The organism is Pseudomonas sp. DWP2-2 (assembly GCF_049897065.1).
GTDB lineage: Bacteria > Pseudomonadota > Gammaproteobacteria > Pseudomonadales > Pseudomonadaceae > Aquipseudomonas > Aquipseudomonas paracarnis.
In genome coordinates this window covers 1-113,381 of sequence record NZ_JAFCVN010000016.1, presented here as the reverse complement: position 1 = coordinate 113,381, position 113,381 = coordinate 1, and the positions used below count along the sequence as shown (strand labels likewise).

Sequence of the window (113,381 nt, the reverse complement as noted above, 5' to 3'; positions counted from 1 at the left end):
AGCGTCATTGCCGAATTGAAAGCGCTGCCGGACGTGGTGCTGCTGCCCCGCGCCACCGTCAACGGTTACCACGACCATAACTTCCTGACCATTCACGAGCGTCTCACCGACCATCTCGGTGACCGTGCGCCGATTGGCGTGGTGCGTCAGCGTATCCACCGCGTACGTGCCAAGCGTGTGGTGCTGGCCACCGGTGCGTGCGAGCGTCCGCTGGTGTATGGCAACAACGATGTGCCGGGCAATATGCTCGCGGGTGCGGTGTCTACCTACGTGCGTCGCTACGGCGTGGCACCGGGTAAAAAGCTGCTGCTGTCGACCAACAACGATCATGCCTACCGCGTTGCGCTGGATTGGTTCGATGCGGGCCTCACCGTTGTTGCGGTGGCCGATGCGCGCCACAACCCACGCGGGGCTCTGGTTGAAGAAGCTCGCGCCAAAGGCATTCGCATCCTCACCGGCAGCGCCGTGATCGAGGCCCGCGGCAGTAAGCACGTGACCGGTGCCCGCGTGGCAGCCATCGACGTCAAGGCGCACAAAGTCACCAGCCCCGGCGAGTGGCTGGACTGCGACCTGGTCGCCAGCTCCGGCGGTTACAGCCCGGTGGTGCACCTGGCCTCGCACCTGGGCGGCAAGCCGACCTGGCGTGAAGATATCCTCGGGTTTGTACCGGGCGAAGCACCGCAAAAACGCGTGTGCGTGGGTGGCATCAACGGTGTCTACGGCCTTGGCGATTCCCTCGCCGATGGCTTTGAAGGCGGCGTGCGTGCGGCCAGCGAAGCCGGTTTTGCCCCGGTTGAAGGCACGCTGCCAAAAGCCTTGAGCCGTCTTGAAGAACCCACCCTGGCGCTGTTCCAGGTGCCCCACGAAAAAGCTACCGCACGGGCGCCAAAGCAATTTGTCGACCTGCAAAACGACGTGACCGCCGCCGCCATCGAACTGGCCACCCGCGAAGGTTTCGAGTCGGTGGAGCACGTCAAACGCTACACCGCGCTGGGCTTCGGCACTGACCAGGGCAAGCTGGGTAACGTCAACGGCCTGGCCATCGCCGCCCGTTCGTTGAACGTGACCATCCCGCAGATGGGCACCACCATGTTCCGTCCCAACTACACGCCGGTGACGTTCGGCGCCGTAGCGGGCCGTCACTGTGGGCATATCTTCGAGCCGGTACGCTACACCGCGCTGCAGGCCTGGCACGTGAAGAACGGCGCCGAGTTTGAAGACGTCGGCCAGTGGAAACGCCCGTGGTATTTCCCGCGTAATGGTGAAGACCTGCACGCCGCAGTGAAGCGCGAATGCCTGGCCGTGCGTGACAGTGTCGGCCTGCTGGACGCCTCCACCCTCGGCAAGATCGACATTCAGGGCCCGGATGCCCGCGAGTTCCTCAACCGCATCTACACCAACGCCTGGACCAAGCTCGACGTGGGCAAGGCGCGCTACGGCCTGATGTGCAAGGAAGACGGCATGGTCTTCGACGACGGCGTGACGGCCTGTCTGGCCGATAACCACTTCCTGATGACCACCACCACCGGCGGCGCCGCCCGCGTGCTGCAGTGGCTGGAAATCTACCAGCAGACCGAATGGCCGGACCTCAAGGTGTACTTCACCTCGGTCACCGACCATTGGGCAACCATGACCCTGTCGGGCCCCAACAGCCGCAAGCTGCTCAGTGAAGTCACCGACATCGACCTGGACAAGGACGGCTTCCCGTTCATGACCTGGAAGGAAGGCCTGGTGGGCGGCGTGCCGGCGCGGGTGTTCCGTATCTCGTTTACCGGTGAGCTGTCGTACGAAGTCAACGTGCAGGCCGACTACGCCATGGGTGTGCTGGAAAAGATCGTCGAGGCCGGCAAAAAGTACAACCTGACCCCGTACGGCACCGAGACCATGCACGTACTGCGCGCTGAGAAGGGCTTCATCATCGTCGGGCAAGACACCGACGGCTCGATGACCCCGGACGACCTGAACATGGGCTGGTGCGTTGGCCGTACCAAGCCGTTCTCGTGGATCGGCTGGCGCGGGATGAACCGTGAAGACTGCGTGCGTGAAGAGCGCAAGCAGTTGGTGGGGCTCAAGCCGATCGACCCGAACGTGTGGCTGCCGGAAGGCGCGCAGTTGGTGTTCGATCCGAAGCAGACGATTCCGATGAAGATGGTGGGTCACGTTACCTCAAGTTATGCGCATAACTCCCTGGGCTATTCGTTTGCCATGGGTGTGGTGAAGGGCGGCTTGAAGCGCATCGGTGAGCGGGTGTTCTCGCCGCAAGCGGATGGCAGCGTGATCGAAGCCGAGATTGTGTCTTCGGTGTTCTTTGACCCCAAAGGTGATCGGCAGAACGTCTGACACCTGATCGTTCCCACGCTCTGCGTGGGAATGCATTCCGGGGCGCTCTGCGCCCCAAGGGCGGACGCAGAGCGTCCATGGCGGCATTCCCACGCGGAGCGTGGGAACGATCAACAGAATTCAGAACAGGTGCTTTATGACAGCAGCCAATGTTTACCAACAACGCCCCACCACCGGCGCCAAGGCCGAGTCGTCGCTGCACCATGCCGACCTTGCCAGCCTGGTCGGCAAGGGCCGCAAGAATGCCGGCGTGACCGTGCGTGAAAAGAAACTCCTCGGCCACCTGACTATCCGTGGCGATGGCCACGACGCCGCCTTCGCCGCCGGCGTACACAAGGCCGTCGGTATCGAACTGCCCGGCCCGCTGAGTGTGGTCTTCAAAGGTGAAACCAGCCTTCAGTGGCTCGGCCCGGATGAGTGGCTGTTGATCGTGCCGAGCGGTGAAGAGTTTGCCGCCGAGCAAAACCTGCGCGCCGCCCTGGGCGACCTGCATATCCAGATCGTCAACGTCAGCGGCGGCCAGCAGATTCTTGAACTGAGCGGCCCGAATGTGCGCGATGTGCTGATGAAGTCCACCAGCTACGACGTACACCCCAACAACTTTCCGGTCGGCAAAGCCGTGGGTACGGTGTTCGCCAAGTCGCAACTGGTGATCCGTCATACGGCTGAAGACACCTGGGAACTGCTGATCCGTCGCAGCTTCTCGGATTACTGGTGGTTGTGGTTGCAGGATGCCTCGGCTGAGTTCGGCCTGAGCGTTGTCGCATGATGATCATTCCCACGCTCCGCGTGGGAATGCATACCGGGACGCCCCGCGTCCCAAAAGCGGACGCAGAGCGTCCATGGCGGCATTCCCACGCAAAGCGTGGGAACGATCAGCCTGAGGAGTGACCCATGAGCCGCGCACCCGATACATGGATTTTGACCGCCGACTGCCCCAGCGTGCTCGGCACGGTGGACGCGGTCACCCGCTACCTGTTTGAGCAAGGCTGCTACGTCACCGAGCACCATTCGTTTGATGACCGCCTCTCGGGACGGTTTTTCATTCGTGTTGAGTTCCGTCAGCCTGACGGCTTTGACGAGCAGGCGTTCCGGGATGGCTTGGCCACCCGTGGTGAAGCCTTTGGCATGATCTTCGAACTGACGGCGCCGAACTACCGGCCCAAAGTGGTGATCATGGTCTCCAAGGCCGATCACTGCCTCAACGACCTGCTGTATCGCCAGCGCATCGGCCAGTTGTCGATGGATGTAGTCGCGGTGGTGTCCAACCATCCCGATCTGAAACCCTTGGCTGATTGGCACCAGATTCCCTACTACCATTTCCCCCTCGACCCCAACGACAAACCGTCCCAGGAGCGCCAGGTGTGGCAAGTGGTGGAAGACACCGGCGCCGAACTGGTGATCCTTGCGCGCTACATGCAGGTGCTGTCACCGGAGCTGTGCCGCAAGCTGGACGGCAAGGCCATCAACATTCACCACTCGTTGCTGCCGGGCTTCAAGGGCGCCAAGCCTTATCACCAGGCGTACAACAAGGGCGTGAAACTGGTGGGCGCCACGGCGCATTACATCAACAACGATCTGGATGAAGGGCCGATCATCGCCCAGGGCGTGGAAGTGGTGGATCACAGCCACTATCCCGAAGATTTGATTGCCAAGGGGCGGGATATCGAAGGGCTCACATTGGCGCGGGCGGTGGGGTATCACATCGAGCGGCGGGTGTTCTTGAACGCCAATCGCACGGTGGTGCTCTGACTGACGCCTTCGCGAGCAAGCCCGCTCCCACATTCGACAGCATTCCAAGGTTGGAACCCGATCCACTGTGGGAGCTGGCTTGCCTGCGATGAGGCCCTTACAAGCAACACAAGAAACAGCATCTGTACCCGAGCACTTAACGCGCTGCCCCAAGGGCAACGCAGTTCCATAAAAACAACAGCGAGGTGAAAGCATGTCTGGTAATCGTGGTGTCGTGTATCTCGGCAACGGCAAGGTCGAAGTACAGAAAATCGACTATCCCAAAATGCAGGACCCCCGTGGCAGGAAGATTGAGCACGGCGTCATCCTGCGCGTGGTCTCCACCAACATCTGCGGCTCCGACCAACACATGGTGCGCGGCCGTACCACCGCCCAGACCGGCCTGGTGCTGGGGCATGAAATCACCGGTGAAGTCATCGAGAAGGGCAGCGACGTCGAGAACCTGAAAATCGGCGACCTGGTGTCCGTGCCCTTCAACGTCGCCTGTGGCCGCTGCCGCTCGTGCAAAGAGCAACACACCGGCGTATGCCTGACCGTCAACCCTGCCCGTGCCGGCGGCGCCTACGGCTACGTGGACATGGGCGACTGGACTGGCGGCCAGGCCGAGTACGTGTTGGTGCCGTATGCCGACTTCAACCTGCTGAAACTGCCGGACCGTGACAAGGCCATGGAGAAAATCCGTGACCTGACCTGCCTCTCCGACATCCTGCCCACTGGCTACCACGGCGCTGTTACTGCCGGCGTCGGCCCAGGCAGCACTGTCTACATCGCGGGTGCCGGCCCGGTGGGTCTGGCGGCTGCCGCCTCCGCTCGCTTGCTGGGTGCAGCGGTGGTGATCATCGGCGACGTCAACTCGATCCGCCTGGCCCACGCCAAGGCCCAGGGTTTTGAAGTGGTCGACCTGTCCACCGACACCCCGCTGCACGAACAAATCGCCGCGTTATTGGGCGAGCCCGAAGTGGACTGCGCCGTTGACTGCGTGGGCTTCGAAGCACGCGGCCACGGCCACGACGGTGTCAAGGCCGAAGCCCCGGCCACCGTGCTCAACTCGCTGATGGGCGTGGTACGTGTGGCAGGCAAGATCGGTATCCCAGGCCTGTATGTGACCGAAGATCCAGGTGCTGTCGATGCCGCCGCGAAAATGGGCAGCCTGAGCATTCGCTTTGGTCTGGGCTGGGCCAAATCCCACAGCTTCCACACCGGGCAGACGCCAGTGATGAAGTACAATCGCCAACTGATGCAGGCGATCATGTGGGACCGTATCAACATCGCTGAGATCGTCGGCGTGCAGGTGATCAGCCTGGATGATGCGCCACGTGGCTATGGCGAGTTCGATGCGGGTGTACCGAAGAAGTTTGTGATTGATCCGCACAAGCTGTTCAGTGCGGCGTAAAGGCAAAGCAAACAAAGGGCGACCCGCGGGTCGCCCTTTGTTTAACAAAGACGCGCATCATTCTCGCGATGAGCTGCCAAGGCTCACCTGTCCGGGTGCAAGACCAAAAACTTCTACGCCCTCGGCGTTGGCATGGCCCACCTCTACGATCCGGCGTTCAATCGGCTGGCCCTCGCCTTTACGGTAAATCACGACCATTTCACTGCCTTCCTGGCTTATCGCTTCGGGCGCCACGATGATGGCCTGTTCATTGTGGTAGGCCGTGATGTTCAGGCGTGCGCTCATACCGGGACGGATACGCTTGGCCTGTCCTGGCGTCAATGCCGCCACGCTCAGTGTGACGGGAAACAGTGCACTGTCACCGGGGTCATCGCTGGGCAAGGCCAGGTTGCCGACCGCTTGCACATGGCCAAGCAGCGGCTCGCCGAGAAATCCATCACCCAGGATTTCAACGCGCTGTCCCGGTTGCAGCTGGTTGATATCCAGCTCGGATGCCGTAGTGACGATCTTCAGTGTTTCGGTATTGGCCAAACCCAGCAGAGCCTGATTCTGACTGACCCTTGAGCCGGTCTGTACGAGAGGCGTTACTTCGGCCCCTTGTGCGGCATTTACAGGAACAATAACGCCGGTGAACGGTGCTACCACGACTTGTTTGGCAATCAACCGTTGCAGCTGTTCGTACCTCACCGTGGCATTGGTCAGCTCCATTTCGGCAATCTGCCGAGCCTGCCCTTTCCCTTCGTCTAATAACGCGTTCAGCTCGTTTTGAGCGCTGCTGCGTTCAAGTCGTTGCAACTTCGTTTGCTGCTCCAGTTCGTCAAGTTCGTTGCGCGCAATAATGCCGCGTTCGAACAGATGGCGGTTTTCTCGTAGCCTGCCTTCCAGGTTGCTCAGTGAGATGTCGGCGGTGCGTAACGCACGACGCGCTCGTGTGACTTGAGTGCCATTTTCCCAATTGTTCAACTCGTGCACGGTTCGTTGGGCTTTGAGTTGCCCGGACAGGGCTTCGCGTAACTGCAGCTCGATCAGCGTAGGGTCCATGCTCAGAAGCGCTTGGCCTTTCTGTACCCACTGGCCCTGTTCGGCTTCGAGGGACTGGATAACGCCTTCGAATGGTGCGTTGAGCACGATGGTTTGGATAGGCTCGAATTTTCCGACCAGGCCGATATGTAGTGTCATTGGCTTGGTTTGCACGCTCACCCATTGCGGTGCGGGGGGCGGCGCAATCGCAACTTTTTTCACGATCAATGCAGCGCCAATCAACGCTATCAGCATCATCGAACCTATGCGCCAATAGTGCGAGTGACAGGCCTTTTCAGTGTGGGCCTTCAAGTGCAATCTCCCATTTTTCCAAGGTCATGCCGAGGGTTTCGTCCAATTGCGTCTGGGCGTTCAGATAAGCGATGAGTGCGTTGATACGTGCATTTTCCGCATCGCGCAGATCGTTTTCGAAACTGATGATTTGAAAATTGCTGGAGCGCCCGACGCTGAGTTTTTCGCGCTCGATGTCCAGCTTGCGCGTGGACAGTTCGTTGGCACGCAGGGCGATTTCATATTGACGCCAGCGGGTGCCCAGTTCGCGCACTACGTTGCTGACGTTGCGTTCCAATTCTTGACGGGCGTCGGCGATTAGCAACTGCTGTTGTTCTACATTGATACGCGCACGTGTCTGCGCTTGGCGGGTGCTGATGTCGCCGATGGGGATTTCCAACTGAAGGCCGGTATAGCTTTCCCAGCGCCGAGCAGAGCCGGTGCCTGGGTGCTCACGCACCTGACTGGCACCCGCCACCAGAGAGAGGTCCCAGCGAGCGGCATCCTTGGCGAGGATCATGTCCAACGCGGCCTGCTGGCCATTGAGCAATGTGGAGAGGTACTGAGGTTGCTGAGCTTGCGCCAGGTGTATGGCTTGTGGCAGATCGACCTCCAGTGGAGTTGCCTGTACGGCCTCGGTGGCCTGAATGTTCGTGGACAAATCCAGTGCCAGCAGGCGCAGCAGGGCGAGGCGTTGAATATCCAGCTGGTTTTGCGCTTCTTCGACACTCAGTTCCTGGACGGCGATGTCAGCTTCGGTCTGCACGATTTCAAATTGAGCCATGCGCCCGGCGTTGATCAGTGCTTTGTTCACCGTCAACAAGGCCCGCGCCCTTTGAAGCGACGCCTGGACGATGCCCAGTTGCTCCTGAGCCCTGATCAGCTCCCGATAGGTTGTGATGATGGTGGAGACCGTTTGAGAAATATTCGCCTTGAGGTTCAGGCGGTTGGCTTGCTCTGAAAGTCTTGCGAGCCGCAGGGGGGCGGTGGTGACATCCGGGCCGGATCCGCGCAATAACGGTTGGATTATTTCCAGGTTTATCCCGTCGCTGCGCAGGTGGCCCACCTGCTCGGAATGGTTGAGCTGCTGGGTCCATCCCACGTTCAAGCGCGTGCCGTACTGTCCGAGCAACGTAGCCGTGGGGGTAAGTGCGAGTTGACGAGCTTGGTCTTCGCTGCTTCTGATGTTTGTGTATTCACTCTTGAGCAAGAGTTTTGGCTTGAACGCGTCCTCAGCCACGCGCAGGTCGAATTTTTGGCCCTCCCTTTGCAAGTAAGCGCTGCGTATTTCACGGTTGTTGCGCAGGCCAAGGTAAAGGGCATCCGCCAGACTCATGCCGATAGTCTGCTCGCTTAACAGCGAGGAGGCTTTGGCATTCTGGACACACAAGAAAAACGCTGCGGTCAGCACCAGGTATCTACTCGTCTTCACGCAGCGCTTCCACAGGTTGTAGCCGCGAGGCGGAAAGGGCGGGGTAAAGCCCAAAAAACATACCGACTACTATCGCGCTGCCAATGCCCAACGGCACCGACATTGGCGACAGCGCGAAGCTCCATCCCGATACACGGGCATAAATGAGGGCCAAGCCGACGCCCAGGATGGCTCCGGTAAGTGCTCCCAAGGTGGTCAAGGTCAGTGCTTCGATCATGAACAGGTTGCGGATATCGCGGGGACGAGCGCCCATGGCCATGCGCAAACCGATTTCTCGACGCCGTTGCGCGATGCTCATCAGCATGACGTTCATCACCCCGACACCACTGGTGATAAGCGAAATGCCAGCGAGGGCGGCTAGCAGATAGGTGAAGGTTCGATTCTGTTGGGACAGGCCGTCGATGATCTGCTGGGGGACCAGAACGTCGATGTCCTGGCCGGGAAATAGCTGTCTTAATCCGTGTTTGAAGTCGGACGCCACGCTACCAATAGGACGCGCGCCCGGAGCACGTGCGAAAACGTGGGTGACTGGCGCCCAAGCTTGTAGTCGGCTGACACCTTGCAGTGGAATAAACATGGAGGTGTTGGGGTCGAACGGAGCAATCGCCGACGCAAACCGTGGATGCAGAACGCCTATGACTTGGAACAGTGCATGTTGCACGCGTAGTGTGTCGCCTATGCGCACCGGCGTGCCAGCGCTGGAGAGTTCATCGGCGAGCTGGCGGCCTATCACTGCATGAGTGGCTTGGTCATCGAATTCGCTCAGAAAACGCCCTTCATGCACTTCCAAGCCCAACGCCTGTTTCAGTGGGGGCGTTGAGCCGATCAGTTGGATAGAAATGTCGCGCCCCTTGAACGTCACTGAGTTGCCCATCAGGGCAACGGGTGCAATGTTCACTAAATCAGGGACTTTATTGCGCAGTTGAGTAATGCCTGCGGGCAGCGGCGAGGTTTGCCTCGTATCTGCGGCATTTGAAACCTGTGCAACTAGTGTATCGACACCCATTCCCTGGAAGATTGCAGCGGCTTCTTCGGCGGCGTTGTGACCGATATTGATGAGGGCGACCACCGAGCAGCTCCCCATGACGACGCCGAGAAGGGTGAGCACTGCGCGTTTGCCCAAGGTCCGCAGGTTTGTTCTGACGTCATGTATCAGGTCGCGAAAAGTTTGGCTCCCGCCGCTCATCAGTTCTGACACGGTTCGTGCTCACGCAGGGTTCGGTCCTGAACGAAGATTTGTCTGTCCAGGCGCGCGGCGATGTCTAAATCATGGGTGACGACAATCAGCGTGACGCGGTGCTCACGATTGATTGCCAGCAACAACTCCAGAATGTCGTTTGCCGTGCGGCTGTCCAGATTGCCAGTGGGCTCGTCCGCGAGAATCAGGGAAGGCTCCCCCACGAGAGCTCGCGCAATTGCGACTCGCTGTCGTTGGCCGCCAGACAGATCGGCGGGGAGGTGATGTGCCCGGTGGCTGAGGCCGACCTGGTCGAGTCTGTGCATGGCACGCTGCAGGGCTACTCGCCGGCCAAGGCCACGGTAGGAGAGAGGCAAGGCGACGTTGTCCAGTGCGCTGAGGCGTGGCATCAGGTTGAAGTTCTGGTAGATGAAACCTAGGTGTCGGTTGCGTAACACGGCCAGTTGATCCGGTGTCGCCTTGGATGTGTCGTGTCCGTAAAACTCATACCGCCCTTCATCAGCCCGGTCCAAGAGGCCGAGTATGTTAAGTAATGTGCTCTTACCTGAGCCCGAAGTGCCAAGTACGGCACAGTGGTCACCTGCGTTTATCTGCAAGTTTATGTTCTCAAGAATTGAGATGGGCTGTTTGGCAAGTTGATAATGCTTGCATACGCCCTGCAGCGAGAGGGCGAGCGGGGGGGCAGGAATCACGAGCATTTGAAGTTCAGGATGTTCGATAAAGGAGGCGGGATGGCGACAATGTATTTGACTGTTCGCATGCAAACAAAAAACCGTGTGCGAGTTGTCTTTTCATTGGGCTAGGTGCCTGACGCCGGTGCTTTTGTAAATGCAAGAGCACCAGCGGCGAACAATCAGCGGCTTAGATCGAGATAAAGCATCTAGGGTCGGACCCGGACTTATCAAATATCATCTCAATTTCCGCACTTCGCAAACCGGGGTTATAGTTGGCCATTTTCAAATCATGCCATTGCCTGTCCTGCTTCATGGCATCTGCTGACTTTGTCACGCGGGTTCCATTTCGGCTGACGGTCTTTATATTGACATTGGCTTTGCTTCTGTCGGTGTGCCCGTCGGTTTTCACAATTCGGTACCTGTCTACGCGCACGTAATGTATGGTACTTCCGCTACCGGCAATAACGCCTTGAACGTAGCCGACAAACTTCCCAGTGCTGCATGAATGAGAAAATGCTGATTCAGTGACAGCTTGATTTGAGAAAGAGTTTCCAATCGGAACAGTGATGGTGCCGATAGCGCTCGCTAACCCGCTCGCACTTGCAACGGCCGGAAGGCCGAACAGCGCAATTGCAAGTAGTCCGGGTTTTAAGAAGGATTTAAACATGTCGTTCTCCGAAAAATTCATTGCTGTTTTCGGCACTTCGTGAGGGGCCTGGCCCGTGGATTGGTTGTTGTTAGAACGGGTTGGCTGCAGTCTGATAGTTTTCTATTGTTAGTTAAGTAGGACTTGTCTGAGGTTTGCTATTTCCAGCAAACCCGCTTCTACAGGTTCTTTGGAAACTGCCAGTTGATGCGCAAGCAAACAAAGGGCGACCTGCGAGTCGCCCTTTGCATCACTTAAGCGCCGTCAACCGCAAATAGGGATCGGCCACCTCACCGTTTTTTATCAAACGTTTTCCACCGTAATCACAGTGCACCTTACCGTCGCGCACGTTGATGGCTTCTGCCTGCAGTGCGTATTCCGGGTCCAGAAAATCATCGTTGGTCCCGGCGGTTTGCCCCGTCCATGTTTTGCCTTGGGTTTGGGCTGAATACTGATAGCCCTCGCCATAGGGCGGCGGCAGGTCGGGGTCTGTGTAGGGTTTTGAATGGATGTCGCTGACGGCAGGGCATTGGCCCGTGTCGACGGCCGCGTTGCGGGCTGGCAGGTTGTAGGCGGTGACTAGGGAAAAGAGATTAGGTACCCATCCGATCATTGTTATAACTCCTTGTCCACGAGGTAGTCCTCCCTGCTCTGCGTTGGGAGGCCGATCTGGGTGGGGCGTTACACGGGTTAGGTTCCTTGGAAGCTGCTACAGCAGGTTACGGGACATGCAACGGGTCGGCCGGTGAGTCTGCAAATGAGACCATCTCTGGGAGCAGGCTCGCCCGCGAAGGCGATGTGTCAGTCACTGCATTATCGCTTTCGCAGGCAAGCCCACTCCTACATTTAAACCGAGTGTCAGCCGGTGATTAGCGCGTGGCCAGGGCGCCTTGGTAGACGGTCGGCCCTGTCGGTTGCTTGCTCACCGAGCCACCCTTGGTTTCCGAACTCACCATCAGCTCCACCGGCTTGCTGATGCTTTCTTGCTGGCGCGGATTCAGGCCGATGATGCCTTTGCCATCCTCCGGCAGCAGGCCAAGGGATACCGGTGTGCCGTCTTTGGGAATCGCCCAGAGTTCAAGGCTTTGGTCCGGTGCAGGCGCCGTGGAGGCAATCGGCTGCACTTCCAGGTAATCCTTGTGGGCCATGATTTGTGCGGCTGGCTGCTGGGTCGTGGTCACCAATGTCGCCGCGGATTTGACGCTGTCCTGGGTGTAGAGCGCGCCGCCGATACCGGCAACCACTACCGCACAGGCGCCGATGAACAGGCGAGGGCGGCTCCAGAACGCAGGCTTGTGCTCAATCACTGGGGGTTGGATCGCAGTCATAAGTCTCTTCTCGACAAATTTTGTAGTCAGTTCATGGACCCGCTTATCCCCGATGGGTTCCTCAGGGGCTCCGGAACAACCGACGGGATACCCAGTCCAACGCCTGCGTTTACCCCTATACCCAGAGGTTGTTTCGATGAAGATTTCACGCGGTTTTGCCCTGTCCTGCCTGTTGACCGTGGCCGCCGGCCCGGTGTTCGCCGCAGGTTTCAGCCTTGGCGATGCAGCCAATGCCATTTCCGGCATGCAGGGTGGCAACAACAAGGCTGCCGCCGCCGCGCCCACCTCGGAGACGGCCGACCTGCTGACGGCCTTGACCTCGCAACTGAACATCACCCCCGAGCAAGCAGTGGGCGGCACGGGCGCCATGCTGGGTCTGGCCAAGAACAAACTGAGCGGCAATGACTTCTCGCAGCTGAGTAACAGTGTGCCGGGCCTCGACAAGCTGTCGGGTGATAACGCATTGGGCAGCCTCGGGGCCTTGAGCGGGATGCTCGGCCAAACCGGTGGCAGCAAGACCAGCGGCCTGGACGGCCTGTTGGGCAACGTGAAAAGCACCAATGACTTGAACACCGCCTTCAGCGCATTGGGCATGGACAGCGGCATGGTCGGCCAGTTTGCCCCGGTGATCCTGAAATACCTGGGCGGCGAGGGGGCCAGCAGTTCCGTGCTGGGCAAATTGGCTCAGGCCTGGGGTACCGGCAGCTAAGGCTCTTGGCGCAGTTGTTCGATGCGCGCATCCTTTTCCATCCAGAGCTGGTTGACCCAGTTCTGGACGGTCTGGCGAAACGCCGGATCGTTCTCGTAATCCCCTTGCCACAACGCCGGGTCCAGTTCGCGGGTACGGATATCCACGATCACCTTCGGCACTGCGCCGCTGATCAAGTCCCAGAACCCCGGAATCTTTTGCTGCGGATACACCACGGTCACGTCGAGGATCGCGTCCAGTTGTTCGCCCATCGCCGCCAGCACAAATGCCACGCCGCCCGCCTTGGGCTTGAGCAATCGGGTAAACGGTGACGCCTGCTGCTTGCGCTTGGCCTCGTTGAACCGCGTGCCCTCCAGGTAATTGACCACCGTGACCGGCTGGCGCTTGAACAGCTCGCAGGCCTCTTTGGTGATCTTCAAATCCTGCCCCGCCAGCTCCGGGTGCTTGGCCAGGAACGCCTTGGTGTAGCGTTTCATGAAGGGGTAATCCAGCGCCCACCAGGCTAGGCCGAGGAAGGGCACCCAGATCAGTTCTTTTTTCAGGAAGAACTTGAAGAACGGCGTGCGCCGGTTCAATGCCTGGATCAGCGCGGGAATATCGACCCAGGATTGGTGGTTGCTGATCACCAGGTAAGAGGTATCGCCGCGCAGGTCTTCGCCACCGCGAATATCCCATTGGGTGGGGATGCACGCGGCGAAGATCAGCTTGTCGATCTCGGCCCAGGTCTCGGCGATCCACATCACCGCCCAGGACGCATAGTCACGCGAGCGGCCCGGCGCCATCAGCTTGAGCAAGGCGAAGACCATCAAGGGGCCGATCAGGATCAGCGTGTTGACTAACAGCAGCAGTGTAACCAGACAGCCGGTGAGCAGGCGGCGCATAAGCAACTCTTGGGATTCTGTGGGCGGGCCATGATAAGCAAGGTGAGTCTAGAGGCCAAATCGCAAATTGCCCGACGAATGTTTCACACTGTGCGCGATATGCTCGGTCATCCAACTAAGTGCTGTGTTTGCGGTCTAGACTCCGCCCACTTCTTTCGAGGAAATCCTGCCGTGAAATTGCTCCTTGCCGCGTTCGCCCTGGTTGCTGTGCCTGTCATGGCCGCCGAACCGACCCTCTACGGTCGCTACGAATACATCCAGTTGCCGGAGATCGGCCAGACGTTCAAGGCCAAGATGGACACCGGCGCGCTGACCGCCTCGCTGTCGGCGCGCGACATCGAAACCTTTCAGCGCGACGGCGATGACTGGGTGCGCTTCCGCCTCGGCGGTGAAGACGCGGGTAACAAGGTCTATGAGCACAAGGTGTCGCGCATCAGCAAGATCAAGAGCCGCGCCGACGAAGATGATGACAAGGACGAAGCCAGTGTGGCCAAGCGCCCGGTGATCGATCTGGAGATGTGCCTGGGCGACGTCAAGCGCACCGTCGAGGTCAACCTCACCGACCGCAGCAGCTTCAACTACCCGCTGCTGATCGGCGCCAAGGCCTTGCGTGAATTTGGCGCTGCGGTAAACCCGGCACGTCGCTACACTGCCGACAAACCGGACTGCTGATTGAACCCATGCCGCACATCCTGATTGTCGAAGACGAAGCGGCAATAGCCGACACGCTGATCTTTGCCCTGCAAGGCGAGGGCTTCACCACCACCTGGCTGACGCTCGGCCAGGCGGCGCTGGAACATCAGCGCCTGACCCCGGCCGACCTGATCATTCTCGACATCGGCCTGCCGGACATCACCGGCTTTGAAACCTGCAAGCAATTGCGCCGCTTCAGTGAAGTGCCGGTGATGTTCCTCAGCGCACGGGATGCTGAGATCGACCGGGTGGTAGGGCTGGAGATCGGTGCCGACGATTATGTGGTCAAGCCTTTCAGCCCGCGGGAAGTGGCGGCGAGGGTCAGGGTGATTCTCAAGCGGGTCGGCCCGGGTGTGGCGCCAACCCTGTTCCAAGTGGATCTGGAACGCATGCAGATTCTCTATCGCGGCCAACCCTTGAGTCTCACGCGTCATGAGTTCCGCCTGCTGCAAAGTCTGCTGGACCAACCCGAGCGCGTGTTCAGCCGCGAGCAACTGCTGGACGCGGTGGGCGTACCCTTTGATGCCGGTTACGAGCGCAATATCGATAGCCATATCAAGAGTGTGCGCAGCAAACTCAGGAGCGTGGCGGCGGATGCCGAGCCGATCCAGACCCATCGTGGCCTTGGCTATAGCTACAGCCCGAGACACAGCTGATGCGTCTTGGGCTGCGGATTTTCCTGGTGTATGCGCTGTTTATCGGCCTGACCGGCTACTTCGTGCTCAACACCGTGATGAAGGAAATCCGCCCCGGCGTGCGCCAGTCCACCGAAGAAACATTGGTGGACACCGCCAACCTGCTGGCTGAAATCCTGCGTGCAGACGTTAAAAACGGCACCCTCGGCCAGAGCCATTGGCCCGAGCTGCTCAAGGCCTATGGCAACCGTCAGCCGGGTGCGGTGATCTGGGGGCTGCCGAAAAACCAGGTCAACCATCGCATCTACGTGACCGACGCCAAGGGCAGGGTATTGCTCGACTCCAGCGGTGAAGCGGTGGGCCAGGACTATTCGAAATGGAACGACGTGTACCTGACCCTGCGTGGCGAATACGGTGCGCGCTCCACCCGCAGCGATGCAGACGACCCCACCTCATCGGTGATGCACGTGGGGGCGCCGATTCGCGATAACGGCCAGATCATCGGCGTGGTCACGGTGGCCAAGCCCAACAGCTCGTTGCAACCCTACGTGGATCGCACCGAGCGGCGCCTGCTGTGGTACGGCGCCGGGCTGGTCACCCTGGGGCTGCTGCTGGGCGCGCTATTGTCATGGTGGCTGACGGCGGCCCTCAGGCGCCTTACCGCCTATGCCGAAGCCGTGAGCGAGGGCCGCCGCGCCGAGTTGCCGCATTATCGCGGCGGCGAGCTCAAGCAGTTATCCACCGCCGTGGAACACATGCGCACGCAGCTGGAAGGCAAGGCTTACGTAGAGCGCTACGTGCATACGCTGACCCATGAACTGAAGAGCCCGTTGGCGGCGATTCGCGGTGCAGCAGAGCTGTTGCAGGGTGACATGAGCCGCGAGCAGCAGCAGCGGTTTGTCGGCAATATCGACAGCGAAAGTGCGCGCCTGCAACAGTTGATCGAACGCCTGTTGAACCTGGCCCAGGTGGAGCAGCGCCAGGGTCTGGAAGAGCAGTCGAGCATTCCTTTGGCAACGCTGGTTGAAGATGTGCTGAAGGCTCAATGTGCACGAATCGAAGGCGCCGGCTTGCAGGTGGAGCAGGCCATTGCTGGCGATGTGAAGGTGTTTGGTGAGCCCTTCCTGTTGCGCCAGGCCCTGGGCAACCTGCTCGACAATGCTCTGGACTTCACCCCACCCGGCGGCACGCTGCGGTTTAGCGCCCAGGTGCAGCATCACGATGTGCAGGTCAGCCTGTTTAACCAGGCCAAGGCGATTCCCGATTACGCCTTGCCGCGCCTGAGCGAGCGGTTCTACTCGCTGCCACGTCCGGCCAGCGGGCGCAAAAGTACGGGCCTGGGGCTCAACTTTGTCGAGGAGGTGATGAAGCTGCACGGCGGCTCGTTGCAGATCGGCAACGTACCGGGCGGCGTGCAAGCGGTGCTGCATCTCCACACAGTCTCCACATTGCCCACATAAATCTCCCATACCGACTGGGCAGACTCTCCCCATCAAAACAGGGAGAGACCCATGAACCGCAACCTGCTTTTCAAATTGGGCGCGATTGCGCTGCTGATCCTGCTGTTGCTGATTCCATTGTTGATGATCAACGGCATCATCAGCGACCGCCAGCAACTGCGCGACGGCGTACTGATGGACATTGCCCGCCGTTCGAGCTTTGCCCAGCGCCTCACCGGGCCGGTGATGGTGGTGCCGTATCGCAAGACCGTGCGTGAGTGGAAGCTCAATGAAAAGCTCAACAAGCGCTACGAAGAAACCCGTGAAGAACGCGGCCGTCTGTATTTCCTGCCGGACCGGTTTGAGCTCGACGGCAAGGTGCAAACCGAACTGCGTGCGCGGGGCATTTACCAGGCGCGGCTGTTCCATGCCGACAACCGTATCAGCGGGCGTTTCGACTTGCCGGCGCAGTTGGGGATCACCGAAGACTTTGCCGACTACCGCTTTGAGCCGGCGTTTCTGGCGGTGGGCATCAGTGATATTCGTGGTATTGAAAACGCGCTGAAACTGGAGCTGGGTGACCAGCGGCTGGAGTTCTCGCCAGGCTCCCAAGTCGACTGGCTGGGCGAGGGCGTGCATGTGACGCTGCCGGCGCAGGACGGCAAGAAACCCGCCGTGCTGGAGTTCGCCTTCGACCTGCGCCTGCAAGGCACCGAGCAACTGCAAGTGGTGCCGGTGGGCAAGACCAGCCAGGTATCACTGGCGTCCAACTGGCCGCACCCGAGCTTTGTCGGCAACTTCCTGCCGGCTCAACGTGAGGTGACCGACCAGGGCTTCAGCGCCAATTGGCAGACGACATTCTTCTCCACCAACCTCGAACAAGCCCTGCAGAACTGCCTGGACGGGCAAGGCTGTGAAGACTTCAGCAACCGCAGCTTTGGGGTGAACTTCATCGACCCGGTAGACCAGTACCTCAAGAGCGATCGGGCGATCAAATATGCGCTGTTGTTTATCGCCCTGACCTTTGCCGGCTTCTTTCTCTTCGAGGTGCTCAAGAGTCTGGCGGTGCACCCTATCCAGTACGCCCTGGTGGGCGTGGCGCTGGCGTTCTTCTACCTGCTGCTGTTGTCGTTGTCCGAGCATCTGGGCTTTGCCCTGGCCTACCTGATATCCGCCAGCGCCTGTGTGGTGTTGATCGGCTTCTACGTATGCCATGTGCTGCGTAGCGTCGCCCACGGTGTGGGGTTTTCGGCCGGGCTGGCGGCGTTGTATGGCTTGCTGTACGGCTTGCTCAGTGCCGAGGATTACGCACTGTTGATGGGCTCGCTGCTGCTGTTTGGCCTGCTGGGTACGGTGATGGTGCTGACGCGCAAACTGGATTGGTATGGGGTGGGCAAGCGTAAGGTGGGGGAAGTGCAATGATCGGGCTGCGCGAAGATCAGCGGATGAAAGCGAGGATGGTCAACTTCCTCAATCACACCGCCTCTCACTGTAGGAGCGAGCTTGTGGTGGCGAGCAAGCTTGCTTGCGCTGGGGTGCGAAGCGCCCCTGATAAAGCCGGCTCCAGCTGCGCTGTCGAGCGGGAGCAAGCTCCCTCGCCACAACAAACTCGCTCCTGCAGGGGACTGGTCAAACCGGGGGTTGGGTCTGCTGCATCGAAGCCCGCTGGCTGACTTCGGCGTACCAGGCGGCGAGCTTGGGAGTGTCCGAGCGCCACTGAATATCCGGGTGGCGAAAGTCGATATAGCCCAGGGCACAGGCCACGCTGATGGCGGCGACGTCAAAGTGGCTGGCCAGTTCGGCAATGGCGTCCCGCTCCAGCTCGGCGAGGGCGCGGCGGATCTTGTTGCGCTGCTCATCCAGCCAGGGAGCCCAGTGTTTTTCTGGCGGACGCATGGCAGTCTCGTAACGTAGCAGCACGGCGGCATCCATGATGCCGTCAGCCATCGAGGCCAGGGTCAGGCGCCGCCAGCGGGCCGAGCCGTCGCGGGGGATCAACGGGTTGCCGACATGCTGGTGGTCGAGGTAGTCGAGAATCACCCGGCTGTCGTGCAATACCGAACCGTCGGCCAGGCGCAGGGCCGGGATCTTGCCCACGGGGTTGCCTTGCAGCACTTCGGCATCCGGGTTGACCGGCGTGGGCAGGCACGCGTGCAGGGCCACACGATCCTGCTGGCCGGTCTCGATCAGCAGCACGCGCACTTTACGCACGAAGGGCGAAGCGGGGTTGTGGAACAAGGTCATGCTGGGGGCGGACATGGGCATTCCTCTGTAGGAGCGAGCTTGCTCGCGAATAACGCCAACGATAACGCAGCTCGCCTGGTTTAACGCGGTGCTCTCAGGTTTTTCGCGAGCAAGCTCGCTCCTACAGTAGTTTGTAGACGGCAATGGCCGCGGGTATGCCCAGCCCGATCCAACTCAACGAATCCCACCACCCATCGCCCAGCAACGCCGCAAACAACCCGGCGGCACTGAGCAGGCCGATCCCCAGCGGTATGGCAAAGACCTTCCAGACATTCGACTGCCGCGGCTTCATACCTTGGCCGCCTTGCGCCGTACGATCCATAAGTAAATGCCGCTCACCAGCACGATGATGGTCAACACATCCAGCACCGCCCACAGGACCTTCATTGGCATGCCGCCGTAATCACCGAAATGCAGGGGTTGGGACATGCCCATGGCATCCATGTACCACGGCCGTTCGGCGATGGCGGTGACGGCCAGGGTGCTGGCGTCGATCAGGACCGGGGTCAGCAAATGGGAGGTCAGGTGGGTGCTGCCCTTCATGAACACGGCGTAGTGATGTTCGCTGGAAAAACGCGTGCCGGGGAAGGCGATAAAGTCTGGCTCCATACCCGGAGCGGCCTTGGCGGCAATGCTCAACAGCTCCGTGGCGGGCGCGCGTTGGGTCAGTGGCGGGGCGTTCTTGTAGGGTTCGATCATGGCGCTGAGGCTGTCCTCGCGCCACGCCGCGATGATCAAGTCGGCGCAGGCGCTGATCACGCCGGTTACCCCCACTACCAGCGCCCAGGTCAAAGTGACCACGCCGATCAGGTTATGCAGGTCGAGCCAGCGCAGGCGAGTGGACTTGTCCTGGCGCACGGTGGCGAACTTCAAGCGACGCATGAAGGGCAGGTACAACACCGTGCCCGAGATAATCGCCAGCACAAACAGAAGGCCCATGAACGCCAGCAACAACTTGCCGGGCAGGCCGGCAAACATATCCACATGCAGGCGCAGCAGGAACAGAGTGAAGCCCCCATTGGCAGACGGCATTTCGACGGTTTCGCCAGTGCGTGCATCGAGCATGAAGGTGTGCGACGAGTTCGGCTCAGTACCGGCTGTGGCCGCCATGATCGCGATCACGCCGTTATTGTCGTCTTCGTCCCAGGCAAGGTACTGCATGGCCTCGCCGGGGCGATGGGCCTGGGCTTTGGCTACAAGCTGCTCAAGGTTGAGCCGGGGCGTATCGGCAGGCATCTGCGCCAGTTCGGGCTCATTGCCCAGCAGGTGGTCGATCTCGTGGTGAAACACCAACGGCAGGCCGGTGAGGGCGAGCAGCAGCAGGAATACGGTGCAGATCAGGCTGGTCCAGGTGTGGATGAAGGACCAGCGGCGGATGGTTTTGCTTTTCATTGTCTAGCCTTCAGATGCACCAAAGCCGCCTTGTTGGGCGGCCTGGTGGTTAGCTCAGCTGATTACCACTGGTAGGTGGCGCTGGCGACGACGCTGCGTTGGTCGCCGAAGTAGCAATAGGAGCCATCACAGGTGGAAATGTAGTCTTTGTTGAACAGGTTGGTCGCGTTCACTTTCACCGATGCGCCCTTGAGGCTGTTGTCCAGGCGACCGAGGTCGTAATGCACGGAGCCGTCGAACACGGTGTAGGCGTTGGCCTTGCCGGCCCAGGTATTGGCTTGGTCGCCATAGGTATTGCCGGTGTAGCGTGCGCCGAAGCCGATACCGAAACCGTCGAGGGCACCGGTGTGCCAGGTGTAGTCGGTCCACAAGGACGCTTGTTGGTTAGGCATCAGTTGCAGGCGGTTGCCTTTGTACTGACCTTTTTGCACCTCGGACTTGGCCAGGGTGTAGGCCGCGATGACCTTGAGGTTTTCGGTCACATCAGACACGGCTTCCAGCTCCAAGCCCTTGACCTTTACTTCTCCGGTCTGGTCGGTCACGGAGGCACCACCGGACTGGAAGCTGGTGACTTGCACGTTCTTCTGGGTCAGGTCGTAGACCGCCGCACTCAGCAGGGTGTTGGAGCCGGGTGGCTGGTATTTGATCCCCAACTCCCACTGCTTGCCTTCCGTCGGCTTGAACGACTGGAGGGGGTCGACGCTGGCGTTGCTCGCAGGCTGGAACGACTCGGCGTACGAGAGGTAGGGGACGAAGCCCGAGTCGAACACATAGCTCAGCGCCGCATTGCCACTGAAATTCTTGCTGCGGTCGGTATTGGTCGCGTCGTTCTTGTTGAAGTAGGTGGTGCCCTGGTGCACCCAGTCTTCACGACCACCAAGAGTCAGGCGCCAGTTGTCCAGGGCCATCTGGTCCTGCACGTAAAGGCCGGTCTGCACGGTTTTCTGGTTGTAATCGTAGAACGCGGTGGAGCGCGCCGGGCGCACGATCGGCTGGCCATAGACCGGGTTAAAGATGTTCGTGGTGCCACCGTCGCCGAAAATCGCCAGGTACGAGGTGTCGGTGCGTTGATGATCCAGGCCCAGCAGCACGGTGTGGGAGATGTCGCCAGTGGCGAAGTCAGCCTGGAAGTTGTTGTCCACCGCGAACTGGCTGATGTCCTCGTCCACATTGGTCGAAGAGCGGCTGATGTCGCCATTGGCATCGGCGGGGGAGAAGGCAAACGAGCCTACCGTCAGTTGCTGGAACGCCAATTCGGATTTGGTGTAGCGCAGGTTCTGCTTGAATTGCCAGGTATCGTTGAAGCGGTGCTCGAACGCGTAGCCCAATGCGTAGTAGGTGCGGTCGTAGAAGTCGTAGTCCGGGTCGCCGAGGTTCTTGTGGTGGGAAACCTCGCCTAGCGGTGATTTGATTTTGGTGCCCTGGATCGGCAGGAACTGGCTGGTGGTGCCGGTATCGTCACGGGTGAACTGTGACAGCAAGGTCAGCTTGGTATCGGTGTCGATATTCCAGGTCAAGCTCGGTGCGATGTTGTACCGCTTGTTGTCGATATGATCGACCTGGGTACCGGCATCGCGTACCACGCCGCCAACGCTGTAGAGAAACTGGCCCTCATCATCGATCTTGCCAGTGCTTTCGAAATTGATCTGGCGGTAGTTGTCACTGCCGTATTGCATCTGGATGGCGTGGCTCGATTCAGCGCTGGGGCGGCGGCTGACCATATCCAGCAGGCCGCCCGGAGGGGTCTGGCCATAGACTGACGAGGCCGGACCGCGCAGCAGGGCGAGGCGGTCGAGGTTCCAGGTTTCGGCTTTCGGGTTGGCGTACACGCCACGGGGCAGTGGCAGGCCATCAAGGAATTGCGTCGGCTCGAAGCCGCGTACGCGCATCCAGTCGTAACGGGTGTCGCTGCCGTAGCTGGCAGACACGATACCGGGCATGTATTTGACCGCATCGTCGAGGTTCTGCACGTTACGGTCCTGCATTTGCTCGCGGGTGGCTACCGAGATCGAGCGTGGCGCCTCGACCAGCGCGGTATCGGTTTTGGTGCCGGCGGCGGTACGCTTTGCTACATATCCCTCCACCGGCCCCCAAGCGCTTTCATAGCTGCCTTGGCCGGTGATGTTGGTGGTCGGCAAGGCAACGACGCCTTCCGGGACCGGCATCAGGGTGTAAGTGCCCGCACTGCTCTGCTCCAATTGCAACCCCGTCCCCCGCAACGCTTCCCGCAACGCGCCCTGCGCATCGAACTGGCCTTGGACCGGCGCCGAGGTCTTGCCGGCGGCGAGTGCAGGGTTGAGGGTCAGCGCCAGGCCGGCCTGGCTGGCGATCTGGTTCAGGGTGGTGGCCAGGGGCGCAGCGGGCAGGTTATAGGCGCGCACGCTGGAGGCTTGTTCGGCGGCGATCAGCGGGGAGCTGGCGAGCGGGGCGCTGAGGGCGATCGCCATGGCTAACAGGCTGGGGCGCAACAAGGTGTCTAGCGTGCGGGACATAAGGGCGGCTCCTGAATGGAAATATTTCTCAATTGCCTAGGTGCCGAGCGAGAGTCGAAAAGTGATAGGGCCGGGTGAAAATATTTTTTGCGGTGTGCTGTGATCGTTCCCAAGCTCCGCGTGGGAACGCCTCGTGTGACGCTCTGCGTCACGGCCTTGGACGCAGAGCGTCCGGGCTGCATTACCACGCGGGGCGTGGGAACGATCAAGCCTAAGGCTTACCCTTGACGGTCACCCACCACGGCGTGTGCTGCTCGATCTGCACCGGCAAAGTCGGCAACAACGCGTTCAATGCCAACGTGGTGTCGCGCAGCGGGAAACTGCCGGTGATGCGCAGGTCGGCCACGTTCTTATCCACCCCCAGGTAGCCGGTGCGATAGCGCGCCAATTCCTCGATCACATCCCCCAGCCGAGCGTTGTCGACTACCAGCATGCCGCGCGTCCAGGCATCGGTAGCCGGCGTGACGGCCAACAGTGGCCCGAGCCCGTCGCTGCGCATCAGCACTTGCTGGCCCGCCTTGAACACTTGTTCCTGGTGCAGCGCCTCGGGCTGGGCGGCCACGGCAGACTGCAACACACTCAGGCGCGTAGCGTCGTCTTCGCGCTTGACGATAAACCGGGTACCCAGCGCCCGCAGGCTGCCGTCGCGGGTTTGCACGTAGAAAGGGCGCGAATCGTCGTGGCCGGTTTCGACGAGAATTTCGCCTGCCTGCAACACGATCAAGCGGCGTGTTTCGTCGAAGCGCACATCAATGGCGCTGTGGGTGTTGAGGTTTATTCGCGTGCCGTCCGCCAGCTTCAGCGTGCGCTGTTCACCGGTGGCGGTGCGCTGGTCGGCCAGCCAATAGTGAATAGGCACGTAACGCTCACCGGCAAACAGCGCCAGGCCGCACACCAGCACGATACTGGCCAGGCCCCGGCCCAGCTTGCGCACGCGCTGGCGAATGCCGTGGCGCGACTGCAGCAGCGCCGCCCGAGCCGGGCCCGAGGCCACGCTGAAACGCTGGTCGAGCATGCCCAACTGGCGCCAGGCGCGAGCGTGTTCCTCATCGCTGGCCAGCCACTTGCTGAACTCTTCCTGTTCCACCGCGCTGCCGTCGCCCGAGTCGAGGGACAGTTGCCAGGCAATCGCGGCATCCAGCACGCGCGACGACACCGGTTTGGAGCCGATCGCGGTCACGACGGCTCGCCATACAGTGCGATGTAGCACTGGCGAATGCCCTGGGCCAGGTATTGGCGCACGCGCGGCACCGAAACCCCCAGGCGCTGGGCGATCTCGGCATGGCCCAGGCCGTCGAGGCGGTTATAGAGGAACGCGGCGCGGGCCTTGCTCGACAACTTGCCGAGCAGGCGGTCGATGGCCTTGAGGTCTTCGAGGATCAGTTGCTGGGCTTCCGGCGAAGGCTGTTCGTTTTCCGGGATCAGCATCAATTCGGTGAGGTAGGCCTGTTCCAGGGCCGCACGACGGAAATAGTCAAACAGCAAACCCTTGGCGATGGCCACCAGGAACGCCCGCGGTTCGCGGGGCTCGCGCAACTCATCACGGCCCAACAGGCGCATGAAGGTGTCCTGGCTCAGGTCTTCGGCACGGCTTGGGCACGCCACATTACGTCGCAGCCACGCCAACAGCCAGCCACGGTGGTCGCGATACAACGCACCAACAAGCTCACTGCGTGGGGTATGGACCGACGACAAGGCATCACCGAATAAGGTTTAAACTAACGAGAATTATTCGCGATTGTGTCAGAGGCGTAGGGTGGGCGCAATTGGCGTCTGTCGGGTGATCGTTCCCGCGCTCTGCGTAGGAATGCATCCCGCGATGCTCCGCGTCGGGCGCGAAGCGTTAAAGGGAAGGGGACTGCTTGCGTCGTTTCCATTGGGCCAAACGCTCATACAGCGCCTGGGGCGTATCGATCTGTTGCTGCCGCGCCCGGCTGAACAGGATCAACATCAGCTCCGCCGTCGCCAGTGCATCGGCGCTGGCATGGTGGCGTTCGCCGGCCTGTAGCCTGAAGTGGTTGAGCCAGTCGTCCAGCCCGGCTTCGCGGATATGCGCCTCTGGGCATAACAGCGGGGCCAGGTCTGCTACATCCAGGAACGGATGGGCCAGGCGATAACCCAGGCTGTCCTTGAGCGCCCGGCACAGCATGTGTTGATCAAACGGCGCATGGAAGGCCAGCAGCGGACTATCGCCCACGAACGCCATGAAATCCAGCAACGCCTCGGCCGGGTCGCTGCCGGCGGCAATTGCACTGGGCCCCAGCCCGTGGATCAGCACACTGGGGCTGAGCTTGGTGTCGGTGCGCTGCAGGGTACGTTCGAACAGTTGGGAGAAATCCACCGCACCGTCTTCGATGACCACGGCGCCGATGGACAGCACCTGGTCGCGGTGAAGGTTCAGGCCGCTGGTTTCCAGGTCCACCACTACCCAGCGCTGGCTGCGCAATGGGCCGTTGCCCAGTTCGGCGGGCTTGGGTAAATGCTCCAGGCGCTGCTGTTGCGCAGCGTTGAGCCCGGGCTTTTTCGCGCGCAGCCAGCCAAACAAACTCATAGCTGATACCGCAAGCTCAGGCTGCTTTGCAGGCGTTGGGCCTGGCGCAGGGACTCACGCAGGATGCGCCGGTCCAGGTGGTTGAGGCTGTCGGGGTCGACGCGGTTGGAATAGGGCAGGTTCTCGCGGGTCTGCAATTGGTGCTGCTGCATGCGGGTCTGCTGGATAAAGTGGTAGGCCTCTTCATAGGCGGCGCCATCCAGGGGTTCGATCACGGCCTTATCCACCAACTGGCGCAGGCGTTCCAGGGTGTTGTTGGCGTGGATGCCATTGGCCAGGGCCAACAGGCGCGCGCCATCTACAAAAGGCGTAAGGCCCTGCACCTTGAGGTCGAGGGTGGCCTTTTCGCCATTTTTGCGGGTCAGCACGAACTCGCGAAAACGCCCTACCGGCGGGCGTCGCAATAGTGCATTTTCGGCCAGCATCCGTTGGAACAAGCGGTTATCCGCCACCTGATCGAGAATGCCCTGGCGCAGTTGCTCGCAACCGCGCTCTTCGCCCCACACCACGCGCAAGTCAAAATAGATGCTTGAGCCCAGCAGGTTTTCCGGCGTCGCTTCACGAATGAACGCGCCGAAGCGCCGCGCCCACTCCACGCGGGACAAGCACAGCTCGGGGTTGCCGGCCATGATATTGCCCTTGCACAGGCTGAAGCCGCACAGCGCCAGGCTTTGGTTGATGTGCTGCGCCAGCGGTAGCAAGCGCTCACGCCTTTCGGCGGCTTCGACGGCGTCCTTGGCCTCGAACAGGATGCCGTTGTCCTGGTCGGTGTACAGCGTTTGTTCGCGGCGGCCTTCACTGCCAAAGCACAGCCAACTGAAGGGCACGCCGGGGTCGCCTTTTTCCGCGAGGGTCAGCTCGATCACCCGGCACACGGTGTGGTCGTTGAGCAGCGTAATGATGTGGGTGATCTGGGTGGATGAGGCGCCATGGGCGAGCATGCGCTCCACCAACTGGCCGATTTCACCGCGAATCGCCACCAGGTTTTCCACCCGGGGCGCGTTGCGGATGGTGCGGGCCAAGTGCACCAGGTCCACACGCTGCAAGGAAAACAAGTCACGCTCGGAGACCACGCCACACAGGCGCTGGTCTTGCACCAGGCACACATGGGCGATATGCCGCTCGGTCATGGCGATGGCTGCGTCGAAAGCGCTGTGCTCCGGGCTCAAGTAAAACGGCGCCTGGGTCATGTGCCCGGCAATGCTCTGGCCGAAGTCGCTGGCGCCATCGGCGACCACCTGACGCAGATCGCGCAGAGTGAAGATGCCCAGGGGCGCCTTGTGTTCGTTGACGATCACAATGCTGCCGACCTGTTGTTCGTGCATCAAGGTCACCGCTTCGCGCAACGGTGTGTGCGGGCTGCAGGTGACCGGGTGGCGCATGGCCAATTCACCCAGGCGGGTATTCAAGGAGTATTGGGTGCCGAGGGTTTCCACGGCTTTTTGCTGTACCTGCTGGTTGACCTGGTCGAGCAGGCTGCTGACCCCGCGCAAGGCGAAATCACGAAACGGGCTGGACAGCGCGAACAGCTTGATAAAGGCCGGTTTGTTCAATTGCAGGCAGAAGGTGTCTTCAGCGGCTTTGTGTTCTGTACGGGTCGCGCGCTCACCCAGCAAGGCGGCGAGGGGGAAGCATTCGCCGGTGGCGATTTCAAAGGTGGTGTCCGCCGAGTCTGGACGCTCACCCACGACCCGGCCCTGCTTGACGATATAAAAGTGCTCGACCGGGCCGCCCGACGGTTTGAGGATGCTGTCGCCGGGGCCGTAGAAACGCAGTTGGCACTGCTCCACCAGGAAAGCCAGGTGCGCCTGTTCCATCTGGTTGAACGGCGGGAAGCGTTGCAGGAATTGCAGGGTGCCGTGGATGTTCTGCAACACAGCGGTTTTACCCGCCTGTGCGAATGCATCAGCTTTACTCATAACAGTGACCGCAGTGTTTTTGTCGTTATCGTGCTGCATGGTCGACTCCTGCGCAGTGGGTGCCCATTGGACGTAAGTCTAGGTCGAGGAGTACCGCGCAAAACTAGGGAAAAACCTTACATGACAATCGTCCAAAACCCGTAGAAAGCCCACTAGGCAAACTTTCCGACGAAGTGCACATTGTTCGCCCTTCCGCAGATGTCTGACGAGTGTGCTGGGAGATTGATGAGAACTGCTGAGAAACGTATGTCCGACCACGATATTTTGAGTGATGCCGAGCGCGAGGCGCTGAGCGCCGTGATGCTGGAGCCCGATTTACCCCCCCAACGCGTTTTGATCGTGGACGACGACAAGGACGCGCGTGAATTGCTGGCGGAAATCCTTGGGCTCGATGGTATTCGCTGCATGACTGCCGAAAGTGGCGAGGCTGCGTGGGATTTGTTGAAGACGAGCAGTTCCATCGGTTTGCTGATCACCGACCTGCGTATGGCGCCCAGCAATGGCCTGGAATTGATCCGCCAGGTGCGTGAGTCCACCCGTGCGGCGTTGCCGATCATCATCATGTCTGGAGACGCGGAAGCGCCGGATGTGATTGATGCGATGCATTTGAGCGTGGTGGATTTCTTGCTCAAGCCGATTGATAGCGTGAAGTTGGCGAAGTTGGTGAAGCGGGAGTTGGGGATGGTGCCCTGAGTGTGGGGTGACTGGCCTGGCCTCTTCGCGGGCAAGCCCGGCTCCCACATTTGAAATGCACTCCCTGTGGGAGCTGGCTTGCCTGCGATTCAGGCAACGCGGTCTAACTGACACTGATAAAAAAGCCCCGATCTTTCGATCAGGGCTTTTTCCATTACAGGCCGTTCTTGGCCTTGAACTCCCGACGCCTGCGGTGCAACACCGGCTCGGTATAGCCATTAGGCTGCTTGGTCCCTTCAATCACCAACTCCACCGCTGCCTGGAATGCGATGTTGCTGTCGAAGTCCGGAGCCAGTGGGCGGTACAACGCATCCCCGGCATTCTGGCGGTCTACCACGGGCGCCATGCGCTTGAGGCTTTCCATCACCTGGTCTTCGTTGACAATGCCGTGGCGCAGCCAGTTGGCGATGTGCTGGCTGGAAATACGCAGGGTGGCGCGGTCTTCCATCAGGCCGACATCGTTGATGTCCGGCACCTTGGAGCAGCCCACACCCTGGTCGATCCAACGCACCACATAGCCGAGGATGCCCTGGGCGTTGTTGTCCAGCTCGTTGCGGATCTCTTCCTCGGACCAATCGGTGTTGCTGGCCAGAGGAATGGTGAGGATATCGTCCACCGAAGCGCGCTCGCGTTTGGCCAGCTCGGCCTGACGGGCGAACACATCAACCTTGTGGTAGTGCAACGCATGCAGGGCTGCGGCGGTCGGCGACGGTACCCAGGCGGTGTTGGCACCGGCCAACGGGTGGGCGATTTTCTGCTCGAGCATCGCCGCCATCAGGTCGGGCATGGCCCACATGCCTTTACCGATCTGTGCACGACCTTGCAGGCCGGTGCTCAGGCCGATATCGACGTTCCAGTTCTCATAGGCGCCGATCCACTTTTCTGCCTTCATGGCCGCCTTGCGCACCATCGCGCCGGCTTCCATGGAGGTGTGGATTTCATCGCCAGTGCGGTCGAGGAAACCGGTGTTGATAAACACCACGCGCTCACTGGCCGCCTTGATGCAGGCCTTGAGGTTGACCGTGGTGCGGCGCTCCTCGTCCATGATCCCGACCTTGAGGGTGTTGCGCGCCAGGTTCAGCACCTCTTCGATGCGACCGAACAGTTCGTTGGTGAACGCGGCTTCTTCCGGGCCGTGCATCTTCGGTTTCACGATGTATACGGAACCGGTGCGGCTGTTCTTGCGGGTGTTGTTGCCGTTGAGGCTGTGGATCGCCGCCAGGCTGGTGATCAGGCCGTCGAGGATGCCTTCGGGTACTTCGTTGCCGTCTTTATCGAGGATCGCGTCGATGGTCATCAAGTGGCCAACGTTGCGCACGAACAACAGCGAACGGCCGTGCAGGGTCACGTCGCTGCCATCCACGCCGGTGTAGACGCGGTCAGGGTTCATGGTGCGGGTGAAGGTCTGGCCGCCCTTGGCCACTTCTTCGGCCAGGTCGCCCTTCATCAGGCCGAGCCAGTTGCGGTAGATCACCACTTTGTCATCGGCGTCGACGGCGGCGACGGAGTCTTCGCAGTCCATGATGGTGGTCAGCGCGGCTTCCATCAGCACGTCTTTGACGCCGGCAGCGTCGGTTTGGCCGACTGGGGTGCTGGCGTCGATCTGGATTTCGAAGTGCAGGCCATTGTGCTTGAGCAGGATCGCAATCGGCTCGGCCGCAGGGCCCTGGAAACCGATCAACTGGGCATCGTCACGCAGGCCGCTGTTGCTGCCGCCTTTGAGGCTGACGATCAGCTTGCCATCGACGATTTTGTAGCCGGTGGAATCGACATGGCTGCCGGCGCTGAGCGGTGCGGCCTCGTCGAGGAAAGCGCGGGCGAAGGCAATGACCTTGTCGCCACGCACTTTGTTATAGCCCTTGCCCTTCTCGGCGCCGTTGGCTTCGCTGATGGCGTCGGTGCCATAGAGCGCGTCGTACAGCGAGCCCCAGCGCGCATTCGAGGCATTGAGGGCGAAGCGGGCGTTCATCACCGGCACGACCAGCTGTGGGCCGGCCATGCGTGCGATCTCATCATCGACGTTTTGGGTCGAGGCCTCAAAGTCTGCGGCTTCTGGCAACAGGTAGCCGATGTCTTGCAGGAAGGCTTTGTAGGCCACCGGGTCATGGGCCTGGCCGGCGTGGGTCTGGTGCCAGGTATCGATCCGCGCCTGGAAGTCGTCGCGTTTGGCGAGTAGGGCTTTGTTCTTCGGGGCCAGGTCATGGATGACCTTGTCGGCACCGGCCCAGAACTGGTCGGCAGTGATGCCGGTACCGGGAATGGCTTCGTTGTTCACGAAGTCGAACAGGACTTTGGCGACCTGCAGGCCACCGACTTGAACGTGTTCAGTCATTGCTTGCCTCACTCTGCGGAGCTTATGCGCTTTTTCAGATTTTCATTATGTAGTGCACGGTTGGGCATACTACATGATGACTTGCGGTTGTGAAAATTAGACTAAATACGTCGTTTAGCGACCCACTTTGGTCGTACGGTCACAGCGGAGAACCGGATGTTCTCAAAAAACTATTGGATTGTTCCAGATAAATATCAAAATGGTACACGATTTGTCTGTGAGAGCTGGCTTGCCTGGGATGGGCGTTAACGATCACGCGTACCTTCTGGATATACGCGGCATGTCTATAATCGAGGATCAACCAACCGAGGGACTGCGCCATGGACCATCTTGTACTCACTATTATCGCCGCCGACAAACCCGGCCTGGTTGAACGCATCGCGCAGAACATTGCCAGTCATGGTGGTAACTGGCTGGAAAGCCGCATGGCGCACATGGCCGGGCAGTTTGCCGGGATCCTGCGGGTGAGCGTGCCGAGCGAGCAGCGACAGGCATTGGTGGGGGCATTGGAGGATTTATCCACCCATGGCATTCGCGTGTTGGTGGGTGAGGGCAGCAGCGGGCAGGCATCGGCGTCCAAGCCGATCCTGATGACCCTGGTGGGCAATGACCGCTCGGGCATCGTGCGTGAGATCACCGCGCTGCTGAGCCAGCAGGGCGTCAACCTGGAACGCCTGAGCACCGATGTGCGCCCGGCGCCCATGAGCGGTGATCCGCTGTTCAATGCCGAGGCGTTGTTGCAAGTGCCGGCCACGCTGTCGCTGGAAACCCTGCAAGAGGCTTTGGAAACCTTGGCCGATGACTTGATGGTGGAGTTGCGTCAGGAGGAATAACGATCCACAAGGTTATGCAGGGAAATCTTGCATGGGCCTGTGGATAACCTGTAGAGACCCGACGCCAGGCCACGCCCGCCGGCCTTCTGCGCAAGTTGAGCAAAAAACGAGCAGTTTCAAGGGCTTGTGCACAAATGGCGGGGATCAGGTTGTGGATAACCTTTGGGTGGAACGCTGCAAGCCACGAAAGCCGTGGCTTGCAGAGGTTTGTACGTTATTTGATCAGCGTTTGCGCACGGTCAGCCAGGCATCCAGGCTGTACACCACCAACCCGGCCCAGATGAAGGCGAAGGCGATCAGGGTGCTCGGTGCCAGGTGTTCACCGAACAACAGCACGGCTTCGAGCAACACTAGCGTCGGCGCCACATACTGCAAAAAGCCCAGGGCGGTGTAGGGCAAGTGTCGTGCAGCGGCGTTGAAGCACACCAGGGGAATCAGCGTCACAGGGCCTGCGGCCACCAGCCACCAGGCTTCGGAGGTGCTCCAGAACGCCAGTTGCGCGCTGTGGGCGGTCGGGTTGAACAGCAACCAGGCGACGGCAATGGGTACCAGCATCCAGGTTTCCACCACTAGGCCTGGCAGCGCTTTGACCGGCGCCTGCTTGCGGATCAAACCGTAGAAGCCGAACGTCAGCGCCAGCGCCAGCGACACCCACGGCAGGCTACCGACTTGCCACACCTGCTGCGCCACACCTACCGCTGCCAACCCCACCGCCACCCATTGCAAACGGCGCAGTCGCTCGCCGAGGATCAGCATGCCCAGCAGCACATTCACCAGCGGATTGATGTAGTAACCCAGGCTCGCTTCGAGCATGCGCCCGGTGTTCACCGACCACACATAAGTCAGCCAGTTAGCGGCGATCAACGAACCGCTGAGAGCCAGGATCGCCAGGCGCTTGGGGTTGTCGCGCAGTTCGCGAAACCAGCCGGGATGTTTCCACACCATCAGCAACAGCCCACCGAACAGTGCCGACCACAATACGCGGTGCACAATGATCTCGGCGGCGGGCACGCTGGCGATGGCTTTGAAGTAGAGCGGGAATAGACCCCAGATGACATAGGCGCTCAGGCCCAGGATGTACCCCTTGCGGGGGTTGGCGGCTTGCATTGCAGAATCCTTGCTCAGGCAGCTAACAAAGCGCAATTGTAAGGATATTTGTCAAACAACGCTCGTTCCCACGCTCTGCGTGGTAACGCCGCCTTGGACGCTCTGCGTCTGCTCTTAAATCGTGACGCGGAGCGTCACAGGATGCGCGCCCACGCAGAGCGTGGGCGCGATGATGGAACGCGTTCAGAAGAGTTTTAGCGGCTCTTCATTGAGCGCCGACAGTTGCTCACGCAACGCCAGCACCTGGTCGCCCCAATACCGCTCGCTGCCAAACCACGGAAAGCTATGGGGAAACGCCGGGTCGTCCCAGCGTCGTGCGAGCCAGGCACTGTAGTGCATCAGGCGCAGGGCGCGCAGCGGCTCGATCAGCGCCAGTTCGCGCGGGTCGAAGTCGTGGAATTCCTGATAGCCGTCCATCAGTTCCGAGAGCTGGCCGAGGCATTCCTGGCGGTCGCCAGCCAGCATCATCCACAGGTCTTGCACCGCCGGGCCCATGCGGCAGTCATCCAGGTCGACGATATGGAACATCTCGTCGCGGCACATCATGTTGCCGGGGTGGCAGTCACCGTGCATGCGGATGTTCTTGTGCGGCGTGGCCTTGTAAACCTCTTCCACACGCTTGAGCAGGTCGCGGGCCACGGACTCGTAGGCCGGCAACAGGCTTTTGGGAATGAAGTTGCCTTCAAGCAAGGTGGTGAGGGAGTCGTGACCAAAATTCTTCACCCCCAAGGCTTCGCGGTGTTCGAACGGGCGGGTGGAGCCCACCGCGTGCAAACGCCCGAGCAGTTGCCCAAGTCGGTAAAGCTGATCGAGGTTGCCCGGCTCCGGCGCGCGGCCGCCACGGCGGGGAAACAGGGTGAAGCGGAAACCCGCGTGTTCGAACAGGCTCTCGCCGTTGTGAATCAGCGGGGCGACCACCGGTACATCGCACTCGGCCAGTTCGAAGGTGAAGCGGTGTTCTTCCAGGATCGCCTCGTTGGTCCAGCGCTGGGGGCGATAGAACTTGGCGATCAGTGGTTCGGCGTCTTCGATGCCCACTTGGTACACGCGGTTTTCGTAGCTGTTGAGCGCCAGAACCCGCGCGTCGCTGAGGAAACCGATGCTTTCGACGGCGTCGAGCACCAGGTCTGGGGTGAGTGTTTCAAACGGGTGGGCCATGCGAACTCCTGCGCGCAGCAGGGCGCCGCGTCCGGCCGGGTATGGTAACAGCATAGATAGGCGGTGGCTGTGCGGACGCCTTCGCAGGCAAGCCAGCTCCCACACTGGCATGTATTTACACATCGAGATGTGGGAGCTGGCTTGCCTGCGATAGCGGTCTATCAGGCGCCTACGATCCCGCCATCATCCCGCCGAATCGCCATCACCGACGACCGCGGTTTGCCATTGGGCAGGTGTTCCGGCCAGGTCGAGCCACCGGTTTCCCCTGGGTGCTGAATGCCCACGAACAATGTTTTCTGGTCCGGCGAAAAGCTGATCCCCGTCACTTCACACGCCACCGGCCCCACCATGAAGCGACGGATTTCTCCAGTGCTCGGGTCGGCGCACAGCATCTGGTTATTGCCCATGCCCGCAAAGTCGCCGGCGTTGCTGTAGTCGCCATCGGTCAGGATCCACAGGCGCCCGGCTTTGTCGAAGCCCAGGCCGTCGGGGCTGTTGAACATGTTTTGCGGGTTGATGTTGGACGAGCCGCCCTTGGGGTTGCCGGCATGCACGCCGGGGTTGCCGGCCACCACGAACAGGTCCCAGGTGAAGTCCGTGGCACCGTGGTTATCGGCGTCGGCTTTCCAGCGCAGGATCTGGCCGTAGACGTTCTTCTCCCGTGGGTTGGGGCCGCCTACCGGCTGGCCCTCTTCGCCGCGCTTGGCGTTGTTGGTCAGGGTGCAATAGACCTGGCCGTCGGTGGGGCTGACCACGATCCATTCCGGGCGGTCCATGCGTGTGGCTTTCACCACGCTGGCGGCCAGGCGCGCATGAATCAGCACCTCGGCCTGGTTGGCGAAACCGCTGCTGGCGTCGATGCCGTTTTTGCCATGGGTGAGTTCAACCCACTGGCCTTTGCCCTTGGGGTGGTCGGCATCACCGTCGCCTGCGTCGAAGATCGCCACGTACAAGGTGCCGTGGTCGAGCAGGTCTTTGTTGGCCTTATGGTTGTTGTGGTTGATCTGATCGCGGCTGATGAACTTGTAGATGAATTCACCGCGTTCATCGTCGCCCATGTACACCACGGCGCGACCGTCACGGGTTTCGGCGAGGGCCGCGTTTTCGTGTTTGAAGCGCCCCAGGGCCGTGCGTTTGACTGGGGTGGATTGCGGATCGAACGGGTCGATTTCCACCACCCAACCATGGCGATTGAGTTCGTTGGGGTTCTTGGCCATGTCAAAGCGCGGGTCGTGCTGATGCCAGTTGATGTCTTTGCTGGCGGCCACCACGCCGTAGCGCTTCTGCCCTGCGTCGAAGGTTTGCTGCGGGTTGCTGCTGCCGAAGCAGTCGGTGAAGTTTTCTTCGCAGGTCAGGTAGGTGCCCCACGGCGTCTTGCCGTTGGCGCAGTTCTGGAACGTGCCGAGGACTTTTTTGCCGCTCTTGTCGGCGCCGGTTTTCAGCCAGTCATGGCCGGCGGCAGGGCCACTCAAACGAATCGGTGAATTGCCGTGGATGCGCCGGTTGTAGCGCGAATCCTGGACGAACTGCCAGGTGTCACCCTTGCGGCGCACTTCGATCACCGACACGCCTTCGCTGGCCAGGGCCTTGCGCACGTCTTCGGTAGATTGTGGCGCGCCGCCGTGGGCGTAGAGGTAGCGATAGTTGGTGTATTCGTTGTTGATCGCCATCAGCGCGCGGTTGTCGTCGCCGGGGAATGGAAACAGGCTCATGCCGTCGTTGTTGTCGCCGAACTGTTGTTCCTGAGCCTTGGCGGTGCCATGGCCGGACGGGTCGAAAGCCGGGGCGTTGTTGTGCAGGGGCTGGCCCCAACTGATCAACACCGAAGCACTGTAGCCCGGTGGCAGGGTGATGGTGTCGCTGGTGGCGGCGGCGATGCTGGTGAACCCCAGCAACGGGCTGGCGGTAGCGGCATTCACGGCCAGGGCGCTGCGGCTCAGCAGGTTGCCGCCGAGAAACATCGCGGCGCCGCACAGGGCGCCTGCGCCGATAAAGCGACGGCGGGTCAGGCCCACCATCTGTTCAAGGTCGGTGGCTTGGTTTTCTTCTAATAGGCTCATCACAGGCTCCTTAAGGTTTTTGCAGACACCTTAAGCAGCGCTTGTGACCGAATTGTTGCAGCTTGAAGACGCGCGCCCGTTACACCGGGGTGCCAAGCAACACATGGCTGGGTGCAAACTGCACGCGGATCGGCTGGCCCTGCGCCGCATCAATGGCCTTGAGTGCGACGGGCGGCGCCAGCGCGCACAACACTTGGCCGTTAGGCAGGGCAATACGCACCTCGCTGGGGCCGTCTTCGGCGGCGAGAATGGTCTCGATCCTGCCTTCCAGGCAATTGTGTCCAAGTGTTTCAGCTTGTCCGTCCGCCAGTAATTCAAGCCACCCGGCCTTGATCAGGGCCACTACTTCCACACCGGTCTGCAGTTCCAGGCGCAGGGTGCTGTCGTGGGTGATCTGTGCGTCGAGGTGCAGGCCGCCGGCCAATTGCAGGCGGATCATGTCGTTGTGGCCATGGCTCTCTATGGTGCTGACCTGGCCGTGCAATTGGTTGCGCGCGCTGGTGCGCAGCATCAAGCGGCCCAGCAGGTTGAAGTCGCTGGCCGCTTCGTCCGAGCCAAGGATCTCGGCCTGAAGCAGTTGCAGGCGCTGATAGAGGCGCAGCACCCGTTCGCCTTCCTGAGTCAGTTTGGCGCCGCCACCGCCCTTGCCACCGACGCTGCGTTGCACCAGCGGTTTTTGCGCCAGGTTGTTCAGTTCATCAATGGCGTCCCAGGCGGCCTTGTAACTCAACCCGGCACTCTTGGCCGCACGGGTGATGGAGCCCTGCTCGGCGATATGCCCCAGCAAGGCAATACGCTGGGGGCGGCGGATGATGTGTTGGCTGAGAGGGCTGGGCACAGACATGGCAGATACGCTTGGGTGAGATGCGCCGACGTTGCCGCGCTGGCGCAGGGGAGTCAAGTCAGCTGCCGGGTTTGGGCGTACGGGCCAGGCAATACACATCCACCTGGCGCGCGCCGGCGTTTATCAACAAGCGCGCCAGGCTGTGGGCCGTGGCGCCGGTGGTGAGGACGTCGTCTACCAGCGCCAGATGTTGCCCGGCAACCTGGATGCCGGGGGCCAGTGCGAAGGCGTTGAGCAGGTTGCGTTTGCGGGTCTTGGCATCGAGGTCTTGCTGCGCCACGGTTTCATGGGGGCGTAAGAGCGCGTGGTCATCAAAGGGAATGTCGAGGGCGTGATTGAGCCAGCGGGCCAGCATCAACGCTTGATTAAAGCCGCGTTCGCGCAGGCGTTTGCGCGCCATGGGCACCGGTAGCAGGCAGTCGGGGCGCTCCAGTTCGGCGTTATCGAAGCGATGCTGCAAGTGCTGCCCCAGCAGACGCGCCATCAAGTGCCCCAGCGGCCAACGCGCCTGATGCTTGAAGCGGCTGATCAGGGTGTCCACGGGAAAACTGTAGGTCCATGGCGCGACCACCTGGTGAAAGGCCGGTGGCTGTTTTTGGCACTGGCCGCAGAGCAGTCCGTCCATGGGTAAGGGCAGTGCGCAGCGTTCGCACTGTTCCATCAGCCATGGCAATTCTGTTTCGCAGGCGCTGCACAGGGGCTCGTCTGATTCGATGCACTCATCGCAGATCAAACAAGGCTGTATGCTTTTTAACCAGATGTAAACTTGGTGTTTGTGCTCAGGTTGACAGTGCATGAATCTTCCTTAAATATGCCGAGCATCCGTGTCGTGCCTGTGGGTATTGCCTTTCCCGCAGCGCTTGCCAAAGCATAATCAAGGAATCGCCCATGAGCGCCAGCACCTCTGCCACCCTGCGTCACGATTGGTCTTTGGCCGAAGTCAAAGCCCTGTTCGTGCAGCCCTTCAACGACTTGTTGTTCCAGGCGCAGACCGTGCACCGCGCGCATTTCGACGCCAACCGCGTGCAAGTGTCGACGCTGCTGTCGATCAAGACCGGCGCCTGCCCGGAAGATTGCAAATATTGTCCGCAGTCGGGCCACTACAACACTGGCCTGGAAAAAGAGAAGCTGATGGAGGTGCAGAAGGTCCTCGAAGAGGCCGCACGTGCCAAGGCCATCGGTTCGACGCGTTTCTGCATGGGCGCGGCATGGAAACATCCGTCGGCCAAAGACATGCCCTATGTGCTGGAAATGGTCAAAGGCGTGAAGGCCATGGGCCTGGAAACCTGCATGACTCTCGGTCGCCTTGACCAGGACCAGACCGAAGCCCTGGCCCAGGCCGGCCTGGACTACTACAACCACAACCTCGACACCTCGCCGGAGTTCTACGGCTCGATCATCACCACCCGCACCTACAGCGAGCGCCTGCAAACCCTGGCGTACGTGCGTGACTCGGGGATGAAGATCTGTTCGGGCGGCATCCTTGGCATGGGCGAGTCTCTCGACGACCGCGCCAACTTGCTGATCCAGTTGGCCAACCTGCCGGAGCATCCGGAGTCGGTGCCGATCAACATGCTGGTGAAAGTGGCGGGCACGCCGTTGGAAAACGCCGATGACATCGACCCCTTCGATTTCATCCGCATGCTGGCGGTGGCGCGCATCCTGATGCCGCAGTCCCACGTGCGCCTGTCGGCTGGCCGCGAAGCCATGAATGAGCAGATGCAGGCCCTGGCCTTTTTTGCCGGCGCCAACTCGATCTTCTACGGCGACAAACTGCTGACCACCGCCAACCCCCAGGCGGACAAGGATATGCAACTGTTCGCACGCTTGGGCATCCTGCCCGAAGCCCGTGAAGAGCATGCCGATGAAGTGCATCAGGCGGCGATCGAGCAGGCGTTGGTGGAGCAAAAGAGCAGCGAGCAGTTCTACAACGCTGTGGTGTAACCACCTTTGGAATGCATTCCAGTGTGGGAGCTGGCTTGCCTGCGATGGCGGCGGCACTTTCAGTATTGAAGTGTCAGAAGGACCGCTATCGCAGGCAAGCCAGCTCCCCCATTGGATTGAGTTGAACCTGTTAAATCGAGGCCAGCATGTCTTTCGATCTCGCCGCGCGCCTCGCTGCCCGCCGTGCCGACCATCTTTACCGCCAGCGCCCCTTGCTGCAGAGCCCCCAAGGCCCGCACGTGGTGGTGGACGGGCAACCGTTGTTGGCCTTCTGCAATAACGATTACCTCGGCCTGGCCAATCACCCGCAAGTGATCGAAGCCTGGCGCGCCGGTGCGTCCCGCTGGGGCGTGGGCGGTGGCGCTTCGCACTTGGTGGTGGGCCACGCCACACCGCACCATGAGCTGGAAGAAGCCCTGGCTGATTTGACCGGTCGCCCGCGTGCCTTGCTGTTCACCACTGGCTACATGGCCAACCTCGGCGCGGTCACGGCGCTGGTGGGGCAGGGCGATACGGTACTGGAAGACCGGCTTAACCACGCGTCCTTGCTGGATGCCGGTTTGCTGTCCGGTGCGCGTTTCAACCGCTATCTGCATAACGACGCGGGCAGCCTGGCCAAGCGCCTGGAGAAAGCCACCGGCAATACCTTGGTAGTCACCGACGGTGTGTTCAGCATGGACGGCGACCTCGCCGACCTGCCCGCGCTGGCCCGTGAAACCAAGGCCAAAGGTGCCTGGCTGATGGTGGATGACGCCCATGGCTTCGGCCCGCTGGGCGCCAACGGCGGCGGCATCGTCGAACATTTCAGCTTGAGCCAGGACGACGTGCCCGTGCTGGTTGGCACCTTGGGCAAAGCGTTCGGCACCGCCGGGGCCTTCGTGGCCGGCAGTGAGGACTTGATCGAGAGCCTGATCCAATTCGCACGCCCGTATATCTACACCACCAGCCAACCACCGGCACTGGCCTGCGCCACCCTCAAAAGCCTGGAACTGCTGCGCAGCGAACATTGGCGACGCGAGCACCTCAACGCGTTGATCCGCCAGTTCCGTCGCGGCGCCGAGCAGATAGGCCTGGCGTTGATGGACAGCTTTACGCCGATCCAACCGATCCTGATTGGCGACAGCGTCCGGGCACTGCGCCTCTCGCAGATGCTGCGCGAGCGCGGCCTGATGGTGACTGCCATTCGCCCACCGACCGTGCCCGCCGGCAGTGCTCGTCTACGGGTGACATTGACGGCGGCCCACAGCGAAGCGCAGGTGCAGCTATTGTTAGACGGGTTGCAAGCGTGTTTTCGCTTGTTAGACGCCTCGGAGCCCGGCTATGCGTAATCGACTGATCCTGCTACCGGGCTGGGGCCTGGGTGTGTCACCGCTGGAACCGTTGGCCGCTGCGCTGCACGGCCTGAACGAGCATTTACAGGTACAGATCGAACCCTTGCCGGCGCTGCAGGCCAGCGAACTCGGTGAATGGCTCGATGAGCTCGATGCGACGCTGCCGGACAATGCCTGGCTCGGGGGCTGGTCGCTGGGCGGCATGCTCGCGTCCGAGTTGGCGGCACGCCGTGGCGAGCGGTGCTGTGGCTTGCTGACTCTGGCGAGCAACCCGTGTTTCGTCGCCCATGACGGCTGGCCCCATGGGATGCCTACGGAAACCTTCGACGCATTTCTGGCCGGCTGCCATGCCGATTCCCAGGTCACGCTCAAGCGCTTTGGGCTGTTGTGCGCCAAGGGTGCCGAAGACCCGCGCGGCTTGTCGCGGTTGTTGGTCAGCGGTGCGCCGAATACCTCCCCCAGCGTCTTGATGCCCGGCCTGGAGCTGTTGGCCCAACTGGATACGCGGGCGGCCTTGCAGGCCTTTCGTGGGCCGCAGTTGCACCTGTTTGCCGGCCTGGATGGGCTGGTGCCTGCTGAAGCCGCCAGTGACCTGCTGGCCTTGCTCCCCGATGTAGAAATCGGCCTGATTGAACAGGCCGGTCACGCGTTTCTTCTGGAAGACCCTCACGGAGTTGCCGGGGCCATCCAGGCTTTTTTGCATGAGTGTGTTGATGACTGACCTATCCCACCCGCCCTTGCCAGGGGGCTTGCCGGACAAGCGCCAGGTTGCGGCCTCGTTCTCCCGTGCGGCGGCCAGTTACGACAGTGTGGCCGAGTTGCAGCGTGCGGTCGGCCATGAACTGCTCAGCCGTTTGCCGCACGGCCTGGCGCCACAGCGTTGGCTGGACATGGGCTGCGGCACGGGCTACTTCAGTCGCGTACTGGGCGAGCGTTTGCCCGGTAGCCAAGGTGTGGCGCTGGACATTGCCGAGGGCATGCTCAACCACGCGCGTCCGCTGGGTGGCGCCGTGCACTTTATAGCCGGTGATGCAGAACGCTTGCCGCTTACAGCTGACAGCGTTGAGCTGCTCTTCTCCAGCCTCGCGGTACAGTGGTGTGCCCATTTTGATGCGGTGCTCAGCGAAGCCCGGCGTGTGCTGCGACCAGGTGGCGTGCTGGCCTTTGCCAGCCTGTGCGTAGGCACCCTGGATGAGTTGCGCGAGAGTTGGCGGGCGGCGGATGGCCTGGTCCACGTCAATCGCTTCCGCACCTTCGAGGCTTATCAGCAACGGTGTGCGGCCAGTGGTTTGCGCGTGATCAGCCTGGAGCGAAAGCCCCACGTATTGCATTACCCGGATGTGCGCAGCCTGACCCATGAACTCAAGGCACTGGGCGCCCACAACCTCAACCCAGGCCGCCCGGGAGGGTTGACGGGCCGTGCGCGGATTGTCGCGCTGGTAGAGGCCTACGAGCAGTTCCGCCAGGCCCAGGGCCTGCCCGCCACGTACCAAGTGGTGTATGCCGTACTGGAGAAACCGTTATGAGCGCCGCTTACTTCATCACCGGTACAGACACCGATGTTGGCAAAACCACCATCGCCGCTGGCCTGTTGCATGCCGCCAGGCTCTCCGGCAAAAGCACGGCCGCCGGAAAGCCGGTGGCGTCGGGCTGCCAACTGACGGCCCAGGGCCTGCGCAATGCCGATGCATTGGCGTTGCTGGCCGAGTGTTCCGTACCGCTCAGTTATGCCGAGGTCAACCCGGTGGCCTTCGAGCCAGCTATCGCGCCGCATCTGGCAGCGCGCGAGGCGGGCGTCGGGCTCACGGTTCAATCGCTGCTCAAGCCGATGCAGCAGATCCTGGCACGGGGCGCGGACTTCACCTTGATCGAAGGGGCAGGCGGCTGGCGCGTGCCCTTGGCCGACCAGGCCAACCTGTCGGACCTGGCCATGGCGCTCAAACTGCCGGTGATCCTGGTGGTAGGCGTGCGTCTTGGGTGCATCAGCCACGCGTTGCTCACCGCCGAAGCCATCGCACGGGATGGCTTGCCGTTGGCGGGCTGGGTGGCAAATATCATCGACCCCAAGACCTCTCGTCTGGAAGAAAACCTCGCCACCCTGGCTGAGCGCCTGCCCGCGCCTTGCCTGGGGCGAGTGCCGAAACTCAAGCACGCCGGGGCTGGCGCGGTGGCCGAGTACTTGGAACTGGACCTGCTTGACTGATTTTGGCTATCGCTAAGGCAATATGCCATTAGTGTTTTTGACGGGCCTTTTGCCAGGATCTCTGGTTCAATCGGGCTTCACGATTCTCTAAAGGCAGGCTTACGCCATGGAAATCTCTGGAAGCAGCGCGTTTTATTCGGGCCTGAGCAGCATTCAGACCGGGCAGAACCGTGTCGACCAGGCGGCCGGCAAGATTGCCAGCGCCGCGACCACCCAGCCATCGGCCGCGCAAAGCGACCGTCTGCAAGCCAATGACCGCGCCCAAGCGTCCAATTCGGCAAGCAACATGGTGGAAATGGCCCAGGGCAAGTTTCAAATCGAGCTGGGGGCGAAAGTCGCCAAGGCTTCGGACGAAATGCTCGGTACGTTGATCGATACCTACGCTTAACTTCTCTATCGCACGCCCGCTTCTCTCTGTGGGAGCTGGCTTGCCTGCGATAGCATCAACGCGTACTGCCTGATACACCATGGCGCCTGCATCGCAGGCAAGCCAGCTCCCACAGTCGTACTGCGACATTCTGCTCTTCCTTAAATCCATGAGGCATCCTGCCAGGCCTCGCCGTGCCTGGCTGACCTGCGTCAAGACAAACGGCATCTGGCCGACGCTTGACAACCCTGGGTCGTAAACGTATGTTTCAAACACCTGTTTGACCGCCATAAAAAATCCATGCGGTTGTTCATCCCAGCTACATCAGCAGAGGTTTATCGCTATGCCTGACTACAAGGCCCCCTTGCGTGATATTCGCTTCGTTCGTGACGAACTGCTCGGTTATGAAGCGCACTATCAGAGCCTGCCGGCTTGCCAGGACGCTACCCCGGACATGGTCGACGCCATCCTCGAAGAAGGCGCCAAGTTCTGTGAGCAAGTACTGGCACCGTTGAACCGCGTGGGCGACATCGAAGGGTGTACCTGGAGTGAGTCAGGCGTTAAAACCCCTGCGGGCTTCAAAGAAGCCTACAAACAATTCGTCGAAGGCGGCTGGCCAAGCCTGGCCCACGACGTGGAGCACGGTGGCCAAGGCCTGCCGGAATCCCTGGGCCTGGCCGTGAGCGAAATGGTCGGCGAAGCCAACTGGTCGTGGGGCATGTACCCTGGCCTGTCCCATGGCGCGATGAACACTATTTCCGAACACGGCACCCCCGAGCAGCAAGAGGCTTACCTGACCAAACTGGTGTCGGGCGAATGGACCGGCACCATGTGCCTGACCGAGCCACACTGCGGCACCGACCTGGGCATGCTGCGCACCAAGGCCGAGCCTCAGGCTGACGGCTCCTACAAAGTCTCCGGTACCAAGATCTTCATCTCGGCCGGCGAGCACGACATGGCCGACAACATCGTCCACATCGTACTGGCCCGCCTGCCGGATGCACCGGCCGGCACCAAAGGCATCTCGCTGTTTATCGTGCCCAAGTTCCTGCCTAACGCTGATGGCTCGGTGGGTGAGCGCAACGCGGTCACCTGTGGTTCCCTGGAACACAAAATGGGTATCCACGGCAACGCCACCTGCGTGATGAACTTTGACGCGGCCACCGGTTTCCTGATCGGCCCGGCGAACAAAGGCCTGAACTGCATGTTCACCTTCATGAACACCGCTCGCCTGGGCACCGCGCTGCAAGGCCTGGCTCACGCCGAGATCGGTTTCCAGGGCGGCTTGAAATATGCGCGTGATCGCCTGCAAATGCGCTCGTTGACCGGCCCGAAAGCGCCGGACAAAGCCGCTGACCCGATCATCGTGCACCCTGACGTACGCCGCATGTTGCTGACCATGAAAGCCTTCGCCGAAGGTAACCGTGCGATGGTGTACTTCACCGCCAAGCAAGTGGACATCGTCAAGTACGGCACCGACGACGAAGCCAAGAAACAGGCAGATGCCCTACTGGCCTTCATGACCCCGATCGCCAAGGCATTCATGACCGAAGTCGGTTTTGAATCGGCCAACCACGGCGTGCAGATCTACGGTGGCCACGGCTTTATCGCTGAGTGGGGCATGGAGCAGAACGTTCGCGACAGCCGCATTTCTATGCTGTACGAAGGCACCACCGGCATCCAGGCGCTGGACCTGCTCGGCCGTAAAGTGCTGATGACCCAAGGCGAAGCGCTCAAGGGCTTCACCAAGATCGTGCACAAGTTCTGCCAGGCCAACGAAGGTAACGACGCGGTTAAAGAGTTCGTTGCACCGCTGGCGGCACTGAACAAAGAGTGGGGCGAGTTGACCATGAAGGTCGGCATGGCCGCGATGAAAGACCGTGAAGAAGTCGGTGCTGCCTCGGTGGACTACCTGATGTACTCCGGCTACGCCTGCCTGGCTTACTTCTGGGCCGACATGGCACGCCTGGCCGCCGAGAAACTGGCCGCCGGCACCAGCGAAGAGGCGTTCTACACCGCCAAGTTGCAGACTGCGCGCTTCTACTTCCAGCGCATCCTGCCGCGTACCCGCACCCACGTGGCAACCATGCTGTCGGGCGCCAACAACCTGATGGACATGAAAGAAGAAGATTTCGGCCTGGCTTACTAAGCCTTACCAGGTTCTTCTAGAAACCGCCGCCTCCCTCGGGATGCGGCGGTTTTTTTGCATTTGTGTGGGAGCGCGTCTAAAAAACCGCAGTCCTGCACTCAGGGATTATGATGAGCTGCCGTTACAGTGATGGCAATGTGATACATGCTCGGTCGGTTGTGCTTAACTGATCGCTTAGCGGCACAGTGCCATTATTCGTTAGCGGGTCGGAGCTTTACCCTTGTCACGCGTGTCCGCTGTACGTTTCAGCCATTTTCTCCCTTCGCTGCTGCTGTTGCTGGCCGGGCTCTCGGCTGCGTACGTCAAGGACCTCAGCGTCTTCTTCACCTCGCTGTTCAACGTGCTGCCCACCCTGGTGCTGTTGCTCGGCGGCGCCTATTGCGCGGTGTATCGACGCCAGCGTGAGCTGTTCCTGATGGTCACGGTGTACGTCGCCTATTTCCTGCTGGATACCCAGACCGACTTCTACCGGGACAATGGCCGCGTGCGTGAAGACGCTGCCGTGGTGTTCCACCTGTGCTGCCTGCTGTTGCCCTTGCTGTTCAGCATTTATGCGCTGTGGCAGGAAAAGACCCATCTGTTCCGCGACTTCGTCGCCCGCTGTGCGGTGCTGCTGGCGGTGGGCAGTGTGGCGCTGGCCCTGGAGCAGAGTTTTCCCCAGGCCTTGCTGGGCTGGTTGGCGGAGATCCGTTGGCCGATGCTGCATGGCGCCTGGATGAGCCTGATCCAACTTTCCTACCCGATGTTCCTGATCGGCTTTCTCACCCTGGCCGCCCAATACTGGTACCAGCCGCGGCCGCTGCACGCGGCACAACTGGTGGGGTTGCTGGGCATGTTCTGGATGTTGCCGCAAACCTTCATCCTGCCGTTCACCCTCAACATCATGTGCAGCCAGGTGATGCTGATGATCGCTGCGGGGGTGGCGCACGAGGCGTATCAAATGGCGTTTCGTGATGAGCTCACCGGCTTGCCGGGGCGACGTGCCCTCAACGAGCGTATGCAGCGGCTAGGTCGCAACTATGTGCTGGCGATGAGCGACGTCGATCACTTCAAACGTTTCAATGACACCCACGGCCACGATGTGGGCGACCAGGTGCTGCGCCTGGTGGCGAGCAAGCTGTCCAAGGTCAATGGCGGCGGGCGGGCCTATCGTTACGGCGGTGAAGAGTTTGCCGTGGTGTTTGCCGGCAAGACCCTGGATGAGTGCATGCCGCACCTGGAGGAGATCCGCGAGATCATCGCCAGCTACGACATCAAGTTGCGCAACCCGGACCGCCCCCAGGACGATCATCAAGGCCGCCAGCGCCGTGCCGGCAGCGGCGCGTCCAGCGTGTCGGTGACGGTAAGCATCGGTGTGGCCGAGCGCCAGGCCGAACAACGCAGCCCCGACGAGGTGCTCAAATCCGCCGACCAGGCGCTTTACACCGCCAAGGGTGCGGGGCGTAATTGTGTGGTCGCCGCCGGGCAAACCCGCCGTGGCGCGGTGCGCATGGAGAGCGCTGCCGGTTGAGTAATGGCGGTGTATTCAGCAGCGCTACAGTGATTGTCCACGGCCACGGCCGGCAGTAGGTTAACCCTATCTGCTGCCGGAGACATTGCCATGCCTGAGTACAAAGCTCCCTTGCGCGACATGCGCTTTCTGATCGACACCGTATTCGATTTCCACGGCCACTACGCGGCCCTGGGCGCCACGGATGCCAGCCCGGACATGGTCAGTGCGATCCTCGAAGAAGGCGCCAGGTTCTGCGAAAACGTACTCGCGCCGCTCAATCGCAGCGGCGATGAAGAGGGCTGCCATTTCGATAATGGCGTGGTGACCACTCCCAAAGGCTTCAAGCAAGCCTTTGCCCAGTATGTGGAAGGCGGCTGGCACGGCGTGGCGGCAGACCCGGCCTACGGTGGCCAGGGCCTGCCCCATTCCCTCGGCCTGGTGTTGAGCGAGATGATCGGCTCCAGCAACACCTCCTGGGGCATGTACCCGGGCCTGACCCACGGTGCGATGTCGGCCATCCACGCCCACGGCACCGACGAACAGAAAGCCACCTACCTGAGCAAGCTCACCGCTGGCGAATGGACCGGCACCATGTGCCTGACCGAAGCCCACTGCGGCACCGACCTGGGCTTGATCAAGACCCGCGCCGTGCCGCAGGCGGACGGCAGTTACGCGGTCACCGGCAGCAAGATCTTCATCTCGGCCGGCGAGCACGACATGAGCGCCAATATCATCCACCTGGTGCTGGCCAAGCTGCCGGACGCGCCGGCGGGTACCAAGGGCATCTCGTTGTTTATCGTGCCCAAGTTCCATGCCGACTCCGGCGAGCGCAATGCGGTGCACTGCGGCTCCATCGAACACAAGATGGGCATCAAGGCCTCTGCCACCTGCGTGTTGAACTTCGATGGCGCCAAAGGCTATTTGATTGGCGAGGCGAACAAGGGCCTCAACTGCATGTTCACCATGATGAACCACGCCCGCCTGGGCACGGGAATGCAGGGCCTGTGCAACGGTGAAGCGAGCTTCCAGGGCGCGATCAAGTACGCCAACGACCGCTTGCAGATGCGCTCGCTCACCGGCGCCAAGGCCCCGGAGAAAGCCGCTGACCCGATCATCGTGCACGCCGATGTACGCCGCATGCTGCTGACCATGAAGGCTTTCAACGAGGGCAACCGCGCGTTGACCTATTTCACCGCGCAACTGCTCGATACCGCGCACCTTGGCAGCGACGCTGGCCAACGCCAGGAAGCCGAGGACCTGTTGGCCTTCCTCACGCCGATCTGTAAAGCCTTCATGACCGAAACCGGCCTGGAGGTGACCAACCACGGCATGCAGGTATTCGGTGGTCATGGCTATATTCGCGAGTGGGGCATGGAGCAACTGGCCCGTGACGCACGGATTGCGCCGATCTATGAAGGCACCAACGGCATCCAGGCCCTGGACCTGCTCGGGCGCAAGGTGCTGGGCAGCCAGGGCAAGTTGCTGCGTGGGTTTACCAAAATTGTGCATAAGTTCTGCGCGGCCAATGCCGAGCATGCGCAACTCAAGGCCCATGTGGCGCAACTCAATGAACTGAACCAGCAATGGGGCGAACTGACCTTGAAGGTCGGCACGGCGGCGATGAAAAACCCTGATGAAGTGGGCGCGGCGGCCATGGATTACCTGATGTACAGCGGTTACATCATCCTCGCCTACCTGTGGTTGCGTATGGCGATCGCGGCGCACGGCCAGGACGACCAAGGGTTTGCCCAGGCGAAGCTTGCGACCTGCGACTTTTATTTCAAGCGCTTGTTGCCGCGTACGGCCATGCACCGTGCTGCGGTAGAGGCAGGGAGCGAATGCCTGATGAGTCTCCCAGCTGACGCTTTCTCCCTGTAGGAGCGAGCTTGCTCGCGAAGAACGTCAACGATAACGCGTGCTTGCTGAATGAACGCGGCGCCTGTGAGTTTTTCGCGAGCAAGCTCGCTCCTACAGGAAAGCTTCCTTGTGTGACTGGTAAATACTTAACGGTCACGAACGGACCCTATGTGTCTGAAAAGTTGTTCGGGTACACTCGGCGTTTGTAAAACCGATCCTATCGAATCACTTTTCACGTTCTCACGAGGTTTGCCATGGCTGATTACAAAGCGCCGTTGCGTGATATGCGCTTCGTCCTCAACGAAGTGTTTGAGGTCGCTAATACTTGGGCCCAGTTACCGGCATTGGCAGACAGCGTTGACGCCGAAACCGTCGAAGCGATCCTGGAAGAGGCCGGCAAGGTCACCGCCAAATCCATTGCCCCGCTCAGCCGCGGCGGCGATGAGCAAGGCTGCCACTGGGCGGACGGCGCCGTGACGACTCCCGACGGTTTCCCCCAGGCCTACAGCACCTACGCCGAAGGCGGCTGGGTAGGCGTGGGCGGCGACCCGACCTACGGCGGCATGGGCATGCCCAAGGCGGTGTCGGCGCAGGTTGAAGAGATGATCAACTCGTCGAGCCTGGCTTTCGGCCTGTACCCGATGTTGACCTCCGGTGCCTGTGTATCGATCAACACCCATGCCAGTGAAGAGCTCAAGGCCACCTACCTGCCGAAGATGTATTCGGGTGAGTGGGCCGGTTCCATGTGCCTGACGGAAGCCCATGCCGGTACCGACCTGGGGATGATCCGCACCAAGGCCGAGCCTCAGGCGGACGGCTCCTACAAGGTCAGCGGCACCAAGATCTTCATTACCGGTGGCGAGCATGACCTCACTGAAAATATCATCCACCTGGTGCTGGCCAAACTGCCTGACGCACCGGCCGGGCCCAAGGGCATCTCGCTATTCCTGGTACCGAAGTTCCTGGTAAATGCCGATGGCAGCCTGGGCGCGCGTAACCCGGTGAACTGCGGCTCCATTGAACACAAGATGGGCATCCAGGCCTCCGCCACCTGTGTGATGAACTTCGACGAAGCCGTGGGTTACCTGGTCGGTGAGCCCAACCGTGGCTTGGCTGCGATGTTCACCATGATGAACTATGAGCGCCTGGGCGTCGGTATCCAGGGCTTGGCTTCTGGCGAGCGGTCCTATCAGAACGCGATTGAATATGCCCGCGACCGTCTGCAGAGCCGTTCCCCGCTCGGCGCACAGGCCAAGGACAAGCCGGCAGACCCGATCATCGTGCATCCGGATGTCCGTCGCATGTTGCTGACCATGAAGGCGGCGAACGAAGGCGGCCGGGCGTTTTCCACCTACGTGGCGACGCAGTTGGACATCGCCAAGTTCAGCGACGATGCGCAGGCGCGCGAGCGTGCCGATAACCTGGTGGCGTTGTTGACGCCAGTTGCCAAGGCGTTCCTCACTGACCTGGGCCTGGAAACCACCGTACTCGGCCAGCAGGTGTTTGGTGGTCACGGTTACATCCGCGAGTGGGGCCAGGAGCAATTGGTGCGTGACGTGCGCATCACCCAGATCTACGAAGGTACCAACGGCATTCAGGCCCTGGATCTGATGGGGCGCAAGATCGTCGGCAGCGGCGGTGTGTTCTATACCTTGTTCGCCGATGAGATCCGCCAGTTCATCGCCGCATCGGGCCCTGAGTTGGCCGAGTTCACCAAGCCCCTGGGTGTGGCAGTAGGTAACCTGGATGAGCTGACGGCCTGGGTGCTGGACCGCGCCAAGAGCAATCCTAATGAAATCGGCGCAGCCTCGGTGGAATACCTGCATGCCTTCGGCTACATGGCCTATGCCTATATGTGGGCGCGCATGGCCAAGGCGGCGTTGGGCAAGGAAGGCGAAGAGGATTTCTACGCCAGCAAACTGGGAACTGCGCGTTTCTACTTTGCCCGTCTGTTGCCGCGTATCCACTCGTTGAGTGCGTCGGTAAAAGCCGGTAGCGAATCACTGTTCCTGATGGATGAAGCCCTGTTTTAAGGGGGAGGAGGGCGTGTAAGCATTCTCTTACATGACGTGCTGCTAATCGTCCTCTATCGCCATATTGGATCCACGGCTAATCTACTTCACATGGACGTCGCGCAGGAAGCGCAAAGCAACAACACGGACACGTAGGATTCTGCCAGGACGGCGGAGTGAAATGGATGTCAGGGAAACAGTCTGCAAAGCCCCGCTTCGGCGGGGTTTTCTTTTGCCCGCGAAAAAGTCAGGCGGTTGCCGACGGGGCATTCATCACGTCTTCCAGCAGGGTGCGCAGCAACGCCACCGTCGCCTGCTGGCGTTGCACATCGCGGCATACCAACCCCACTTTCAGCGGCACCCTGGGCTCGCTCAAGGGTTTCCACAGCAGTGCCTTGCTGTTGTGTTCGTCCTGGGAGCGCCCAGGCAGCACCGTCGCCAAGCGAGTGTGAGGCAGGCTGTCGAGAATGCCCACCATGGTATTGAGCTCCGCCTGCACTTGCGGACGCCGCCCGAGGTTGGACAGTTGGCCTTGCCAGATCTGCCGAACCTGAAACTCTTCCCCCAGCAGCAACATCGGTAACTCGGCGGCTTGTTTGAGCGAGACTTTCTTGAACTCGCGCAACGGATGATCTTCGGGTATCACCAGCTTCAGCTCGTCTTCATACAGCAACACGCCGTGCAGGCCCGGCTGACGGGGTGGCAGGTAGCTGATGCCGATATCGAGTGAGCCATTGAGCAACCGCCGCTCAATCTCAAGCCCGGTCAGCTCGTAGATCTGCACCACCAGATGGGGCTGGGCCTTGCGCACGCGCTCAAGCATCTGCGGCACCAGGCTGGTGTGCACGGTTTGCAGCACGCCGATGGCCAGGGTGCGCATGGCCTGGCCCTTGAAGTTGCGCAGTGCCTCCACGGCTTGCTGCATCCCATCAATGAGCGGCAACGCGTGGTTGTATAAAGTGTGCGCCGCCAGCGTTGGCAGCAGACGCTTGCTGCTACGTTCGAACAGACTTACATCAAGGTTCTGTTCCAGTTGGCGAACCTGTTGCGACAGCGCTGGCTGGGAGATCGACAGACGCTCCGCGGCGCGGCCTACGTGGCCTTCCTCATACACCGCGACGAAATAACGCAGTTGCTTGAAATCCATAAGGTTTGCTTATCGAAAAAGCTGGAAAATCGAAATGGCCGCTGGCCCCCGAGGCGCCTAGTCTAGCGCCTATTCGCAGGGCTTACAGGGCCGGATCGGACAATGAACAGCGTTTTTGTTGATAGCGTTTACATAGGCAAGGCAAAAAATCTGAAGACCTTATTGGCAGGCGGCATCGACCAAGGTCAGGTTGCCAACGGAGGTGAAGTGTGAACTTGTTCCGTCGCTTCGCGCCGAGTCTGGATGACCTGCTTGTGCATGCCCCGCGTGCAGAGGTTTCCAGCCAGTGCCTGATGCCCACTGTGGCGCGCCCGCCCCAGGTGTTTGTGCAGGGGCAGGGCTCCTGGCTTTCGGACGCTGACGACCGCGCCTATCTGGATTTCAGTCAAGGCGGCGGCGCCAACAGCCTGGGCCACAGTCCTCAGGCCGTGCGCGACGCCATTGCCGAACAGATGCACACCGTGATCAACCCTGGCCTGGGTTTGCACAACCGCGCGCAACTGGACCTCGTCGACCGTCTGTGCCACCACACCGGCAGTGATCAGGCCTACTTGCTCAACACGGGTGCCGAAGCCTGTGAAGCGGCCATTAAGTTGGCACGCAAGTGGGGCCAGCTGCATCGTGGCGGCGCTTACCACGTCATCACGGTAAGCAATGGCTGCCACGGCCGGAGCCTTGGGGCGATGTCGGCGTCGGCCATGGCCTGCGAAAACCGGTTCGAACCGCAGTTGCCAGGTTTCAGCCAAGTGCCGTTTAACGATCTGCCGGCCCTGCATGCAGCGGTCGATGCGCAGACCGTCGCCATCATGCTGGAGCCGATACAAAGCGGCGGCGGTGTCGTCCCTGCGACAGAACATTACCTCAAAGGCGTCGAACGCCTGTGTCGTGAGCTCGGGATCCTGCTGATCTTCGACGAAGTGCAAACCGGTATCGGCCGCTGCGGCAGCCTGCTCGCCGAACAGCAATACGGCGTGCGCGCCGACATCATTGCCCTGGGCAAAGGCCTGGGCGGCGGTGTGCCCTTGGCGGCGCTGGTGGCGCGTGGTAATGCCTGTTGCTTCGAACCGGGCGAGCTGGACGGTACACATCACGGCAATGCACTGATGGCATCTGCGGGTATCGCCGTACTCGACGCTCTATTGGAGAACGGCTTTCTCGAGCACCTACGCGAATCCGGCTTGTACCTCGCAGAAGGCCTTGCCCGGCTTGCCTACCGTTACGACCATGGGCCCTTGCGCGGCAACGGGCTGCTTTGGGGCCTGACACTGTCGGACGATTGCGCCGCAGCAGTGGTCAAGGCCGCGCTGCTCGAAGGCCTGATTCTCACCTCCTCACAACCTGACTGCCTGCGCTTTACCCCTGCGCTGAATATCAGCAAAACCCACATCGACGAAATGCTGCTGCGGCTTGCCCGCGCCTTTTCTCGGGTGCGCACCGCTCAAGTGCAATGCCGCAAGGGCATCGCCGTTTGACCCCAGTTTCCTGAACCGTCTCGCGGCATACGCGGCGCCTCCAGCCTGATTCTTTTGGCTGGGGGCGTTTTTTTGTCTGGGTAATTTCTGGTGTGAAAACGTTGATTGAGCCTCCCTGGGAACAGTGGTTTCTTAGCGGACGTCGGCAAGGACCGCCGATGGGGCACAGCGTGCTCGACTTTTAATCTATACCACTGGGTGGTATGTTTTTGTGAAGGGACCTCCGTGAAGCTCAGGTTGTTTAAAACACGGCGATTTGCCGAGGCGGCCAACAAAGCCTGGATCTGCGATTCGGAGTTGAGGGAGGCGTTTGGCGAAATGCTGAGGGGGCAGGCAGATAATCTGGGCGGTGGTGTCTGGAAAAAACGCCTCAACCAAAATCGACATCGTTCAATCATATTGGCCAAGGGTAGGCACTATTGGGTTTATCAGTTGCTGTTCGCGAAGAAGGATCAAGGCAACATTACGTAGAGCGAACTTGTTTGGTTTCGATCACTGGCCAAAACTTATGAAAGGTTAAACGAAGCACAGATTCAGCAAATGCTGGATCTCAAGGAGTTTGTGGAGATACATCATGACCAAGAAGTATAAAAGCGAGGCGTTTGAGTCCATTCACCAGTCAGCCAAGGCACTTCATGCTGTCGGCGCCATCAGCAAAACCACTCTGCGAGAATATGATGAGGCGTGCTTATCCATGCCAGATCAAATCCCTGCCGAACAGATCAAGCAACTACGTGAAAGCAGCCATGTCAGCCAACCTGTGTTCGCCCGCTACCTGAACACCAGCGCGTCCACGGTCAAAAAATGGGAGTCGGGAGAGAAGCGGCCCAGTGGCATGGCGCTCAAGTTATTGAGTATCGTGCAAAAACATGGCCTGCAGATTCTGGCCTGAGATGGCCCAATGCCAGAATCCACTGAACCCTCACGAACCGCCAAGGTCGATTAGCTACACGGCTCACACGAGCCGATTTTCTGGAGCTGACCCATGGACATCATTCGTATCATCATCGCCATTCTGCTGCCGCCATTGGGTGTGTTCCTGCAAGTAGGTTTCGGCGGTGCATTCTGGCTGAATATCCTGCTGACCCTGTGCGGTTACTTCCCTGGCATCATCCACGCGGTGTACATCATCGCCAAGCGTTGAGGCCCTCAGCCTTTTGCAATGAGCCTTGAGTTGCGCTCATTGCGAAAGGCAAGTTGCTCGATGGTCTGGGTGGCATGTTCGGCCTCTTCCCGCGCTTGCAGGATGATGCCGTGCTGCTCGGACTTGCTGCATACAGGGTCGGCATTGCTGGCGTCACCAGTGAGCATGAAGGCCTGGCAACGGCAGCCGCCGAAGTCCTTTTCTTTTTCGTCGCATGAACGGCATGGCTCAGGCATCCAGTCGTAGCCACGAAAGCGATTGAAGCCAAACGAGTCGTACCAGATGTGCTGCATGCTGTGGTCGCGCACATTGGGAAACTGCACGGGCATCTGCCTCGCGCCGTGGCAGGGCAGGGCGGTGCCGTCGGGTGTGACTGTCAGGAAGATGCTACCCCAGCCATTCATGCAGGCTTTGGGGCGCTCCTCGTAATAATCCGGTGTCACGAAGATCAGCTTGCAGGGGTGGCCTTCGGCTTCCAGCTTGGCACGGTATTCATTGGTGATGCGTTCGGCGCGTACCAACTGCTCGCGGGTGGGCAGCAAGCCCACGCGGTTGAGCTGTGCCCAGCCGTAGAACTGGCAGGTGGCGAGTTCGACGAAATCTGCTTCCAGCGCAATGCACAGCTCGATGATGCGGTCGATCTTGTCGATATTGTGGCGATGGGTGACGAAGTTCAGCACCATCGGGTAGCCGTGGGCTTTCACCGCTCGGGCCATTTCCAGTTTTTGCGCGAAGGCTTTTTTGGAGCCGGCCAGCAGGTTGTTCACCTGTTCGTCACTGGCCTGGAAGCTGATCTGTATATGGTCCAGGCCGGCTTTCTTGAAGTCGCTGATTTTTTGTTCGGTGAGGCCGATGCCAGAGGTGATCAGGTTGGTGTAGAAACCCAGCTTGCGGGCCTCGCCGATTAGTTCGGCCAGGTCCTGGCGCACCAGCGGCTCGCCGCCGGAAAAACCCAACTGCGCAGCTCCCATTTCACGGGCTTCGCGAAATACCTTGATCCATTGTTCGGTGCTCAGCTCTTTGCCCTGCTCGGCGAAATCCAGCGGGTTGGAGCAATACGGGCACTGCAGCGGGCAGCGATAGGTCAGCTCGGCCAGCAGCCACAGAGGTAGGCCGATGGCTGGTTTTTCAGGCAAGGGTGATCCAGTGCTCAGCACGGGCGACCTCCATGAATTGCTCGATGTCGTCACTCAGCTCTGGCACACCGGGGAACTGCTTATCCAGCTCGGCAATGATTGCCGCAACGTCGCGCTCGCCGTCGATCAGGCCACCGATCAATGCGGCGCTGTCGTTGAGCTTGATCATGCCTTCGGGGTAGAGCAACACGTGGCCTTTCTGAGCAGGCTCGTACTGGTAGCGATAGCCCTGGCGCCAGGTCGGTTTTTTGCTGCGATCAAAGCTCATAGGGTGATCCCTTTATGCCATACCCGCTGTTCGGTCACGCTGTGATACGGCGGGCGTTTGAGTTCATAGGCCATGCTCATGGCGTCCAGCATGCTCCAGAGGATGTCCAGTTTGAACTGGAGAATTTCCAGCATGCGCTCCTGCCCCTCGCGGGTGGTGTAGTGCTGCAGGGTGATCGCCAAGCCGTGTTCCACATCGCGACGGGCTTGGCCCAGGCGTGTGCGGAAGTATTCGTAACCGGCCGGGTCGATCCACGGGTAATGCTGGGGCCAACTGTCGAGGCGCGACTGGTGGATTTGCGGCGCGAACAGCTCGGTCAGCGAGCTGCTGGCGGCTTCCTGCCAGCTGGCGCGGCGGGCGAAATTGACATAGGCGTCCACGGCGAAGCGTACGCCGGGCAGCACCAACTCCTGGGAGCGCAGTTGGTCGGGGTCCAGGCCCACGGCCTGGCCCAGGCGCAGCCAGGCTTCGATACCGCCGTCTTCACCGGGCGCGCCGTCATGGTCGAGCAGGCGCTGGATCCATTCGCGACGGATTTCACGGTCTGGGCAGTTGGCCAGGATCGCCGCGTCTTTCAGCGGGATATTCACCTGATAGTAGAAGCGATTGGCGACCCAGCCTTGGATCTGCTCACGGCTGGCGCGGCCTTCGTACATCGCCACATGGTAAGGGTGATGGATATGGTAGAAGGCGCCCTTGGCGCGCAGGGCTGCTTCGAACTCAGCCTTGCTCAACGGTGTGTCGGTCATTTCTATCGCTCCTACAATTCAATGCTCATGCCGTCGTAAGCCACTTCGACATTGCGCCGCACCAGCTCCGCTCGCTCGGGGGAGTCTTCATCGAGGATCGGGTTGGTGTTGTTGATGTGGATAAGCACTTTGCGCTGTTTGGGCAGTTGCTCGAGCACTTCAAGCATGCCGCCGGGGCCGTTCTGTGCCAGGTGGCCCATCTCACGCCCGGTGCGGGTGCCGACGCCACGGCGCTGCATTTCATCGTCGTCCCACATCGTGCCGTCCACCAGCAGGCAGTCACTGCCGGCCATGATGTCCAGCAGCGGTGCGTCGACCTTGCCCAGGCCCGGGGCGTAGAACAATTTGCCGCCGGTGCGCAGGTCTTCGACGATCAGGCCAATGTTGTCACCGGGGTGCGGGTCGAAACGGTGCGGCGAATAGGGCGGTGCGGCGCTGCGCAACGGCAGCGGGGTGAAGCGCAGGTTGGGGCAGGCCGGGATGGTGAAGCTGGCGTCCAACTCGATGCGGTTCCAGGCCAGGCCACCGTTCCAGTGGGTCAGCATGGTGAACAACGGGAAACCGGTGCTCAGGTCTTCGTGGACCATGTCGGTGCACCACACCTGGTGCGGGCAGCCTTCGCGCAGGCTCAGCAGGCCAGTGGTATGGTCGATCTGGCTGTCCATCAGGATGATTGCGCTGATGCCGGTATCGCGCAGGGCGCGGCCCGGTTGCATGGGCGCAAAGCCCTGGAGTTGTGCGCGGATATCCGGCGAGGCATTGCAGAGCACCCAATTCACGCCATTGTCGGAGATCGCGATGGATGACTGGGTACGCGCCTGGGCCCGCAGGCTGCCATCGCGAAAACCTGCGCAGTTCACGCAGTTGCAGTTCCACTGCGGGAAGCCACCGCCGGCGGCGGAACCTAGAATCTGGACAAACATGATCGCTCCATCAAGCACAGCTCAAAACAAAAACGCCCCGGGCGAACCGAGGCGTTGTGTCACTCAGCCAATTAACGGCTGGCGAAGTACATGGTGACTTCGAAACCAATACGCAGATCAGTGTAAGCAGGTTTGGACCAGGTCATATTCTTACTCCTATCAAGGGATGGGACGTTCACTACCAAGTAATACATATAGTCCACCTCCCATTGGAGATGTTCAGATATTGCTGCGCAATGTTACGCAATTTTATTCAAGTTAGCGCTGTCTCGGTGGAGAAAGCCTGTTGCAGGGTTGGCAATGATCACGGCGCTGCTTGCCAGTCGTCGCTGATGCGCGGCCCGTTGGCCACGCATTGCCAGCCGCCTGCGGCGTCATTGAGTCGTTGCGCGGCGCGCTGCACATCCTCGCGCGTGCACGCTTGGATCAACTGTTGAATCTGATCCAGATAACCCGACGAATGGCCTGCCAGGTGCGCATGCCAGAGCAAGTCGGCAGCTTCGTTGATAGGCAGCGTCTGGGCCGCGAACTGCTGTGCGAGGGCCTGGTTACCCAAGTCGGGACTGCGCTCGATCAACGACGGCAGTTGCCCCAGGAAGGCCTGCAACTGTTGGACGATGCCGTCTAGGGAGATGGTGGGCGACTGCACCCCAAACAACAGGCCTGTTTGGCCGTTGATCTGTCGGATGCCGCTGAACACGGCGTAGCCGATTTGCAGTTCGACTCTCAAGCGCTGGTAGAACGGCCCCTGGAGCACGTGCCCGAGCAACCGCCAGTTGGCTTCATCGGCTAGGGATTGAGTCGGCGTCGGGCAGAATAACAGTAGCGCTGCTTCGCTGGATTCGGTGCTGACTGCGTGCCAGCGCTTTTGTCCGTCAAGGACGTGAGGTGTATAAGGCACGCTTGCCGGTTGCCCAGGCAGCCGGGCCGCTGCGGCTTTGATCGCGGCTTCACTGGCGGGGGGTAGGCCAGCGCCCAGCGCCTGCCAGCGCGCGGTAGCCCATGATGCTGTTGTCTCCTGAGGCTGGGGCTGAACACCCGCGCAGCAAGCGGGCAACGCCTTGAGCAGTTCGCGGATGGCGATCATCGGCACGGGAGCGGTCGGTGGCAAAGGTTCATCCGAGTCACTCAGACACCGCGCCAACGCTTCGAGCACCGCCGGCATGGGCTCGTGGAGGCCGTGCATCTTCACTTGCCAGTCAGTGGCGATCGTTTCGCAAGACAACTCGACGCCGGCCTGGCGTGCCTGTTCGCGCAACGGCCGCAACAGGCTTTCCAGCCCGGTGGGTACCGCCGAGTCAAACCGCCACTGCAGGTACAGCGCGCCTTCGCCAGTGTCCTCCGCCAACGCCTGGCTGAAGGTCAACGCTGACAGCTCCCGTCGGCCCCGTGAGCGATCCTGGGCAAAGGTGCGCAAGCCACGGTGGGCGCTGGTTTGGCCACGAATCAGGCCCGCGCGTTCTTCCTTGGCGGGCGCACGAAGCAAAGGGTTATTGGGCGGCAGTTGCCAAGGGTGCCGGGAGGCGGGCAGGTGCAGTGAGTCGAGCATGGCCTTGAGGACTGCGGCGCCTTGTTCCGACAGGTCTTGGGCATCGTTGCGCGCCAACGCCAGGGCGCCTTGGACCTGTTGCTGGCGAGCATTGAGTAAGGCGAACTCTTCGCGTAATGCTGTCCAGTCGCTGTGTGCGAAGAAACTCAGCCAGTCGTGCAGCAACTCTTCGATCGACGTGGCCGGTTCGCGCGCGCTGCCGAGAGTGAAGTGGATATCCAGCACGGCTTGATCCGCGAATTGGTACAGCACGGACGCCTGCAGCGCGGTGGCCAGTCGTCGTGCTTGCAGCTCGGCGAGCAACCCACCGGCGGCCGAGGCGTTGAGCCAGGTGCAGAGAAACGCCAGCGCTTCCCGTGGCGCGTTACAGGTAATGACCTGATGCAGGTGTTGGCCGGCGACGTGCTGATAACGGTGTGCCGGGCCATGCATCAAGGCCGGTGGAGCGGCCTGGGGGTGCAATGGGCCGGGCGTCAGTTGGTCACTGAACTGCTGGGCCAAGGCCTGCAGGTCGGCCAGCGATTGTGGACCGGCGAGGCTCAAGGTCATCTGCCCGCTTTGATAAAAGCGTGCGTGGAACCCTCGCAAGGCATGCTGAAAGTCGTCGCTTTCCACCGGCAGGCTGTCGCGGTTGCCGGCATGAAAACCGCGCAGGGGATGATCCGCCGCCAAGCCTTGCAGCAGCGTCACTTGCTGTTGGGCCTTGGCATCCTGGGACCAGGCGATGAACTCCGCCTCCAGCACTTCGCGTTCACGTTGTTGATCGTCGAGGGCCAGGCGCGGGTGAGCCAGCATGTCCGCCAAACGCGCCAGCCCGTCTGCAAAAACCGGCACCGGCAGTTCAAAGAAGAACTCGGTGGTGCGCTCACGGGTGCTGGCGTTGACCTGCCCACCGTGGCGCTGCACGTAGGCCATCAGCCCTTCGCCGGCTGGAAAACGCTCGGTACCGAGAAACAACAAGTGCTCAAGAAAATGCGCCAGCCCAGGCCAGGCCAATGGCACGTCATGGCTGCCGGCAGCCACGTGTAAAACGGCGGCGCAGCGTTTCAAGCGTGGCGCATGGCGCAGGCAAACCCGCAGGCCATTGGCGAGGGTCAGGTGAAGGGGATGAGGGTGAACCGGCGCAGGCATGGGCACTTCCGAGGCGTGGGAAGTGCCTATGCTAGCAAACCCAATGGGTCAGGGCTTGTGCAGTGCGCCGTAGAGTTCGGCGCGACGGTCTTGCAGGTAGTGGTTGGCGGCGCGGGCGTCGACAATAGATTGGCGATCCAGGGTGCCGACGATCAAGGCTTCATCCAGGCCGGCCTGGGCAATTCGCTGGCCGTCCGGCGCGGCAATGCTGCTTTGCCCGCAGTAGTGAATCTCGCCTTCGTGCCCGCAGTAGTTGGCATAGGCCACAAAACACTGGTTTTCAAAGGCTCGCGCCCGCACGGTGACGTCGGCAACAAAGTCGAACGGCACCATATTGGCGGTGGGCACCAGAATCAGTTCGGCACCGGCGAGGGCCAGGCGCCGGGTGTTTTCCGGAAACTCCAGGTCGTAGCAAATCAGCATGCCCACCTTCCAACCGTTCAATTCCACCACCGGAAAATCATCGGGGCCGGCGCTGAACATCGAATGGTCAAGATCGCCAAACAAGTGGGTCTTGCGGTAGTTGCACAGGCGCGTGCCCTGGGCGTCGATCAACTGCACGGCGTTGTATACCTGGCCGTCTTCGGCCCGTTCCGGGTAGCCATACAGGATCGCCAGCCCGGCACTTTGCGCCAGTTCGGCAATCGCCTGCGCCGATGGCCCATCCTGTGCCTCGGCCAGTGCGCCAACGGCTTCGGCGCCAATGTTATAGCCGGTGAGGAACATCTCTGGCAGCACCAGCACATCGGCGCCGTGTGCCTCATGGGCCAGTTGATGCAGGCGCTGCAGGTTGGCGGCCACATCCAGCGGCAGCGGCGGGCATTGGTACAGGGCGACACGCATGCTCAACTCCTTATTCTGCCAGGGCGATTGGCCCTATTTCATCGAACACATCGCCTGGGCCTGGGTTCTCCGGGTGGGTGCTGCCACCGAAGTGGTTCATGATGCCCCATACCGCGTTGAGCGAGGTTTGTACCGCGCCTTCGACCCAGGCAGGCGTCCACGATACATCATCACCCGCGATGAATATCCCGCGTTGTTCGGCGGGCATATCCTTCTGCATGAAGTGCGCATACATCCGTTGGTTGTAACGATAGTGACCGGGCAAGGCACCTTTGAAGGCCCCGAGGAAATGCGGGTCGGCCTCCCAGGACACGGTGATCGGGTCGCCGATGATGCGCGCCTTGATGTCGACCTTGGGGTAGATTTTCTTCAGTGCATCGAGGGCCAGTTTCACCCGCTTGTCGATAGGCTGGGGCAGCATCTTCAGTGCGTCGCTCATCCACGAGTAGGACAGGCAGATCACCCCCGGCTTGTCGTCACCGTTATCGAACAGGTAGGTGCCACGGGTAAGGCGGTCGGTGAGGGTCATGCTCATCAGGTCGCGCCCGGTTTGCGGGTCTTTGTCTTTCCAGAATGGGCGATCAACCATCACGAAGGTTTTCGAGGACTGCATGTAGCGAGTGCGATCCAGGGCCATCCACATTTTTTGTGAGAACAGGGTTTCGTCGCATTCGATCTGGGTGGTCAGCAACCAGCTTTGGCAGGTGGTCAGCACCGCCGCGTATTCGCGGGTGTCGCCATAGTTGTCGGTAACAGCAAAGCGGCCATCGGCGGCGTGGGCAATGCGCTTCACGCCTGCCCGTGGTGCGCCTCTATGCAACGAGCTCAGGCTGGTGCCGGCCGGCCAGTGGGCGCAGCGTTCCGGCACATGGCGCCAGATGCCCATGGGCACTTGTGCCACGCCACCGACGATCAAGTGTTGATGATCATCGCAGTTGGTCATCACCACACGGAAGATTTCCAGCATGGAGTTGGGGAAGTCCGAGTCCCAGCCGCCGGTGCCGAAACCGACCTGGCCAAACACCTCGCGGTGGTGGAAGGACAATTTGGCGAAGGCTTTGGAGGTGGCGACGAAGTCGTAGAAGGTACGGTCATCCCACAGCGGCACGAGCTTGTTCCACAGTTCCTTGAGCCGTGGCACGTCGCGGTCGCGGATTGCCTGCTGGATATCGCCGAACTGCGAACCGGCCTCCAAGGCGTCGGCCCAGGCATCGGCGACTTCCTGGAACAGTGCCGGTAAATCGGAGAGTTTTTGCGCGTAGTGAGTCTGGCCTTCCAGATCGATCACAGTGCTGCCGGACGCCGGCGTCAGCGGGTTGGGAAAGGGCTTGGTCTCCAGTCCAAGTTTGTCCACGTAATGGTAGAACGCCGTGGACGATACCGGAAACCGCATACCGCCCAGCTCGGCGATGATGCCTTCGGCGCCTTCAAAGGCCTGCGAGCGCAAGCGGCCACCCATCTTCGAGGCTTCATACACCACGGGCTTGAGCCCGAGTTTCATCAGCTCGTAGGCCGCGACCAGGCCCGCGATCCCGGCGCCGACGATCGCCACTTCGGCGCCGTGATTAGCCGCAGGAATACTGCCCAGCCCGGCGGGGTGTTCGATCCAGTCATCAAAGGCAAACGGGAAATCCGGGCCGAAGATGGTGATGGGTTTCTTGCCATCGCCCGGGTGGCGATTGGGCTTGCTGAGAGTGCTGGACGGAATGCTCATGGCTGACCTTACTGACGGCTCGGCGGGAGGAGGGCCCGTTGAGTATAGGAAAAGATGGCAGCCAGTTTAGGGAACGTTACGCGCGTTAATAAGACGCAATCTGTCGTCGGATTGCGCTAGTTTTAGTCAATGTGACGAGCTAAGTGGTCAGATTGGTTGTCCGCGATCCAATTTGTTACTGAGGATGATCGAGGTGGTGGTTTTCTCCACGCCGTCGACACTGCCGATCTGGTCCAGCAATTGGTCCAGTTGCTCCGGCGAATCGGTGCGCAGCCAAGCCACGTAATCGAACTCCCCACTCACCGCGCACAGCTGCTGCACTTGCGCCATGGCGCTCAGCCTGCGCAACACCTCTTTGCCGGAGCGGGGTTGCACGGTAATGCCCACGTAAGCCTGCAACCCACCATCCGCAACGCGCTGGCCCAGGCGCACGCCGTAACCGGTGATGACCTGGGTTTTCTCCAGGCGGGCCAGACGCGACGTGACGGTGGTGCGGGCGATGCCCAACTGCCTGGCGAGCATGGCCACGCTTTCACGGGCGTTGAGCTGCAGGGCGGCGATCAGTTGGCGGTCGATTTCGTCTAGGGCGGGCAAGGGGAGAGCTCCAGTGCGGGAGGGCAATGGGCAAGCATGGTACAGGCTTGGCCTGGCTGAAAGAACCGTGATGCCAGATACGCAAAAGCCGCGCAGTGCGCGGCTTTGAGTATGGTGGGCCCAGTAGGACTCGAACCTACGACCAAGGGATTATGAGTCCCCTGCTCTAACCAACTGAGCTATAGGCCCTCAGTAGGTCGCGGATTATAGCGATGGTTTGTTCACTGTGCCATCCGAAAAATCCTTGTGCCGTGTACGAAGGAAGCTGGCGGCAAAAAGCTCCGGCGGCAGGGGCAGGCTGACGATGTAGCCTTGCATCTGTTCACACCCCTCGCTTGCGAGGAATGCTTGTTGTGCCGGGGTTTCCACGCCTTCGGCGATGATGGTGAATTGCATGCTGTGGCCAAGGGCGATGATGGCGCGCACGATGGCTGCATCGTGAGGGTCGTCGGGCAAGCCGCGGACGAAGGATTGATCGATCTTGAGGAAGTCCAGGGGCAGGCGTTTGAGGTAGCTGAGGGACGAGTAGCCGGTGCCGAAATCATCGATTGCCAGCTGTACGCCCAGGCGCTTGAGTTGGTGCAACACCGCCAGTGCTTCTTCGGCTTGGCTCATGATGAAGTTTTCGGTGATCTCCAGCTGCAGGCAGCCGGGTTCGAGGTGGTAATCGCGCAGCAGTTGTTCGATGCGTGACAGCAGGTTGGGGTGACGCAGTTGCGCGCCTGCAAGGTTGACCGACAGGGGGCCGAAATCCTCGAAAGCCGCTTGCCAGGCGTGCAACTGCCGGCAGGCCTGTTCCAGTACCCAGTCGCCGATTTGCAGGATCATGCCGTTCTCTTCGGCCAGGGCAATAAAGTGCTCGGGCGGGACCTCGCCCAAGGTCGGGTGGTGCCAACGGATCAAGGCTTCGGCGCCGATCAGTTGTTGGGTGACCAGGCTGCGTTTGGGTTGGTAATACAGGCTCAATTCTTCACGTTCGATGGCGCGTCGCAGTTCGTGCTCCAGCGCTACGCGTTCATTGGCCTGGGCGGTCAGGTCGCGGGTGTAGCGCTCGACCCGGTTGCGCCCCTTGGCTTTGGAGCGATACATCGCGGCGTCGGCATTTTTGACCAGGGTGGCGACGTCGGTACCGTCTTGCGGATACAGACTGGTGCCGATACTCGCGCTGATGAAGAACTCATGCTCGCCGGCCTGGAATGGCGGGGTAAAACAGTCGAGCAGTTTGTTCGCCAAGTGCTGGGCGTCGCTGGCCTGTTGCAAGCCGGGCAGCAGGATGATGAATTCGTCGCCGCCCAAGCGAGCAACGGTGTCCACGTCCCGCAACTGCTCCTTGAGGCGTACGGCGATGTCTTTGAGCAGCAGGTCGCCAACCGGGTGGCCGAGGCTGTCGTTGATGTGCTTGAAGCGGTCGAGGTCGAGAAACAGCACCGCGCCCTGTTTACCACTTTCCTGCTGGCCGTTGAGGGCGGCCTGCAGCCGGTTTTCAAACAGGGTGCGGTTGGGCAGGCCAGTCAATGGGTCGTGGTGGGCCTGATAATCCAGGCGGGCCTGGGCCAGCTTGAGGCTGGAGATGTCGGCAAACACAGCAACGAAGTGCGTGACCAATTGCTCGCGGTTACGCACAGCGCTGATGGTCAGCCAGCTCGGATACACCTCGCCATTCTTGCGGCGGTTGGAGATCTCTCCTTGCCAGTGGCCATAGGTCGTCAACTGGTGCCACATCGCCGCATAGAACGCGCTGTCGTGCAGGCCGGAGGCGAGCAGGCGCGGGGTATGGCCAAGGGCTTCAACCTCGCTGTAGCCGGTTATCTCCGTGAAGGCGCGGTTGACGGCGCTGATGTTCTGCCGTGTGTCGGTGATCAAGACGCCTTCGGCGGTGCTTTCGAACACCGTGGCGGCCTGCTGCAGTTTTTCCTGCATCAACTGGCGTTCGGTGATGTCCCGGGCGATGGTCAGCATGCAATCTTCGTCGCCAATCGGCAGTGGGCGGCTGGACACTTCGCACAGGCGAATCTGGCCGTCGGCACGACGGATATGACAGATGAAATCGCGGACAAAGCCGTCGCGTTGCATCAATTCCAGCATGTGCTTGCGTTCGTTGAGGTCGACCCAGATGCCCAGGTCCAAGGCAGATTGGTCGAGTGAAGAGGCGCTGGTGAAGCCGGTCAGGTGGCTGAAACCTTCGTTCACTTCAATCAGCAGGCCATCCCTTTGGCGACTCAGTAGTAAACCGTCGGGGGAAGCATGGAATGCCTTGGCGAATTTCTCTTCGGAGGTTTGCAACTGCTGTTGGGTTTCCTTGAGCTCGGTGATATCGCGCACCACCACCACTAGGGCTTCAGTGGTATCGAGTTGGAACGGCTCAGCTGAGATCAGCCCGGTAAATGCCTGACCATTGCTGCGCAGAAAGGACATTTCCAGGTTACGGATACTGGTGGTCTGTACCCGCTGCAGCAAATCCGGACCGACGCCCTGAATGCCCCATATATTCAGATCTGAGGCGGTTTTGCCTACCACCTCGTCGGCGCGCAGCCCAATCTGGTCCTCGAATGCCTTGTTGACCTCCAGCAGGCAGCCATCAGACATCCGGGCAATCACCAGGATGTCCGGGCACTGCTGAAACACCGAGGCAAATTTCTGCTCGGACAATTGCAGGGCTTCTTCGGTGCGCTTGGCTTCGCTGATATCGATCATCAGGCCGCGCAGCACTGGCTCGTGGCCGTGTTCGATCAGGCTGACAATGTCACGTACCCACAGGCAGCGGCCATCAGCGGTGATGACCCGGTAATCAATACTGTGATCACGGTTGGCACGAGTTTCCCGATAGCAATAGGCCTCGGCGCGGGTCAGGTCAGCGGGATGGATGATGTTGCGCCAGAAGCCTGGAATCAGCCAATGGGCGCGGGGATAGCCAAGTAGGTCTTCGGCATGGGGCGACACATAGCTGTAGGTGAAGTCGCTGATGCTTGCTTCCCAGGCGATGGCGGACAAGCTCTCCACCAAGCCGCGATAGTGGTACTCGCTGCTTCGCAGTTCTTGCTCAAGGGCGACCCGACGGGAAATTTCCGAGCTGAGCCGGCGATTGATCCGAATGACGATCGCCAGCACCGTACTCAACAGCAGCACCGCTGGCAGGCCGTACGTGAGCAGGTCAGCCCAGAAGGTGCGGTGATCGGTGAAGCTGCCGACCCAGTGTTGCTGGATCGCATCAGTTTCGGCTGAACTGAGATCGGCGAGGACTTTGTCCAGGATGCCCACCAGGATTTTTTCATCCCGCGGGACACCCATCGCCAGTTGGTAGCGGTAAGGCGTTTCGCCGCTGACGTACAGGCCGTCGAGCTTGAGTTGGCGCAGGCTCCAGACGCTGGAGGCGAGGTCGCCGACCACGGCATCCACTTCATCGGTGGCCAGGGCTTGCAGCGTCGAACTGACGTTGGGCAGGGCGACCAGATTCAGGTCCGGATGGTGGGTGCGGAGCAATTCATGGGGGGCGTAGTTCTCCACCACGGCAATTTTCAGCCCGTACAAATCCTTGAGGCTGCGTGGTTTCGCGCCGCCTTCATGGGCCAGGATGACGATGGGAAAGTCGAGATAGGGGCGTGTGAAGGCCAGGAAGTTTTGGCGTTCGGGGGTGGACATAATGCCCGGCAGCAGGTCGAGCTGATTATTGCGGGCTTGTTCAAGCACTGCGGTCCAGTTAACTGGTTCGATCAGTTTGATTCGCACACCCAGGCGGTCCTGGAGCAGGCGTACGTAATCGGCTGCCAAGCCCTGATATCGGCCATTTTCATCGCGATATTCAAAAGGTGGCCAAGACGCATCCACGCCTAGGCGCAGCTCCTGATGGTCCGCCAACCAGCTACGCTCATCATCCGTAAGAGTCAACGCGCCAGCCGTTGCGGTCCAGGTCAGCAGCGACAGCAGTATCACGGTCGGCAATCTGGGCATAACGGTCTCGTTATGGCACGGGGAATGTCTCGAGTGTAGACGGGCATTGCGAGGGTGGGGTGGTGCGGGGCAGTTAATCTGTCAAAGCAATCGGTAGAAAGCAAAACCCCCGGCCTGGGCCGGGGGTTCTGGTATCACTCGTCGAGGAAGGAGCGCAGATGCTCGCTTCGCGTCGGGTGGCGCAACTTGCGCAGCGCCTTGGCTTCGATCTGACGGATCCGCTCACGGGTCACGTCAAACTGCTTACCGACTTCCTCAAGGGTGTGGTCGGTATTCATGTCGATGCCGAAACGCATGCGCAGTACCTTGGCTTCACGGGCAGTGAGGCCGGACAGTACGTCGCGAGTCGCTTCTTTCAAGCTCTCAACAGTGGCGACATCGATTGGCGACTGCATGGTCGAGTCTTCGATGAAGTCGCCCAGATGGGAGTCTTCGTCATCACCAATCGGCGTTTCCATGGAGATCGGCTCTTTAGCGATCTTCAATACCTTGCGGATTTTATCCTCAGGCATTTCCATGCGTTCGCCCAGCTCTTCCGGAGTCGGTTCGCGACCCATTTCCTGCAACATCTGCCGGGAAATTCGGTTGAGCTTGTTGATGGTCTCGATCATGTGCACCGGAATACGGATGGTGCGGGCCTGGTCGGCGATCGAGCGAGTGATCGCCTGACGGATCCACCAGGTGGCATAAGTCGAGAACTTGTAGCCGCGACGGTATTCGAACTTGTCCACCGCCTTCATCAGGCCGATGTTGCCTTCCTGGATCAGATCAAGGAACTGCAGGCCACGGTTGGTGTACTTCTTGGCGATGGAGATCACCAGACGCAAGTTCGCTTCAACCATCTCTTTTTTCGCGCGGCGGGCCTTGGCCTCACCGATCGACATGCGACGGTTGATGTCTTTGATTTCTGCAATCGTCAGGCCGGTTTCGGTCTCAAGCGCGGTCAGCTTCTGCTGGCAACGGATGATATCGGGCTGCAGGCGACCTATGGCTTCGGCGTATTTCGCCTTGCCCTTGGCCAGTGCGTCGCTCCAGCTTTCGTCAACTTCGTTGCCCGGGAACTGGCGCAGGAAATCGGTACGCGGCATGCGCGCATCACGCACACAGAGCTGCATGATCGCACGCTCTTGGGCACGCAGACGCTCAAGAGCACTGCGAACACGCTCAACCAGGCCTTCGAATTGCTTGGGCACCAGCTTGATCGGCATGAACAGCTCAGCCAGGGCCACCAGCTCGGCAATTGCCTGCTTGTTGCCGCGACCGTGCTTCTTCAGGGCCTTGCGGGTGATTTCCATTTGATCGGAAACCGCACCGAAGCGCTGGGCCGCGATGACCGGGTCTGGACCGCTTTCGGCTTCTTCTTCGTCGTCGCTGCTTTCAGCTTCGTCGTCGTCGGAGTCGTCGTCCGCTTTTGCGGCTTTCGCATCAACAGGCGGCGGTACTTCGGCGGCAGGCGGCGCAATGCCGTCGTCCGGGTCGATATAACCGCTCAGGACGTCGGACAGGCGGCCACCTTCGGTGGTGACGCGGGTGTACTCGGCGAGAATGTGGTCAACCGTGCCAGGGAAGTGCGCAATGGCGCCCATCACTTCACGGATACCCTCTTCGATACGCTTGGCGATTTCGATCTCGCCTTCGCGTGTCAGCAGCTCGACGGTACCCATTTCGCGCATATACATGCGCACAGGGTCTGTCGTGCGGCCGATATCGGTCTCTACTGCAGCCAGCGCGGCAGCAGCTTCCTCAGCGGCGGCCTCGTCGGTATCAGCGTCGGCCAGCATAAGGGAATCCTTATCTGGCGCGACTTCGAATACGTTGATCCCCATGTCGTTAATCATGCGGATGATGTCTTCCACCTGCTCAGGATCTGAAATATCCTCAGGCAGGTGGTCGTTGACCTCCGCGTAAGTCAGGTAACCCTGCTCACGACCAAGAAGTATCAACTCTTTGATACGAGACTGCTGTTGCGCTTTTCCGGACATAACACCCTATCCACTGAAGGTCTTGGCGGGCAAAAAACAAGCCGAGGATTATACCCGAGCTATGACCTCACACGCCAGCTGAGGTCGGGTTTGATGCGTAAACATTCTGTTTTAAGAGGTCGCGCATCTGTTTTGCTATCTGAATCTGCTCTTCAGCCGATAATCCCGGCTGCCTTGCTCTCTTGATAAGTTCATCGAGGGTCTGAGTGTGTTGACCCGCGGATAACCTATTAATGGTGTCTAAAAACTGTTGTTCAAGGTTGTCGCCGTCAATTAGCCACTCCTTTTCCGCCAGTGCCCGCAATAAACGGCCCTGTTCCGTGCCATGCCAGCGAGCCATCAACTGGATTGAGTTTAGCTTAGGGTTTTTCTGCACGGCTTCGATCAGTGCGATAAGCACCTGAGCATAGGTATTGCTCTCGTTGGCAAAGTGGTCGGCACTTTCAACCTTACCGGCCAATTGCGGGTGATGAATCAGTGTGCGCAGTGCAATCAATGTGGGGGCTTCCACCGCTACGGGCGTGCGTGGTGCGTAGGCTTCATCGCGATCACCGCGTTTGCCGTTTTTGCTCCAGGGCTTTTTGTCCCACTTCTTGCCGCCGGCGCCGGGCTTCTTCGGCGTCCATTCCTGTTGGGGGGCGAAGGCCTCCTGAGGTTGGTGGAAGTCGGCATAGTCCGGCATGGCGTCGTAATCCATGCCGGGGTCGTAGGCTGGCGGTGCATCCTGCGGGGCGCTGTGCACCAGCTTGCTTACGGCTTCACCGCTTAAACCAGTGATCTCCAGCAGGCGCTGGCGCATCAGCGTGCGCAAATTAGCGCCCGGGACTTTGTCGATCAGCGGCGCCGCGAGGGTGGCCATATGGGCCTTGCCTTCGAGGGAGCGCGGGTCGGCTTCTTCGGTCAGCTGCTGGAAAAAATAATCCGCCAGCGGCTGCGCATGTTGATTGATACGTGCGCGGAACGCGTCGGTACCTTCCGAGCGCACCAGGGTGTCCGGGTCTTCGCCTTCAGGCAGGAACAGGAAGCGTGCGCGGCGCCCATCCTGCAGGCTCGACAGCGTGGCTTCGAGCGCGCGCCAGGCGGCGTTGCGGCCCGCCTGGTCGCCGTCGAAGCAAAACAGCACGCTGGGCACGACGCGGAACAGGCGCTTCAAATGTTCTTCGCTGGTGGCGGTGCCGAGGGTCGCGACCGCGTTGCGCAAGCCTTGTTGGGCCAGGGCGATCACGTCCATATAGCCTTCAACCACGATGATCTCGTCGAGGTTGCGGTTGTTCTTGCGCGCCTCGAACAGGCCGTAGAGTTCCTGGCCCTTGTGGAACACCGGGGTCTCCGGAGAGTTCAGGTACTTGGGCTTGTCGTCCCCGAGTACACGGCCGCCGAAGGCGATGATGCGGCCACGGCTGTCGCGGATCGGGAACATCACCCGGTCGCGGAAGCGGTCATAGCGCTTGCCGGTCTCGGCGTTTTCCACCAGCAGGCCGGCATCGATCATGGCCTTTTGCTGGAGGGTGTCGCTGCTCAGGTGTTTATACAGATTGTCCCAGCCCGGCGGAGCGAAGCCGAGGCCGAAGTCCCGAGCGATTTCGCCGGTGAGGCCGCGCCCTTTAAGGTAATCGACAGCGGCCTTGCGCTGCGGATGGCTCTTGAGTGCCTGGCGGTAAAAGTCGGCAGCAGCGGTGAGCAGCGGATACAGCGGCGAATCGGTGGGTTGCCGCGGTTTGTGCGGCCGGCCACTTTCTTCGCGGGGCACTTCCATGCCGGCGGCTTTCGCCAGGTCCTCGACAGCCTGGGGGAAGTCCAGGTTGTCGTGGTCCATCAGGAAGCCCAGGGCATTCCCGCCCGCCCCGCAACCGAAGCAGTAATAGAACTGCTTGTCGGGGCTGACGCTGAAGGATGGGGTTTTTTCTTTATGAAAAGGGCAGCAGGCGGTGTAGTTTTTGCCGGCTTTTTTCAGCTGTACGCGTGAGCTGACAACATCGACGATGTCGGTGCGGTTCAGAAGGTCGTCAATAAAGCTCTGGGGAATCAGCCCGGCCATGGCGTTCTCGTCATCACTGCGTGTAAATGAGGGCCCGTGACGTGTTCAAGCGCACGTAAGGAGTGCTCGATCATCATCGTCTGCATGGGTCATCAGGGAGTGTATCTGCCGAATATTTACTGAGGATAGTTTCTGATCAGTCTTCGGCATGGAAATGTTGCCCGGGCGTCCGGTCTAGGCCAATGGCGGCCTCGGAAACGCATCGTTGGGCACAGCCGATACAGTTGATCGTCTGTTTGAAGAATAGGTGTGCTCGTCAGTAGCCTTGTTAGGCTCGTCAGAAGAGACGTGCACCGCTGGCAAAAGAGCCAGCCCTGACGTGTGAAGCAGTGTCTCGGTCGCATGTGCGGCGTCGACGGTGAAGCATCAAGCGATATCCGCAAATGCCAACAGCCCGGCTGAGGGCCGGGCTTGGCAGAAGCTTGCTACGAACGTCTGTGTATTAGTACAGACGAACGGCGCGGCGCTGTTCGCGCTGAACTTTCTTAGCGTGACGCTTAACAGCGGCTGCTGCTTTGCGCTTACGCTCAGAAGTTGGCTTCTCATAAAATTCGCGGCTACGAACTTCAGCCAGAACACCGGCTTTTTCGCAGGAGCGCTTGAAACGACGCAGAGCTACGTCGAAGGGTTCGTTCTCTTTTACTTTGACGGCTGGCATCCAGAGCTACCTTCTTTCATTACCGGGAATCAACGTTCTCGTCGCAAAAAATTCGCGGCTGAGGTCGTCGGTTTTTAAGGGTTGCGGATGTTAACCCCTCATTGCCCGGAATGCAAAGCCTCTGATCGAAAACCGCTAGTCGGGAGGGGGAGTGGCGACTATTATGCGCGCCTTCGAATTCAGCCTCTACAAGGCGCAAACCCATGCTAGTACTGGGACTTGAAACCTCCTGCGACGAAACCGGAGTCGCACTATACGACAGTGAACGCGGGCTTTTGGCCGATGCACTGTTCAGTCAGATCGACCTGCATCGCGCCTATGGCGGCGTGGTGCCGGAGCTTGCCAGCCGCGATCACGTCAAGCGCATGCTGCCGTTGATCCGCCAGGTGCTGGATGAAGCCGGCTGTGTGGCAACCGAGATCGATGCCATCGCTTACACCGCCGGCCCCGGATTGGTCGGAGCCCTGCTGGTTGGGGCCTCTTGCGCCCAGGCGTTGGCGTTTGCCTGGGGTATTCCTGCCCTTGGTGTGCACCATATGGAAGGCCATTTGTTGGCGCCCATGCTGGAAAAAACACCGCCGGAGTTCCCGTTCGTCGCTTTGTTGGTTTCGGGGGGGCATACGCAGCTGGTTCAGGTGGACGGGATCGGCCAATACACACTGTTGGGCGAGTCGCTGGACGATGCCGCCGGTGAAGCGTTCGACAAAACCGCGAAGATGATGGGACTTAATTATCCGGGTGGTCCGGAAATCGCCCGCCTTGCCGAGAACGGCGTTGCCGGTCGCTACACCTTCCCGCGGCCGATGTGTGATCGTCCTGGCTTGATGTTCAGTTTCAGCGGCTTGAAAACCTCTGCCTTGAACACCTGGCAGCAGAGCGTCAGCGCCGGGGACGACGGCCAGCAAGCCCGTTGCGACATCGCGCTGGCGTTCCAGCAGGCTGTGGTGGAGACTTTGACCATCAAGTGCAAGCGCGCCCTGAAACAGGCGGGCATGAAGCGGCTGGTGATCGCGGGCGGCGTCAGCGCCAACAAGGCGTTGCGCAGTTCCCTGGAAAAAATGCTCGGCGACATGAATGGCAATGTGTTCTACGCACGCCCTGAGTTCTGCACTGACAACGGCGCAATGATCGCCTATGCCGGTTGCCAGCGCTTGCAGGCCGGACAGCACGAAAGCCTGGCGATCAGCGTGCAGGCGCGCTGGCCGATGGAACAATTGCCGCCGTTGTAAGGTTCAAGGGCGCCGAGTCCAGGCGGGATATTTAAAAATGCCGTTCGCGCCCGGCAAACAGGTCGCGTAGATTGCCGCGGTGGCGCCAGACGATCAGCAGTGTCAGCACGCTCATCGGTAACAGCGCTTGCGGTTCCTGCCAGGCCAGCAACGGCAGGGTCAGCGGCGTAGCAATCAGCGCGGCCAGCGAGCTGGTACGGGTCAGGTAGAACGTCAGCAGCCAGGCGAGCATGGCCAGTAACGCCGCAGGGGGGTAAATACCCAGCAGCATGCCGGCCGCCGTGGCTACGCCCTTGCCGCCGCGAAAACGGAAGTACAACGGGAACAGGTGGCCCAGGACGGCACATAGGCCCACCCAGGCTTGCTGCTGCAAGCCAAGGCCGACGAGGCTGGCGATCAGCACGGGCAGCAGGCCCTTGCAAACGTCGCCCAGCAAGGTCAGGACGGCGAGTTTCTTGCCGGCCAAGCGCAACATATTGGTGGCGCCGGCATTGCCTGAGCCACTCATTCGCGGATCGGGGTTTCCCGTCAAGCGGCTGAGCAAAATGGCGAAGGACAGCGAGCCGAGCAGGTAGGCGAAAATCGCCAGTGACCAAAACATGCTAACTATTCCGGGCGAGGACGCCCTGATTCTAACGGGGCATCGCGCCCTTGTCGTGCTGCGGAGAAAAGTGCTTGGACAGAGTGTTTATCGAAGGCCTGGAAGTCGACACCGTGATCGGGGCTTACGACTGGGAGCGCGGAATCCGGCAATGCCTGCGCCTGGACCTGAGCTTCGCCTGGGATAATCGCCCAGCTGCGGCCGGTGATGACCTGACCCTGGCACTGGATTACGCCAGGGTGTCTGCGCGTATCCAGGCCTTTGCCGAGCAGTCCCAGTACCAACTGGTGGAAACCTTTGCCGAGCGTCTGGCCGAAGTGCTGATGAGTGAATTCCAGATTCCCTGGCTGCACCTCAAGTTGACCAAGCCCGGCGCGGTGCCGGCTGCCAAGGGCGTGGGCGTGGAGATCGAGCGCGGATGTCATTGACTCAGGTTTACCTCGGGCTTGGCAGCAATATCGACCGCGAGGCTCGTCTATGTGCCGGCTTGGATGCGTTGGCCGGTTTCTTGACGGATATGCGCTGTTCGGCGGTGTTCGAAAGCCAGCCGGTGGGGATCAAAAGTGGGCCGTTTTTCAATCTGGTGGTGTCGGCTTATACCGACCTGCCGTTGATGGAGTTGGATCGTCGTTTGAAATCCATCGAGGCTGACAATGGCCGATACGCGCCAGACCGCAAAGGCCTGCCGCTGGATATCGATGTGTTGTTGTATGGCGATCTGGTGGGCAATTTCGATGGCTTGATCTTGCCGCGAGCCGAAATCCTGAAAAACGCCTTTGTGTTGTGGCCGCTGTCGATGATGGCGCCGGACCGTATGCACCCTGAGGCTGGCAGGACAATGGCCGAATTATGGCGAGACGCGCAGATTGATCAGGTATTGGCACCGGTTGCGTTCGAATGGCAGGGTCAGCCACTCACGCCACGAGCTGTTTTGTAGGAGCCGAGCTTGTTGTGGCGAGGGAGCTTGCTCCCGCTGGGCTGCGCAGCAGCCCCATTATCTTGGGAGCGCTTCGCACTGGAGCGCCAGCCCGGTCCCGCGGGAGCAAGCTCCCTCGCCACAACGGCCATCGCCTAAGGAGAGGGGTTTTCCTTGTAGGCTTTCAATGCGCTTAACCGTTCGCGCTTGAGCGCATCGCCCAGTTCGGGACCTTTGAAACCCTTTTCTAGCAGCGGCGCGACCGGCACTTCGCGTGCAGCCTTTGCCGCTCCGCGCAAATAATCGGCCTGTGGATAACTGCGCTGTTCAAAACCCTTGCGGCCACGGGCGTCCATTTCGCAGGCCACCACGAACTCCTCAAAGCGTTGTGGCCGACGGTACACGTCGAAGCTTTGCAGCAACTCCAGCAATGTCGAGGCCTTGAGCTCAAGCGCACGATGGCCGTGGGTATGATATTGCCCCACCAGCAAGGCCAACTCCTGGCAATCCCTCGGCACCTTGAAACGCTCGTTCACCGCTTTGATCAGCTTCAAGCCGCGATGTTCGTGGGCAATGTGCTGCGGCAACTTATCCACAGGTGTCAGGCCCTTGCCCAGGTCGTGCAGCAGGCAGGCCCAGCGCACGCTCAGCGGTTGCTTGTGCAGGGCAGCTTGTTCCAGCACGCTCAAGGTGTGCACGCCGGTGTCAATTTCCGGGTGGTGAGCTGCGGGCTGCGGCACGCCGAACAGCGCATCCACCTCCGGCATCAAGGTTTTCAGCGCGTCGCAGTCACGCAGTACTTGGATAAATACCTGGGGTTGATCTTCCATCAGCGCCCGTGAGATTTCCTTCCAGCTACGCTCGGGGGTAAGGGCCTCCAACTCGCCGGACTCACTGAGTTGGCGCATTAACTCCAGGGTCTCAGGGGCGACTGTGAAGCCAAGAGGCGCATAGCGCGCGGCGAAACGCGCAACGCGCAGTACACGGAGGGGATCTTCGGCGAACGCCGGAGAAACATGCCGTAAAATATGCGCTTCAAGGTCGCGTTGGCCCTGATAAGGATCGGTCAGGTTACCCTCGTCGTCCTCCGCCATGGCGTTGATGGTCAGGTCACGCCGAATCAGGTCTTCTTCCAGCGTAACGTCGGGGCTCGCATGGAATATAAAGCCGCCGTAACCCCGCCCATTCTTGCGTTCGGTGCGAGCAAGGGCGTATTCGTCACCGTTCTTCGGGTCGAGAAATACCGGGAAATCGGCGCCCACCGGTTTATAACCCTTGGCGAGCATCTCTTCGGCCGTCGCGCCAACGACGACGCGGTCTATATCGGTGACCTTGATGCCCAGTAGGCGATCACGCACGGCGCCGCCGACTTTGTAGATTTTCATGAAAAAGCCTCCATTAGCGGCACAGGATAACGCCTGAGCTTGGCCAATGGAGGCTTTGCTGTTTCAGAGATGAACGACGGCCATGTCGAGGCGGCCGTAGTCGTTGTCGTTATGATCGCTGCGCGGTGGCACATGATGGGTTTTCATCACTTGGTCGCCCTGCAGGGTTTCCAGATGAATATCAAAGCCCCAGAGCCGATGCAGATGCTTGAGCACTTCCTCAGTGGATTCGCCCAAGGGTTTGCGGTCGTGCTGCTGGTGACGCAAGGTCAGCGAACGGTCGCCACGCACATCGATGCTGTAGATCTGCACGTTAGGTTCGCGGTTACCGAGGTTGTATTGCGCGGCCAGGGTTTCGCGAATGATGCGGTAGCCGGGTTCGTCGTGGATGGCGGGTACGACCAGATCGTCCTTGAGGTCGTCGTCCAGGATACTGAACAGCTTGAGGTCGCGGATCACCTGGGGCGACAGGTACTGCAGGATGAAACTCTCATCCTTGAAGCTGCTCATGGCGAACTTGATGGTCGAGAGCCAGTCGCTGCCGGCGATTTCCGGGAACCAGCGGCGATCTTCCTCGGTGGGGTGCTCGCACATGCGGCGGATATCGCGGTACATGGCAAAACCCAGTGCATAGGGGTTGATGCCGTTGTAATACGGGCTGTCGAAGCCTGGCTGGAAGACCACGCTGGTATGGGACGTGAGGAACTCCATCATAAAGCCGTCAGTGACCAGGCCCTCGTCGTACAGGTCGTTCATCAGGGTGTAATGCCAGAAGGTTGCCCAGCCCTCGTTCATTACCTGGGTTTGGCGCTGTGGATAAAAATATTGCGCGATCTTGCGTACGATCCGCACGATTTCACGCTGCCAGGGCTCCAGCAGCGGTGCGTGTTTTTCCAGGAAATACAGGATGTTTTCCTGAGGTTCGGCGGGGAAGCGTGCATTGTCTTTGTCGCTGTTCTTGTCGGCGCGCTTGGGGATGGTGCGCCACAGGTCGTTGATCTGTTTCTGCAGGTGCTCCTCGCGTTCCTTCTGGCGCAGGCGCTCCTCTTCGGCGGAAATCGGATAGGGGCGTTTATAGCGGTCAACGCCGTAATTCATCAGCGCATGGCAGGAGTCCAACAGGTCTTCTACCGCATCGATACCGTGGCGCTCCTCGCACTGCATGATGTATTGCTTGGCGAACACCAGGTAATCAATGATCGAACTGGCATCGGTCCAGGTTCGAAACAGGTAGTTGCCCTTGAAGAAACTGTTATGCCCATAGCAGGCATGGGCTACTACCAGCGCCTGCATGCAGATGGTGTTTTCTTCCATCAGGTACGCGATGCACGGGTCGGAGTTGATCACGATCTCGTAGGCCAGGCCCATCTGGCCGCGTGTGTAGGACTTCTCGGTACTGAGGAAGTGTTTCCCGTAGGACCAATGGTGATAGCCCAAGGGCATGCCCACCGAGGCATAGGCATCCATCATCTGTTCAGCGGTGATGACTTCTATCTGGTTGGGGTAGGTGTCCAGGGCATAACCCGCCGCGATACGGCTGATTTCCCGGTCATAGGCCTGGATCAGTTCGAAGGTCCACTCGGAGCCAGTGGAAATGGGTTGGCGCTTGTTCTCTTTTTTGGCGGTCATGTCACTAACCTGCGCTGGAAGAGTTCACGGAAGACCGGGTAGATATCGCCGGCCGAGACCAGTTGCTGCTGGGCGAACGTGTCGGCAAAGGCTTCGCCGATGCGCTCGTATTCGAACCACAGGGCCTGGTGCTCACGGGGGGTGATTTCGACGTAAGTGTAGTACTGCACGAACGGCATGATCTGGTTGATCAAAATGTCCCGGCAGATTGGGGAGTCGTCGTTCCAGTTATCGCCGTCGGAAGCTTGGGCGGCGTAGATGTTCCAATCGTTGGCGGGGTAGCGCTCGGCCATGATCTCCTGCATCAGCTTCAGTGCGCTGGAAACAATGGTGCCGCCAGTTTCCCGCGAGTAGAAAAACTCCTCTTCGTCCACCTCTCGCGCGCTGGTGTGATGGCGGATGAACACTACGTCAATCTTGTCGTAGTTCCGTTTCAGGAACAGGTACAGCAGGATAAAGAAGCGCTTGGCGATGTCCTTGGTGGCCTGGGTCATGGAGCCGGAAACGTCCATCAGGCAGAACATCACAGCCTTGGAGCTGGGGTTGGGTTGCTTGACCAGCAGGTTGTATTTCAAGTCAAAGGTATCGAGGAACGGCACGCGGTGGATGCGCGCGCTGAGTTTTTCGATTTCCGCCTCTATTTCCTGGATATCGCCGAAGTTGTCCGGTTCTTCGCGCTTCAAGCGTGCCAACTCTTCCTTGGCCTGCTTGAGTTTGGCGCGGCTGCTGCCGGACAGGGCGATACGCCGTGCATGGGCTGAGCGCAGGGTGCGGATGATGTTGATGCGCGACGGGTTGCCCTCGTTGCTGATCCCTGCGCGTACGGTCTTGAAGGTATCGGTGCCGGTCAGGTTGCGTTTGACCAAGTTGGGCAGTTCGAGGTCTTCGAACATGAATTCGAGGAATTCTTCCTGAGTGATCTGGAATACGAATTCATCCATGCCTTCGCCAGAGTTGCCGGCTTTGCCCGGACCTTTGCCGCCGCCACCGCCTTGTGGGCGCTGGATATGTTCGCCGGTGGTGAATTCCTTGTTGCCGGGATGCACCACGGTCTGTTTGCCGCCGCGGCCATGGTGAAGCACCGGTTCGTCGATGTCCCGTCCGGGAATGCTGATTTGTTCGCCATGCTCCATATCGGTGATGGAGCGGCGGCTGACGGCCTCTTCTACCGCCTTTTTGATGTGGTCACGGTAACGCCGCAGGAAACGCTGACGGTTTACCGTGCTCTTGTTCTTGCCATTGAGGCGTCGGTCGATCACATAGCTCATGGGGAGCCCTCCGGGCAGCTTCACGTTACAAGCTTCAAGCCGCGGGCTGGAAGCTTAGAGACAAGCGGTCAACTGCCAGGCCGGATGCCTGGCAGTGCGCGCTTGCCGCTGCCTTACTGCGATTTGCGAACCCGCAGGTACCACTCGGAGAGCAGTCGTACCTGTTTGTCGGTGTAGCCTCGCTCGACCATGCGTGTGACGAAGTCGTTGTGTTTTTGCTGATCCTCCTTGCTGGCCTTGGCGTTGAAGCTGATGACGGGCAGCAGGTCCTCGGTGTTGGAAAACATTTTCTTCTCAATGACCACCCGCAGCTTCTCGTAGCTGAGCCAAGTGGGGTTCTTGCCGTTGTTGTTGGCACGGGCGCGCAGTACGAAGTTGACGATTTCGTTGCGGAAATCCTTCGGATTGCTGATGCCGGCGGGTTTCTCGATTTTTTCCAGCTCTTCGTTGAGGGCCACGCGATTGAGGATTTCGCCGGTTTCCGGGTCGCGGTATTCCTGATCCTGGATCCAGAAATCTGCGTACAGCACGTAGCGGTCGAAGATGTTCTGGCCGTATTCGCTGTAGGACTCCAGATAGGCGGTCTGGATTTCCTTGCCGATGAACTCGATGTAGCGCGGCGCCAGGTATTCCTTGAGGAAGCGCAGGTAGCGCTCACGGGTTTCGGCCTGGAACTGCTCTTGTTCAATCTGCTGTTCCAGCACGTAGAGCAGGTGCACCGGGTTGGCGGCAATCTCGTGGGGGTCGAAGTTGAAAACCTTGGACAGGATCTTGAACGCAAAGCGCGTCGACAGACCGTTCATGCCTTCGTCTACACCCGCCGTGTCACGGTATTCCTGGATCGACTTGGCCTTGGGATCGGTGTCCTTGAGGTTCTCGCCGTCATACACCCGCATTTTTGAGTAGATGTTCGAGTTCTCCGGCTCCTTGAGGCGCGACAGCACGGTGAACTGGGCAAGCATCTTCAGAGTGTCCGGCGCGCAATGGGCCTTGGCCAGGGAGCTGTTGAACAGCAGTTTGTCGTAGATCTTGATTTCGTCGCTGACCCGCAGGCAGTACGGCACCTTGACGATATAGATCCGGTCGATGAAGGCTTCGTTGTTCTTGTTGTTGCGGAAGGTATGCCATTCCGATTCGTTGGAGTGAGCCAGCAGGATCCCGGTAAACGGAATCGCCCCAAGGCCTTCGGTACTGTTGTAGTTACCTTCCTGGGTAGCGGTGAGCAGTGGGTGCAGCACCTTGATCGGTGCCTTGAACATCTCCACGAATTCCATCAGGCCCTGGTTGGCCCGGCACAGTGCGCCCGAATAGCTGTAGGCATCGGCGTCGTTCTGCGGGAATTCTTCCAGCTTGCGGATATCGACTTTGCCCACCAGCGCAGAAATGTCCTGGTTGTTTTCATCGCCTGGTTCGGTCTTGGCCACGCCGATCTGGTTGAGGATCGACGGGTAGAGTTTCACCACGCGGAACTGGCTGATATCACCGCCGAACTCGGCCAGGCGCTTGGTGGCCCAGGGCGACATGATGGTGTTGAGGTAGCGCCGCGGGATACCGAAGTCTTCCTCGAGGATCGCGCCATCTTCCGTGGCGTTGAACAGGCCCAAGGGGGACTCGAAGACGGGCGAGCCCTTGATCGCATAGAAGGGCACCTTTTCGATCAATTGCTTGAGTTTTTCCGCCAGGGACGACTTGCCGCCGCCGACCGGGCCAAGCAGATAGAGGATCTGCTTCTTCTCTTCCAGGCCTTGGGCGGCATGGCGGAAGTAGGAAACGATCTGGTCGATGCATTCTTCCATCCCATGGAAGTCTTCAAAGGCCGGATAGCGGCGGATCACCTTGTTGGAAAATATCCGCGACAGGCGCGAATTATTGGCGGTTTCCACCAGTTCTGGCTCGCCAATCGCCAGTAGCAGGCGTTCGGCGGCAGAGGCGTAGGTGCTGCGGTCCTGCTTGCACAGCTCGAGATACTCCTGAAGCGTGAGTTCTTCCTGCTGTGTGGACGCGAAGCGTTGTTGGAAGTGGCTAAAGATACTCATGACGTCGTCACCTCGCTCGATACGTGGAGCCGACGCCGGATCAATCAGTCGATGCTGGCAGTCATTGACGCACGCCAATGGCTGTTTTCCCCCCAGAACACCCTGAAACGTTACCGATGACCCGTACGCCGGTGTACCGGCTCTCCCCTGATTCGGATGGCCTGCGCTTAAGGATAGTTCGGAATCCGGGAGGTCAAGGCGCGATGCGCAATTAGTTTGGCTGCGCCGTTCGTCAGAAACGGCGCAAGCCCAAGCGTCACGCGGGGTAGCGGGGTGTGAAAAAAATTATTGCGAATCGCCTGAAGAAATTTCCGCAGGATAGGTCGTACGCCACAGCTCAAACCCGCCGTCCAGGCTATAGACGTCAGAGAAACCCTGGCTGATCAAGTACGCGGCTGCGCTCTGGCTGGAATTGCCGTGGTAGCAGGCGACGATCAACGGCGCATCGAGGTCGGCGGCGCGTATGAAGTCGGCGATGTTGACGTTGTCCAGATGCTGCGCGCCGCTGATGTGGGCGGCGGCGTAAGTAGGCTGGTCGCGGATGTCGACGACTACAGCACCTTGCTCGCGCAGGGCCTGGGCTTGTTCGGGGGGGATACGTTTGAATTCGGTCATGGCGGGCTCCTATGGCTTGGTGGCGGCCGGCTGGGTAATGGAAAGGGGGGATTCGCACTGGCAGTCGTGGCGCTCGCCCGTGTCGATGTTCATCAGGGTCATGGCGCCGCCCCACACGCAACCGGTGTCGAGGGCGAACACGCCGGGCTCATCGCACTTGCCTTCCAGTGCGGCCCAATGACCAAAGATGATCTTCGTGTCACGGGTCTTGCGTTCCTTGTAGGCGAACCAGGGCTTATAGCCGGGGAGGGCGCTGTCGGCACCTTCCTTGCTCTTGAGGTCCAGTTTGCCTTCGGCCGTGCAGAAGCGCATGCGTGTGAAATAGTTGGTGATCACTCGCAGGCGGGCGACGCCGGTGAGCTCGTTGTCCCACTTCACCGGGTCGTTGCCATACATGCCGTCGAGGTAAGCGGTGTACAGGTTGTCATCGGCCAATGCACTTTCAACTTCGGCGGCGCACTTGAGGGCTTTTTTCAGCGTCCACTGCGGCGGGATACCGGCATGCACCAAGGCCATGTTGCGGTCCTCGTCGTAGTGCATGAGTTTTTGCCGGCGCAGCCAGTCGAGCAGTTGAGCACGGTCCGGAGCTTCGAGGATTTCCCGCAGGGTGTCGCCTTTTTTGAGGCGCTCGATATTGTTGCCGGCCGCAAGCAAGTGCAGATCATGGTTGCCCAGCACGCACACCAAAGAATCACGCAGGCTATAGAGGTAGCGCAGGGTTTCCAGGGACTGGGGGCCGCGGTTGACAAGGTCGCCCACCAACCACAAGCGATCATTTGCGGGGTCGAAGGCTACGCGATCCAGCAGGCGCTTGAGAGGGTCCAGGCAGCCTTGCAGGTCGCCGACAGCGTACGTCGCCATCAGTGCAGGGCTCCTGGCACGGCCAGGCGGAAGGGCTTGATGATTGCATCGAACAGTTGGCCGTCAGTGGCCTTCATTTGATACGAGCCTTGCATGGTGCCGACCTTGGAGGTCATCACCGTGCCGCTGCTATAAGTGTGGCTGGCGCCGCTGTCGATCAACGGTTGCTGGCCGACGACGCCTGCCCCGCGCACTTCCTCGACCTGGCCGTCGCCATCAGTGATGACCCAGTGGCGCGACAGCAGCTTGGCCGGCACCAGCCCGTTGTTCTTCACTGTAATGGTGTAGGCAAAGGCGAAGCGGTTATGTTCGGGTTGCGATTGGTCCGCCAGGAAGCGGGTGACGACGCTGACGTCTATCTGATAGCGAGGGTCGGACATGCAAGAGGCCTTAAAAGCGAAGGACAGCAGATGCGGGTCAGTCTAGGCCAAGAGGAGGGCGCTAGGCCAGACATGTGTCGGGCAGCCGGCAAGCGTTATCGGTATAACGCGGAGCAAATGTGGGAGCGGGCTTGCTCGCGAAGGCGGTGCATCAGTTACACATTTGGTGACTGACACTGCGCATTCGCGAGCAAGCCCGCTCCCACATTGGATTGCATCGAGTTCTTACGGCCTATTCCACTACGGATGCAGGCTGGATGGCAAGTTGGTCGGCCAGGTGTACGAACGCGGCCAGGTCCAGTTGCTCAGGGCGCAGGCTTCCATCAACGCCGGCAGCTTCGATCTCGGCATTGCTCAGCAGGGCCTTGAGGGTGTTACGCAAGGTCTTGCGGCGCTGGTTGAACGCTTCCCGCACCACTCGTTCCAGCAGTTTGTGGTCCTTGGCCGGATGCGGCAGCACGGCATGCGGCACCAGGCGTACGATGGCCGAATCGACCTTCGGCGGCGGGTTGAACGCGCCCGGACCGACGTTGAACAGGTGCTCCACGCGGCAGTGATACTGGACCATGATCGACAAACGACCCCAATCACCACCGCCAGGGCCTGCGGCCAGGCGCTCCACCACTTCCTTTTGCAGCATGAAGTGCATGTCGCGGATGATTCCGGCGTTGTTCAGCAGGTGGAAAATCAGCGGCGTGGAAATGTTGTACGGCAGGTTACCCACCACCCGCAGGCTGTTGGGCGCAGCGCCAAGGCTGTTGAAGTCGAACTTCAGCGCGTCGCCCTGGTGCAGGTTGAAGTTGGCTTTGCCGGCGAACTGCTGGTTGAGGATCGGGATCAGGTCCTTGTCCAGTTCCACGACGTCCAGTTGCCCGCCGCTGGCCAGCAGGCCCTGGGTCAGCGCGCCCTGGCCCGGGCCGATTTCCAGCAGGCGGTCTTCTGGCTTGGCGTGGATTGAGCGCAGGATGCGATCGATCACGCCAGCGTCGTGCAGGAAGTTCTGCCCGAAACGCTTGCGCGCCCGGTGTTGGTAATGCTCAGTCATATACGGGTCTCGGCCATCTGATAGGCGGTTTCCAGGGCCACGTGCAGGCTGCCGGTATCGATCTTGCCGCTGCCTGCGAGGTCCAGGGCGGTGCCATGGTCGACGGAGGTGCGGATGATCGGCAGGCCCAGTGTCACGTTGACTGCGGCGCCGAAGCCTTTGTATTTCAGCACGGGCAGCCCCTGGTCATGGTACATCGCCAGCACTGCATCGCAGTGCTCCAGATATTTGGGGGTGAACAGAGTGTCTGCAGGCAATGGGCCGCGTAGGTCCATGCCTTCTTGGCGCAGGCGCTCTAGTGTTGGTTCAATGATGTCGATTTCTTCATGGCCCAAGTGGCCGCCTTCACCGGCGTGGGGGTTGAGCCCGCAGACCAGGATGCGCGGTTGGGCAATGCCGAATTTGTGTTGCAGGTCGCTGTGCAGGATGCGCGTGACACGCTCCACACGCTCGGCAGTGATGGCATCGGCGATTTCACGCAGCGGCAAGTGGGTGGTCACCAGCGCCACACGCAGGCCACGGGTGGCGAGCATCATCACCACTTGAGCGGTATGGGTCAGTTCCGCGAGGAATTCGGTATGGCCGGAAAAGGCGATGCCGGATTCGTTGATCACGCCTTTGTGCACCGGTGCGGTGATCATGCCGGCAAAGTCGCCGTCGATACAGCCCTGGCCCGCACGGGTCAACGTCTGCAGCACAAATGCCGCGTTGGCCGTGTTCAACTGCCCGGCAACCACCTTGGCCTGTAGCGGGGTGTCCCACACATACAGGCTACCAGCGGGGGCCGCTAGGTCGGGCCAGTTGCCTGGCGCCACGTCCAGCAGGTTGACGGCCACACCCAGCTGCGCGGCCCGCTCAAGGAGCAGGTCGCGGCTGGTAATGGCAATCAGGGGGTGTGGCTGGGGTTGCGAGGCGAGCAGCAGGCACAGGTCTGGACCAATGCCGGCCGGCTCGCCGGGTGTCACTGCGAAACGCTGGGGTTTCACTGGGTTGCCTGGTCGGTGCCTGTTTGCTCGGCGCCTGGCAGCTTGTTCTCTACATACGCTTCGTCACGGATCTGACGCAGCCAGGTTTGCAGCTCTTCGTCGTATTTGCGGTTACGCAACACGGTCAGGGCTTGTTGCTCGCGGGCCTGGGTGGTGTTGTCCGTGGCGCGACGGCCAAGGACTTCCAGGACATGCCAACCGTATTGGGTCTTGAACGGCTTGGACAATACACCTTGTGGCGTGTCGGCCATGACCTGCTGGAACTCGGGCACCAGTGCCCTCGGGTCGATCCAGTTCAGGTCGCCGCCGTTAAGGGCAGAGCCCGGGTCTTCCGAGAAGCTTTTAGCCAGGGTGGCGAAGTCTTCACCGCTTTCAATGCGGTCATAGATCTTCTGGGCCAGTTCCTTGGTTTGTGCTTCGGTGCGGATTTCGCTCGGTTTGACCAGGATGTGACGAACATGAACTTCGTCTTTCAACGAGGTTTCGCCGCCGCGACGTTCCAGCAGCTTGAGGATGATGAAACCACCCGGGGTGCGGGCTGGCTGGGTGATGCCGCCGACTTCCATGGCGCTCAATTCGCGATCAAACGGAGGTGGCAATTGAGCGGCTTTACGCCAGCCCATGTCACCGCCTTCGAGGGCGTTATCGCTGCCGGACTGAGCAATGGCCATCTGGGCAAAATCTGCACCCGCTTTCAGGCGCTCGTAGATCGCCTGGGTTTTAGCGGCAGCGGCATTGAGCTGCTCAGAGTTGGCCCCGTCCGGGGTTGGAATCAGGATATTGGCCAAGTGCAACTCTTCGGAGAGCTGCATCTTGCCCAGGTCCGAAGCCAGGAAGTTCTTCACTTCCTGCTCGGACACCTGAACCCGTTCGGCCACACGGCGCTGGCGCACACGGCTGATGATCATTTCGCGCTTGATCTGGTCACGGGCGTCCTCATAGGACAGGCCATCGTGGGCCAGGGCGGCGCGGAACTGATCAATGCTCATGTTGTTGCGTTGAGCAATGGTGCCAACAGCCTGGTTCAGTTCTTCGTCCGAAATACGGATGCCGGAACGTTCGCCAATCTGCAGTTGCAGGTTTTCGACGATCAGGCGTTCCAGTACCTGAGATTCCAGGACGCTGGTCGGTGGCACCCCACCGCCACGTTTGGCGATGGTCTGCTGAACTTCCTTGACCCGCTGGTCCAGCTGGCTCTGCATGATCACGTCGTTGTCGACGATGGCCGCTACTTTATCCAGCTGTTGAACTGCGGCGTGTGCCGAAACAGTACCCAGGAACAGCGCGCCCAGCACTAGCGGGCGCAAACACTCAGAAAGCTTTGTCTTCACGTTCACGATAACCTTCAATGCCTTTGTCGAGGAAGCTCTCTACCTTGGCGCCGGTCAGGCCGCCGAGTCCTTTGAGGACGATCTGGAAGAAGAGCCCGTGGTCACCCTTTTCGTTGAGCGGGGCGATCTGGCTGTACTCGTCGTTGGAAACCCAGTAGCGGTTGATGACGCGCAGTTTCCAGCAGCAGTTGTCGTACTCGAAACCACCGAAGGCTTCCAGGGTGCGGTTGCGTGCATAGTCATACTGCCAGCGAGTGATCAAATTCCACTGCGGAATGATCGGCCACATCATCGAGAAGTCGTGTTGCTGGATTTTGTAGTAATCCTTCACGTAGTTCTCTTGACCTGGCGTGCCGTAGTCCCCACCGAACTGCCATTTGCCGGTCAGTTGGTTGTAGACCACTTGGTCATTGCGGTAGCGATAGCCGAGGTTGACGACCTTGTTCGGGTTGTCTTCTGGCTGATAGTGGAACATCGCACTACCGGAGCGTGGGGCATGGCTTTCGGTGTCCCAGTTGTAGTCGGCCGTGGCGCGCCAATCGCGGTTGAAGCGGAAAGCGTATTCCAAAGCGATAGGCGAGACATCTGTTTGGGAGTCATCTCGGTCAGCGGCCAGGACTCCTGGCAGTTGAACCTCGCGATCCTTGAAGTACAGTGCTTGACCCACGGAAACACGCTGGCGTTCAAAGCCATTTTCTTCGATCCAGCGGCTGGTTACGCCCAGGGATAACTTGTTCTCGTCTCCAATCCGATCGTTACCGGCAAAGCGGTTATCACGGAATAGAGAGGCATAGCTGAACGAATATTCACTGGTGTCGAAAACCGGAATATCGCTTTGGTCTTTGTTCGGTACGTAGAGGTAGAAGGCTCGCGGCTCAAGGGTCTGGTTATAGTCTTTACCGAACCAGTTAGTTTTGCGGTCGAAGTACAGCCCGCTGTCGACGCTCGCGATAGGAACAGCGCGATCTTGCGAACTCTTGAACACTCCGCCAGCGTAAGGCGCTGCGCCGGGCCGGGTAGCGGCCAGTTGCGCGGCGACAATGTCATCCTTGCCTTTGCTGTCCAGGTCAAGATCATATTTGGTATAGACGTATTTGAGCTTCGGCGTAATAAAGCCATAGCTCCAGTTCATTGGGTACTCGACAGCGGGAGCTACGTTCAAGCGTGTTCCGTTTGCACGGGTCAGGCCGTTTACGTAGGTGTCCAGGCGTCGTTCACCTATAGTGCCATCAGGATTGAACGGCCCGCCGTCTTCGTTAACCACATTACCGTTTCGAAGGTCTCGGTCAAATCTTACGGCTTCAGTCTCGTAGGAGAAGTTGAGCCCCCCCGGATGGTACGGCAACTGACCATTGAAGGTGATCTGCGGCAAACGGTCATACGGAGTGATCTGCGAAATCGTCGCCAGTTGATATGACTGCAGGTTCACGCGAGCTTGATAGTTATCACCATTATAGGTCACGGAGCCCTGCTGGTTCAGGAAGTCCTGGCTCTGGATGCCTTCCTGATACGACTTCAAATCCTGGAAGTAGAACGGATCACTGATCTTGGTGTAATCGACCTGGGTCGTCAGACGCGAATCCAGCCCACCTTTATGCTGCCAATTGAGCATATAGCGGGTCTTTTCGTAATCAGTCTGCTTCTTCCGCTCGTCGCTATCATCATTGAGATACGCCCCACCAAACTGCCCTTCACTCGACTTGGTCAGATAGCGGAATTCGCCCTCCATCAACAAGCCGCGCTTGGTCATGTACTGCGGGTACAACGTGGCATCGTAGTTCGGTGCCAGGTTGAAGTAGTACGGCGTTACCAATGTAAAGCCAGTCTCACTGCCGGTGCTGAAGCTCGGCGGCAGGAAGCCGGATTGACGACGGTCATCGATCGGGAAGTAGATGTACGGGGTGTACAGGATCGGGATGTTCTTGACCCGCAACGTCGCGTTGGTCGCCGTACCGAAACCGGTGGCCGGGTTCAACGTAATGTTGTTGCCCTTGAGCTGCCAGGCGTTGCTGTCCGGCTCGCAGGTGGTGTACGTACCGTCCTTGAGACGGATGATCGCGTTTTCTGCACGCTTGGCGTACAGCGCGTTACCGCGGATGCGTGACTTGTGCATCACGTATTCGGCGTTGTCGATCTGGGCGGCACCGGTGTCGAGCTGGACCTGGGCATGGTCACCCACGATCAGGGCGCCGTTATCGCGCAGGCGCACCTTGCCATTCAGTTCGCCACGGTTCTCCGCCTGGTACAGGCTGGCTTCGTCCGACTCCAACTGCATGCTGCCCTGGCGCATGACCACGTCACCGGCCAGGGTAGCGACCTGCTGCTCCTGCTCGTAACGAGAAGCCTTGGCGCCGATGAAGGTCGGCGCATCGCTCTTGTTCGTCTTGTCGTTCATGCCAGGACGAGTCGGCTCGATGTAGGCGCCGCCGCAGTAAGGGCCGGTTTCGGCCAGCTGTGCTGCGGTCAGCTTGTCGCGAGGTACCCAGTCAAGGTGGCTATAGTCGGCACTGCGCGAACGCAGGCCACGGCCCTTGGCTTCGGTGACCAGCATGGTCTTGGGTTCGGCGTCGACGCTGCCGCCAGCTTTGCCTTGCGGCGTGCTGTTGGCCGAGCTGACGGCAGCACCGTCATGCACCGGGCGCGGTGGCAATGGGGCGGCGGCGGTCTTCGGCGCGCAATCCCAGGCACCCGAAGCAGAGACTGAGCAGTCATACTGTTCCGCGGCGACCACGAATGAGGTGGCGAAAGGTTGCAAGGCCAGCAGACTGCCGGTTACCAGCAACGGAAATTTTCTACGAAACGCGGGGGATTTCAATGCCATCTTATTAGTCCGGGCTTCCTGCGTGCCATCTGCCCGCGGTTTGGGCCGCACGCCTCTCGATGGTCTGAAAAAGATGCGTGATAATAAAGCATGCCCCGCTTGACGGCTAGCGCCGTCGGAGACCCTTGTAATGCCCGAGCAAGATCTACGTTTACAACAGCTGGAAGTCTGGCTGGATGAGCAGTTGCCGATCCTCTTCAACGCTCAGGACTGGGGCCCCGTGCCCCCGGCCACATTGACCGCGGCCAGCAGCGACGCGAGTTTCAGGCGTTATTTTCGATGGGAGGGCGGTGCCCATACGTTCGTCGTCATGGACGCGCCACCCCCCCAGGAAAACTGCAAACCTTTCGTCGATATTGCGCATTTGCTCGCGAAATCGGGAATAAATGTGCCAAAAATTTATGCAGAAGATTTGCCCCGTGGCTTTCTTTTGCTCAATGACCTGGGCAGAAAAACCTATCTGGACGTGATTGACGGTGAAAATGCTGATCAATTATTTGCCGATGCCATCGAAGCGCTGCTGGCTTTCCAGCAATTGCCGATGGATGCGCCGTTGCCCAGCTATGACGTGGCCTTATTGCGTCGCGAGCTGGAACTGTTCCCGGAATGGTACGTGCGTCGTCACCTGGGCATCGACCTCGACCCTGAGCAACAAGCCCTCTGGCAACGTGCCAGCCAGCAGTTGATCGACAGCGCCCTGGCCCAGCCCAAGGTGCTGGTACACCGCGACTACATGCCGCGCAACCTGATGATCAGTGAGCCGAGCCCCGGCGTGCTGGACTTTCAGGACGCGGTCTACGGCCCAGTGACCTACGACATCACCTGCCTGTTCAAGGACGCCTTCCTCAGTTGGCCCCAGGCCCGCGTGCGTGAATGGCAGCGCGGCTATTGGCAGCGCGCCGGGCAGTTGGGGATTCCCGTACAGGACGACTTTGAAGAGTTCCTGCGTGCCAGCGACCTGATGGGCGTGCAGCGTCACCTCAAGGTTATCGGCATTTTTTCGCGTATCTGCCACCGCGACGGCAAGCCACGCTACCTGGCCGACGTGCCGCGTTTCTTTGCTTATATAGAAGCGGTGCTGGCCGACCGACCTGAGTTGAGTGACCTGGGCGAATTGCTCGCCAGCCTGCGCGAACCTGCTGAGGCCAGCGTATGAAGGCGATGATCCTGGCGGCGGGCAAGGGCGAGCGCATGCGCCCGCTCACCCTGCATACGCCCAAGCCGCTCGTGCAAGCCGGCGGCAAGCGGCTGATCGAGTATCACCTTGAAGCCTTGGCGAAGGCCGGCTTTACCGAGATCGTGATCAACCACGCCTGGCTCGGCGAGCAGATCGAAAGCTACTTGGGCGACGGTGCCCAGTTCGGTCTGCGCATCCGCTACTCCCCGGAGGGAGAACCGCTGGAAACGGGGGGCGGCATATTCCAGGCATTGCCGCTGCTGGGCGACGAACCGTTTCTGGTGGTCAATGGCGATATCTGGACTGACTACGATTTCACCCAGCTCAAGCAGCCGATCCGGGGCCTGGCGCACTTGGTGATGGTCGACAACCCTGCGCACCACCCGTCGGGCGGGGATTTCTACCTGGATCACGGTGTGCTTCATGATGCCGCGCCCGGTGCCGATAACCTGACCTTCAGTGGCATTTCAGTGCTCGACCCCAAGTTGTTCGCGGGTTGCAGCGCCGGTGCCTTCAAGTTGGCCCCGGTGTTGCGCGAGGCCATCGCCAAAGGTCTGGTAACGGGGGAGCACATGGCAGGACGCTGGGTGGATGTGGGGACGCTGGAGCGACTGGCGCAGGTCGAAACCTTGCTGACAAAGGGACGCTAGGATGTTGTGGCCAGGGACGCTGATCGGCGCCGGGGCTGGCTTTGCCATTGCCAGTATTCCGGGGGCTTTGTTGGGGGCATTGCTGGGGCAGGCCTTGGATCGTCGCTTGCAATTGCACAGTTGGGCGCAGTTACGTGAGCGCCTGGGTGGGCGTCCGGCCTTGCGCAACGACGAGCTGTTGTTCGTGCTGCTGGGACGCCTGGCCAAGAGTAATGGCCGGGTTGTCGATGGGCATATCCAGCAAGCGCGCCAGGAAATGCGCGCACTGGACATGAGTGAGCCGGCCCAGCGCCGCGCGATCAGCGCCTTCAACCGTGGCAAGTCCGGCAGTGACCGTGTACGCAGTTACCTGCGGGTGCTCAAGACGCAGCCCCATGCGGCGGAAGGCGTGCTGCGCGCCTGTTGGCGCATGGCGTGGGCGGACGGTCGGGCGGATGCTGCCGAGCGCGACCTGATCGACCAGTGGGGCAAGTGGCTGGGCTGGACGCCGCAGCAGCTGCAGGCATTGGCGACCGATTACGCGCCGGAGCGCAAGCCAGTGGCCAATCGTGGGGGGGCCTATCAGGAGGCGTTGCGTATCCTGGGGGTGACGGCAACCACTGAGCCTTCGGTGATCAAGCGCGCCTACCGCCGCCTGCTCAGCCGTCACCATCCGGACAAGATCGCCGGCACGGGTGCCAGCCCCGCGCAAGTACGGGAGGCGACTGAACGAACCCGTGAATTGCATAACGCCTATGCGTTGATTCGTGAGCGGCGCGATTTTCGCTGAGGCTATAGTCACTCAACTCTATGTGGCAGTGGCAAGCCCTGATTGGAGGAGCGAGCTTGCTCGCGAAAAACTCCCAGGGGCCGCGTTTATTCAGGAAGCACGCATTATCGTTGACGTTTTCGCAAGTTCGCTCCTACAGAAAGCGATGTTGCCCCCGATAGCGGAGTGTCAGTCTGCGCCGCCCTGTGGGCTCAACCAGCCGCGAACCCTGCGGTATAACTGCTCTTGCTCTGCCGCGCTATTACCGGGCAACGCCGTGAGCGACACCTGTTTATAGCTGTCATTCTTCGAGCGCTTGGCCGCCTGGCGTCGCTCCTGAGCGTTTTTGCGGTCCTGGGCGTCTTCTTGATAGAACACATCCGCCGTGGGCACCTTCAAGACCGGCGCCAGTTGTTGCAGGTCTGGTTGGCGAGCCGCAGGCGTCTTGCCGGCCACCATCACCAACCTCTGCACCTGGGAGGGTTGTTTCTCGCTCAGGTAGCGTGCCGCCCACCAGGCCCCGGTTCCATGGCCGAGCAACACCACACTGCGGGCGCTTTGGGTCTGGGCGAAGGCGACGGCGGCGTCGATACGGTCGAAGATGCGCTTGGCGTCGGTCTTGTCCTGCTCATCCGCCCCCGGCACCACCGCCGGGTCAGTGCCTTCGGCCTCGGCACTGGCGGCCTGTTCGACCGGCTTGGCAGCGGTGCTGCCTTCCTTGCTGCTGGTATCGACCGCCGCTTTCGGCGGTTCGATGAGCCGTGGCGGCAGGGTATCCACACTGACGTCAGGCAATGACAGGCTGAGGGTGCCCCAGGCGGCGTCCGGCAACTTACGCCGCAGAGGCGCGATTGCTTGCGGCCAGTCCGCGTTCTCCCCAGCACCTGGTATGAGGATCACCACACCCTCGGCTTCGGCGCTGTTGGCGGGTTTCCACAGCGCCAGGAACGACTCGCTACCCGCCTGCAATTGCTGTTGCTCTTGCAGCGGCACCTGCCGTTCGAGCGCACTGGCTTCTTGTTGGCTACGCTCGGACAGTGGCTGGCGTTCAGCCGGTTTTTCGACGGCAGGCGAGGGCGCATCCTCGGCCTGAACAGGCAAGACACTGGTAAACAGGAGTGACAGGCACAGTGCTGGCAGTGCCGAACGGTGAAGAAAAAGCATCGTTGATTCCCGGCCAGAAGTGATTCCAGCAGCCTAATGGGTTGGTCGGTATTTGTCAGGGGTATGAGGCGCGGTTCTCATTACCAACAGATTATCGGCGGTTTGTTGGCTGCCTTGATGGGCGCGGTGCGACCATTCAACCAGTGAATGGCAGACAACACGCCAGGTGCGGCTATTCTTGTGCCAGCCCATCATTCATAAGAGGCCGCGCACATGAGTACTTCCTCATTCAAGATCGCCCACAAACTGCTGACCGGCGCAGGTGCCATCGAACAACTGGCTGCCGAACTCACGCGCCTGGATGTGGATAATCCGTTGATCGTCACCGACGCCGCGCTGGTCCAGTCCGGCACCGTGGCGCTGGCCCTGGAGCATCTGGGTGATCGAGCCTACGAAATCTTCGACCGTGTGCTGCCCGATCCGGAAATTGCCATCGTCGAAGACTGCATGCGTGCGTACCGCGAAGGCGGGCATGACGGCCTGATCGGTGTGGGCGGCGGCAGTGCCATTGACATCGCCAAGAGCGTGGCGGCCTATGCCGGTTATCACGGCGCGCTGGCGGACTTGTTTGGCGTCGATCAGGTGCCGCGCAAAGGCCCGCCGTTGATCGCCATCCCCACCACCGCCGGCACCGGCTCGGAGGTGACCAACGTGGCGATACTGTCCGACAAGGCGGCGCAGCTGAAAAAAGGCATCGTCAGCGATTACTTGCTGCCGGACGTTGCGCTGATCAGCCCGCAAATGACCTTGACCTGCCCACGCGGTGTCACGGCCGCCAGTGGCGTGGACGCCTTGGTGCACGCCATCGAGTCCTACCTGTCGCTGAATGCCTCGCCGATTACCGACGCCCTGGCCATCGGTGCGATCAAATTGATTGCCAGCGCGTTGCCTAAGGCTTACGCCAATCCGGCGAACCTGCAGGCCCGTGACGACATGGCCACCGCCAGCCTGATGGCCGGCATGGCCTTTGGCAACGCTGGCGTCGGTGCCGTGCATGCGCTGGCGTACCCGTTGGGTGGGCGCTTCAACATTGCCCATGGCGTAAGCAACGCGCTGTTGTTGCCGTATGTGATGCACTGGAACAAATTGGCCTGCGTCGAGCGCATGCAGGACATCGCCCAGGCCATGGGCGTCAATATCGCCGGGCTGAGTGTGAATGACGCTGCTGACCAGGCTGTAGCGGCGATGACGCGGCTGTGTGCGGCGGTGGAGATCCCGTCCGGCCTGCGCAGTTTCGGCGTGCCCGAGGACGCCATCCCGGCCATGGCCAGCGAAGCCGCAGGCATTGAGCGCTTGATGCGCAACAACCCGCGCAAGCTCAGCGCCGCCGATATCGAAAAAATCTACCGCGCAGCTTACTAACCGTTGAGATAGGTCACGGTGCGCGCAGCAAAGCATGAGGTATACAATGCGCGCCATCGTGATTTAGCTCAAAAAAGGTGCGTCATGCAGCCCTTCGTCATTGCTCCATCGATTCTCTCTGCCGACTTCGCCCGCCTGGGTGAGGAAGTGGACAAGGTGTTGGCCGCCGGTGCCGACTTCGTGCACTTCGATGTCATGGACAACCACTACGTACCCAACCTGACCATCGGCCCGATGGTGTGCGCCGCGTTGCGCAAGTACGGCATCACTGCGCCGATTGATGCGCACCTGATGGTCAGCCCGGTAGACCGTATCGTCGGTGACTTCATCGAGGCGGGTGCGACTTACATCACCTTCCACCCTGAAGCCACGCTGCACGTTGACCGCACACTGCAACTGATCCGCGAAGGCGGCTGCAAGGCGGGCCTGGTATTCAACCCGGCTACTCCGCTGAGCGTGCTTGAGTACGTGATGGACAAGGTCGACATGGTCTTGCTGATGAGCGTCAACCCAGGCTTCGGCGGGCAGAAGTTCATCCCTGGCACCTTGAACAAGCTGCGTGAGGCCCGTGCGCTGATTGATGCGTCGGGGCGTGACATTCGCCTGGAAATCGACGGCGGGGTCAACGTCAACAATATCCGTGAGATCGCCGCAGCGGGCGCCGATACCTTCGTGGCCGGCTCTGCTATCTTCAACGCCCCGGACTACCAGGCCGTCATCGACAAGATGCGTGCCGAACTGGCGCTGGCGCGTCCATGAGCGGTTTTGAGCAGTTGTTCCCCGGCAAATTGCCACGGCTGGTGATGTTCGATCTGGACGGTACCTTGATCGACTCGGTGCCTGACCTGGCGGCCGCGGTGGACCAGATGCTGCTCAAGCTGGGGCGCAAGCCGGCAGGGATCGAGTCGGTGCGCGAATGGGTTGGCAATGGCGCACCGATGTTGGTGCGCCGGGCCCTGGCCAACGACATCGATGCCACGGGTGTGGATGAGGTCGAGGCAGAACATGCCTTGGAACTGTTCAATGCCGCTTATGAAAGCAGCCACGAACTGACCGTGGTTTACCCCGGTGTGCGCGATACCCTCAAGTGGTTGAGCAAGCAGGGCGTGGAAATGGCCCTGATCACCAACAAGCCGGAGCGCTTCGTTGCGCCGTTGTTGGACCAGATGAAAATCGGTCGCTACTTCCGCTGGATCATCGGCGGCGATACCTTGCCGCAGAAAAAACCCGACCCGGCGGCGCTGTTTTTCGTAATGAAAATGGCCAATATTCCGGCGTCTCAGTCGCTGTTTGTCGGCGATTCACGCAGTGATGTGCTGGCGGCCAAGGCGGCGGGCGTGCAGTGTGTGGCCTTGAGTTATGGTTACAACCATGGCCGGCCGATTGCGGAGGAGTCCCCCGCGCTGGTGATTGATGACCTGCGACTGCTAATCCCCGGTTGCTTGGGCGCTGGCGCTGAGATAACGTTGCCCGACATTGATTCGTCCCCTTCTGGAAATTCCATCGTGGTGGTCACTCGCAAACTCTGGATGAAAGTCATCAAGGCCCTGGCCCGCTGGCGTTGGCGCGCCTGACTGATCCTGGCCGCGTTTGCGGCACGTTTGCCTACCTGACTGTTTGACCCTCACACCACGAGGCACCTCATGACCCGCGAAGAATTCCTGCGTTTGGCCGCTGCCGGCTATAACCGTATCCCCATGGCTTGCGAAACCCTGGCCGACTTCGATACGCCACTGTCGATCTACTTGAAGCTGGCCGACGAGCCCAACTCCTACCTGCTCGAGTCGGTACAGGGCGGTGAGAAGTGGGGTCGTTACTCGATCATTGGCCTGCCATGCCGTACGGTGCTGCGGGTACACGACCATCATGTGAGCATCTCCCATGATGGCGTGGAGATCGAAAGCCATGACGTAGAAGATCCGCTGGCTTTTGTCGAAACCTTCAAGGCGCGCTACAACGTGCCGACCATCGCTGGCCTGCCGCGCTTCAATGGCGGCCTGGTGGGGTACTTCGGCTATGACTGCGTGCGCTATGTGGAGAAGCGCTTGGGCAAATGCCCGAACCCGGACCCGCTGGGCGTGCCGGACATTTTGCTGATGGTGTCCGACGCGGTGGTGGTGTTCGACAACCTCGCCGGCAAGATGCATGCGATTGTTCTTGCCGACCCTGCCCAGGCTGATGCCTTCGAGCAAGGCCAGGCCAACCTGGAAGCGCTGCTTGAGAAACTCCGCCAGCCGATCACTCCGCGTCGCGGCCTGGACCTCAGCCGCCCACCTGCGGCCGACCCGGTGTTCCGCTCAAGCTTTACCCAGGATGACTACGAGCGCGCCGTCGATACCATCAAGGAATACATCCTCGCCGGTGACTGCATGCAAGTAGTGCCGTCGCAACGCATGTCCATCGACTTCAAGGCGGCGCCGATTGATCTGTACCGCGCACTGCGTTGCTTCAACCCGACGCCATATATGTACTTCTTCAATTTTGGCGACTTCCACGTCGTCGGCAGTTCGCCGGAAGTGCTGGTGCGGGTTGAAGACAACCTGATCACCGTGCGCCCGATTGCCGGCACGCGCCCCCGTGGCGCGACCGAAGAAGCCGACGTGGCGCTGGAAGAAGACCTGCTCAGCGACGACAAGGAAATCGCCGAACACCTGATGCTGATCGACCTGGGGCGCAACGACACCGGGCGTGTCTCGGAAATCGGCTCGGTGAAACTGACCGAGAAGATGGTCATTGAGCGGTATTCCAATGTGATGCATATCGTGTCCAACGTCACCGGCGAGCTGAAGGCCGGGCTGACGGCGATGGACGCACTGCGGGCGATTTTGCCGGCGGGCACATTGTCGGGGGCGCCGAAGATCCGTGCGATGGAAATCATCGACGAACTGGAGCCGGTCAAGCGTGGTGTCTACGGCGGCGCCGTCGGGTATTTTGCCTGGAACGGCAATATGGACACCGCCATTGCGATCCGCACGGCCGTGATCAAGGATGGCGAACTGCATGTGCAGGCTGGTGGTGGGATTGTGGCGGACTCGGTGCCGGCCCTTGAGTGGGAAGAAACCCTGAACAAGCGCCGAGCGATGTTCCGTGCCGTGGCATTGGCAGAGCAAACTCCACAAGACTGAAGCTGGAATAAAAAATGTGGGAGCGGGCTTGCCCGCGATGGCGGTGTGTCACTTGAGATATTCAGTGACTGATCCACCGCCATCGCAGGCAAGCCAGCTCCCACATTTGTTTTGCGCAGTATTTAGAAATCCAGACTGACCCCGACATTGATGCCTTGCTGGGTCAAATTGTCATCCTTCCTCAGGTTATACGCCGCGCGCAGTGCCAGGTCCTGAGTCAGCTTGTGGCTGACACCCAGGCTCAAGCGGTCAGAGTTACTGCGAGGCGTATAGCCGTCCAGCTTGAAGTCGATTCCCTGGACGCTGTTGAGCGAAATGTTCACCTTCTGGGTGTCATTTTCAAACTCATGCTCGTGTGCAACTTCGCCAAAAACCTGGGTTTGCGGCGCGATGCGGTAGCTGCCTTGCAGGCCGACGCCCAGGCGCTTGGAGTCGCGTTGTTGATCATCAAAGGTCAGGGCGGTGGAGCGGCTGTTTTTCTCCGAGTAACCATTGACTTCAACCCGCGCGTAATCGGCGCTGATGAACGGCGACAGGTGCCAGTCGCTGCCCGGTGTGGCGATGTCATACCCCACGCGGCCGCTCAGTGCCCAGAGCCAGCCATCGGTATCACCTTTCTCCGAGCCTTCACTGACACCCAGGGCGAACTTGCGCTTGAGGCTGTCGAAGTCCAGCTTGCCGCCGGTCAATGCGGCATCGGCCCACCAGTGATTTTGCTGATACTGAGCGAAAGCCGTGCCCATATAGCTGTTGAGCTTGTAGTCCGAATCATTGGCACCGGCTTCGAGGGTCTGCCGATACAGGCCAGCGGCAACGCCCACGCGCCAGTTTTCATCGAGCCGGTAGCTGCCACCGATATTCAGGTTGTAGCCGCTGCCGTCGCCACTGGCCGAGCTGCTCTGATCATCGAAATCCAGGCGTTGGCCGCCGCCGGCCACTATGGCGCGCCATTGGCCGACGGCTTGCCAACTGCCGTTGTCTGCTTGCCATTGGTTACGCACCTCGTCCTGGTGGGCGCGCAATGTGCCTTGGGCCATTTCCGGCAGCAAGGTCAGTTCCCACGGCGCGGCGAGTAGCGAATAGGCGTAGTCGGCAATCAAGCGTTGCCCGGCCACAGTCGGGTGGACCGAGTCGTTGTAGATCAGCTTGGTCGGGTCCGGATTGGTACCGCCGATGCCGTAGGTTGGGTTGGCGGTGCAACTGTTGCCGCTGAAGCAGGTGCCGGTCAGGTTCTGGCCGGTGGCGAGGCCGAAGCGGGCCGGATCGGCGAAAGCCTCGTTCAACAACAGCGGGATGTTCAGCGGAATAACCTGCGCATCCACTTGTGACAGGCGCTGTACCAGGGACTGGTTGAAAATATTGCTCAGGGCCGAGGTCGATGCTTGCTGTGGGGTGCCGTTGATGGCCGGCGTCAGCCCCAGGTCGGGTAGCATCCAGACCATGATGTAGCGTGCGCCGGCTTGTTGCAGGGCCTGGGCGCTGTCCGCCAGACGCCCACCTGCGGCGACCGCTTGAGCGGGGCTGAGTACCCGGCCTTGGAGGAAGTCGTTGCCCCCACCGGAAAGGAAGTAGAGCGCGTTCGGGTCAGCTCTCCCACCATTGGCCGGCAAATAGCCCTGCCGGCTGCGCAACACGGTGCCACCACCGGCATTGCCGGGGGGAATCGCAGCATCGGAGACTGAGGTAATAGAGTCGAGGATATTGTCTGTACGGTAACCACCCACTGCCCAGTTGTTCCCGTCTGGCAAACCTTGGGCTGCGCGAACGGGGGAGGTGGAGGCATTCAGGTCATTGGGGGCTACCCCCAATTTGGCACCCAATAGGGTTGAGGAGACCAGGCCGTACTCACCCTGGAAGTTCGCCCCGGTTCGATTGGTAAAGCGCAACGTGGCACCGGCCGAACCGTCGGGAAACTGGCCTGCATCAGCCAGGCTGTCGCCGAAAACCACCATGGTTGAATAAGGTGACGGGGCTGCGAACGCCTGGGCGCAGGCCAATGACAGGAGGCAGCCGGCAAGGGGCGTGAAAAACGCTGGTCTGAGCATGCAAGATTCCATTCGGTTGTTTTTATGTTGGAAGTGAAACACTAGCAAAATTTCTAGCATTTTCTGTAGGGAGATGTGGAATCTGCCTACGTTGGCCCCCGTATTTGCGGCTCCATATTGCACCGCTGGCGAGCCTACGTTACTGTGCCTGAACGTATGAATGAGACCCTCCCCGTGTTGATCATCAGCAAACTCTTGATGCGAGTAGTCAAGGCACACGCCCGTTGGCGTTGGCGCGCCTGACATTTTTCTCTGCCGGCCTGGCCGGACCTGTACCGATTTGCCTTCTTCACCCGTTGCCTGACGCCCCTTGCCAACTCACCCTGGCAACCGGAACGTGTGTCTGGCAGCGGGTCACACTCTTGGAAGGCGGTCATTTGAAATCAGTGAATTCAAGAGGTTTGAACCCACATGTTGCTGATGATTGATAACTACGACTCCTTTACCTACAACGTTGTGCAATACCTGGGCGAGCTGGGTGCCGAGGTCAAGGTGGTGCGCAACGATGAACTCACTGTTGCCGAAATCGCCGCGTTGAACCCCGAGCGCATCGTCGTCTCACCTGGCCCGTGCACGCCGACCGAGGCGGGCATCTCTCTGGAAGCTATCCAGTATTTCGCCGGCAAGCTGCCGATCCTGGGCGTCTGCCTGGGCCACCAGTCCATCGGCCAGGCGTTTGGCGGTGATGTGGTGCGCGCGCGGGAGGTCATGCACGGCAAGACCAGCCCGGTGTTCCATCGTGACCTGGGCGTGTTCCACGGCCTGAACCTGCCGGTGACCGTGACCCGTTACCACTCACTGGTGGTCAAGCGTGAAACCTTGCCCGAATGCCTGGAACTGACCGCCTGGACCCAATTGGAAGACGGCTCGGTCGACGAGATCATGGGCTTGCGTCACAAGACGCTGAACATCGAAGGGGTGCAATTTCACCCTGAATCAATCCTGACCGAGCAGGGCTACGAGCTGTTCGCCAACTTTCTCAAGCAGAGCGGCGGCACGCGCTAAGGACTTTTCATGGATATCAAGACTGCCCTGAGCCGTATCGTCGGCCATCTGGACCTTAGCACCGCGGAAATGAGCGATGTGATGCGCGAGATCATGACCGGCCAATGCACCGATGCCCAGATCGGCGCCTTTATGATGGCGATGCGCATGAAGAGCGAAAGCATCGACGAAATAGTCGGTGCGGTGTCGGTGATGCGTGAGCTGGCGGACAAGGTCGAGCTCAAGACTCTCGACGGCGTCGTCGATGTGGTGGGCACCGGCGGTGACGGTGCGAATATTTTCAACGTGTCGACCGCCTCATCTTTTGTGGTGGCCGCCGCTGGTTGCACCGTCGCCAAGCACGGTAACCGTGCAGTGTCTGGCAAGAGCGGCAGTGCCGACTTGCTGGAAGCGGCCGGTATTTACCTGAACCTCACGCCGGTGCAAGTAGCGCGCTGCATTGACAGCGTTGGTATCGGCTTCATGTTTGCCCAGTCCCATCATGGCGCAATGAAACACGCTGCCGGCCCGCGTAAGGACCTTGGCTTGCGTACCCTGTTCAACATGCTCGGCCCGCTTACGAATCCGGCCGGTGTGAAGCACCAGGTGGTAGGCGTGTTCAGCCAGGCGCTGTGCCGGCCGCTGGCCGAAGTCTTGCAACGCCTGGGCAGCAAGCATGTGCTGGTGGTGCATTCCAAGGATGGCCTCGACGAGTTCAGCCTGGCGGCGCCGACCTTCGTGGCGGAGCTGAAGAACGACGAGGTCACCGAATATTGGGTCGAGCCCGAAGACCTGGGTATGAAAAGCCAGAGCTTGCACGGCCTGGCGGTGGAAAGCCCGGCAGCTTCGTTGGAATTGATTCGTGATGCCCTGGGGCGTCGCAAGACCGAAAACGGTCAGAAAGCTGCGGAGATGATTGTGCTCAATGCTGGCGCAGCCCTTTACGCCGCTGACCATGCCTATAGTCTCAAGGAAGGTGTCGCCTTGGCCCACGATGCGCTGCACACCGGCCTGGCTCGTGAGAAGCTCGAAGAGCTGGGAGCATTCACCGCCGTATTCAAGATGGAGAATGAAGGATGAGTGTGCCAACTGTTCTGGAAAAGATCCTGGCCCGTAAGGCTGAAGAAGTGGCCGAGCGCCGTGCCCGGGTGAGCCTGGCCGAGTTGGAAGCGCAGGCGAAAAGCGCCGAGGCACCACGCGGCTTTGCCAATGCCTTGATCGCCCAGGCCAAGCTCAAGCAGCCGGCCGTGATCGCCGAGGTCAAGAAAGCCTCGCCGAGCAAAGGCGTGATTCGCGAACACTTCGTACCCGCTGAGATCGCCGTCAGTTACGAGAAGGGTGGGGCAACCTGCTTGTCTGTGCTGACGGATATTGACTACTTCCAGGGTTCCGACCCGTTCCTGCAACAGGCGCGCGCTGCGTGCAAGCTGCCGGTGATCCGCAAGGATTTCATGGTCGACCCGTACCAAATCGTCGAAGCTCGTGCCTTGGGTGCCGACTGCGTGTTGCTGATTGTCTCGGCATTGGATGACGTGAAGATGGCCGAGCTGGCGGCCGTGGCCAAAAGCGTCGGCCTGGACGTGTTGGTCGAAGTGCATGACGGCGACGAGCTGGAGCGCGCATTGAAGACCCTCGATACTCCGCTGGTGGGCGTCAACAACCGTAACCTGCATACCTTCGACGTCAGCCTGGAAACTACCCTCGACCTGCTGCCGCGTATTCCGCGCGATCGCTTGGTGATTACCGAGAGTGGCATCGTCAATCGCGCCGATGTGGAATTGATGGAAATCAGTGGTGTGTACTCGTTCCTGGTGGGCGAGACCTTTATGCGCGCCGAGAACCCGGGGGCGGAACTGCAGCGTTTGTTCTTCCCGGAGCGCGGTACGACGATCAGCGGTTCGACACTAGACTGATTTGAAATACGCTCGGAACTGTAGGCGCTGGCTTGCCTGGATAGCGGCGGGTCAGCCAACCTCTGTGTAGCTGACACACCGCTATCGCAGGCAAGCCAGCACCCACATTGGTTTTGTGTTTATTCAGGTAGGTAGGTGTTCGATGCTCCAGCCCGTGATCATGACTGTCGAAGCAGGCCTTGCCGCCGAGCAAGACCTATTGGCAGCGGTTTGCGCGGGTGAGCAGGCATTCGGATTGCTGTTCTGGCAGCCCAGTGACCAAGCGCTGGTCATGCCGCGCCGTTTGAGCCGGCTGCCGGCATTCGCGGTGGCGAGCCAGGTCTCGGCCGATGCGGGTTGGCCGGTATTGCTGCGTGAAACCGGCGGTGAGCCGGTGCCGCAGTCCGGCGCCACGGTCAACATCGCCCTGGTCTATGCCCCACCGCGTAGCGAAGGCGACCAGGGGCGCATCGAAACCGGCTATCAGCGCTTGTGCCAACCGATCTGTGATCTGTTGATCGAGTTGGGTGGCGATGCGTCCGTCGGCGAAATTGACGGTGCGTTTTGCGACGGTCGTTACAACGTCAACCTCAATGGCCGCAAAATGGTGGGCACTGCCCAGCGTTGGCGGCAAAGCGGTGGCCGCCCGGTCGGGTTGGTGCATGGGGCGATGTTGCTGGAGAATGATCGTGAGGAATTGATTGCGGCGGTCAACCGCTTCAATCAAGCCTGCGGCTTGGAGCAGCGGGTTCGCGCCGATAGCCATATCGCACTGCACGAAGCGTTTCCCGCGCCGGACGCGATCCGTCGGCTCGACACGTTGTACCGGCAGATGCTGGCTGGCTTCCTGCCGCTCTAGCGAGTACCGAACACCACCATCGTCTTGCCTTTGACGTGCACCAGGTTGCGTTCTTCCAAATCCTTGAGCACGCGGCCGACCATTTCCCGCGAACACCCGACAATACGTCCGATCTCCTGGCGCGTGACTTTGATCTGCATGCCGTCGGGATGGGTCATGGCGTCGGGTTGTTTGCATAATTCCAGCAGGCAGCGAGCGACGCGGCCAGTGACATCAAAGAACGCCAGGTCGCCGACCTTACGCGTGGTGTCGCGCAGGCGCTGGGCGATCTGACCGCTCAGGGCGTACAAGATGTCCGGATCATGCTGGGCCAATTCGCGAAATTTCGCATAGCTGATTTCGGCCACTTCGCACTCAACTTTGGCCCGTACCCAAGCACTACGTTCCTGCTCTTTGCCTGCTTGTTCAAACAAACCCAGCTCCCCGAAGAAGTCTCCGGCGTTGAGATAGGCAATGATCATCTCACGGCCATCCTCATCCTCGATCAGGATGGTGACCGAGCCTTTGATGATGAAGAACAGGGTTTCTGAACGCTCGCCGGCGCAGATGATGTTGTGTTTGGCCGGATGACGTCGGCGCTGGCAGTGAAGCAGCAGCTTGTCGAGGTTCTTGATCTTGGATGTGGGAGTAAGAGCAACCATGGTTGTATCCCGAAAAAGACTGCGCGGTGTCGTTGGCGTTGTTTTTATCCAGCGGCATCTCATTGATACACGCCGTACAAGACATGGCAATGCGCCATTCATTTGGCGCCAGCTTACCAGACACCTTCTGTCGCGATTAGCCAATTTAGCGGGCAAACGCTGTCATTTATCGATTTTATGCAGGGCGCTGCTGTTTCAAGGCCCTGTGCTAAGCTGGCGACCCTTTTTTAGCAGTGGAGTCTGGGCGATGAAGGCACGCATCCAATGGGCGGGCGAAGCCATGTTCCTCGGTGAGTCGGGCAGCGGCCACGTGGTGGTTATGGATGGCCCGCCGGAAGCCGGCGGTCGGAACCTGGGTGTACGCCCCATGGAAATGTTGCTGCTGGGTGTGGGCGGTTGCAGCAATTTCGACGTGGTCAGCATCTTGAAGAAGTCCCGGCAAGCCGTGGAAAGCTGCGAAGCCTTCCTGGAAGCCGAGCGCGCCACTGAAGACCCCAAGGTTTTTACCAAGATCCATATGCATTTCGTGGTCAAGGGCCGGGCGCTGAAAGAAGCCCAGGTCAAGCGGGCCATCGAGCTGTCGGCCGAGAAGTACTGCTCAGCATCGATCATGCTGGGGGCCGCGGGCGTGGTCATTACCCACGACTACGAAATCATCGAGTTGGGTTGATTGCAGCAGGCAAAAGAAAGGGCGCTTCGGGCGCCCTTTTTTTCGGTTCAGATTCGATAGGTGCTTTTGGTCATGACCTTGGCCAGCAGGCTCATGCCGAACCGTACCGGGGCTGGAAAGCGGAAGCCGCCCGCGTCCAGCGCGCTCTCTGCGTGGTGTTCTTCATCGATGCGCATCTGCTCAAGAATGGCCCGTGACTTTTCGTCTTCGGCCGGCAGTTGCTCCAGGTGTTCGTCCAGGTGCTTGCACACCTGATGTTCTGTCGCGGCCACAAACCCCAGGCTGACTTTGTCGCTGATCAGCCCGGCAGCCGCGCCGATACCAAACGACAAGCCATAAAAAAGTGGGTTGAGCACGCTGGGATGGCTGCCCAACTGGCGGATGCGTTGTTCGCACCAGGCCAGATGGTCGATCTCTTCCTCGGCCGCATGCTCCATCGCCGTGCGTACCTGTGGCAACTTGGCGGTCAGCGCCTGGCCCTGGTACAACGCCTGGGCACAGACTTCACCGGTATGGTTAATGCGCATCAGGCCAGCGACGTGACGGGTATCGGTGTCGCTCAGCTGTACATCCGGCTGCACGATGGCGGGCGAGGGACGGTAGGGCTGGCCGCTGAACGGCAGCAGGGTGCGCATGGCCATGTCGGCTTGCAGCAACAGACGGTCAATCGGCGAGTAGTGACGTTGGGTAGTCATGCTGACCTCCGGGAAGAATCTCGGCGGCCAGTTTACCGCAAGAGAGCGTCCAGCGTTTGTGCTGAGTCAATTTGCCCTTGTGCACTCAGCCCGGTGGCCAGTTCATCTGGCGCTGACCCAGCACGTGCATATGGATGTGGTAAACGGTTTGCCCGCCGTCTTCATTGCAATTCATCACCACACGAAAGCCTTTTTCGCAGCCTTGTTCCACGGCCAGGCGTTGGGCGGTGAACAGGATATGGCCGGCCAGCGCCTTGTCGTCCTCGGTCAGGTCGTTGAGGGTACGAATGGGCTTTTTCGGGATAACCAGGAAATGCACTGGCGCCTGCGGGGCGATATCGTGAAAAGCCAGGACTTGGTCATCTTCATAGATGATCTTCGCCGGTATTTCCCTGTTGATGATCTTGGTGAACAGAGTATCCACAGCTGTATCTCCATCGTGAAAGGTGAGGTGAGTGTACGTAGGCCATCAGCGTGGGCAATAGGCCTTGTTGATGGCGCCGGCAATTTTGCGGGTGAGCCAGCGGGGGCTCAGGCGTGGGCTGAACGTCAGCCAACGATTGCGGCGCCCGGGAATGATGATGGCCTTGTTCTTTTCCAGCGCCCGCACGGTGTACAGCGCGACTTCTTCCGGGCTCATCAGCTGCTGGCTGCGGTCGAGTTTCGCCGTATCCATCTGCGCGGTGCCGAAGAATGCGGTGCGCGTGGGGCCGGGGCACAGCACTGAAACCTTGATGCCGCAGGTCTTCAATTCTTCACGCAGCCCTTCGGAGAAGTGCAATACGTAGGCTTTGCTGGCGTAGTAGCTACTCATCCACGGCCCAGGCTGGAAGGCGGCGACCGAAGCCACATTGAGGATTTGCCCGCCGCCATGCAGGGCCATCGCATTGCCCAGTGCGTGGCACATGCGGGTCAAGGCCAGGATGTTGACTTCGATGAGGTCCTGCTCGGTCATCCAGTCCTGGGCCAGGAACGGCCCGCTGGTGCCGATGCCGGCGCAGTTGACCAGCAGGTCGATCTGTCGCTCACCCTCTTCGAGTTCCAGCAAAAAGCCGGACAAACGCAGCGGCTCGCCCAAATCACAGGCACGAAACAGCACCTCGACGCCGAAGCGTTGGGTCAACTCCAATGCAATGCTTTCCAACTGATCACGCTGGCGGGCCACCAGAATCAAGCTACGGCCGCGCCGTGCCAAGGCCTCGGCCAATGCCAGGCCGATGCCACTGGAGGCGCCGGTGATCAGAGCGTAACGGGTCATGCCTTTCTCCATCGCAACGCCACCGGCCTATGACAGTGCGTCACAGGCGGCGGGCGTTTCTTCACTGTTCTGGAGAGTCTACAGGTTCGGCTGCATCGTCAGCACTTTGCGCTTCGGCTTCGTCAACGATAGCGCTTTGATCGGCGTCTGCATCGGAGGTAATGGAGCTGCTTTCGTAGCTGCTGTCCATGTTGGCTTCAAGCTGGTCCAGGTAGCCATTCATACCCAGGGTGACGACGATGATGAGCATCAAGGGAATGAACGCCAGCCACAGCGAGGCCAGGATTTTCACCGCAGTGGAGTTGCGTGGTGGTGGCGCGCCGTACTGGTTGGCGCCCGTATTGCCTGGCAATACCAGCAATAGCAGTGGGAATACGCTGTTTACCAGCGGAACCAGGTTGAGCAGGTACAGCCAGCCAGACCAGCCCAGGTCATGCAGGCGCTGCACGCCGATTTGCACGCTCACCACTACCAATGCCACAAACAGCGCGAAACCCAGCAGCGAGCCAATAATGATGGCTATGGTTGGCGAGGCTGTCGCCACCGCGAAGCCCACCGTACTGATGATGCCCGCTGCCACCAGCATCGCGACGGTCAGTGCCAGCGTCCAAGCCAGGTAGCGCAGGCGCCCGATGCGCCCGTGGATGGTGAACACCTTTAGGGTGGCGAACTCCGGCAGGTCGTCGCCAACTGCGGCGCGTGGCGGTGCATAAGGCGACGCAGCGGCGCGGTCAGAGGTTGACGAGTCCGTCTCGTGGGTTTCTGCAAGGTTGAACGCCACGGGTTGTTCGGCCTCGATGCGAGCGTCGATCCCGGCATTGTGCAGTGCCGTCAGGTAAGTTTGCGCGTCGGGCTGGGACAAGTCGCGCTTGAGCGCGACGGGGCGGCCGGTGAAGAGTTTTTCGATTGCTTCAACATCGCTTTTGAATAGTTCGGCGAGGTTCAGCTTGGCGGTGGTGCTTTCGACACCTGGGCGCAAGGCTCCGTCAAACACAATCTTGAAACGGCTGTCGCTCATGCGGGCATCCTTGTCACTTAATCAGGAAGAGTATGCAGGCCTGTCCAGTTGGCAGGCCCTGCAGTGGGTCAGCGTGGCCAGCGCAGTTGCGCGGCGTGCTCGCGTGCTTTGCGGTATTCGGCATCCAGGCGCGTTATGAGCTCATCCACAGTGGGTACATCATTGATCTCACCGACGCCTTGGCCAGCAGACCATACAGTTTTCCACGCTTTGGCCTCATCGCTCAATGGCTTGAGCTTGGAACCGAAATTGACTTCACCCTTGCCTTGAAGCGCAGCAAGGTCAAAACCGGCATTTTCCAGGCTCTGGCGCATAAAGCTTGCAGGTACGCCGGAGACTGCAGGAGTGTGCACGATGTCGGCAGCGCGGGATGTGAGCAGCATCTCCTTATAGGCATCCGGTGCCTGACTTTCGGTGGTGCCGATAAAGCGCGTACCGAAATATGCCAGGTCTGCCCCCAGCATCTGGGCGGCAAGAATTTCGTGCCCATGGTTAAGGCAGCCCGCCAGCAGCAGGGTTTTGTCGAAGAACTGGCGAATTTCGGCAATCAGCGAAAAGGGGCTCCAGGTGCCAGCGTGGCCACCCGCGCCAGCGGCTACGGCAATCAGGCCGTCTACGCCGGCTTCAGCGGCTTTTTCCGCATGGCGTCGGGTAGTAACGTCATGAAATACCAGGCCGCCGTAGCTATGAACCGCGTCCACCAGTTCCTTTACCGCACCGAGGCTGGTGATGACGATGGGCACCTTGTGCTCGACGCAGATCGCCAGGTCAGCCTCCAGCCGCGGGTTGCTGTTGTGCACGATCAGGTTCACGGCATAGGGCGCAGGATTGTCCAGCAGCGCCAAGCCCGCTTCGATTTCTTCCAGCCAGGCCTTGAAGCCACTGCTTTCGCGTTGGTTGAGCGCCGGGAAACTCCCAACTACCCCGTTGCAACAGCAGGCCAGGACCAGTTGCGGATTAGAGATCAGAAACATCGGCGCGGCCACCACGGGCAGGCGCAGACGTTGTTCCAGCAGAGCGGGCAGCGACATTGGAGGTTCCCCGAGTAATTGACGTTAGAACGGTTTGACCACGACCAAAATTACGATAGCCAGCAATATCAGAACCGGGACCTCATTGAACCAGCGATAAAAGACATGGCTGCGGGTGTTTTCGCCACGGGCGAAGCGTTTTACCTGTGCGCCGCACATGTGGTGATAGCCGATCAGCAGGACGACCAGGGTCAGCTTGGCGTGGATCCAGGCCCCTGACTGGAAAATGCCTGGGTTGAGGGCCAGCATCCAGATGCCGAAGACCAGTGTGGCAACCATCGCCGGGCCCATGATGCCACGGTACAACTTGCGCTCCATGATGCTGAAGCGCTCCTTGCTGACGGTGTCTTCGCTTTGGGTGTGGTAGACGAACAGGCGCGGCAGGTAGAACAGCCCGGCAAACCAGCAAACGATGCTGACGATATGGAAGGCTTTGACCCATAGATAGAGCATTTTAGTTATTCCCAGGTTCACGGTAGCGAAGATAGTAGTGGCTCATGCGCCCGTACGTCACGTTGACGGTTGTCGCAGGACGATACGGCCCCTATTATCGACGGCTTTCCAGTGGGTTCGTTGAGGGCAGGTTTATGGTCAAGGTCGGTATCGTCGGCGGCACGGGTTACACCGGTGTCGAATTGCTGCGTCTGTTGGCTCAGCATCCGCAGGCTGAGGTGGTGGTCATCACTTCCCGATCCGAAGCCGGGCTGGCCGTGGCCGATATGTACCCGAACCTGCGAGGCCACTATGACGGTCTGGCGTTCAGTGTGCCGGACACCAAGACCCTGGCTGCCTGCGACGTGGTGTTCTTCGCCACGCCTCACGGTGTGGCTCATGCGTTGGCCGGCGAGCTGCTGGCGGCCGGCACCAAGGTTATCGACTTGTCGGCAGACTTCCGTCTGCAAGACGCCGATGAGTGGGCCAAATGGTACGGCCAGCCCCATGGTGCGCCGCAGCTGTTGGAAGAGGCGGTTTACGGCCTGCCGGAAGTCAATCGTGAGCAGATCAAGCAAGCGCGCCTGATTGCCGTGCCGGGTTGCTATCCGACGGCGACGCAATTGGGCTTTCTGCCATTGCTGGAGGCTGGCTTGGCGGATGCGTCGCGCCTGATCGCGGACTGCAAGTCGGGCGTCAGTGGTGCGGGCCGTGGTGCGGCGGTAGGTTCGCTTTACTCCGAAACGTCGGAAAGCATGAAAGCCTATGCGGTAAAAGGTCATAGGCACTTGCCGGAAATCCGCCAGGGTTTGCGTCGCGCTGCCGGCCAGGATGTGGGGCTGACCTTCGTGCCGCACCTGACACCGATGATCCGCGGGATTCACTCCACGCTGTATGCGACCGTCACCGATCGCTCGGTAGACCTGCAGTCGCTGTTTGAAAAGCGTTATGCCAATGAGCCGTTCGTCGATGTGATGCCGGCCGGTAGCCATCCGGAAACGCGCAGCGTGCGTGGTGCCAATGTGTGCCGTATTGCGGTGCATCGTCCGCAGGATGGCGACCTGGTGGTGGTGTTGTCGGTGATCGACAACCTGGTCAAGGGCGCTTCGGGCCAGGCGGTGCAGAACATGAACATCCTGTTCGGCCTGGACGAGAAGTTGGGCCTGTCCCACGCGGGGATGTTGCCTTAACGCGGGCTCACCGTTGCGCAAAAGGCCCGTTGATCGGGCCTTTTGCATTTTTAATGGTCGCTGGGCGGATTGATATACCGTAACAATAGTTGACCGCTTTTCTAGGAGAAGCGGATAATACCGGCCATTACGCATATGGCGGCGCTACGCCGGGAGATTATCAGCATGAGCGTTGAATCCTTCACCCCCACGGCTTTGCAATTCACCCACGGTGCTGCGCACAAGGTGAAGAGCCTGGTCGATGAAGAGGGTAATGATCGCTTGAAGCTGCGCGTATTCGTTACGGGCGGCGGTTGTTCAGGGTTTCAGTACGGTTTTACCTTCGATGAAGATGTGGCCGATGACGACACTATCGTTGAGCGCGAGGGTGTGAGCCTGGTCGTGGATCCGATGAGCTTCCAATACCTGGCAGGTGCCGAGGTGGATTATCAGGAAGGTCTGGAAGGCTCGCGTTTCGTGATCAAGAACCCTAATGCCACCACGACATGTGGTTGCGGGTCTTCGTTCTCGATCTGATCGGTAGCAGATACAAAAACGCCGCTTGGCTTTTACGGGCCAAGCGGCGTTTTGCTGTCTGGGGTCAGGCGGGGTAGATCGCGCCAAGCACTCGAAGCCCACGTGCGCCAGTGACGCTGGGGCGATTGGCGGCGATGCCTTCCAGGCAGCAATGTGCCAGCCAGGCGAAGGCCATTGCTTCTACCCAGTCAGGATCTACGCCGTAGGCCGCTGTAGTGCTGACATGAGTGGAAGGCAGCAACGTTGTCAGCCGGCTCATCAGTGCCCCGTTATGGGCGCCGCCCCCGCAGATCAGCAAGGTTGTTGTGTCAGTCTGGGCGCTTTGCAGGGACTCGACGATGGTCAGGGCGGTCAGCTCCAGCAGGGTGGCCTGTACGTCTTGGGGTTCAAAGGCGGGCAAACGGCCAAGGTGCTGCTGCAGCCAGGCCAGGTTGAACACTTCGCGGCCCGTACTTTTTGGGCCTTTGGTCATGAAGAACGGATCGCTGAGCAACGTATTGAGCAGTTGGGGTTGGACCTTGCCGCTGGCCGCCCATTGCCCGTTCCGATCAAAGTGTTCGCCGCGCTGCAGGTTAATCCAGGCATCGAGGAGGACGTTCCCCGGGCCGCAGTCGAAACCGGCGACAGGCTCGCCCGTCTCGATCAGGCTGAGGTTGCTGAACCCGCCGACATTCAATACCGCGCGATTGCCCGTCTGCTCGCCGAACAAGGCTTCATGAAAGGCTGGAACCAATGGAGCGCCTTGGCCGCCGGCAGCGACATCGCGGCTGCGGAAGTCGCTGACGACCGTGATGTCTGTCAGCTCGGTGAGAAGGGCGGGGTTGCCGATCTGAACGGTAAAGCCTCGGGCGGGTTCATGGCGAATCGTCTGGCCATGGCTGCCAATCGCCCGAATGTCCTGAGGCTTGAGGTTCTGTTGAGCCATCAAGGCGTGGATGCCTTGTGCAGCGAGCGTTACCCATTGTTGCTGGGCGATTGCCGAGCGGGCGATTTCATCCGGGCCGCTGGCGCATAGGCTCAGCAGTTCTGTGCGCAAGGCGTCAGGCATCGGGATGTAATGAGTGGCGATCAGATTGACCGCCGCGCCTTGTTCGATAAGGGCGATATCCAGGCCGTCGAGGCTGGTCCCGGACATCACACCGATATAGAGCGGCATACCTTAACGCTTCGCCGAAGCCAGCATGGTGGAGCGCTCTTGATCCATGCGTGCCATCAGCGGCTGGCTCTGCTGCATGAAGCGCGCGCGTTCGGCCTTGGCAATCGGGTCAGCCATCGGCAGCTTCTGGCCCAATGGGTCGACGTGTACGCCGTTGACCTGGAACTCGTAGTGCAAGTGCGGGCCGGTGGAGAGGCCGGTAGTGCCGATGTAGCCGATCACTTGCCCCTGTTTCACGTTGCCGCCAGTCTTGACGCCCTTGGCAAAGCCTTGCATGTGGCCGTACAGCGTGCGGTAAGTGTTGCCGTGCTGGATGATCACCGTATTGCCGTAACCACCACGGCGCCCTGCCAACAAGACCTTGCCGTCGCCCGCCGCTTTGATTGGCGTGCCACGCGGCGCGGCATAGTCGACGCCCTTGTGTGCGCGAATTTTGTTCAGAATTGGATGCTTGCGGCCCATGGAGAAACGCGAGCTAATACGAGCAAAGTCAACGGGGGTACGGATGAAAGCCTTGCGCATGCTGTTGCCATCAGCTGTGTAGTAGCTGCTGTTGCCTTGTTTGTTGGTGTAGCGCACGGCGGTGTAGGTTTTGCCGCGGTTGGTGAAGCGTGCAGACAGGATGTTACCAGTGCCCACGACTTTTCCGTTGGCTACTTTCTGCTCGTAGATCACGTCGAACTCATCGCCTTGACGGATGTCCTGGGCGAAGTCGATGTCGTAGCCAAAAACGCTGGCCATGTCCATGGTCATGCTGTGCGACAGGCCCGCACGCGCGGCCGATTGCGACAGGGAGCTGTTGATCACGCCATGTACGTAGGCGGAACGCATGACGGGTTTGGTGGTGATTCGGTTGAATGCGAAGCCTTTGGCGCCTTTGCTCAGGCTGATGCTTTCCAGGTCGCTGATACTGGTGTGCAGGTTGTTCAGCTGGCCGTCTGGCGTCAGCTCAAACTCGAGCTTTTGGCCACGTTTGAGCTGAGTGAATTGCTTGGCTTGCTTATCGCTGGCGAGCACTTCATTTACAGCAGCGGCAGGCAATCCAACCTTTTCGAACAGGGTAGATAGTGTGTCGCCTTTGCCCACGATGACTTCGCGGTGCTGGGGATTCTTGGCTGCGGTTGCCGCAGGTGCTTCCTGGGTGGCTTGTTGAGTGTCTTCTGGAGCGCTTTCGATCTGTGCGAAAGGTGATTCGGCCGGAGCATTTGTGGCTTGTTGAGCGTCGGAAGCGTCTTGATCTTGTGTCAGTTGTTCAACTGGGCTTTCCAGATCGAGGCTCAGGGATGTTCGTTTGGCTTCAACGTCGCTGGAAGGGAATACCAGCAGTGCCAGGCTGAGAAGGGCGGCGATACCACTTGCGGCGAGCAGGTGGGTCTTCGGGTAAAGCGGCGGCGCTTTAGACGGTTCAGTGGTCATAAGTAATTTTGACTTTGAAGATGAAATGGAAAAGATGAATGACATGATGAAGATGAAATAACTGTATAAAATATAACCAAATCATCTGTGGCGCAAGCTCGCGAACGTTGGGCTTGCTGAACGGTGTCCGTGCGCAGGGCAAAACTTGTAATTAGTCCCTGATCTTGTATGGTTGGTTCCCTTTTGAATCTGAGCCTTGCGGGTCTGTTATGAAGTCGGTTGAAGAGCAGCTAGCGCTGATAAAACGTGGTGCGGAAGAACTGTTGGTCGAGGCCGAGCTGATCGAAAAGCTCAAGCGTGGCCAACCCCTGCGTATCAAGGCTGGCTTTGATCCGACTGCGCCGGATCTGCACCTGGGTCATACCGTGCTTATTAATAAGCTGCGTCAGTTTCAGGAGTTGGGCCATCAGGTCATCTTCCTTATAGGTGACTTCACTGGGATGATCGGTGATCCAAGCGGCAAGAGCGCTACGCGCCCGCCGCTGACTCGTGAGCAGGTGCTCGATAATGCCGAGACCTACAAGACCCAGGTATTCAAGATCCTTGATCCAGCCAAGACTGAGGTGGCGTTCAACTCCACTTGGATGGACAAAATGGGGCCGGCAGATTTCATTCGTCTGACGTCCCAGTACACCGTGGCACGCATGCTCGAGCGCGATGACTTCGACAAGCGCTACTCGACCAATCAGCCAATCGCCATCCATGAGTTCCTTTACCCGCTGGTTCAAGGGTACGACTCGGTGGCGCTGCGCGCGGACGTTGAGTTGGGTGGCACCGATCAGAAGTTCAACCTGCTGATGGGGCGTGAATTGCAACGCGCCTATGGTCAGGAGGCTCAGTGCATTCTGACCATGCCGCTGTTGGAAGGCTTGGATGGCGTCAAGAAGATGTCCAAGTCTCTGGGGAACTATGTCGGTATCCAGGAAGCACCAGGTGTGATGTACGGCAAGTTGGTGTCTATTCCGGATGCGCTGATGTGGCGCTACTTCGAGCTGTTGAGCTTCCGCTCGATGGACGAGATCAATGCGCTGCGTGCGGATGTCGAGGCGGGCGCTAATCCTCGCGATGTGAAGATTAAGCTGGCTGAAGAAATCGTTGCGCGTTTCCATGGTGAGGAGGCTGCGGCCAGTGCTCACCGCGCGGCAGGTAATCGCATGAAAGACGGCGAGCTGCCTGACGATCTGCCGGAAATTGAATTGACTGCTGCTGAGGCGATGCCGATTGCGGCTGTGCTTAACAAGGCTGGCCTGGTGAAGAATTCGGCGGTCGCGCGTGATCTCTTGGGTTCGGGCGGTGTACGTATAGATGGTGAGGTGGTTGATCGCACCTTTATATACGAGCTGGGCGCGACTCACGTTTGCCAGGCGGGGAAGAAGGCATTTGCGCGTATTACGCTGAAATCCGAACAAGTCTGAAAATAGGTGTTGACGGCGAATTATATCTGTCTATAATTCGCCCCACTTCCGGCGCAGTCGAAACGGAAAACTCCTTGGTAAACAATGAGTTACGCAGTTTTCGGCAGCAAGTTGCTTCAGTTCATCG

The 113,381-nt window shown here is 60.2% G+C and carries 101 protein-coding genes, 1 tRNA gene and 1 pseudogene (1 of these 103 running past the window's edge); 43 read left to right on the top strand and 60 right to left on the bottom strand.

Going from position 1 to position 113,381, the window contains the following annotated elements; genetic code table 11:
* From ACP7CZ_RS25060 to fdhA, 4 genes are all read left to right on the top strand, one after another.
* Positions 1 to 2,340, top strand: partial view of a sarcosine oxidase subunit alpha gene (locus ACP7CZ_RS25060; protein WP_034128877.1) — the 3' portion only. Its footprint begins 678 nt before the window's first position; 2,340 of the gene's 3,018 nt are visible here — the last part of the coding sequence; its start codon lies beyond the left edge, outside the window; its stop codon occupies positions 2,338 to 2,340.
* 136 nt (positions 2,341 to 2,476) lie between these two features.
* Positions 2,477 to 3,109: a sarcosine oxidase subunit gamma gene (locus ACP7CZ_RS25055; protein WP_014720232.1), complete on the top strand. Its 633-nt coding sequence runs from the start codon at positions 2,477 to 2,479 to the stop codon at positions 3,107 to 3,109.
* Between the two features lie 125 nt (positions 3,110 to 3,234).
* Entirely contained in the window at positions 3,235 to 4,092 is an 858-nt protein-coding gene (gene purU / locus ACP7CZ_RS25050; protein WP_005792124.1) for a formyltetrahydrofolate deformylase, read from the top strand.
* A gap of 193 nt (positions 4,093 to 4,285) precedes the next feature.
* Positions 4,286 to 5,485, top strand: a complete 1,200-nt coding sequence (gene fdhA / locus ACP7CZ_RS25045) for a formaldehyde dehydrogenase, glutathione-independent (RefSeq protein WP_014720230.1) — start codon at positions 4,286 to 4,288, stop codon at positions 5,483 to 5,485.
* A gap of 57 nt (positions 5,486 to 5,542) precedes the next feature.
* Here fdhA and ACP7CZ_RS25040 read toward each other — a convergent pair whose 3' ends face one another.
* The 7 genes from ACP7CZ_RS25040 to ACP7CZ_RS25010 all read right to left on the bottom strand — a co-directional run bounded on the left by ACP7CZ_RS25040 (position 5,543) and on the right by ACP7CZ_RS25010 (position 12,074).
* Positions 5,543 to 6,763: an efflux RND transporter periplasmic adaptor subunit gene (locus ACP7CZ_RS25040; RefSeq protein WP_373875521.1), complete on the bottom strand. Its 1,221-nt coding sequence runs from the start codon at positions 6,761 to 6,763 to the stop codon at positions 5,543 to 5,545.
* Positions 6,764 to 6,800: 37 nt separating this feature from the next.
* Positions 6,801 to 8,210: a TolC family protein gene (locus tag ACP7CZ_RS25035; RefSeq protein ID WP_232458739.1), complete on the bottom strand. Its 1,410-nt coding sequence runs from the start codon at positions 8,208 to 8,210 to the stop codon at positions 6,801 to 6,803.
* 4 nt (positions 8,211 to 8,214) lie between these two features.
* Positions 8,215 to 9,426, bottom strand: a complete 1,212-nt coding sequence (locus ACP7CZ_RS25030) for an ABC transporter permease (protein WP_371262629.1) — start codon at positions 9,424 to 9,426, stop codon at positions 8,215 to 8,217.
* Complete coding sequence (locus ACP7CZ_RS25025; RefSeq protein ID WP_034128873.1) at positions 9,414 to 10,124, bottom strand: ABC transporter ATP-binding protein; 711 nt, start codon at positions 10,122 to 10,124, stop codon at positions 9,414 to 9,416. Before ACP7CZ_RS25025 ends, ACP7CZ_RS25030 begins: the two co-directional genes overlap by 13 nt.
* A 163-nt stretch (positions 10,125 to 10,287) precedes the next feature.
* Positions 10,288 to 10,767 carry a hypothetical protein gene (locus tag ACP7CZ_RS25020; RefSeq protein ID WP_054896760.1) on the bottom strand — a complete coding sequence of 160 codons (480 nt, stop codon included), beginning with the start codon at positions 10,765 to 10,767 and terminating at the stop codon, positions 10,288 to 10,290.
* A 229-nt stretch (positions 10,768 to 10,996) separates the two neighbouring features.
* Positions 10,997 to 11,359, bottom strand: a complete 363-nt coding sequence (locus ACP7CZ_RS25015) for a hypothetical protein (protein ID WP_034128871.1) — start codon at positions 11,357 to 11,359, stop codon at positions 10,997 to 10,999.
* 256 nt (positions 11,360 to 11,615) lie between these two features.
* The gene (locus ACP7CZ_RS25010; RefSeq protein WP_054896761.1) at positions 11,616 to 12,074 is read right to left on the bottom strand and encodes an anti-sigma factor domain-containing protein; all 459 of its coding nucleotides are present in this window, start codon (positions 12,072 to 12,074) and stop codon (positions 11,616 to 11,618) included.
* Positions 12,075 to 12,210: 136 nt separating this feature from the next.
* On the opposite strand from ACP7CZ_RS25010, the gene ACP7CZ_RS25005 reads away from it, so the two are divergent.
* On the top strand, positions 12,211 to 12,783 hold the full coding sequence (locus tag ACP7CZ_RS25005) for a DUF2780 domain-containing protein (protein ID WP_054920759.1): 573 nt from the start codon (positions 12,211 to 12,213) through the stop codon (positions 12,781 to 12,783).
* Here ACP7CZ_RS25005 and ACP7CZ_RS25000 read toward each other — a convergent pair.
* A complete protein-coding gene (locus tag ACP7CZ_RS25000; protein ID WP_054896763.1) occupies positions 12,780 to 13,664 on the bottom strand; it encodes an acyltransferase in 885 nt (294 codons plus the stop codon). The two genes, ACP7CZ_RS25005 and ACP7CZ_RS25000, sit on opposite strands and share 4 nt — an antisense overlap.
* Positions 13,665 to 13,835: 171 nt before the next feature.
* Here ACP7CZ_RS25000 and ACP7CZ_RS24995 point away from each other — a divergent pair, with 171 nt between their 5' ends.
* The 4 genes from ACP7CZ_RS24995 to creD are packed head-to-tail and all read left to right on the top strand — an operon-like array spanning position 13,836 to position 17,853.
* The gene (locus tag ACP7CZ_RS24995) at positions 13,836 to 14,336 is read left to right on the top strand and encodes an ATP-dependent zinc protease family protein (protein WP_014720226.1); all 501 of its coding nucleotides are present in this window, start codon (positions 13,836 to 13,838) and stop codon (positions 14,334 to 14,336) included.
* A gap of 8 nt (positions 14,337 to 14,344) precedes the next feature.
* Positions 14,345 to 15,013, top strand: a complete 669-nt coding sequence (creB, locus tag ACP7CZ_RS24990) for a two-component system response regulator CreB (protein WP_054896765.1) — start codon at positions 14,345 to 14,347, stop codon at positions 15,011 to 15,013.
* A complete protein-coding gene (gene creC / locus ACP7CZ_RS24985) occupies positions 15,013 to 16,452 on the top strand; it encodes a two-component system sensor histidine kinase CreC (protein ID WP_294138534.1) in 1,440 nt (479 codons plus the stop codon). Before creB ends, creC begins: the two co-directional genes overlap by 1 nt.
* A 51-nt stretch (positions 16,453 to 16,503) precedes the next feature.
* A complete protein-coding gene (gene creD, locus ACP7CZ_RS24980) occupies positions 16,504 to 17,853 on the top strand; it encodes a cell envelope integrity protein CreD (RefSeq protein ID WP_294138536.1) in 1,350 nt (449 codons plus the stop codon).
* 207 nt (positions 17,854 to 18,060) lie between these two features.
* On the opposite strand, the gene ACP7CZ_RS24975 is transcribed toward creD, so the two are convergent.
* The 8 genes from ACP7CZ_RS24975 to ACP7CZ_RS24940 all read right to left on the bottom strand — a co-directional run bounded on the left by ACP7CZ_RS24975 (position 18,061) and on the right by ACP7CZ_RS24940 (position 27,029).
* Positions 18,061 to 18,690: a glutathione S-transferase gene (locus ACP7CZ_RS24975; RefSeq protein WP_069868812.1), complete on the bottom strand. Its 630-nt coding sequence runs from the start codon at positions 18,688 to 18,690 to the stop codon at positions 18,061 to 18,063.
* 106 nt (positions 18,691 to 18,796) lie between these two features.
* Positions 18,797 to 18,967 (bottom strand): hypothetical protein, encoded by a 171-nt coding sequence (locus ACP7CZ_RS24970; RefSeq protein WP_175550951.1) that lies wholly within the window; start codon positions 18,965 to 18,967, stop codon positions 18,797 to 18,799.
* A complete protein-coding gene (locus tag ACP7CZ_RS24965) occupies positions 18,964 to 20,067 on the bottom strand; it encodes a PepSY-associated TM helix domain-containing protein (protein WP_127881606.1) in 1,104 nt (367 codons plus the stop codon). Before ACP7CZ_RS24965 ends, ACP7CZ_RS24970 begins: the two co-directional genes overlap by 4 nt.
* A 62-nt stretch (positions 20,068 to 20,129) precedes the next feature.
* Complete coding sequence (locus ACP7CZ_RS24960; protein WP_054896770.1) at positions 20,130 to 22,559, bottom strand: TonB-dependent siderophore receptor; 2,430 nt, start codon at positions 22,557 to 22,559, stop codon at positions 20,130 to 20,132.
* Positions 22,560 to 22,770: 211 nt separating this feature from the next.
* Positions 22,771 to 23,739 (bottom strand): FecR domain-containing protein, encoded by a 969-nt coding sequence (locus ACP7CZ_RS24955; RefSeq protein ID WP_054896771.1) that lies wholly within the window; start codon positions 23,737 to 23,739, stop codon positions 22,771 to 22,773.
* Complete coding sequence (locus tag ACP7CZ_RS24950; protein ID WP_034128860.1) at positions 23,736 to 24,254, bottom strand: RNA polymerase sigma factor; 519 nt, start codon at positions 24,252 to 24,254, stop codon at positions 23,736 to 23,738. The genes ACP7CZ_RS24955 and ACP7CZ_RS24950 overlap by 4 nt, the downstream gene beginning before the upstream one ends.
* 148 nt (positions 24,255 to 24,402) lie before the next feature.
* Entirely contained in the window at positions 24,403 to 25,110 is a 708-nt protein-coding gene (locus ACP7CZ_RS24945; RefSeq protein WP_072445561.1) for a 3'-5' exonuclease, read from the bottom strand.
* The gene (locus tag ACP7CZ_RS24940; RefSeq protein WP_054896814.1) at positions 25,107 to 27,029 is read right to left on the bottom strand and encodes a putative nucleotidyltransferase substrate binding domain-containing protein; all 1,923 of its coding nucleotides are present in this window, start codon (positions 27,027 to 27,029) and stop codon (positions 25,107 to 25,109) included. The genes ACP7CZ_RS24945 and ACP7CZ_RS24940 overlap by 4 nt, the downstream gene beginning before the upstream one ends.
* Before the next feature lie 246 nt (positions 27,030 to 27,275).
* Between ACP7CZ_RS24940 and ACP7CZ_RS24935 the strand changes: the two genes are divergently transcribed.
* A complete protein-coding gene (locus tag ACP7CZ_RS24935; protein WP_019817416.1) occupies positions 27,276 to 27,722 on the top strand; it encodes a response regulator in 447 nt (148 codons plus the stop codon).
* 154 nt (positions 27,723 to 27,876) lie between these two features.
* Here ACP7CZ_RS24935 and ACP7CZ_RS24930 read toward each other — a convergent pair whose 3' ends face one another.
* Positions 27,877 to 30,054: a malate synthase G gene (locus ACP7CZ_RS24930; RefSeq protein WP_054896773.1), complete on the bottom strand. Its 2,178-nt coding sequence runs from the start codon at positions 30,052 to 30,054 to the stop codon at positions 27,877 to 27,879.
* A 320-nt stretch (positions 30,055 to 30,374) separates the two neighbouring features.
* Between ACP7CZ_RS24930 and ACP7CZ_RS24925 the strand changes: the two genes are divergently transcribed.
* The gene (locus tag ACP7CZ_RS24925; RefSeq protein ID WP_003194815.1) at positions 30,375 to 30,887 is read left to right on the top strand and encodes a glycine cleavage system protein R; all 513 of its coding nucleotides are present in this window, start codon (positions 30,375 to 30,377) and stop codon (positions 30,885 to 30,887) included.
* Between the two features lie 222 nt (positions 30,888 to 31,109).
* On the opposite strand, the gene rarD is transcribed toward ACP7CZ_RS24925, so the two are convergent.
* The 5 genes from rarD to ACP7CZ_RS24900 all read right to left on the bottom strand — a co-directional run bounded on the left by rarD (position 31,110) and on the right by ACP7CZ_RS24900 (position 36,852).
* A complete protein-coding gene (gene rarD / locus ACP7CZ_RS24920) occupies positions 31,110 to 31,994 on the bottom strand; it encodes an EamA family transporter RarD (protein WP_034128856.1) in 885 nt (294 codons plus the stop codon).
* A 183-nt stretch (positions 31,995 to 32,177) separates the two neighbouring features.
* A complete protein-coding gene (locus ACP7CZ_RS24915; RefSeq protein WP_034128855.1) occupies positions 32,178 to 33,152 on the bottom strand; it encodes a serine/threonine protein kinase in 975 nt (324 codons plus the stop codon).
* Between the two features lie 161 nt (positions 33,153 to 33,313).
* Positions 33,314 to 35,212 carry a PhoX family protein gene (locus tag ACP7CZ_RS24910; RefSeq protein ID WP_294138587.1) on the bottom strand — a complete coding sequence of 633 codons (1,899 nt, stop codon included), beginning with the start codon at positions 35,210 to 35,212 and terminating at the stop codon, positions 33,314 to 33,316.
* Positions 35,213 to 35,291: 79 nt separating this feature from the next.
* Positions 35,292 to 36,056, bottom strand: a complete 765-nt coding sequence (locus tag ACP7CZ_RS24905; protein ID WP_198862356.1) for a TOBE domain-containing protein — start codon at positions 36,054 to 36,056, stop codon at positions 35,292 to 35,294.
* 58 nt (positions 36,057 to 36,114) lie between these two features.
* On the bottom strand, positions 36,115 to 36,852 hold the full coding sequence (locus tag ACP7CZ_RS24900) for a ComF family protein (protein WP_181124746.1): 738 nt from the start codon (positions 36,850 to 36,852) through the stop codon (positions 36,115 to 36,117).
* Positions 36,853 to 36,944: 92 nt separating this feature from the next.
* Here ACP7CZ_RS24900 and bioB point away from each other — a divergent pair, with 92 nt between their 5' ends.
* From bioB to ACP7CZ_RS24850, 10 genes are all read left to right on the top strand, one after another.
* The gene (bioB, locus tag ACP7CZ_RS24895; protein WP_014720209.1) at positions 36,945 to 38,000 is read left to right on the top strand and encodes a biotin synthase BioB; all 1,056 of its coding nucleotides are present in this window, start codon (positions 36,945 to 36,947) and stop codon (positions 37,998 to 38,000) included.
* A 146-nt stretch (positions 38,001 to 38,146) separates the two neighbouring features.
* Positions 38,147 to 39,328 (top strand): 8-amino-7-oxononanoate synthase, encoded by a 1,182-nt coding sequence (gene bioF, locus ACP7CZ_RS24890; protein ID WP_054896777.1) that lies wholly within the window; start codon positions 38,147 to 38,149, stop codon positions 39,326 to 39,328.
* Positions 39,321 to 40,052, top strand: coding sequence for an alpha/beta fold hydrolase (locus ACP7CZ_RS24885; protein ID WP_054896778.1), 732 nt, complete (start codon positions 39,321 to 39,323; stop codon positions 40,050 to 40,052). The genes bioF and ACP7CZ_RS24885 overlap by 8 nt, the downstream gene beginning before the upstream one ends.
* Positions 40,045 to 40,857, top strand: coding sequence for a malonyl-ACP O-methyltransferase BioC (gene bioC / locus ACP7CZ_RS24880; RefSeq protein ID WP_294138601.1), 813 nt, complete (start codon positions 40,045 to 40,047; stop codon positions 40,855 to 40,857). The genes ACP7CZ_RS24885 and bioC overlap by 8 nt, the downstream gene beginning before the upstream one ends.
* A complete protein-coding gene (gene bioD, locus ACP7CZ_RS24875) occupies positions 40,854 to 41,534 on the top strand; it encodes a dethiobiotin synthase (RefSeq protein WP_034128848.1) in 681 nt (226 codons plus the stop codon). Before bioC ends, bioD begins: the two co-directional genes overlap by 4 nt.
* Before the next feature lie 106 nt (positions 41,535 to 41,640).
* Positions 41,641 to 41,922 (top strand): hypothetical protein, encoded by a 282-nt coding sequence (locus ACP7CZ_RS24870; protein WP_054896780.1) that lies wholly within the window; start codon positions 41,641 to 41,643, stop codon positions 41,920 to 41,922.
* A 322-nt stretch (positions 41,923 to 42,244) separates the two neighbouring features.
* Positions 42,245 to 44,050: a phenylacyl-CoA dehydrogenase gene (locus ACP7CZ_RS24865; RefSeq protein ID WP_034128845.1), complete on the top strand. Its 1,806-nt coding sequence runs from the start codon at positions 42,245 to 42,247 to the stop codon at positions 44,048 to 44,050.
* Between the two features lie 220 nt (positions 44,051 to 44,270).
* Positions 44,271 to 45,560, top strand: coding sequence for a GGDEF domain-containing protein (locus ACP7CZ_RS24860; protein WP_014720203.1), 1,290 nt, complete (start codon positions 44,271 to 44,273; stop codon positions 45,558 to 45,560).
* A gap of 90 nt (positions 45,561 to 45,650) precedes the next feature.
* Positions 45,651 to 47,420, top strand: a complete 1,770-nt coding sequence (locus ACP7CZ_RS24855; protein ID WP_070415475.1) for an acyl-CoA dehydrogenase C-terminal domain-containing protein — start codon at positions 45,651 to 45,653, stop codon at positions 47,418 to 47,420.
* Positions 47,421 to 47,653: 233 nt separating this feature from the next.
* Positions 47,654 to 49,432: an acyl-CoA dehydrogenase C-terminal domain-containing protein gene (locus ACP7CZ_RS24850; RefSeq protein WP_294138630.1), complete on the top strand. Its 1,779-nt coding sequence runs from the start codon at positions 47,654 to 47,656 to the stop codon at positions 49,430 to 49,432.
* A 226-nt stretch (positions 49,433 to 49,658) separates the two neighbouring features.
* On the opposite strand, the gene ACP7CZ_RS24845 is transcribed toward ACP7CZ_RS24850, so the two are convergent.
* Positions 49,659 to 50,558, bottom strand: a complete 900-nt coding sequence (locus ACP7CZ_RS24845; RefSeq protein WP_294138632.1) for a LysR family transcriptional regulator — start codon at positions 50,556 to 50,558, stop codon at positions 49,659 to 49,661.
* A 209-nt stretch (positions 50,559 to 50,767) separates the two neighbouring features.
* Between ACP7CZ_RS24845 and ACP7CZ_RS24840 the strand changes: the two genes are divergently transcribed.
* The 4 genes and pseudogenes from ACP7CZ_RS24840 (at position 50,768) to ACP7CZ_RS24825 (ending at position 53,174) form a co-directional block, all read left to right on the top strand.
* On the top strand, positions 50,768 to 52,030 hold the full coding sequence (locus tag ACP7CZ_RS24840; RefSeq protein ID WP_294138634.1) for an aspartate aminotransferase family protein: 1,263 nt from the start codon (positions 50,768 to 50,770) through the stop codon (positions 52,028 to 52,030).
* A gap of 225 nt (positions 52,031 to 52,255) precedes the next feature.
* Positions 52,256 to 52,621: pseudogene (locus ACP7CZ_RS24835) on the top strand (type II toxin-antitoxin system RelE/ParE family toxin).
* A complete protein-coding gene (locus tag ACP7CZ_RS24830; RefSeq protein WP_014720197.1) occupies positions 52,605 to 52,922 on the top strand; it encodes a helix-turn-helix domain-containing protein in 318 nt (105 codons plus the stop codon). The pseudogene ACP7CZ_RS24835 and the gene ACP7CZ_RS24830 overlap by 17 nt, the downstream one beginning before the upstream one ends.
* A gap of 93 nt (positions 52,923 to 53,015) precedes the next feature.
* Positions 53,016 to 53,174, top strand: coding sequence for a YqaE/Pmp3 family membrane protein (locus tag ACP7CZ_RS24825; protein WP_003194776.1), 159 nt, complete (start codon positions 53,016 to 53,018; stop codon positions 53,172 to 53,174).
* Between the two features lie 5 nt (positions 53,175 to 53,179).
* On the opposite strand, the gene pqqE is transcribed toward ACP7CZ_RS24825, so the two are convergent.
* From pqqE to rpsU, 14 genes are all read right to left on the bottom strand, one after another.
* On the bottom strand, positions 53,180 to 54,310 hold the full coding sequence (gene pqqE / locus ACP7CZ_RS24820; RefSeq protein ID WP_052200001.1) for a pyrroloquinoline quinone biosynthesis protein PqqE: 1,131 nt from the start codon (positions 54,308 to 54,310) through the stop codon (positions 53,180 to 53,182).
* Positions 54,303 to 54,578: a pyrroloquinoline quinone biosynthesis peptide chaperone PqqD gene (gene pqqD / locus ACP7CZ_RS24815; RefSeq protein ID WP_034128838.1), complete on the bottom strand. Its 276-nt coding sequence runs from the start codon at positions 54,576 to 54,578 to the stop codon at positions 54,303 to 54,305. Before pqqD ends, pqqE begins: the two co-directional genes overlap by 8 nt.
* Positions 54,575 to 55,327: a pyrroloquinoline-quinone synthase PqqC gene (pqqC, locus tag ACP7CZ_RS24810; RefSeq protein WP_003194770.1), complete on the bottom strand. Its 753-nt coding sequence runs from the start codon at positions 55,325 to 55,327 to the stop codon at positions 54,575 to 54,577. The genes pqqD and pqqC overlap by 4 nt, the downstream gene beginning before the upstream one ends.
* A gap of 11 nt (positions 55,328 to 55,338) precedes the next feature.
* On the bottom strand, positions 55,339 to 56,250 hold the full coding sequence (gene pqqB / locus ACP7CZ_RS24805; protein ID WP_034128837.1) for a pyrroloquinoline quinone biosynthesis protein PqqB: 912 nt from the start codon (positions 56,248 to 56,250) through the stop codon (positions 55,339 to 55,341).
* Between the two features lie 71 nt (positions 56,251 to 56,321).
* Positions 56,322 to 56,396: a pyrroloquinoline quinone precursor peptide PqqA gene (pqqA, locus tag ACP7CZ_RS24800; RefSeq protein WP_003194766.1), complete on the bottom strand. Its 75-nt coding sequence runs from the start codon at positions 56,394 to 56,396 to the stop codon at positions 56,322 to 56,324.
* 158 nt (positions 56,397 to 56,554) lie between these two features.
* Positions 56,555 to 58,930 carry a pyrroloquinoline quinone biosynthesis protein PqqF gene (gene pqqF, locus ACP7CZ_RS24795; protein WP_080757750.1) on the bottom strand — a complete coding sequence of 792 codons (2,376 nt, stop codon included), beginning with the start codon at positions 58,928 to 58,930 and terminating at the stop codon, positions 56,555 to 56,557.
* Positions 58,931 to 58,978: 48 nt separating this feature from the next.
* Entirely contained in the window at positions 58,979 to 59,773 is a 795-nt protein-coding gene (locus tag ACP7CZ_RS24790) for a carbon-nitrogen hydrolase family protein (RefSeq protein WP_034128836.1), read from the bottom strand.
* 10 nt (positions 59,774 to 59,783) lie between these two features.
* Positions 59,784 to 61,487, bottom strand: a complete 1,704-nt coding sequence (locus ACP7CZ_RS24785) for a flavin monoamine oxidase family protein (RefSeq protein WP_034128835.1) — start codon at positions 61,485 to 61,487, stop codon at positions 59,784 to 59,786.
* A 147-nt stretch (positions 61,488 to 61,634) separates the two neighbouring features.
* A complete protein-coding gene (locus tag ACP7CZ_RS24780) occupies positions 61,635 to 62,081 on the bottom strand; it encodes an Lrp/AsnC family transcriptional regulator (RefSeq protein ID WP_003194755.1) in 447 nt (148 codons plus the stop codon).
* A 112-nt stretch (positions 62,082 to 62,193) separates the two neighbouring features.
* Positions 62,194 to 62,270, bottom strand: a tRNA-Ile gene (locus tag ACP7CZ_RS24775).
* A 15-nt stretch (positions 62,271 to 62,285) separates the two neighbouring features.
* Positions 62,286 to 66,029 carry a bifunctional diguanylate cyclase/phosphodiesterase gene (locus tag ACP7CZ_RS24770; protein WP_294138678.1) on the bottom strand — a complete coding sequence of 1,248 codons (3,744 nt, stop codon included), beginning with the start codon at positions 66,027 to 66,029 and terminating at the stop codon, positions 62,286 to 62,288.
* 134 nt (positions 66,030 to 66,163) lie between these two features.
* On the bottom strand, positions 66,164 to 68,011 hold the full coding sequence (gene rpoD, locus ACP7CZ_RS24765; RefSeq protein WP_054896790.1) for an RNA polymerase sigma factor RpoD: 1,848 nt from the start codon (positions 68,009 to 68,011) through the stop codon (positions 66,164 to 66,166).
* 67 nt (positions 68,012 to 68,078) lie between these two features.
* Entirely contained in the window at positions 68,079 to 70,049 is a 1,971-nt protein-coding gene (gene dnaG / locus ACP7CZ_RS24760; RefSeq protein WP_294138679.1) for a DNA primase, read from the bottom strand.
* 442 nt (positions 70,050 to 70,491) lie between these two features.
* A complete protein-coding gene (gene rpsU, locus ACP7CZ_RS24755; RefSeq protein ID WP_002551877.1) occupies positions 70,492 to 70,707 on the bottom strand; it encodes a 30S ribosomal protein S21 in 216 nt (71 codons plus the stop codon).
* Positions 70,708 to 70,910: 203 nt separating this feature from the next.
* Between rpsU and tsaD the strand changes: the two genes are divergently transcribed.
* A complete protein-coding gene (tsaD, locus tag ACP7CZ_RS24750; protein ID WP_003194748.1) occupies positions 70,911 to 71,936 on the top strand; it encodes a tRNA (adenosine(37)-N6)-threonylcarbamoyltransferase complex transferase subunit TsaD in 1,026 nt (341 codons plus the stop codon).
* Between the two features lie 31 nt (positions 71,937 to 71,967).
* On the opposite strand, the gene plsY is transcribed toward tsaD, so the two are convergent.
* Positions 71,968 to 72,537 (bottom strand): glycerol-3-phosphate 1-O-acyltransferase PlsY, encoded by a 570-nt coding sequence (plsY, locus tag ACP7CZ_RS24745; protein ID WP_034128830.1) that lies wholly within the window; start codon positions 72,535 to 72,537, stop codon positions 71,968 to 71,970.
* Positions 72,538 to 72,611: 74 nt separating this feature from the next.
* Here plsY and folB point away from each other — a divergent pair, with 74 nt between their 5' ends.
* Together folB and folK are read left to right on the top strand one after the other, a co-directional pair.
* A complete protein-coding gene (gene folB / locus ACP7CZ_RS24740; protein ID WP_054896792.1) occupies positions 72,612 to 72,965 on the top strand; it encodes a dihydroneopterin aldolase in 354 nt (117 codons plus the stop codon).
* Positions 72,956 to 73,474 carry a 2-amino-4-hydroxy-6-hydroxymethyldihydropteridine diphosphokinase gene (gene folK, locus ACP7CZ_RS24735; RefSeq protein ID WP_054896793.1) on the top strand — a complete coding sequence of 173 codons (519 nt, stop codon included), beginning with the start codon at positions 72,956 to 72,958 and terminating at the stop codon, positions 73,472 to 73,474. Before folB ends, folK begins: the two co-directional genes overlap by 10 nt.
* A gap of 134 nt (positions 73,475 to 73,608) precedes the next feature.
* Here folK and ACP7CZ_RS24730 read toward each other — a convergent pair whose 3' ends face one another.
* The 11 genes from ACP7CZ_RS24730 to ACP7CZ_RS24680 form a co-directional block, all read right to left on the bottom strand.
* The gene (locus tag ACP7CZ_RS24730; protein ID WP_054896794.1) at positions 73,609 to 74,838 is read right to left on the bottom strand and encodes a multifunctional CCA addition/repair protein; all 1,230 of its coding nucleotides are present in this window, start codon (positions 74,836 to 74,838) and stop codon (positions 73,609 to 73,611) included.
* A gap of 63 nt (positions 74,839 to 74,901) precedes the next feature.
* Complete coding sequence (locus ACP7CZ_RS24725) at positions 74,902 to 76,467, bottom strand: SpoVR family protein (RefSeq protein ID WP_003194736.1); 1,566 nt, start codon at positions 76,465 to 76,467, stop codon at positions 74,902 to 74,904.
* Positions 76,464 to 77,735 (bottom strand): YeaH/YhbH family protein, encoded by a 1,272-nt coding sequence (locus ACP7CZ_RS24720; RefSeq protein WP_034116083.1) that lies wholly within the window; start codon positions 77,733 to 77,735, stop codon positions 76,464 to 76,466. The genes ACP7CZ_RS24725 and ACP7CZ_RS24720 overlap by 4 nt, the downstream gene beginning before the upstream one ends.
* 113 nt (positions 77,736 to 77,848) lie before the next feature.
* The gene (locus ACP7CZ_RS24715; RefSeq protein WP_003194732.1) at positions 77,849 to 79,771 is read right to left on the bottom strand and encodes a PrkA family serine protein kinase; all 1,923 of its coding nucleotides are present in this window, start codon (positions 79,769 to 79,771) and stop codon (positions 77,849 to 77,851) included.
* 285 nt (positions 79,772 to 80,056) lie between these two features.
* Positions 80,057 to 80,386: a thiosulfate sulfurtransferase GlpE gene (gene glpE / locus ACP7CZ_RS24710; RefSeq protein WP_034128825.1), complete on the bottom strand. Its 330-nt coding sequence runs from the start codon at positions 80,384 to 80,386 to the stop codon at positions 80,057 to 80,059.
* 9 nt (positions 80,387 to 80,395) lie between these two features.
* Positions 80,396 to 81,247 carry a symmetrical bis(5'-nucleosyl)-tetraphosphatase gene (locus tag ACP7CZ_RS24705; protein WP_034128824.1) on the bottom strand — a complete coding sequence of 284 codons (852 nt, stop codon included), beginning with the start codon at positions 81,245 to 81,247 and terminating at the stop codon, positions 80,396 to 80,398.
* Positions 81,247 to 81,627: a Co2+/Mg2+ efflux protein ApaG gene (gene apaG / locus ACP7CZ_RS24700; protein ID WP_003194726.1), complete on the bottom strand. Its 381-nt coding sequence runs from the start codon at positions 81,625 to 81,627 to the stop codon at positions 81,247 to 81,249. The genes ACP7CZ_RS24705 and apaG overlap by 1 nt, the downstream gene beginning before the upstream one ends.
* Positions 81,628 to 81,859: 232 nt before the next feature.
* Entirely contained in the window at positions 81,860 to 82,672 is an 813-nt protein-coding gene (gene rsmA / locus ACP7CZ_RS24695) for a 16S rRNA (adenine(1518)-N(6)/adenine(1519)-N(6))-dimethyltransferase RsmA (RefSeq protein ID WP_197900140.1), read from the bottom strand.
* Positions 82,669 to 83,658: a 4-hydroxythreonine-4-phosphate dehydrogenase PdxA gene (gene pdxA / locus ACP7CZ_RS24690; protein ID WP_197900139.1), complete on the bottom strand. Its 990-nt coding sequence runs from the start codon at positions 83,656 to 83,658 to the stop codon at positions 82,669 to 82,671. The genes rsmA and pdxA overlap by 4 nt, the downstream gene beginning before the upstream one ends.
* Positions 83,655 to 84,989, bottom strand: coding sequence for a peptidylprolyl isomerase (locus tag ACP7CZ_RS24685; RefSeq protein WP_136624693.1), 1,335 nt, complete (start codon positions 84,987 to 84,989; stop codon positions 83,655 to 83,657). The genes pdxA and ACP7CZ_RS24685 overlap by 4 nt, the downstream gene beginning before the upstream one ends.
* On the bottom strand, positions 84,970 to 87,810 hold the full coding sequence (locus ACP7CZ_RS24680) for an LPS-assembly protein LptD (RefSeq protein WP_054920695.1): 2,841 nt from the start codon (positions 87,808 to 87,810) through the stop codon (positions 84,970 to 84,972). The genes ACP7CZ_RS24685 and ACP7CZ_RS24680 overlap by 20 nt, the downstream gene beginning before the upstream one ends.
* A 130-nt stretch (positions 87,811 to 87,940) precedes the next feature.
* On the opposite strand from ACP7CZ_RS24680, the gene ACP7CZ_RS24675 reads away from it, so the two are divergent.
* The 3 genes from ACP7CZ_RS24675 to ACP7CZ_RS24665 are packed head-to-tail and all read left to right on the top strand — an operon-like array spanning position 87,941 to position 90,406.
* Positions 87,941 to 88,966 (top strand): aminoglycoside phosphotransferase family protein, encoded by a 1,026-nt coding sequence (locus ACP7CZ_RS24675; RefSeq protein WP_019817796.1) that lies wholly within the window; start codon positions 87,941 to 87,943, stop codon positions 88,964 to 88,966.
* Positions 88,963 to 89,637 (top strand): N-acetylmuramate alpha-1-phosphate uridylyltransferase MurU, encoded by a 675-nt coding sequence (gene murU, locus ACP7CZ_RS24670; protein ID WP_054920691.1) that lies wholly within the window; start codon positions 88,963 to 88,965, stop codon positions 89,635 to 89,637. Before ACP7CZ_RS24675 ends, murU begins: the two co-directional genes overlap by 4 nt.
* Position 89,638: 1 nt before the next feature.
* Positions 89,639 to 90,406 carry a TerB family tellurite resistance protein gene (locus ACP7CZ_RS24665; protein WP_054920689.1) on the top strand — a complete coding sequence of 256 codons (768 nt, stop codon included), beginning with the start codon at positions 89,639 to 89,641 and terminating at the stop codon, positions 90,404 to 90,406.
* A gap of 168 nt (positions 90,407 to 90,574) precedes the next feature.
* On the opposite strand, the gene ACP7CZ_RS24660 is transcribed toward ACP7CZ_RS24665, so the two are convergent.
* Positions 90,575 to 91,549: an alpha/beta hydrolase family protein gene (locus ACP7CZ_RS24660; RefSeq protein ID WP_054920687.1), complete on the bottom strand. Its 975-nt coding sequence runs from the start codon at positions 91,547 to 91,549 to the stop codon at positions 90,575 to 90,577.
* Positions 91,550 to 91,762: 213 nt separating this feature from the next.
* Here ACP7CZ_RS24660 and ACP7CZ_RS24655 point away from each other — a divergent pair, with 213 nt between their 5' ends.
* The 4 genes from ACP7CZ_RS24655 (at position 91,763) to trpE (ending at position 96,036) form a co-directional block, all read left to right on the top strand.
* Positions 91,763 to 92,911 carry an iron-containing alcohol dehydrogenase gene (locus tag ACP7CZ_RS24655; RefSeq protein ID WP_003194705.1) on the top strand — a complete coding sequence of 383 codons (1,149 nt, stop codon included), beginning with the start codon at positions 91,763 to 91,765 and terminating at the stop codon, positions 92,909 to 92,911.
* Between the two features lie 84 nt (positions 92,912 to 92,995).
* The gene (rpe, locus tag ACP7CZ_RS24650; RefSeq protein ID WP_003194703.1) at positions 92,996 to 93,670 is read left to right on the top strand and encodes a ribulose-phosphate 3-epimerase; all 675 of its coding nucleotides are present in this window, start codon (positions 92,996 to 92,998) and stop codon (positions 93,668 to 93,670) included.
* Entirely contained in the window at positions 93,667 to 94,485 is an 819-nt protein-coding gene (locus ACP7CZ_RS24645) for a phosphoglycolate phosphatase (RefSeq protein ID WP_044269436.1), read from the top strand. Before rpe ends, ACP7CZ_RS24645 begins: the two co-directional genes overlap by 4 nt.
* A 69-nt stretch (positions 94,486 to 94,554) precedes the next feature.
* The gene (gene trpE, locus ACP7CZ_RS24640; RefSeq protein WP_089041429.1) at positions 94,555 to 96,036 is read left to right on the top strand and encodes an anthranilate synthase component I; all 1,482 of its coding nucleotides are present in this window, start codon (positions 94,555 to 94,557) and stop codon (positions 96,034 to 96,036) included.
* 122 nt (positions 96,037 to 96,158) lie between these two features.
* Here the strand turns inward: trpE and estP are convergent, their stop codons facing one another.
* Positions 96,159 to 98,081, bottom strand: a complete 1,923-nt coding sequence (gene estP / locus ACP7CZ_RS24635) for an esterase EstP (RefSeq protein ID WP_054896804.1) — start codon at positions 98,079 to 98,081, stop codon at positions 96,159 to 96,161.
* A 411-nt stretch (positions 98,082 to 98,492) separates the two neighbouring features.
* On the opposite strand from estP, the gene ACP7CZ_RS24630 reads away from it, so the two are divergent.
* The 4 genes from ACP7CZ_RS24630 (at position 98,493) to ACP7CZ_RS24615 (ending at position 101,816) form a co-directional block, all read left to right on the top strand.
* The gene (locus ACP7CZ_RS24630; RefSeq protein ID WP_032895052.1) at positions 98,493 to 99,086 is read left to right on the top strand and encodes an aminodeoxychorismate/anthranilate synthase component II; all 594 of its coding nucleotides are present in this window, start codon (positions 98,493 to 98,495) and stop codon (positions 99,084 to 99,086) included.
* 9 nt (positions 99,087 to 99,095) lie between these two features.
* On the top strand, positions 99,096 to 100,145 hold the full coding sequence (trpD, locus tag ACP7CZ_RS24625; protein WP_003194694.1) for an anthranilate phosphoribosyltransferase: 1,050 nt from the start codon (positions 99,096 to 99,098) through the stop codon (positions 100,143 to 100,145).
* Entirely contained in the window at positions 100,142 to 100,978 is an 837-nt protein-coding gene (gene trpC / locus ACP7CZ_RS24620) for an indole-3-glycerol phosphate synthase TrpC (RefSeq protein ID WP_034128811.1), read from the top strand. Before trpD ends, trpC begins: the two co-directional genes overlap by 4 nt.
* A gap of 142 nt (positions 100,979 to 101,120) precedes the next feature.
* Entirely contained in the window at positions 101,121 to 101,816 is a 696-nt protein-coding gene (locus ACP7CZ_RS24615) for a lipoate--protein ligase family protein (protein ID WP_054920679.1), read from the top strand.
* Here the strand turns inward: ACP7CZ_RS24615 and crp are convergent.
* Complete coding sequence (gene crp, locus ACP7CZ_RS24610; protein WP_054920677.1) at positions 101,813 to 102,457, bottom strand: cAMP-activated global transcriptional regulator CRP; 645 nt, start codon at positions 102,455 to 102,457, stop codon at positions 101,813 to 101,815. The two genes, ACP7CZ_RS24615 and crp, sit on opposite strands and share 4 nt — an antisense overlap.
* Positions 102,458 to 102,704: 247 nt before the next feature.
* On the opposite strand from crp, the gene ACP7CZ_RS24605 reads away from it, so the two are divergent.
* On the top strand, positions 102,705 to 103,127 hold the full coding sequence (locus tag ACP7CZ_RS24605) for an OsmC family protein (protein ID WP_003194686.1): 423 nt from the start codon (positions 102,705 to 102,707) through the stop codon (positions 103,125 to 103,127).
* A 47-nt stretch (positions 103,128 to 103,174) separates the two neighbouring features.
* Here ACP7CZ_RS24605 and coq7 read toward each other — a convergent pair whose 3' ends face one another.
* The 6 genes from coq7 to hemJ form a co-directional block, all read right to left on the bottom strand.
* Complete coding sequence (gene coq7, locus ACP7CZ_RS24600) at positions 103,175 to 103,822, bottom strand: 2-polyprenyl-3-methyl-6-methoxy-1,4-benzoquinone monooxygenase (protein WP_034128808.1); 648 nt, start codon at positions 103,820 to 103,822, stop codon at positions 103,175 to 103,177.
* An 85-nt stretch (positions 103,823 to 103,907) separates the two neighbouring features.
* Positions 103,908 to 104,246, bottom strand: coding sequence for a histidine triad nucleotide-binding protein (locus tag ACP7CZ_RS24595; protein WP_003194682.1), 339 nt, complete (start codon positions 104,244 to 104,246; stop codon positions 103,908 to 103,910).
* Between the two features lie 45 nt (positions 104,247 to 104,291).
* The gene (locus ACP7CZ_RS24590) at positions 104,292 to 105,080 is read right to left on the bottom strand and encodes an SDR family NAD(P)-dependent oxidoreductase (protein WP_003194680.1); all 789 of its coding nucleotides are present in this window, start codon (positions 105,078 to 105,080) and stop codon (positions 104,292 to 104,294) included.
* A gap of 61 nt (positions 105,081 to 105,141) precedes the next feature.
* Positions 105,142 to 106,098 carry a DUF805 domain-containing protein gene (locus ACP7CZ_RS24585; protein ID WP_054896807.1) on the bottom strand — a complete coding sequence of 319 codons (957 nt, stop codon included), beginning with the start codon at positions 106,096 to 106,098 and terminating at the stop codon, positions 105,142 to 105,144.
* Positions 106,099 to 106,166: 68 nt separating this feature from the next.
* Positions 106,167 to 107,129, bottom strand: coding sequence for an NAD(P)H-dependent flavin oxidoreductase (locus ACP7CZ_RS24580; protein ID WP_057978479.1), 963 nt, complete (start codon positions 107,127 to 107,129; stop codon positions 106,167 to 106,169).
* A 24-nt stretch (positions 107,130 to 107,153) separates the two neighbouring features.
* Positions 107,154 to 107,582: a protoporphyrinogen oxidase HemJ gene (hemJ, locus tag ACP7CZ_RS24575; RefSeq protein ID WP_197900138.1), complete on the bottom strand. Its 429-nt coding sequence runs from the start codon at positions 107,580 to 107,582 to the stop codon at positions 107,154 to 107,156.
* 134 nt (positions 107,583 to 107,716) lie between these two features.
* Here hemJ and argC point away from each other — a divergent pair, with 134 nt between their 5' ends.
* Complete coding sequence (argC, locus tag ACP7CZ_RS24570) at positions 107,717 to 108,751, top strand: N-acetyl-gamma-glutamyl-phosphate reductase (RefSeq protein WP_096144476.1); 1,035 nt, start codon at positions 107,717 to 107,719, stop codon at positions 108,749 to 108,751.
* 165 nt (positions 108,752 to 108,916) lie between these two features.
* A complete protein-coding gene (erpA, locus tag ACP7CZ_RS24565) occupies positions 108,917 to 109,267 on the top strand; it encodes an iron-sulfur cluster insertion protein ErpA (protein WP_003176443.1) in 351 nt (116 codons plus the stop codon).
* Between the two features lie 64 nt (positions 109,268 to 109,331).
* On the opposite strand, the gene ACP7CZ_RS24560 is transcribed toward erpA, so the two are convergent.
* Complete coding sequence (locus tag ACP7CZ_RS24560; RefSeq protein WP_197900137.1) at positions 109,332 to 110,423, bottom strand: anhydro-N-acetylmuramic acid kinase; 1,092 nt, start codon at positions 110,421 to 110,423, stop codon at positions 109,332 to 109,334.
* Between the two features lie 3 nt (positions 110,424 to 110,426).
* On the bottom strand, positions 110,427 to 111,839 hold the full coding sequence (locus tag ACP7CZ_RS24555; RefSeq protein WP_057978484.1) for a peptidoglycan DD-metalloendopeptidase family protein: 1,413 nt from the start codon (positions 111,837 to 111,839) through the stop codon (positions 110,427 to 110,429).
* A 209-nt stretch (positions 111,840 to 112,048) separates the two neighbouring features.
* Here ACP7CZ_RS24555 and tyrS point away from each other — a divergent pair, with 209 nt between their 5' ends.
* A complete protein-coding gene (gene tyrS / locus ACP7CZ_RS24550; RefSeq protein WP_054896812.1) occupies positions 112,049 to 113,254 on the top strand; it encodes a tyrosine--tRNA ligase in 1,206 nt (401 codons plus the stop codon).
* Positions 113,255 to 113,381: the final 127 nt, after the last annotated feature.

Excerpts from the sequence above, each read along its gene's own strand:
- coq7 (WP_034128808.1), bottom strand. The coding sequence starts at position 103,822 with ATGACTACCCAACGTCACTACTCGCCGATTGACCGTCTGTTGCTGCAA.
- trpD (WP_003194694.1), top strand. The coding sequence starts at position 99,096 with ATGGATATCAAGACTGCCCTGAGCCGTATCGTCGGCCATCTGGACCTT.
- ACP7CZ_RS24910 (WP_294138587.1), bottom strand. The coding sequence starts at position 35,212 with ATGAGCCTATTAGAAGAAAACCAAGCCACCGACCTTGAACAGATGGTG.
- ACP7CZ_RS25040 (WP_373875521.1), bottom strand. The coding sequence starts at position 6,763 with ATGATGCTGATAGCGTTGATTGGCGCTGCATTGATCGTGAAAAAAGTT.
- fdhA (WP_014720230.1), top strand. The coding sequence starts at position 4,286 with ATGTCTGGTAATCGTGGTGTCGTGTATCTCGGCAACGGCAAGGTCGAA.
- ACP7CZ_RS24660 (WP_054920687.1), bottom strand. The coding sequence starts at position 91,549 with ATGCTTTTTCTTCACCGTTCGGCACTGCCAGCACTGTGCCTGTCACTC.
- pqqF (WP_080757750.1), bottom strand. The coding sequence starts at position 58,930 with ATGCCTGCGCCGGTTCACCCTCATCCCCTTCACCTGACCCTCGCCAAT.
- ACP7CZ_RS24560 (WP_197900137.1), bottom strand. The coding sequence starts at position 110,423 with ATGCCGCTCTATATCGGTGTGATGTCCGGGACCAGCCTCGACGGCCTG.
- ACP7CZ_RS24785 (WP_034128835.1), bottom strand. The coding sequence starts at position 61,487 with ATGAGCATTCCGTCCAGCACTCTCAGCAAGCCCAATCGCCACCCGGGC.
- bioD (WP_034128848.1), top strand. The coding sequence starts at position 40,854 with ATGAGCGCCGCTTACTTCATCACCGGTACAGACACCGATGTTGGCAAA.
- rsmA (WP_197900140.1), bottom strand. The coding sequence starts at position 82,672 with ATGACTGAGCATTACCAACACCGGGCGCGCAAGCGTTTCGGGCAGAAC.
- rpsU (WP_002551877.1), bottom strand. The coding sequence starts at position 70,707 with ATGCCAGCCGTCAAAGTAAAAGAGAACGAACCCTTCGACGTAGCTCTG.
- ACP7CZ_RS25000 (WP_054896763.1), bottom strand. The coding sequence starts at position 13,664 with ATGCGCCGCCTGCTCACCGGCTGTCTGGTTACACTGCTGCTGTTAGTC.
- ACP7CZ_RS24850 (WP_294138630.1), top strand. The coding sequence starts at position 47,654 with ATGGCTGATTACAAAGCGCCGTTGCGTGATATGCGCTTCGTCCTCAAC.
- plsY (WP_034128830.1), bottom strand. The coding sequence starts at position 72,537 with ATGTTTTGGTCACTGGCGATTTTCGCCTACCTGCTCGGCTCGCTGTCC.
- ACP7CZ_RS24900 (WP_181124746.1), bottom strand. The coding sequence starts at position 36,852 with ATGCACTGTCAACCTGAGCACAAACACCAAGTTTACATCTGGTTAAAA.
- ACP7CZ_RS24720 (WP_034116083.1), bottom strand. The coding sequence starts at position 77,735 with ATGAGCTATGTGATCGACCGACGCCTCAATGGCAAGAACAAGAGCACG.
- ACP7CZ_RS24930 (WP_054896773.1), bottom strand. The coding sequence starts at position 30,054 with ATGACTGAACACGTTCAAGTCGGTGGCCTGCAGGTCGCCAAAGTCCTG.
- crp (WP_054920677.1), bottom strand. The coding sequence starts at position 102,457 with ATGGTTGCTCTTACTCCCACATCCAAGATCAAGAACCTCGACAAGCTG.
- ACP7CZ_RS24585 (WP_054896807.1), bottom strand. The coding sequence starts at position 106,098 with ATGAGCGACAGCCGTTTCAAGATTGTGTTTGACGGAGCCTTGCGCCCA.
- ACP7CZ_RS24925 (WP_003194815.1), top strand. The coding sequence starts at position 30,375 with ATGGACCATCTTGTACTCACTATTATCGCCGCCGACAAACCCGGCCTG.
- estP (WP_054896804.1), bottom strand. The coding sequence starts at position 98,081 with ATGCTCAGACCAGCGTTTTTCACGCCCCTTGCCGGCTGCCTCCTGTCA.
- ACP7CZ_RS24645 (WP_044269436.1), top strand. The coding sequence starts at position 93,667 with ATGAGCGGTTTTGAGCAGTTGTTCCCCGGCAAATTGCCACGGCTGGTG.
- creD (WP_294138536.1), top strand. The coding sequence starts at position 16,504 with ATGAACCGCAACCTGCTTTTCAAATTGGGCGCGATTGCGCTGCTGATC.
- bioB (WP_014720209.1), top strand. The coding sequence starts at position 36,945 with ATGAGCGCCAGCACCTCTGCCACCCTGCGTCACGATTGGTCTTTGGCC.
- ACP7CZ_RS24945 (WP_072445561.1), bottom strand. The coding sequence starts at position 25,110 with ATGAGTTTGTTTGGCTGGCTGCGCGCGAAAAAGCCCGGGCTCAACGCT.
- ACP7CZ_RS25020 (WP_054896760.1), bottom strand. The coding sequence starts at position 10,767 with ATGTTTAAATCCTTCTTAAAACCCGGACTACTTGCAATTGCGCTGTTC.
- ACP7CZ_RS24970 (WP_175550951.1), bottom strand. The coding sequence starts at position 18,967 with ATGAAGCCGCGGCAGTCGAATGTCTGGAAGGTCTTTGCCATACCGCTG.
- ACP7CZ_RS24960 (WP_054896770.1), bottom strand. The coding sequence starts at position 22,559 with ATGTCCCGCACGCTAGACACCTTGTTGCGCCCCAGCCTGTTAGCCATG.
- ACP7CZ_RS24845 (WP_294138632.1), bottom strand. The coding sequence starts at position 50,558 with ATGGATTTCAAGCAACTGCGTTATTTCGTCGCGGTGTATGAGGAAGGC.
- ACP7CZ_RS24605 (WP_003194686.1), top strand. The coding sequence starts at position 102,705 with ATGAAGGCACGCATCCAATGGGCGGGCGAAGCCATGTTCCTCGGTGAG.
- bioC (WP_294138601.1), top strand. The coding sequence starts at position 40,045 with ATGACTGACCTATCCCACCCGCCCTTGCCAGGGGGCTTGCCGGACAAG.
- ACP7CZ_RS24615 (WP_054920679.1), top strand. The coding sequence starts at position 101,121 with ATGCTCCAGCCCGTGATCATGACTGTCGAAGCAGGCCTTGCCGCCGAG.
- ACP7CZ_RS25015 (WP_034128871.1), bottom strand. The coding sequence starts at position 11,359 with ATGATCGGATGGGTACCTAATCTCTTTTCCCTAGTCACCGCCTACAAC.
- ACP7CZ_RS24965 (WP_127881606.1), bottom strand. The coding sequence starts at position 20,067 with ATGAAAAGCAAAACCATCCGCCGCTGGTCCTTCATCCACACCTGGACC.
- ACP7CZ_RS24870 (WP_054896780.1), top strand. The coding sequence starts at position 41,641 with ATGGAAATCTCTGGAAGCAGCGCGTTTTATTCGGGCCTGAGCAGCATT.
- ACP7CZ_RS25010 (WP_054896761.1), bottom strand. The coding sequence starts at position 12,074 with ATGACTGCGATCCAACCCCCAGTGATTGAGCACAAGCCTGCGTTCTGG.
- ACP7CZ_RS24940 (WP_054896814.1), bottom strand. The coding sequence starts at position 27,029 with ATGAGTAAAGCTGATGCATTCGCACAGGCGGGTAAAACCGCTGTGTTG.
- tsaD (WP_003194748.1), top strand. The coding sequence starts at position 70,911 with ATGCTAGTACTGGGACTTGAAACCTCCTGCGACGAAACCGGAGTCGCA.
- glpE (WP_034128825.1), bottom strand. The coding sequence starts at position 80,386 with ATGACCGAATTCAAACGTATCCCCCCCGAACAAGCCCAGGCCCTGCGC.
- ACP7CZ_RS25055 (WP_014720232.1), top strand. The coding sequence starts at position 2,477 with ATGACAGCAGCCAATGTTTACCAACAACGCCCCACCACCGGCGCCAAG.
- ACP7CZ_RS24680 (WP_054920695.1), bottom strand. The coding sequence starts at position 87,810 with ATGGCATTGAAATCCCCCGCGTTTCGTAGAAAATTTCCGTTGCTGGTA.
- creB (WP_054896765.1), top strand. The coding sequence starts at position 14,345 with ATGCCGCACATCCTGATTGTCGAAGACGAAGCGGCAATAGCCGACACG.
- apaG (WP_003194726.1), bottom strand. The coding sequence starts at position 81,627 with ATGTCCGACCCTCGCTATCAGATAGACGTCAGCGTCGTCACCCGCTTC.
- ACP7CZ_RS24935 (WP_019817416.1), top strand. The coding sequence starts at position 27,276 with ATGTCCGACCACGATATTTTGAGTGATGCCGAGCGCGAGGCGCTGAGC.
- ACP7CZ_RS24825 (WP_003194776.1), top strand. The coding sequence starts at position 53,016 with ATGGACATCATTCGTATCATCATCGCCATTCTGCTGCCGCCATTGGGT.
- trpE (WP_089041429.1), top strand. The coding sequence starts at position 94,555 with ATGACCCGCGAAGAATTCCTGCGTTTGGCCGCTGCCGGCTATAACCGT.
- ACP7CZ_RS24730 (WP_054896794.1), bottom strand. The coding sequence starts at position 74,838 with ATGAAAATCTACAAAGTCGGCGGCGCCGTGCGTGATCGCCTACTGGGC.
- erpA (WP_003176443.1), top strand. The coding sequence starts at position 108,917 with ATGAGCGTTGAATCCTTCACCCCCACGGCTTTGCAATTCACCCACGGT.
- pqqD (WP_034128838.1), bottom strand. The coding sequence starts at position 54,578 with ATGAGCTTTGATCGCAGCAAAAAACCGACCTGGCGCCAGGGCTATCGC.
- rarD (WP_034128856.1), bottom strand. The coding sequence starts at position 31,994 with ATGCAAGCCGCCAACCCCCGCAAGGGGTACATCCTGGGCCTGAGCGCC.
- ACP7CZ_RS24885 (WP_054896778.1), top strand. The coding sequence starts at position 39,321 with ATGCGTAATCGACTGATCCTGCTACCGGGCTGGGGCCTGGGTGTGTCA.
- ACP7CZ_RS25025 (WP_034128873.1), bottom strand. The coding sequence starts at position 10,124 with ATGCTCGTGATTCCTGCCCCCCCGCTCGCCCTCTCGCTGCAGGGCGTA.
- ACP7CZ_RS24790 (WP_034128836.1), bottom strand. The coding sequence starts at position 59,773 with ATGCGTGTCGCCCTGTACCAATGCCCGCCGCTGCCGCTGGATGTGGCC.
- ACP7CZ_RS24830 (WP_014720197.1), top strand. The coding sequence starts at position 52,605 with ATGACCAAGAAGTATAAAAGCGAGGCGTTTGAGTCCATTCACCAGTCA.
- hemJ (WP_197900138.1), bottom strand. The coding sequence starts at position 107,582 with ATGCTCTATCTATGGGTCAAAGCCTTCCATATCGTCAGCATCGTTTGC.
- ACP7CZ_RS24555 (WP_057978484.1), bottom strand. The coding sequence starts at position 111,839 with ATGACCACTGAACCGTCTAAAGCGCCGCCGCTTTACCCGAAGACCCAC.
- ACP7CZ_RS24655 (WP_003194705.1), top strand. The coding sequence starts at position 91,763 with ATGAGTACTTCCTCATTCAAGATCGCCCACAAACTGCTGACCGGCGCA.
- ACP7CZ_RS24675 (WP_019817796.1), top strand. The coding sequence starts at position 87,941 with ATGCCCGAGCAAGATCTACGTTTACAACAGCTGGAAGTCTGGCTGGAT.
- ACP7CZ_RS24905 (WP_198862356.1), bottom strand. The coding sequence starts at position 36,056 with ATGTCTGTGCCCAGCCCTCTCAGCCAACACATCATCCGCCGCCCCCAG.
- ACP7CZ_RS24915 (WP_034128855.1), bottom strand. The coding sequence starts at position 33,152 with ATGGCCCACCCGTTTGAAACACTCACCCCAGACCTGGTGCTCGACGCC.
- rpe (WP_003194703.1), top strand. The coding sequence starts at position 92,996 with ATGCAGCCCTTCGTCATTGCTCCATCGATTCTCTCTGCCGACTTCGCC.
- ACP7CZ_RS24630 (WP_032895052.1), top strand. The coding sequence starts at position 98,493 with ATGTTGCTGATGATTGATAACTACGACTCCTTTACCTACAACGTTGTG.
- pqqB (WP_034128837.1), bottom strand. The coding sequence starts at position 56,250 with ATGTTTGTCCAGATTCTAGGTTCCGCCGCCGGCGGTGGCTTCCCGCAG.
- ACP7CZ_RS25005 (WP_054920759.1), top strand. The coding sequence starts at position 12,211 with ATGAAGATTTCACGCGGTTTTGCCCTGTCCTGCCTGTTGACCGTGGCC.
- ACP7CZ_RS24855 (WP_070415475.1), top strand. The coding sequence starts at position 45,651 with ATGCCTGAGTACAAAGCTCCCTTGCGCGACATGCGCTTTCTGATCGAC.
- ACP7CZ_RS24705 (WP_034128824.1), bottom strand. The coding sequence starts at position 81,247 with ATGGCGACGTACGCTGTCGGCGACCTGCAAGGCTGCCTGGACCCTCTC.
- murU (WP_054920691.1), top strand. The coding sequence starts at position 88,963 with ATGAAGGCGATGATCCTGGCGGCGGGCAAGGGCGAGCGCATGCGCCCG.
- purU (WP_005792124.1), top strand. The coding sequence starts at position 3,235 with ATGAGCCGCGCACCCGATACATGGATTTTGACCGCCGACTGCCCCAGC.
- ACP7CZ_RS24590 (WP_003194680.1), bottom strand. The coding sequence starts at position 105,080 with ATGACCCGTTACGCTCTGATCACCGGCGCCTCCAGTGGCATCGGCCTG.
- tyrS (WP_054896812.1), top strand. The coding sequence starts at position 112,049 with ATGAAGTCGGTTGAAGAGCAGCTAGCGCTGATAAAACGTGGTGCGGAA.
- rpoD (WP_054896790.1), bottom strand. The coding sequence starts at position 68,011 with ATGTCCGGAAAAGCGCAACAGCAGTCTCGTATCAAAGAGTTGATACTT.
- ACP7CZ_RS24715 (WP_003194732.1), bottom strand. The coding sequence starts at position 79,771 with ATGAGTATCTTTAGCCACTTCCAACAACGCTTCGCGTCCACACAGCAG.
- ACP7CZ_RS24865 (WP_034128845.1), top strand. The coding sequence starts at position 42,245 with ATGCCTGACTACAAGGCCCCCTTGCGTGATATTCGCTTCGTTCGTGAC.
- trpC (WP_034128811.1), top strand. The coding sequence starts at position 100,142 with ATGAGTGTGCCAACTGTTCTGGAAAAGATCCTGGCCCGTAAGGCTGAA.
- bioF (WP_054896777.1), top strand. The coding sequence starts at position 38,147 with ATGTCTTTCGATCTCGCCGCGCGCCTCGCTGCCCGCCGTGCCGACCAT.
- ACP7CZ_RS24665 (WP_054920689.1), top strand. The coding sequence starts at position 89,639 with ATGTTGTGGCCAGGGACGCTGATCGGCGCCGGGGCTGGCTTTGCCATT.
- ACP7CZ_RS24725 (WP_003194736.1), bottom strand. The coding sequence starts at position 76,467 with ATGACCGCCAAAAAAGAGAACAAGCGCCAACCCATTTCCACTGGCTCC.
- pqqC (WP_003194770.1), bottom strand. The coding sequence starts at position 55,327 with ATGACCGACACACCGTTGAGCAAGGCTGAGTTCGAAGCAGCCCTGCGC.
- argC (WP_096144476.1), top strand. The coding sequence starts at position 107,717 with ATGGTCAAGGTCGGTATCGTCGGCGGCACGGGTTACACCGGTGTCGAA.
- creC (WP_294138534.1), top strand. The coding sequence starts at position 15,013 with ATGCGTCTTGGGCTGCGGATTTTCCTGGTGTATGCGCTGTTTATCGGC.
- dnaG (WP_294138679.1), bottom strand. The coding sequence starts at position 70,049 with ATGGCCGGGCTGATTCCCCAGAGCTTTATTGACGACCTTCTGAACCGC.
- ACP7CZ_RS24580 (WP_057978479.1), bottom strand. The coding sequence starts at position 107,129 with ATGTCGCTGCCCGCTCTGCTGGAACAACGTCTGCGCCTGCCCGTGGTG.
- folK (WP_054896793.1), top strand. The coding sequence starts at position 72,956 with ATGTCATTGACTCAGGTTTACCTCGGGCTTGGCAGCAATATCGACCGC.
- ACP7CZ_RS24770 (WP_294138678.1), bottom strand. The coding sequence starts at position 66,029 with ATGCCCAGATTGCCGACCGTGATACTGCTGTCGCTGCTGACCTGGACC.
- ACP7CZ_RS24975 (WP_069868812.1), bottom strand. The coding sequence starts at position 18,690 with ATGTCCGCCCCCAGCATGACCTTGTTCCACAACCCCGCTTCGCCCTTC.